The organism is Polynucleobacter meluiroseus (assembly GCF_900205755.1).
GTDB classification, from domain to species: Bacteria; Pseudomonadota; Gammaproteobacteria; order Burkholderiales; family Burkholderiaceae; genus Polynucleobacter; species Polynucleobacter meluiroseus.
The window spans coordinates 338,076-450,014 of the sequence record NZ_OANS01000001.1; the positions used below are offsets into that span (position 1 = coordinate 338,076).

127 protein-coding genes, 2 tRNA genes and 1 other RNA gene (2 of these 130 running past the window's edge) are annotated in these 111,939 nt (G+C 46.5%); 92 read left to right on the forward strand and 38 right to left on the reverse strand.

The window, feature by feature from the left end; genetic code table 11:
- A protein-coding gene (locus CP950_RS01705) for an aromatic ring-hydroxylating oxygenase subunit alpha (RefSeq protein ID WP_096672119.1) crosses the window boundary here: on the reverse strand, positions 1-652 show its 5' portion. The gene continues 458 nt to the left of window position 1, outside the view; the window shows 652 of its 1,110 coding nt (coding positions 1-652); it begins with the start codon at positions 650-652; its stop codon lies beyond the left edge, outside the window.
- Positions 653-812: 160 nt separating this feature from the next.
- Between CP950_RS01705 and xseB the strand changes: the two genes are divergently transcribed.
- From xseB to folE2, 4 genes are read left to right on the forward strand one after another with little or no spacing between them, the layout of a single operon-like run.
- Entirely contained in the window at positions 813-1,046 is a 234-nt protein-coding gene (gene xseB, locus CP950_RS01710; RefSeq protein WP_096672120.1) for an exodeoxyribonuclease VII small subunit, read from the forward strand.
- A 21-nt stretch (positions 1,047-1,067) separates the two neighbouring features.
- Complete coding sequence (locus CP950_RS01715; RefSeq protein ID WP_096672121.1) at positions 1,068-1,964, forward strand: polyprenyl synthetase family protein; 897 nt, start codon at positions 1,068-1,070, stop codon at positions 1,962-1,964.
- A 21-nt stretch (positions 1,965-1,985) separates the two neighbouring features.
- Positions 1,986-3,860 (forward strand): 1-deoxy-D-xylulose-5-phosphate synthase, encoded by a 1,875-nt coding sequence (gene dxs / locus CP950_RS01720; protein WP_096672122.1) that lies wholly within the window; start codon positions 1,986-1,988, stop codon positions 3,858-3,860.
- A gap of 53 nt (positions 3,861-3,913) precedes the next feature.
- Positions 3,914-4,750 carry a GTP cyclohydrolase FolE2 gene (gene folE2, locus CP950_RS01725; RefSeq protein ID WP_096672123.1) on the forward strand — a complete coding sequence of 279 codons (837 nt, stop codon included), beginning with the start codon at positions 3,914-3,916 and terminating at the stop codon, positions 4,748-4,750.
- A gap of 30 nt (positions 4,751-4,780) precedes the next feature.
- Here folE2 and tsaD read toward each other — a convergent pair whose 3' ends face one another.
- Positions 4,781-5,872 carry a tRNA (adenosine(37)-N6)-threonylcarbamoyltransferase complex transferase subunit TsaD gene (gene tsaD, locus CP950_RS01730; protein ID WP_096672124.1) on the reverse strand — a complete coding sequence of 364 codons (1,092 nt, stop codon included), beginning with the start codon at positions 5,870-5,872 and terminating at the stop codon, positions 4,781-4,783.
- A gap of 78 nt (positions 5,873-5,950) precedes the next feature.
- Between tsaD and rpsU the strand changes: the two genes are divergently transcribed.
- From rpsU to dnaG, 3 genes are all read left to right on the forward strand, one after another.
- The gene (rpsU, locus tag CP950_RS01735) at positions 5,951-6,163 is read left to right on the forward strand and encodes a 30S ribosomal protein S21 (RefSeq protein ID WP_011903537.1); all 213 of its coding nucleotides are present in this window, start codon (positions 5,951-5,953) and stop codon (positions 6,161-6,163) included.
- A gap of 103 nt (positions 6,164-6,266) precedes the next feature.
- Positions 6,267-6,713 carry a GatB/YqeY domain-containing protein gene (locus tag CP950_RS01740; RefSeq protein ID WP_096672125.1) on the forward strand — a complete coding sequence of 149 codons (447 nt, stop codon included), beginning with the start codon at positions 6,267-6,269 and terminating at the stop codon, positions 6,711-6,713.
- 56 nt (positions 6,714-6,769) lie between these two features.
- A complete protein-coding gene (gene dnaG, locus CP950_RS01745; protein WP_096672126.1) occupies positions 6,770-8,716 on the forward strand; it encodes a DNA primase in 1,947 nt (648 codons plus the stop codon).
- 60 nt (positions 8,717-8,776) lie between these two features.
- Here the strand turns inward: dnaG and CP950_RS01750 are convergent, their stop codons facing one another.
- Positions 8,777-9,445, reverse strand: a complete 669-nt coding sequence (locus CP950_RS01750) for a sterol desaturase family protein (RefSeq protein ID WP_165766386.1) — start codon at positions 9,443-9,445, stop codon at positions 8,777-8,779.
- 480 nt (positions 9,446-9,925) lie between these two features.
- Positions 9,926-10,393 (reverse strand): hypothetical protein, encoded by a 468-nt coding sequence (locus tag CP950_RS10050; RefSeq protein WP_133092076.1) that lies wholly within the window; start codon positions 10,391-10,393, stop codon positions 9,926-9,928.
- On the opposite strand from CP950_RS10050, the gene rpoD reads away from it, so the two are divergent.
- The 8 genes from rpoD to CP950_RS01800 all read left to right on the forward strand — a co-directional run bounded on the left by rpoD (position 10,362) and on the right by CP950_RS01800 (position 21,571).
- Positions 10,362-12,473, forward strand: coding sequence for an RNA polymerase sigma factor RpoD (rpoD, locus tag CP950_RS01760; RefSeq protein WP_336437090.1), 2,112 nt, complete (start codon positions 10,362-10,364; stop codon positions 12,471-12,473). The two genes, CP950_RS10050 and rpoD, sit on opposite strands and share 32 nt — an antisense overlap.
- A gap of 13 nt (positions 12,474-12,486) precedes the next feature.
- Positions 12,487-12,563, forward strand: a tRNA-Ile gene (locus CP950_RS01765).
- Positions 12,564-13,632: 1,069 nt separating this feature from the next.
- On the forward strand, positions 13,633-14,715 hold the full coding sequence (locus tag CP950_RS01775; protein WP_096672130.1) for a CE1 family esterase: 1,083 nt from the start codon (positions 13,633-13,635) through the stop codon (positions 14,713-14,715).
- Between the two features lie 1,044 nt (positions 14,716-15,759).
- Positions 15,760-17,022 carry a DASH family cryptochrome gene (locus CP950_RS01780; RefSeq protein WP_096672131.1) on the forward strand — a complete coding sequence of 421 codons (1,263 nt, stop codon included), beginning with the start codon at positions 15,760-15,762 and terminating at the stop codon, positions 17,020-17,022.
- Between the two features lie 81 nt (positions 17,023-17,103).
- Positions 17,104-17,757: a cupin domain-containing protein gene (locus tag CP950_RS01785; protein WP_096672132.1), complete on the forward strand. Its 654-nt coding sequence runs from the start codon at positions 17,104-17,106 to the stop codon at positions 17,755-17,757.
- Between the two features lie 168 nt (positions 17,758-17,925).
- Positions 17,926-18,414 carry a pyridoxamine 5'-phosphate oxidase family protein gene (locus CP950_RS01790; protein ID WP_165766388.1) on the forward strand — a complete coding sequence of 163 codons (489 nt, stop codon included), beginning with the start codon at positions 17,926-17,928 and terminating at the stop codon, positions 18,412-18,414.
- A gap of 157 nt (positions 18,415-18,571) precedes the next feature.
- Positions 18,572-19,993, forward strand: coding sequence for a short-chain fatty acid transporter (locus tag CP950_RS01795; RefSeq protein WP_096672134.1), 1,422 nt, complete (start codon positions 18,572-18,574; stop codon positions 19,991-19,993).
- Between the two features lie 132 nt (positions 19,994-20,125).
- The gene (locus CP950_RS01800; RefSeq protein WP_096672135.1) at positions 20,126-21,571 is read left to right on the forward strand and encodes an amino acid permease; all 1,446 of its coding nucleotides are present in this window, start codon (positions 20,126-20,128) and stop codon (positions 21,569-21,571) included.
- 24 nt (positions 21,572-21,595) lie between these two features.
- Here the strand turns inward: CP950_RS01800 and CP950_RS01805 are convergent, their stop codons facing one another.
- On the reverse strand, positions 21,596-22,264 hold the full coding sequence (locus CP950_RS01805) for a DsbA family oxidoreductase (RefSeq protein ID WP_096672136.1): 669 nt from the start codon (positions 22,262-22,264) through the stop codon (positions 21,596-21,598).
- Positions 22,265-22,433: 169 nt separating this feature from the next.
- Here CP950_RS01805 and CP950_RS01810 point away from each other — a divergent pair, with 169 nt between their 5' ends.
- From CP950_RS01810 to katG, 9 genes are all read left to right on the forward strand, one after another.
- A complete protein-coding gene (locus tag CP950_RS01810) occupies positions 22,434-23,009 on the forward strand; it encodes a cytochrome b (RefSeq protein WP_243391882.1) in 576 nt (191 codons plus the stop codon).
- Between the two features lie 4 nt (positions 23,010-23,013).
- Complete coding sequence (locus CP950_RS01815; RefSeq protein WP_096672137.1) at positions 23,014-23,589, forward strand: YceI family protein; 576 nt, start codon at positions 23,014-23,016, stop codon at positions 23,587-23,589.
- 42 nt (positions 23,590-23,631) lie between these two features.
- The gene (locus tag CP950_RS01820) at positions 23,632-24,213 is read left to right on the forward strand and encodes a YceI family protein (RefSeq protein ID WP_096672138.1); all 582 of its coding nucleotides are present in this window, start codon (positions 23,632-23,634) and stop codon (positions 24,211-24,213) included.
- A 115-nt stretch (positions 24,214-24,328) separates the two neighbouring features.
- Positions 24,329-24,934 carry a DedA family protein gene (locus tag CP950_RS01825; RefSeq protein WP_096672139.1) on the forward strand — a complete coding sequence of 202 codons (606 nt, stop codon included), beginning with the start codon at positions 24,329-24,331 and terminating at the stop codon, positions 24,932-24,934.
- Entirely contained in the window at positions 24,927-26,030 is a 1,104-nt protein-coding gene (locus CP950_RS01830; protein ID WP_096672140.1) for a D-alanine--D-alanine ligase, read from the forward strand. Before CP950_RS01825 ends, CP950_RS01830 begins: the two co-directional genes overlap by 8 nt.
- A 2-nt stretch (positions 26,031-26,032) precedes the next feature.
- Positions 26,033-26,557: a hypothetical protein gene (locus CP950_RS01835; protein WP_096672141.1), complete on the forward strand. Its 525-nt coding sequence runs from the start codon at positions 26,033-26,035 to the stop codon at positions 26,555-26,557.
- Entirely contained in the window at positions 26,554-27,027 is a 474-nt protein-coding gene (locus CP950_RS01840) for a YHS domain-containing (seleno)protein (RefSeq protein WP_096672142.1), read from the forward strand. Before CP950_RS01835 ends, CP950_RS01840 begins: the two co-directional genes overlap by 4 nt.
- A 26-nt stretch (positions 27,028-27,053) precedes the next feature.
- Positions 27,054-27,536, forward strand: coding sequence for a DoxX family protein (locus CP950_RS01845; RefSeq protein WP_096672143.1), 483 nt, complete (start codon positions 27,054-27,056; stop codon positions 27,534-27,536).
- Between the two features lie 251 nt (positions 27,537-27,787).
- Positions 27,788-29,968: a catalase/peroxidase HPI gene (katG, locus tag CP950_RS01850; protein WP_096672144.1), complete on the forward strand. Its 2,181-nt coding sequence runs from the start codon at positions 27,788-27,790 to the stop codon at positions 29,966-29,968.
- A gap of 98 nt (positions 29,969-30,066) precedes the next feature.
- Here the strand turns inward: katG and CP950_RS01855 are convergent, their stop codons facing one another.
- Together CP950_RS01855 and CP950_RS01860 are read right to left on the reverse strand one after the other, a co-directional pair.
- Positions 30,067-30,834 carry an ABC transporter permease gene (locus CP950_RS01855; protein WP_096672145.1) on the reverse strand — a complete coding sequence of 256 codons (768 nt, stop codon included), beginning with the start codon at positions 30,832-30,834 and terminating at the stop codon, positions 30,067-30,069.
- Positions 30,824-31,765: an ABC transporter ATP-binding protein gene (locus CP950_RS01860; protein WP_096672146.1), complete on the reverse strand. Its 942-nt coding sequence runs from the start codon at positions 31,763-31,765 to the stop codon at positions 30,824-30,826. The genes CP950_RS01855 and CP950_RS01860 overlap by 11 nt, the downstream gene beginning before the upstream one ends.
- A gap of 148 nt (positions 31,766-31,913) precedes the next feature.
- Here CP950_RS01860 and CP950_RS01865 point away from each other — a divergent pair, with 148 nt between their 5' ends.
- The 4 genes from CP950_RS01865 to CP950_RS01880 all read left to right on the forward strand — a co-directional run bounded on the left by CP950_RS01865 (position 31,914) and on the right by CP950_RS01880 (position 37,240).
- Entirely contained in the window at positions 31,914-33,185 is a 1,272-nt protein-coding gene (locus CP950_RS01865) for an NRAMP family divalent metal transporter (RefSeq protein ID WP_096672147.1), read from the forward strand.
- Positions 33,186-33,272: 87 nt separating this feature from the next.
- Positions 33,273-34,700, forward strand: coding sequence for an efflux transporter outer membrane subunit (locus CP950_RS01870; protein ID WP_165766390.1), 1,428 nt, complete (start codon positions 33,273-33,275; stop codon positions 34,698-34,700).
- Positions 34,701-34,723: 23 nt separating this feature from the next.
- Positions 34,724-35,689 (forward strand): HlyD family secretion protein, encoded by a 966-nt coding sequence (locus CP950_RS01875; protein ID WP_207760174.1) that lies wholly within the window; start codon positions 34,724-34,726, stop codon positions 35,687-35,689.
- A gap of 15 nt (positions 35,690-35,704) precedes the next feature.
- Positions 35,705-37,240, forward strand: a complete 1,536-nt coding sequence (locus CP950_RS01880) for a DHA2 family efflux MFS transporter permease subunit (protein WP_096672150.1) — start codon at positions 35,705-35,707, stop codon at positions 37,238-37,240.
- Positions 37,241-37,290: 50 nt separating this feature from the next.
- Here the strand turns inward: CP950_RS01880 and CP950_RS01885 are convergent, their stop codons facing one another.
- Together CP950_RS01885 and CP950_RS01890 are read right to left on the reverse strand one after the other, a co-directional pair.
- Complete coding sequence (locus tag CP950_RS01885) at positions 37,291-37,572, reverse strand: SemiSWEET family sugar transporter (protein WP_096672151.1); 282 nt, start codon at positions 37,570-37,572, stop codon at positions 37,291-37,293.
- A gap of 23 nt (positions 37,573-37,595) precedes the next feature.
- Positions 37,596-38,069: a glutathione peroxidase gene (locus tag CP950_RS01890; RefSeq protein ID WP_096672152.1), complete on the reverse strand. Its 474-nt coding sequence runs from the start codon at positions 38,067-38,069 to the stop codon at positions 37,596-37,598.
- Between the two features lie 148 nt (positions 38,070-38,217).
- Between CP950_RS01890 and CP950_RS01895 the strand changes: the two genes are divergently transcribed.
- Both CP950_RS01895 and CP950_RS01900 read left to right on the forward strand, forming a co-directional pair.
- Positions 38,218-38,862 (forward strand): glycosyltransferase family 2 protein, encoded by a 645-nt coding sequence (locus CP950_RS01895; protein WP_165766391.1) that lies wholly within the window; start codon positions 38,218-38,220, stop codon positions 38,860-38,862.
- 51 nt (positions 38,863-38,913) lie between these two features.
- On the forward strand, positions 38,914-40,320 hold the full coding sequence (locus CP950_RS01900) for a 3'-5' exonuclease family protein (protein ID WP_096672154.1): 1,407 nt from the start codon (positions 38,914-38,916) through the stop codon (positions 40,318-40,320).
- 124 nt (positions 40,321-40,444) lie between these two features.
- Here CP950_RS01900 and CP950_RS01905 read toward each other — a convergent pair whose 3' ends face one another.
- From CP950_RS01905 to CP950_RS01915, 3 genes are read right to left on the reverse strand one after another with little or no spacing between them, the layout of a single operon-like run.
- Positions 40,445-40,771 (reverse strand): hypothetical protein, encoded by a 327-nt coding sequence (locus CP950_RS01905; protein WP_096672155.1) that lies wholly within the window; start codon positions 40,769-40,771, stop codon positions 40,445-40,447.
- Positions 40,772-40,784: 13 nt separating this feature from the next.
- Positions 40,785-41,153 carry a DUF4149 domain-containing protein gene (locus tag CP950_RS01910; protein WP_096672156.1) on the reverse strand — a complete coding sequence of 123 codons (369 nt, stop codon included), beginning with the start codon at positions 41,151-41,153 and terminating at the stop codon, positions 40,785-40,787.
- Between the two features lie 32 nt (positions 41,154-41,185).
- Entirely contained in the window at positions 41,186-42,049 is an 864-nt protein-coding gene (locus tag CP950_RS01915; RefSeq protein ID WP_096672157.1) for an oxygenase MpaB family protein, read from the reverse strand.
- A gap of 175 nt (positions 42,050-42,224) precedes the next feature.
- Between CP950_RS01915 and CP950_RS01920 the strand changes: the two genes are divergently transcribed.
- The 4 genes from CP950_RS01920 to CP950_RS01935 all read left to right on the forward strand — a co-directional run bounded on the left by CP950_RS01920 (position 42,225) and on the right by CP950_RS01935 (position 45,027).
- Positions 42,225-42,827 carry a nitroreductase family protein gene (locus CP950_RS01920; RefSeq protein ID WP_096672158.1) on the forward strand — a complete coding sequence of 201 codons (603 nt, stop codon included), beginning with the start codon at positions 42,225-42,227 and terminating at the stop codon, positions 42,825-42,827.
- Between the two features lie 109 nt (positions 42,828-42,936).
- A complete protein-coding gene (locus CP950_RS01925; protein WP_096672159.1) occupies positions 42,937-43,620 on the forward strand; it encodes a haloacid dehalogenase type II in 684 nt (227 codons plus the stop codon).
- 15 nt (positions 43,621-43,635) lie between these two features.
- A complete protein-coding gene (locus tag CP950_RS01930) occupies positions 43,636-44,319 on the forward strand; it encodes a glutathione S-transferase family protein (RefSeq protein ID WP_096672160.1) in 684 nt (227 codons plus the stop codon).
- Between the two features lie 9 nt (positions 44,320-44,328).
- On the forward strand, positions 44,329-45,027 hold the full coding sequence (locus CP950_RS01935; RefSeq protein WP_096672161.1) for a glutathione S-transferase N-terminal domain-containing protein: 699 nt from the start codon (positions 44,329-44,331) through the stop codon (positions 45,025-45,027).
- A gap of 42 nt (positions 45,028-45,069) precedes the next feature.
- Here CP950_RS01935 and CP950_RS01940 read toward each other — a convergent pair whose 3' ends face one another.
- Entirely contained in the window at positions 45,070-46,371 is a 1,302-nt protein-coding gene (locus tag CP950_RS01940) for an MFS transporter (RefSeq protein WP_096672162.1), read from the reverse strand.
- A gap of 154 nt (positions 46,372-46,525) precedes the next feature.
- On the opposite strand from CP950_RS01940, the gene cyoA reads away from it, so the two are divergent.
- The 7 genes from cyoA to CP950_RS01975 all read left to right on the forward strand — a co-directional run bounded on the left by cyoA (position 46,526) and on the right by CP950_RS01975 (position 53,389).
- Positions 46,526-47,566 (forward strand): ubiquinol oxidase subunit II, encoded by a 1,041-nt coding sequence (gene cyoA, locus CP950_RS01945; protein WP_096672163.1) that lies wholly within the window; start codon positions 46,526-46,528, stop codon positions 47,564-47,566.
- Between the two features lie 83 nt (positions 47,567-47,649).
- Positions 47,650-49,653 (forward strand): cytochrome o ubiquinol oxidase subunit I, encoded by a 2,004-nt coding sequence (gene cyoB, locus CP950_RS01950; RefSeq protein WP_096672164.1) that lies wholly within the window; start codon positions 47,650-47,652, stop codon positions 49,651-49,653.
- A gap of 22 nt (positions 49,654-49,675) precedes the next feature.
- Positions 49,676-50,281 (forward strand): cytochrome o ubiquinol oxidase subunit III, encoded by a 606-nt coding sequence (gene cyoC, locus CP950_RS01955; RefSeq protein ID WP_243391883.1) that lies wholly within the window; start codon positions 49,676-49,678, stop codon positions 50,279-50,281.
- Complete coding sequence (cyoD, locus tag CP950_RS01960; RefSeq protein WP_096672166.1) at positions 50,278-50,664, forward strand: cytochrome o ubiquinol oxidase subunit IV; 387 nt, start codon at positions 50,278-50,280, stop codon at positions 50,662-50,664. The genes cyoC and cyoD overlap by 4 nt, the downstream gene beginning before the upstream one ends.
- A 43-nt stretch (positions 50,665-50,707) precedes the next feature.
- Entirely contained in the window at positions 50,708-51,484 is a 777-nt protein-coding gene (locus CP950_RS01965; RefSeq protein WP_096672167.1) for an SURF1 family protein, read from the forward strand.
- A 65-nt stretch (positions 51,485-51,549) separates the two neighbouring features.
- Positions 51,550-52,827 carry an ATP-binding protein gene (locus tag CP950_RS01970; RefSeq protein ID WP_096672168.1) on the forward strand — a complete coding sequence of 426 codons (1,278 nt, stop codon included), beginning with the start codon at positions 51,550-51,552 and terminating at the stop codon, positions 52,825-52,827.
- A 4-nt stretch (positions 52,828-52,831) separates the two neighbouring features.
- On the forward strand, positions 52,832-53,389 hold the full coding sequence (locus tag CP950_RS01975; RefSeq protein WP_096672169.1) for a response regulator transcription factor: 558 nt from the start codon (positions 52,832-52,834) through the stop codon (positions 53,387-53,389).
- A gap of 26 nt (positions 53,390-53,415) precedes the next feature.
- Here the strand turns inward: CP950_RS01975 and CP950_RS01980 are convergent, their stop codons facing one another.
- The 3 genes from CP950_RS01980 to egtD are packed head-to-tail and all read right to left on the reverse strand — an operon-like array spanning position 53,416 to position 56,738.
- Positions 53,416-54,567 carry a MalY/PatB family protein gene (locus tag CP950_RS01980; protein ID WP_096672170.1) on the reverse strand — a complete coding sequence of 384 codons (1,152 nt, stop codon included), beginning with the start codon at positions 54,565-54,567 and terminating at the stop codon, positions 53,416-53,418.
- Positions 54,557-55,825 carry an ergothioneine biosynthesis protein EgtB gene (gene egtB / locus CP950_RS01985; protein WP_243391884.1) on the reverse strand — a complete coding sequence of 423 codons (1,269 nt, stop codon included), beginning with the start codon at positions 55,823-55,825 and terminating at the stop codon, positions 54,557-54,559. The genes CP950_RS01980 and egtB overlap by 11 nt, the downstream gene beginning before the upstream one ends.
- Positions 55,788-56,738 carry an L-histidine N(alpha)-methyltransferase gene (egtD, locus tag CP950_RS01990; RefSeq protein ID WP_096672171.1) on the reverse strand — a complete coding sequence of 317 codons (951 nt, stop codon included), beginning with the start codon at positions 56,736-56,738 and terminating at the stop codon, positions 55,788-55,790. Before egtD ends, egtB begins: the two co-directional genes overlap by 38 nt.
- A gap of 97 nt (positions 56,739-56,835) precedes the next feature.
- On the opposite strand from egtD, the gene CP950_RS01995 reads away from it, so the two are divergent.
- Positions 56,836-57,120: a DUF427 domain-containing protein gene (locus CP950_RS01995; protein ID WP_096672172.1), complete on the forward strand. Its 285-nt coding sequence runs from the start codon at positions 56,836-56,838 to the stop codon at positions 57,118-57,120.
- Here the strand turns inward: CP950_RS01995 and CP950_RS02000 are convergent, their stop codons facing one another.
- A complete protein-coding gene (locus CP950_RS02000) occupies positions 57,121-58,140 on the reverse strand; it encodes an NAD(P)/FAD-dependent oxidoreductase (RefSeq protein WP_096672173.1) in 1,020 nt (339 codons plus the stop codon).
- Positions 58,130-58,753, reverse strand: a complete 624-nt coding sequence (locus CP950_RS02005; RefSeq protein WP_096672174.1) for an alpha-ketoglutarate-dependent dioxygenase AlkB family protein — start codon at positions 58,751-58,753, stop codon at positions 58,130-58,132. Before CP950_RS02005 ends, CP950_RS02000 begins: the two co-directional genes overlap by 11 nt.
- A 74-nt stretch (positions 58,754-58,827) precedes the next feature.
- On the opposite strand from CP950_RS02005, the gene CP950_RS02010 reads away from it, so the two are divergent.
- Genes CP950_RS02010 through CP950_RS02020 form a run of 4 tightly spaced genes read left to right on the forward strand, consistent with a single transcriptional unit; the run spans position 58,828 to position 60,041 of the window.
- Positions 58,828-59,226 (forward strand): MAPEG family protein, encoded by a 399-nt coding sequence (locus tag CP950_RS02010; RefSeq protein WP_096672175.1) that lies wholly within the window; start codon positions 58,828-58,830, stop codon positions 59,224-59,226.
- 1 nt (position 59,227) lies between these two features.
- Positions 59,228-59,416, forward strand: coding sequence for a hypothetical protein (locus CP950_RS02015; protein ID WP_096672176.1), 189 nt, complete (start codon positions 59,228-59,230; stop codon positions 59,414-59,416).
- 11 nt (positions 59,417-59,427) lie between these two features.
- Positions 59,428-59,571: a hypothetical protein gene (locus tag CP950_RS09900; RefSeq protein ID WP_165766392.1), complete on the forward strand. Its 144-nt coding sequence runs from the start codon at positions 59,428-59,430 to the stop codon at positions 59,569-59,571.
- Positions 59,572-59,612: 41 nt separating this feature from the next.
- Positions 59,613-60,041, forward strand: coding sequence for a DUF2244 domain-containing protein (locus tag CP950_RS02020; protein WP_096672177.1), 429 nt, complete (start codon positions 59,613-59,615; stop codon positions 60,039-60,041).
- Here CP950_RS02020 and CP950_RS02025 read toward each other — a convergent pair.
- On the reverse strand, positions 60,033-60,518 hold the full coding sequence (locus CP950_RS02025; protein ID WP_096672178.1) for a hypothetical protein: 486 nt from the start codon (positions 60,516-60,518) through the stop codon (positions 60,033-60,035). The genes CP950_RS02020 and CP950_RS02025 overlap by 9 nt on opposite strands.
- Before the next feature lie 90 nt (positions 60,519-60,608).
- On the opposite strand from CP950_RS02025, the gene CP950_RS02030 reads away from it, so the two are divergent.
- Positions 60,609-61,175: an RrF2 family transcriptional regulator gene (locus tag CP950_RS02030; RefSeq protein ID WP_165766393.1), complete on the forward strand. Its 567-nt coding sequence runs from the start codon at positions 60,609-60,611 to the stop codon at positions 61,173-61,175.
- An 8-nt stretch (positions 61,176-61,183) separates the two neighbouring features.
- Here CP950_RS02030 and CP950_RS02035 read toward each other — a convergent pair whose 3' ends face one another.
- Positions 61,184-61,525, reverse strand: coding sequence for an HNH endonuclease signature motif containing protein (locus tag CP950_RS02035; RefSeq protein WP_207760175.1), 342 nt, complete (start codon positions 61,523-61,525; stop codon positions 61,184-61,186).
- Between the two features lie 56 nt (positions 61,526-61,581).
- Between CP950_RS02035 and CP950_RS02040 the strand changes: the two genes are divergently transcribed.
- Genes CP950_RS02040 through CP950_RS02050 form a run of 3 tightly spaced genes read left to right on the forward strand, consistent with a single transcriptional unit; the run spans position 61,582 to position 63,547 of the window.
- A complete protein-coding gene (locus tag CP950_RS02040; RefSeq protein WP_207760176.1) occupies positions 61,582-61,851 on the forward strand; it encodes a TIGR03643 family protein in 270 nt (89 codons plus the stop codon).
- The gene (locus CP950_RS02045; protein WP_096672181.1) at positions 61,848-63,383 is read left to right on the forward strand and encodes a cryptochrome/photolyase family protein; all 1,536 of its coding nucleotides are present in this window, start codon (positions 61,848-61,850) and stop codon (positions 63,381-63,383) included. Before CP950_RS02040 ends, CP950_RS02045 begins: the two co-directional genes overlap by 4 nt.
- A gap of 11 nt (positions 63,384-63,394) precedes the next feature.
- Complete coding sequence (locus CP950_RS02050; protein WP_096672182.1) at positions 63,395-63,547, forward strand: DUF2256 domain-containing protein; 153 nt, start codon at positions 63,395-63,397, stop codon at positions 63,545-63,547.
- A 33-nt stretch (positions 63,548-63,580) separates the two neighbouring features.
- Here CP950_RS02050 and CP950_RS02055 read toward each other — a convergent pair whose 3' ends face one another.
- From CP950_RS02055 to CP950_RS02070, 4 genes are all read right to left on the reverse strand, one after another.
- Positions 63,581-64,150 (reverse strand): YceI family protein, encoded by a 570-nt coding sequence (locus CP950_RS02055; RefSeq protein WP_243391885.1) that lies wholly within the window; start codon positions 64,148-64,150, stop codon positions 63,581-63,583.
- A 21-nt stretch (positions 64,151-64,171) separates the two neighbouring features.
- A tRNA-Cys gene (locus tag CP950_RS02060) sits at positions 64,172-64,246 on the reverse strand.
- 32 nt (positions 64,247-64,278) lie between these two features.
- The gene (locus CP950_RS02065; protein WP_096672183.1) at positions 64,279-65,325 is read right to left on the reverse strand and encodes an NAD(P)-dependent alcohol dehydrogenase; all 1,047 of its coding nucleotides are present in this window, start codon (positions 65,323-65,325) and stop codon (positions 64,279-64,281) included.
- Positions 65,326-65,478: 153 nt separating this feature from the next.
- On the reverse strand, positions 65,479-66,654 hold the full coding sequence (locus tag CP950_RS02070; RefSeq protein WP_096672184.1) for an MFS transporter: 1,176 nt from the start codon (positions 66,652-66,654) through the stop codon (positions 65,479-65,481).
- Positions 66,655-66,761: 107 nt separating this feature from the next.
- Between CP950_RS02070 and CP950_RS02075 the strand changes: the two genes are divergently transcribed.
- Complete coding sequence (locus CP950_RS02075) at positions 66,762-67,388, forward strand: lipid-binding SYLF domain-containing protein (RefSeq protein WP_096672185.1); 627 nt, start codon at positions 66,762-66,764, stop codon at positions 67,386-67,388.
- Positions 67,389-67,408: 20 nt separating this feature from the next.
- Here the strand turns inward: CP950_RS02075 and CP950_RS02080 are convergent, their stop codons facing one another.
- The 3 genes from CP950_RS02080 to CP950_RS02090 are packed head-to-tail and all read right to left on the reverse strand — an operon-like array spanning position 67,409 to position 69,351.
- Positions 67,409-68,320, reverse strand: coding sequence for a histone deacetylase family protein (locus tag CP950_RS02080; RefSeq protein ID WP_207760177.1), 912 nt, complete (start codon positions 68,318-68,320; stop codon positions 67,409-67,411).
- 10 nt (positions 68,321-68,330) lie between these two features.
- Positions 68,331-68,699 (reverse strand): DUF2237 family protein, encoded by a 369-nt coding sequence (locus tag CP950_RS02085; protein ID WP_096672186.1) that lies wholly within the window; start codon positions 68,697-68,699, stop codon positions 68,331-68,333.
- A 34-nt stretch (positions 68,700-68,733) separates the two neighbouring features.
- Positions 68,734-69,351, reverse strand: coding sequence for an SDR family oxidoreductase (locus tag CP950_RS02090; RefSeq protein ID WP_243391886.1), 618 nt, complete (start codon positions 69,349-69,351; stop codon positions 68,734-68,736).
- Between the two features lie 136 nt (positions 69,352-69,487).
- On the opposite strand from CP950_RS02090, the gene CP950_RS02095 reads away from it, so the two are divergent.
- The 16 genes from CP950_RS02095 (at position 69,488) to CP950_RS02170 (ending at position 80,882) form a co-directional block, all read left to right on the forward strand.
- A complete protein-coding gene (locus CP950_RS02095) occupies positions 69,488-69,904 on the forward strand; it encodes a thiol-disulfide oxidoreductase DCC family protein (RefSeq protein WP_096672188.1) in 417 nt (138 codons plus the stop codon).
- Positions 69,901-70,443, forward strand: coding sequence for a chalcone isomerase family protein (locus CP950_RS02100; RefSeq protein WP_243391887.1), 543 nt, complete (start codon positions 69,901-69,903; stop codon positions 70,441-70,443). Before CP950_RS02095 ends, CP950_RS02100 begins: the two co-directional genes overlap by 4 nt.
- Before the next feature lie 22 nt (positions 70,444-70,465).
- Positions 70,466-71,017, forward strand: a complete 552-nt coding sequence (locus CP950_RS02105; protein WP_419185556.1) for a DUF3833 domain-containing protein — start codon at positions 70,466-70,468, stop codon at positions 71,015-71,017.
- A 72-nt stretch (positions 71,018-71,089) separates the two neighbouring features.
- The gene (locus CP950_RS02110; RefSeq protein ID WP_096672189.1) at positions 71,090-71,536 is read left to right on the forward strand and encodes a DUF2452 domain-containing protein; all 447 of its coding nucleotides are present in this window, start codon (positions 71,090-71,092) and stop codon (positions 71,534-71,536) included.
- Positions 71,537-71,592: 56 nt separating this feature from the next.
- The gene (locus tag CP950_RS02115) at positions 71,593-72,573 is read left to right on the forward strand and encodes a quinone oxidoreductase family protein (protein ID WP_096672190.1); all 981 of its coding nucleotides are present in this window, start codon (positions 71,593-71,595) and stop codon (positions 72,571-72,573) included.
- A gap of 74 nt (positions 72,574-72,647) precedes the next feature.
- Positions 72,648-73,058 carry a peptidase associated/transthyretin-like domain-containing protein gene (locus tag CP950_RS02120; RefSeq protein WP_096672415.1) on the forward strand — a complete coding sequence of 137 codons (411 nt, stop codon included), beginning with the start codon at positions 72,648-72,650 and terminating at the stop codon, positions 73,056-73,058.
- Between the two features lie 136 nt (positions 73,059-73,194).
- Entirely contained in the window at positions 73,195-73,869 is a 675-nt protein-coding gene (gene ccmA / locus CP950_RS02125; protein WP_243391888.1) for a cytochrome c biogenesis heme-transporting ATPase CcmA, read from the forward strand.
- Complete coding sequence (gene ccmB / locus CP950_RS02130; RefSeq protein ID WP_096672191.1) at positions 73,866-74,531, forward strand: heme exporter protein CcmB; 666 nt, start codon at positions 73,866-73,868, stop codon at positions 74,529-74,531. Before ccmA ends, ccmB begins: the two co-directional genes overlap by 4 nt.
- Positions 74,528-75,298 carry a heme ABC transporter permease CcmC gene (ccmC, locus tag CP950_RS02135; protein WP_096672192.1) on the forward strand — a complete coding sequence of 257 codons (771 nt, stop codon included), beginning with the start codon at positions 74,528-74,530 and terminating at the stop codon, positions 75,296-75,298. The genes ccmB and ccmC overlap by 4 nt, the downstream gene beginning before the upstream one ends.
- Positions 75,298-75,486, forward strand: coding sequence for a heme exporter protein CcmD (gene ccmD, locus CP950_RS02140; protein ID WP_096672193.1), 189 nt, complete (start codon positions 75,298-75,300; stop codon positions 75,484-75,486). The genes ccmC and ccmD overlap by 1 nt, the downstream gene beginning before the upstream one ends.
- A complete protein-coding gene (gene ccmE, locus CP950_RS02145) occupies positions 75,483-75,917 on the forward strand; it encodes a cytochrome c maturation protein CcmE (RefSeq protein WP_096672194.1) in 435 nt (144 codons plus the stop codon). Before ccmD ends, ccmE begins: the two co-directional genes overlap by 4 nt.
- Positions 75,914-77,845 (forward strand): heme lyase CcmF/NrfE family subunit, encoded by a 1,932-nt coding sequence (locus CP950_RS02150; protein WP_096672195.1) that lies wholly within the window; start codon positions 75,914-75,916, stop codon positions 77,843-77,845. Before ccmE ends, CP950_RS02150 begins: the two co-directional genes overlap by 4 nt.
- Complete coding sequence (locus tag CP950_RS02155; RefSeq protein ID WP_096672196.1) at positions 77,842-78,372, forward strand: DsbE family thiol:disulfide interchange protein; 531 nt, start codon at positions 77,842-77,844, stop codon at positions 78,370-78,372. Before CP950_RS02150 ends, CP950_RS02155 begins: the two co-directional genes overlap by 4 nt.
- Entirely contained in the window at positions 78,369-78,845 is a 477-nt protein-coding gene (locus tag CP950_RS02160) for a cytochrome c-type biogenesis protein (RefSeq protein ID WP_243391889.1), read from the forward strand. The genes CP950_RS02155 and CP950_RS02160 overlap by 4 nt, the downstream gene beginning before the upstream one ends.
- Positions 78,838-80,037, forward strand: a complete 1,200-nt coding sequence (ccmI, locus tag CP950_RS02165) for a c-type cytochrome biogenesis protein CcmI (RefSeq protein ID WP_096672198.1) — start codon at positions 78,838-78,840, stop codon at positions 80,035-80,037. Before CP950_RS02160 ends, ccmI begins: the two co-directional genes overlap by 8 nt.
- Positions 80,038-80,126: 89 nt before the next feature.
- Positions 80,127-80,882 (forward strand): 2OG-Fe dioxygenase family protein, encoded by a 756-nt coding sequence (locus tag CP950_RS02170; protein ID WP_096672199.1) that lies wholly within the window; start codon positions 80,127-80,129, stop codon positions 80,880-80,882.
- Positions 80,883-80,902: 20 nt separating this feature from the next.
- Here CP950_RS02170 and CP950_RS02175 read toward each other — a convergent pair whose 3' ends face one another.
- Positions 80,903-81,304 (reverse strand): DUF2177 family protein, encoded by a 402-nt coding sequence (locus CP950_RS02175; protein WP_096672200.1) that lies wholly within the window; start codon positions 81,302-81,304, stop codon positions 80,903-80,905.
- A gap of 86 nt (positions 81,305-81,390) precedes the next feature.
- Between CP950_RS02175 and CP950_RS02180 the strand changes: the two genes are divergently transcribed.
- Positions 81,391-81,828 (forward strand): universal stress protein, encoded by a 438-nt coding sequence (locus tag CP950_RS02180; RefSeq protein WP_096672201.1) that lies wholly within the window; start codon positions 81,391-81,393, stop codon positions 81,826-81,828.
- Between the two features lie 68 nt (positions 81,829-81,896).
- On the opposite strand, the gene CP950_RS02185 is transcribed toward CP950_RS02180, so the two are convergent.
- From CP950_RS02185 to CP950_RS02195, 3 genes are all read right to left on the reverse strand, one after another.
- Positions 81,897-83,351 (reverse strand): M23 family metallopeptidase, encoded by a 1,455-nt coding sequence (locus tag CP950_RS02185; RefSeq protein WP_243391890.1) that lies wholly within the window; start codon positions 83,349-83,351, stop codon positions 81,897-81,899.
- A 152-nt stretch (positions 83,352-83,503) separates the two neighbouring features.
- Positions 83,504-84,430, reverse strand: coding sequence for a dihydrodipicolinate synthase family protein (locus CP950_RS02190; RefSeq protein ID WP_096672202.1), 927 nt, complete (start codon positions 84,428-84,430; stop codon positions 83,504-83,506).
- A 133-nt stretch (positions 84,431-84,563) separates the two neighbouring features.
- Positions 84,564-85,226, reverse strand: a complete 663-nt coding sequence (locus CP950_RS02195) for a site-2 protease family protein (protein ID WP_096672203.1) — start codon at positions 85,224-85,226, stop codon at positions 84,564-84,566.
- A 29-nt stretch (positions 85,227-85,255) separates the two neighbouring features.
- Here CP950_RS02195 and CP950_RS09905 point away from each other — a divergent pair, with 29 nt between their 5' ends.
- Genes CP950_RS09905 through crcB form a run of 4 tightly spaced genes read left to right on the forward strand, consistent with a single transcriptional unit; the run spans position 85,256 to position 86,785 of the window.
- Entirely contained in the window at positions 85,256-85,423 is a 168-nt protein-coding gene (locus CP950_RS09905) for a hypothetical protein (protein ID WP_165766394.1), read from the forward strand.
- Between the two features lie 46 nt (positions 85,424-85,469).
- Positions 85,470-85,607, forward strand: a complete 138-nt coding sequence (locus tag CP950_RS09910) for a hypothetical protein (protein WP_165766395.1) — start codon at positions 85,470-85,472, stop codon at positions 85,605-85,607.
- Positions 85,608-85,617: 10 nt separating this feature from the next.
- Positions 85,618-86,397, forward strand: coding sequence for a 4,5-DOPA-extradiol-dioxygenase (gene ygiD, locus CP950_RS02200; RefSeq protein WP_096672204.1), 780 nt, complete (start codon positions 85,618-85,620; stop codon positions 86,395-86,397).
- A 10-nt stretch (positions 86,398-86,407) separates the two neighbouring features.
- Complete coding sequence (crcB, locus tag CP950_RS02205) at positions 86,408-86,785, forward strand: fluoride efflux transporter CrcB (RefSeq protein WP_096672205.1); 378 nt, start codon at positions 86,408-86,410, stop codon at positions 86,783-86,785.
- A gap of 9 nt (positions 86,786-86,794) precedes the next feature.
- Here crcB and CP950_RS02210 read toward each other — a convergent pair whose 3' ends face one another.
- Genes CP950_RS02210 through CP950_RS02220 form a run of 3 tightly spaced genes read right to left on the reverse strand, consistent with a single transcriptional unit; the run spans position 86,795 to position 88,652 of the window.
- Positions 86,795-87,316, reverse strand: coding sequence for a chromate transporter (locus CP950_RS02210; protein ID WP_096672206.1), 522 nt, complete (start codon positions 87,314-87,316; stop codon positions 86,795-86,797).
- Positions 87,313-87,858 carry a chromate transporter gene (locus CP950_RS02215; protein ID WP_096672207.1) on the reverse strand — a complete coding sequence of 182 codons (546 nt, stop codon included), beginning with the start codon at positions 87,856-87,858 and terminating at the stop codon, positions 87,313-87,315. The genes CP950_RS02210 and CP950_RS02215 overlap by 4 nt, the downstream gene beginning before the upstream one ends.
- A 23-nt stretch (positions 87,859-87,881) precedes the next feature.
- Positions 87,882-88,652, reverse strand: a complete 771-nt coding sequence (locus tag CP950_RS02220) for a sulfurtransferase (RefSeq protein ID WP_096672208.1) — start codon at positions 88,650-88,652, stop codon at positions 87,882-87,884.
- 91 nt (positions 88,653-88,743) lie between these two features.
- On the opposite strand from CP950_RS02220, the gene CP950_RS02225 reads away from it, so the two are divergent.
- From CP950_RS02225 to CP950_RS02280, 12 genes are all read left to right on the forward strand, one after another.
- Positions 88,744-89,742 (forward strand): tripartite tricarboxylate transporter substrate binding protein, encoded by a 999-nt coding sequence (locus CP950_RS02225; protein ID WP_096672209.1) that lies wholly within the window; start codon positions 88,744-88,746, stop codon positions 89,740-89,742.
- Between the two features lie 10 nt (positions 89,743-89,752).
- Positions 89,753-90,298 (forward strand): carboxymuconolactone decarboxylase family protein, encoded by a 546-nt coding sequence (locus CP950_RS02230; protein ID WP_096672210.1) that lies wholly within the window; start codon positions 89,753-89,755, stop codon positions 90,296-90,298.
- A 19-nt stretch (positions 90,299-90,317) separates the two neighbouring features.
- Positions 90,318-91,490 carry a 50S ribosomal protein L11 methyltransferase gene (locus tag CP950_RS02235; RefSeq protein WP_096672211.1) on the forward strand — a complete coding sequence of 391 codons (1,173 nt, stop codon included), beginning with the start codon at positions 90,318-90,320 and terminating at the stop codon, positions 91,488-91,490.
- Positions 91,491-91,625: 135 nt separating this feature from the next.
- Entirely contained in the window at positions 91,626-92,330 is a 705-nt protein-coding gene (locus CP950_RS02240; RefSeq protein ID WP_096672212.1) for a MotA/TolQ/ExbB proton channel family protein, read from the forward strand.
- A 21-nt stretch (positions 92,331-92,351) separates the two neighbouring features.
- Positions 92,352-92,768 (forward strand): ExbD/TolR family protein, encoded by a 417-nt coding sequence (locus tag CP950_RS02245; RefSeq protein ID WP_096672213.1) that lies wholly within the window; start codon positions 92,352-92,354, stop codon positions 92,766-92,768.
- A 2-nt stretch (positions 92,769-92,770) separates the two neighbouring features.
- Positions 92,771-92,950 (forward strand): hemin uptake protein HemP, encoded by a 180-nt coding sequence (gene hemP / locus CP950_RS10140; protein WP_419185568.1) that lies wholly within the window; start codon positions 92,771-92,773, stop codon positions 92,948-92,950.
- A 6-nt stretch (positions 92,951-92,956) separates the two neighbouring features.
- The gene (locus tag CP950_RS02255; protein ID WP_096672215.1) at positions 92,957-93,532 is read left to right on the forward strand and encodes an energy transducer TonB; all 576 of its coding nucleotides are present in this window, start codon (positions 92,957-92,959) and stop codon (positions 93,530-93,532) included.
- Positions 93,533-93,673: 141 nt separating this feature from the next.
- Positions 93,674-95,947, forward strand: coding sequence for a TonB-dependent hemoglobin/transferrin/lactoferrin family receptor (locus CP950_RS02260; protein WP_207760180.1), 2,274 nt, complete (start codon positions 93,674-93,676; stop codon positions 95,945-95,947).
- 10 nt (positions 95,948-95,957) lie between these two features.
- A complete protein-coding gene (locus CP950_RS02265) occupies positions 95,958-97,046 on the forward strand; it encodes a hemin-degrading factor (RefSeq protein ID WP_096672217.1) in 1,089 nt (362 codons plus the stop codon).
- Between the two features lie 25 nt (positions 97,047-97,071).
- Positions 97,072-97,941: a heme/hemin ABC transporter substrate-binding protein gene (locus CP950_RS02270; protein ID WP_165766396.1), complete on the forward strand. Its 870-nt coding sequence runs from the start codon at positions 97,072-97,074 to the stop codon at positions 97,939-97,941.
- Between the two features lie 43 nt (positions 97,942-97,984).
- Positions 97,985-99,004, forward strand: coding sequence for a FecCD family ABC transporter permease (locus CP950_RS02275; protein ID WP_243391891.1), 1,020 nt, complete (start codon positions 97,985-97,987; stop codon positions 99,002-99,004).
- The gene (locus tag CP950_RS02280) at positions 99,004-99,786 is read left to right on the forward strand and encodes an ATP-binding cassette domain-containing protein (RefSeq protein ID WP_096672220.1); all 783 of its coding nucleotides are present in this window, start codon (positions 99,004-99,006) and stop codon (positions 99,784-99,786) included. The genes CP950_RS02275 and CP950_RS02280 overlap by 1 nt, the downstream gene beginning before the upstream one ends.
- A gap of 53 nt (positions 99,787-99,839) precedes the next feature.
- Here the strand turns inward: CP950_RS02280 and ssrA are convergent.
- The 4 genes from ssrA to ompA all read right to left on the reverse strand — a co-directional run bounded on the left by ssrA (position 99,840) and on the right by ompA (position 102,324).
- Positions 99,840-100,198: a transfer-messenger RNA gene (ssrA, locus tag CP950_RS02285) on the reverse strand.
- A 72-nt stretch (positions 100,199-100,270) separates the two neighbouring features.
- A complete protein-coding gene (locus CP950_RS02290) occupies positions 100,271-100,957 on the reverse strand; it encodes an HAD family hydrolase (protein WP_096672221.1) in 687 nt (228 codons plus the stop codon).
- A complete protein-coding gene (gene ubiG / locus CP950_RS02295; protein WP_096672222.1) occupies positions 100,954-101,643 on the reverse strand; it encodes a bifunctional 2-polyprenyl-6-hydroxyphenol methylase/3-demethylubiquinol 3-O-methyltransferase UbiG in 690 nt (229 codons plus the stop codon). Before ubiG ends, CP950_RS02290 begins: the two co-directional genes overlap by 4 nt.
- Before the next feature lie 99 nt (positions 101,644-101,742).
- A complete protein-coding gene (ompA, locus tag CP950_RS02300) occupies positions 101,743-102,324 on the reverse strand; it encodes an outer membrane protein OmpA (RefSeq protein WP_096672223.1) in 582 nt (193 codons plus the stop codon).
- A gap of 145 nt (positions 102,325-102,469) precedes the next feature.
- Between ompA and gyrA the strand changes: the two genes are divergently transcribed.
- From gyrA to rpsA, 8 genes are all read left to right on the forward strand, one after another.
- On the forward strand, positions 102,470-105,181 hold the full coding sequence (gyrA, locus tag CP950_RS02305; RefSeq protein WP_096672224.1) for a DNA gyrase subunit A: 2,712 nt from the start codon (positions 102,470-102,472) through the stop codon (positions 105,179-105,181).
- A gap of 31 nt (positions 105,182-105,212) precedes the next feature.
- Positions 105,213-106,310 carry a 3-phosphoserine/phosphohydroxythreonine transaminase gene (gene serC, locus CP950_RS02310; RefSeq protein WP_096672225.1) on the forward strand — a complete coding sequence of 366 codons (1,098 nt, stop codon included), beginning with the start codon at positions 105,213-105,215 and terminating at the stop codon, positions 106,308-106,310.
- Positions 106,310-107,392, forward strand: a complete 1,083-nt coding sequence (gene pheA / locus CP950_RS02315) for a prephenate dehydratase (protein ID WP_096672226.1) — start codon at positions 106,310-106,312, stop codon at positions 107,390-107,392. Before serC ends, pheA begins: the two co-directional genes overlap by 1 nt.
- A gap of 17 nt (positions 107,393-107,409) precedes the next feature.
- Positions 107,410-108,537 carry a histidinol-phosphate transaminase gene (gene hisC / locus CP950_RS02320; protein ID WP_096672227.1) on the forward strand — a complete coding sequence of 376 codons (1,128 nt, stop codon included), beginning with the start codon at positions 107,410-107,412 and terminating at the stop codon, positions 108,535-108,537.
- Complete coding sequence (locus CP950_RS02325) at positions 108,534-109,418, forward strand: prephenate dehydrogenase (protein WP_096672228.1); 885 nt, start codon at positions 108,534-108,536, stop codon at positions 109,416-109,418. Before hisC ends, CP950_RS02325 begins: the two co-directional genes overlap by 4 nt.
- Positions 109,415-110,743 carry a 3-phosphoshikimate 1-carboxyvinyltransferase gene (aroA, locus tag CP950_RS02330; RefSeq protein WP_096672229.1) on the forward strand — a complete coding sequence of 443 codons (1,329 nt, stop codon included), beginning with the start codon at positions 109,415-109,417 and terminating at the stop codon, positions 110,741-110,743. Before CP950_RS02325 ends, aroA begins: the two co-directional genes overlap by 4 nt.
- 2 nt (positions 110,744-110,745) lie before the next feature.
- Positions 110,746-111,417 (forward strand): (d)CMP kinase, encoded by a 672-nt coding sequence (gene cmk / locus CP950_RS02335; protein ID WP_096672230.1) that lies wholly within the window; start codon positions 110,746-110,748, stop codon positions 111,415-111,417.
- Positions 111,418-111,552: 135 nt separating this feature from the next.
- Positions 111,553-111,939: the start of a 30S ribosomal protein S1 gene (rpsA, locus tag CP950_RS02340; RefSeq protein ID WP_096672231.1), read on the forward strand. It continues 1,287 nt past the right edge of the window; 387 of the gene's 1,674 nt are visible here — the first part of the coding sequence; the start codon lies at positions 111,553-111,555; its stop codon lies off the right edge, out of view.

Genomic DNA, 111,939 nt, shown 5'->3' on the forward strand with positions numbered 1-111,939 from the left:
GGACGCTATGCCAGTCGCCGAATTCCCAATGCAAATCTTCGCAAGAAACAAACTTACCAAGACCGGGATGAAAGGGCACAACGTGGTAATCCTCGAGGTAGACCTCAATGAAGGTTTTCCAGTTGTAATTGCACTCGTGCACTTCGACATGATCTAAAACATAACCATCGAATTGAAGATCTTCTGTAACGCCCAGCTTGGCTAGGTCGGCACTCACATCACGCGGACCTTCAAACAAAAGGCCTTGCCAGTTTTGGAGCGGTGATTTGCCTAAATTAAGACAAGGCTTGTTTTCAAAATGGGGGGCACCCAACAGGTTGCCACCAAGATCATAGGTCCAGCGATGCAGTGGGCAAACGATATTTTCAGCTTGGCCAGAGCCATTGAGCATTAAGGCTTGACGGTGACGACATACATTGGAAAGCAGTTCCACGCCGTGGGGATTGCGGACTAAGAGACGACCTTGGTTTTCTGCAGCCAAAGTCTGGTAGGAACCAATTTCTGGCACCATAAGCTCGTGACCGACGTAGCCAGGCCCCTGCTTAAATAACAGTTCGATTTCACGCTGATAAAGTTCAACGTCAAAATATGCCGAAACTGGCAGTTGTAGATTGGACGGCGCAAGCATCTGCGCGGTAGCCAGATTAGTCATTCTCCCCACCCCCGAAAACGTCAGCCGAAGCTAAGCGGAATAACCAATCCAACCATCGACGGATCGATATTGGAAAGGAAGGGGCCAATTATACCCAGTTTAGGCCATCTCGCTTTAGTATGTAGGGCTATACCTGCAAAAATAGTGAGAAAGCGCAGCCATGCCAGCAAAAAAATCGGACAACCAAACGCCAGGTCTTGAGATCACCATTGACCCTCAGTTGCGTTACGAGCAAGCTGTCAAAGAGTTGGAGAAGCTGATTTCAGACATGGAATCAGGAAAATTCTCTTTAGAAGAGACCTTGTTGGCCTACCAGCGTGGCGCAGCCTTGCTGAAGCATTGCCAAGGGATGCTAGCGCAGGTTGAACAACAAGTACGCGTCTTTGAGGCGTAAGACAACTTCTATTTTGTCAGCATGAGTACTCCTTTTTTATTCCCGCAGTGGATGAAGGCGCAATCCGAGAGAACGGAGTCTGCTTTAGATAGGCTGCTTGATCCGAATAAGCTCCCGCCAATCCGATTGCATCAAGCCATGCGCTATGCAGCACAGGGTGGCGGCAAACGGATTCGTCCACTCTTGTTGTATGCCACCGGTGAGCTTGCTGAATGTGAGTTGAGCAGGGATGCCTTAGATGCCGCTGCTGTCGCTATCGAATGTATTCATGCGTATTCCTTAGTGCACGATGACTTACCGTCGATGGATAACGACGATCTGCGACGCGGCAGGCCCACAGTGCATAAAGCATTTGATGAGGCGACTGCATTGCTAGTCGGCGATGCGTTGCAATCCAAAGCCTTCGAGATTTTGGCCGCCATTGAATGCGACCCCTTGGTACGATTAGATCTCATTCACTCTCTAGCTGTTGCCAGTGGCTCACGCGGTATGGCTGGCGGTCAGGCGATTGATTTAGAGAGTGTTGGCAAGACAATTGAGTTGCAGGATCTGCAGCAAATGCACGCCATGAAAACTGGCGCTTTACTGTCCTGTGCAGTACGCATGGGCGGAGTCATTGCCCATCTCAACGCTGCCCAATTAGAGCAACTTACGATTTACTCCCAGGCTCTTGGCTTAGCGTTTCAGGTTGTCGATGATATTTTGGATGCCACGGCTGACAGTCAGACTCTAGGTAAAACCGCCGGTAAAGACGCGGCTCAGGATAAGCCGACTTATGTGACCTTGATGGGTTTAGACTATGCTCAGCAGAAAGCCTTGGAATTAGAGAAAATAGCCACTGCGAGCTTAGAGTGCTTTGGAAGCAAAGCGCAAGCCTTAAGAGAGTTGGCACTTTTAGTTGTCAACAGAGGCAAATAAGTAAGGATTACTTGAGATTCAATGAGCTTAAATTCAATTAACACGCCAGCCGATTTAAAAAAGAAACCGCGCGAAGCACTTTCTGCCTTGGCGGGTGAGTTACGCCAATTTATCTTAGATTCCGTTTCTAAAACGGGTGGGCATCTCTCCTCTAATTTAGGTACCGTGGAATTGGCTGTGGCGATTCATTATGTTTTCGATACACCGCATGATCGCGTGGTTTGGGATGTGGGCCATCAAAGTTATCCGCACAAGATTTTGACTGGACGCCGTGAGCAGATGAGTAGCTTACGTCAGCTTGATGGTTTGTCTGGCTTTCCGCGCCGCGCTGAAAGTGAATACGATGCCTTTGGTACTGGGCATTCTTCAACCAGTATTTCAGCGGCAATGGGCATGGCGCGCGCCTTCCAAACCAAGGGTGAGAAACACGTTGCGGTTGCAGTAATTGGGGATAGCGCAATGACGGGAGGCATGGCCTTTGAGGCGATGAACAATGCAGGCGTCTATGAAGATCTTCCTTTGGTAGTGATCTTAAATGACAACGATATGTCGATTTCATCGGCAGTAGGCGCCTTAAATCGCCATCTTGCGCGATTGCTAAGCGGCAGTATTTATTCTGCGACAAAAAAGGGGATCGATAGTGTGTTGTCGATAGCGCCTCCCTTACGCGAGTTTGCTAAGCGCTTAGAAGATCATGCCAAGGGCATGGTGTCACCTTCCACTATTTTTCAAGAATTTGGTTTCAATTACTTCGGACCGATTGATGGTCATGATTTAGACGCTTTAATTCCGATGCTACAAAATGTACGGCGTTTAGCGATTGAGGGTCGTGGGCCTCAGTTTTTACATGTCGTGACCCGTAAAGGTCAAGGTTATGAAATGGCCGAAGCCGATCCCATTTTGTATCACGGCCCAAGTAAATTTAACCCCGAAGAGGGCGTCAAAAAAGCCACGACGCCTTCTAAGCAAACCTTTACTCAAGTATTTGGTGAGTGGCTATGCGATATGGCTCAAGCAGATCCTTTGTTAGTGGGAATTACGCCCGCCATGAGCGAGGGTTCTGGTTTGGTGGAATTTCAAAAGCGCTTTCCTCAGCGGTACTACGACGTGGGGATCGCTGAGCAGCATGCCGTTACGTTTGCCGCTGGCTTAGCCTGCGAAGGTATGAAGCCTGTTGTTGCTATCTACTCCACTTTCTTGCAACGCGCTTACGATCAATTAATTCATGATGTAGCTATACAGGACCTCCCCGTTTTATTTGCCTTAGATCGTGCTGGTTTGGTCGGGGCAGATGGCGCCACTCACGCTGGCGCCTACGATATCGCCTTTTTACGTTGCATTCCTAATATGCTGGTGATGACCCCTGCAGATGAGGCAGAGTGCCGTGATTTGTTAACCACGGCTTTTGAACAGCCTCATCCGACGGCTGTGCGCTATCCCCGCGGTTCGGGTGTGGGTGCAACACCATCCAAAGAGCTACAGTCTTTGCCCTTAGGTAAAGGGGAAATTAGACGGCACTCAACAGCCACGGCCGGAAAGCGCTTGGCCATTTTGGCTTTTGGAACCTTGCTGTATCCAGCGCTCGAAGTGGGGGAGAGTACCAATTCCACGGTCGTGAATATGCGTTTTGTAAAGCCCTTGGATATCGAGTTATTAAAAACTTTAGCACTCGATCACGATGCATTTGTGAGTGTTGAGGATGGCGTCATTGCAGGTGGTGCAGGCAGCGCCTGCCTTGAGGCTTTAAATGCGTTAGGCATCAATAAACCCTTTTTGCAACTGGGGTTACCTGACAAGTTTATTGAGCATGGCGACTACAAATTACTCATGAGCGCATGCGGTCTTGATGTTGCCGGCATTAGCCAATCGATTAGGCAACGCTTTCCACAGTTGTAAGATGCTGCCAGTAACGGCAGGCAAATAAGTTAGTTTTGACCGAAAATAGCAATATGAACGATATAAATCCCTCCTTCCTCCAATCTCAGGCTATGCCAGATGTGCAGTCTGCTCACGACGAGCGGGCTTTGCCTATCGAGCAAGTGGGTATTCGGGGTTTGCGCCACCCTTTAACTATTCGCACCCGCTCAGGCATTCTTCCTGCAGTGGGTAACTTTGAGATGGATGTGGCATTGCCAGCCCATGTCAAAGGCACGCATATGTCGCGCTTTATTGCACTTTTGCAAAAGCAGGAAGAGGCCATCGATAGCGCAAGTGTGGTGAGCATGGTGCGCGAGATGCTGCCTTTGCTCAATGCCAAGGAAGGCCGCATTCAATTTACTTATACGCACTTTGTTAAAAAAGCAGCACCCGTGTCTGGCGTGGAAAGTTTGATGGATTACGAGGTCACCTGGACGGCGAAGGCTAAGCAGGGAGTTCAGGATGCACAGGATGCAATCGACGTGGAATTGAACCTGCGCGCAGTTGTGCCCGTGATGAGTTTGTGCCCGTGCTCGAAAGAAATTTCTGAATATGGCGCTCACAATCAGCGCTCCCACATCACCATGTCAGTGTCATTAGATCCCCGCACCAAGATGACGGTAGAGGACTTAGTAGCCGCTGCTGAAAGTCAGGCCTCAAGCGAATTGTGGGGTTTACTTAAGCGTCCTGACGAGAAGTGGGTCACTGAGCACGCCTACGACAATCCGAAATTCGTGGAAGATTTGGTGCGTGATGTAGCAGGGCAACTGCAACAGGATCAGCGTGTTTTATCTTTAGAGGTAGAAGCGGAAAACTTTGAATCTATTCACAATCACAGTGCGTTTGCCAGAATCTCTTTGACGAAATAAGTCAAAGAGAAGCAACAAACCCAATAGAAGTTAACCCACACTCTCCTCTTGCGTCATATTATTACTGGATAAGTCCCAGCGAGGTTTAATGTCAAATGCGCCTGAATGGGTTGACCCATTACGAGCACTTAGCAGGCGCAATGCACCCGCAAAGGCAATCATGACTCCGTTATCGGTACAAAGTTCTAACGGAGGATAGTGGACTGCAAAGTGGTTCTGCTGAGCCGATAACGTGAGCGCTGAGCGTAATTGCGCATTGGCACCCACCCCTCCAGCCAGCACCAAATGTTTGCAACCAGTTTGCTTGATCGCCTTTTGAGACTTACTCACCAGCACGGCCACTAGCGCCTCAACAAACGCCCGAGCCAAGTCAGCATGAAACTGGGCGGTAACGTTTTCCTCGGCAGTTCCTAGGGCTTCAAACTTTTTCACTTGATTTAGCACGGCAGTTTTTAGTCCGGAGAAAGAAAAGTCCAAATCTCCTGAATGCATCATGGGTTTGGGTAATTCAAAGCGACCTGCCTGCCCCTTTTCTGCCAACTTGGAAAGGGCGGCTCCGCCGGGGTAATCCAAGCCCAGCAACTTGGCGGTTTTATCAAAAGCCTCACCTGCCGCATCGTCGAGCGTTTCCCCCAGTAATTGGTATTGGCCGATGCCGCTAACCAGCATTAATTGGGTATGTCCACCAGAAACCAGTAAAGCAATAAAGGGGAACTGGGGAGCCGAGGGCCCCAATAAGGCTGAAAGAAGGTGGCCCTCCAAATGGTGAACCCCAATGGAGGGTAAGTTAAGGCCTTGCGCAAGGGCTTTGGCAAACGCACTGCCCACCAATAGGGCGCCAGCTAAACCAGGCCCCTGAGTAAAAGCAATGGCCTGAATGTCCTTGAGTTTTAGCTGCGCTTCGTGAAGGGCTTCATCCAGTAACGGCAACACCCGCCGAATATGGTCCCTTGAGGCTAATTCGGGGACTACACCGCCGTAATCCCGATGCATGGCTATCTGGGAGTGCAGGGCCTGACCTAAAACCCCAGCAGAGGCTGGACGGCCATTTTCCCAAGGGGAGGTGTCGTATAAGGCCACACCGGTCTCATCACAAGAGGTTTCTATTCCTAAAACAATCATTTTTTTACTTAGCCGTGCTAGAATCCGTGATTCAGTTAATTTTTCAATATTTTTCGAGCATATACGAGTTAAACAAGTATGACTACAGTCCGCCTCCGCGAAAACGAACCATTTGAAGTGGCATTGCGCCGTTTCAAGCGCACCATTGAGAAAAATGGCCTTTTAACCGACCTGCGTGCCCGCGAGTTTTACGAGAAGCCTACGGCTGAACGTAAGCGCAAAAAGGCCGCTGCTGCTAAACGCCATTACAAGCGTATTCGCAGCCAGATGTTGCCTAAGAAGCTTTACTAATACAATTTAAAAGCTCTCTTCACCGAGAAGCTTTGAAACCCGCTGACGGTGATACGCAGCGGGTTTTTGCTTTTTATTCTGCCTACCAACTGAGGAAATCATCATGACGTTGAAAGATCAAATTAGCGAAGATATGAAAAGTGCCATGCGCGCAAAAGAAGTTCTGCGTCTGGGTACGATTCGCCTGTTAATGGCAGCTATTAAACAGCGTGAAGTCGATGAACGTATTGTTGTGGACGATGCTGGAGTGCTTGCGATTGTTGAAAAACTCATTAAACAACGCAAGGACTCGATTTCTCAGTTTGAAAAAGCGGGCCGTGATGATTTAGTCGCCATTGAGGCTGGAGAAATGGCAATCCTAGTAACTTATTTGCCAGAACAACTGGCGGATGCAGAGGTTGAGGCAGCGGTTGCCGCAGCCGTTGCGGCAACGAATGCTACTGGTCCTCAAGATATGGGCAAGGTCATTGGGGTGCTCAAAGCACAGCTAGCGGGTAAAGCAGATATGGGCAAGGTATCAGGTCTAGTCAAGGCGGCGTTGTCTAAGTAATCAGTGCCTGTGCGCTGTCATGCCCTTGTCCGCATCCTAGCTCATACTCATTATCTATGGCACTCATCCCCCAATCCTTTATTGCCGATCTTTTAAATCGGGTCGATATCGTCGATGTAGTGGGGCAGCATGTGAAGTTAAAAAAAGCGGGCGCAAACTACCAAGGTTTGTGCCCCTTTCATGCGGAGAAGTCCCCCTCTTTTTCAGTTTCACCGACTAAGCAGTTTTATCACTGCTTTGGATGCGGTGCGCATGGCTCTGCCATTAGCTTTGTTATGGAGTACTCCGGGCTAGGCTACGTTGACACGATCGAGGAGCTCGCCCGCTCAGCTGGCTTGGATGTTCCTCGTGAAGAACGCACAGCGAACGATGTAGCGCGTCAACAACAAGCGATGGCACTGAGTGAGGTGATGAGTGCAGCAGCCGATTGGTATCGCCTGCAACTTAAGGGTGCGGCACGTCCAGTGGAGTATTTGAAGAGTCGCGGCCTTACTGGAGAAATTGCGAAACGTTATGGTTTGGGCTATGCCCCTGATGGTTGGCAGGGCCTAGAGGCAGTCTTTGGTAGCTATGCGAATGATGAAGTCGCCAACACCTTAATTGAAGGGGGCTTATTGATTCAAAGTGAGCAAACCGAGCAGCAATCTACGGCAAGGCGCTATGACCGTTTTCGGGATCGGATTATGTTTCCGATTCGCAACCCTAAAGGGCAAGTGATTGGATTTGGCGGGCGTATTTTGGATCAAGGCGAACCGAAATATTTAAATTCACCAGAGACACCCTTATTTTCCAAAGGCAACACCTTATACGGATTATTCGAAGCTAGACAAGCGATTCGCTCACAAGAATATGTTTTGGTATGTGAGGGATACATGGATGTCGTGGCGTTAGCGCAATTGGGGTTCCCGAATGCAGTTGCCACTTTGGGTACTGCCTGTACCGCCAATCACGTTCGCATGCTGCTGCGACAAACTGATCGGATTGTGTTTTCCTTTGATGGAGATGCAGCAGGTCAACGCGCTGCTCAGCGCGCTCTAGAGGCTTGTTTGCCTCTCATGTCGGACGATAAAGAAATCCGCTTCTTATTTTTACCCACAGAGCACGACCCCGATAGTTATGTGCGCGCTTATGGCGCACCAGCGTTTGAAAAAGTCATTAAAGAGGCCATGTCACTCTCAAGCTTCTTTTTTAAGATTGTCAGCCAAGATCATGATCTGACAACCCCCGAGGGTAGAGCACAGACTCACCATGTAGCCAAACCCTTGCTACTGTCAATGCCACCAATTGCTTTGCGTACCCAAATTTTGCGTGAATTGGCGATTCGTACTAACTCCACACCCGCTGAGCTTGAGGCTTTTTGTGGTCTTACAATCGTGCCTGCGCCAGTGCGTCAAAATACCTATGCTGCTGGTGTTCAGCAGCCCAACTTCAAGCAAGCCAGCAGCACCAATAGAGCCCAAGGAGCCCCTTGGCAAGGCGCCAAGGGCTCGGTCAAAAGAGTGCCCACGCAAGTGATTTCTCCACCGCAGCCTCCAACCGATTTAGCGGAGCAGATGTTGCGTGTGCTGATTCAGTTTCCGCACTTGGGCAAAGCGCTGGATGCAAATAAGCGCAGTCTCGCTATGAAAGTTTCTGAGTTACGTTCAGCCAAAGCTGCTGAATTAATGGGAGACTTGTTAAGCCAGTGTGACCTGGTGGAACTCATTCCAGGGGAAAACGACAAGCCGCCCACAATTGGCGGTGGTGCGTTCGCCCTTTTTCAGGAACAGCTAGCTCGCAGTGAGTACGCCCCTCTATACGAAGTTTTGCGTAAGAGAATTATGGGATCTGATTTAGATTTGAAGGGGGCTATTGCAGACTTAGAGGGGTCCTTCAAAAAACTGGAAATCATTTACCTTAAGCAAGAAATGACAGAGATCACCCAGCGAATCGCGGGCGATCAGGCTACTGAGCAAGACCGGGCGCGTTATCGGGAGCTTGGTGAAAGGTTGAAGTTCTCTTAGGCATTGCCTGGAACCTGAATAGTTTCTTGGGATGGCCGTTCCCTAGAAGTGGAGAAGTTTTTACTTAATCTCTTTACAGGCCAGCATATGCTTAACCTTGCGCTCAGAGTCCAATTGAAAGCCGCACTCCACAACGCGCGAAGAATTTTCATAAGTACCGAACAACATATCCCAGATTGGTAAGCCGTAATTATTCGCGTGACGCTCGCGCTCATGATGTATGCGGTGCATCTCTGGACGAACGATGATGTATCCCAGCCAACGTGGCGTGGAAATATTGGTATGTTCCCAGAATTCAAAAATGCCTACCCATAAAGTAGCCCAGGCGGCAGAGTCCGTATCAAATCCTAATACCCAATAGGTTGCTAGATTAATGATCACGGAATTAGCCAAGAAATCACTTGGGTGGGCATAGAGTGCGGTAAGCGCTTGCAACCGATGGGTGCTGTGATGTACCTGATGAAAGATCCGCCAAGCAAAATTACTGTTGTGGCGTAAGCGATGCCACCAATAGACAAAGAAGCTGATGCAGAAATAACCCAATAAGCCGTTTAACCAAGCTGGGCAGGTCGAAAATTGGTGTGCCAGCTGCGGAAATAGTGCAATATTTCCTAAAAGGGGCACGATATAGATGCCAATCAGGGTCGTCAAGAAAATGCCCAGGCCACCAAACAAACATAGACGCCACAGCCACCCACGGTCTTCACTGTATTGATGTAGAGGGCTCATTCTCTCCCAGCAAAATAGCAGGCTCAGAACAGCAAGTGTAATTAGGATGGATATCCCGGGGGTAAGCATGAACTGGAGACCTTTAATGGAAATTTGCAGGATCAAGGGCAAATTGATTTTACTTTTTTTCTAATGAACTTTCTGACAGGGATGAATTTTGGATGACTGGGCATGTCGCAAATGGTTTGTATCTAAAAAGTAGCGCAGATTTGCTGGAAACTTTTAAATACGCCTCCATCGATGCTGTGATTTAAATTCTCGTAAGATTTGTTTGAATTTGCTCTAGAAAAATCAGCATTTACCCCCTTATGCTTACTGAAGGTGAGGGGAAAAAAGTCGCAATCGACTATAATCCTCTATTCCAATAAAAAAACCGATTTAATTCAGTCACTTGCGCTAGATTTCATGAAATCAAGAGTAAGGGAACAACGTGGCTGTTAACAATCAGTCAATACCAATAAACAGTAATGTGAATAAGCGCTAATACATGCCAACTACTAAGAAAAAACCTGCCAAGCCCGCTGCTAAATCAACGGCCAAACCTGCGGCAAAAAAAGCTACAAAGCCTGTAGCCAAAGCTAAGGCTCCCGTGAAGTCAGTAAAGCCTGTAGCGAAGAAGCCTAGCAAGGCGCCAGTGAAGAAGCCGGTGGCTAAGGCGGCCGTCAAGCCAGTAGTCAAAGCAAAGGCCCCAGTCAAGCCCGCCGCGAAGAAGCCAGTAGCTAAAGCAGCTGCCAAGCCAGCTGTTAAAGCGAAGACCCCAGTGAAGGCGGTAATTAAGGCGCCTGTTAAAGCGGCAGCCAAGCCTGTTCCAAAGGCACCCGTTAAGGTAGCCGCTAAAGCCACCACCAAATCCACCGTTGCCCCGAAAGCATCGGCGAAGCCAGCACCTAAGGTTGCGGCTAAGGTGGTAGTTAAGGTGGCAGCAAAGCCAGTAAGCAAGCCAGCCATCAAGGCAGCTTCTGCTGAGGAGGCTACAAAGCCTGAGGCAGTTGAATTAGAGACCAATGAAGTTGGTGAAGATAAAAAAGTTCGCAAAACCAAGGTAAAGGCCGATGCGCCTGCTGAGGGAGTTGAGCCAGTGTTGACTGATCGTCAAAAGGCTCGTGAACGCAAAGCAAAAGAGAAGGCACTGTTGAAAGAATTTGAAGCACAAAAGCTAGGCTCTGAAGAGCAGCAAGAGTTGCGCCGTACGCGCTTGAAGACGTTGATCAAGATGGGTAAGTCTGCAGGTTATTTAACGCATGGCGAAATTAATGACGTCATGTCAGATGAGCTGTCTGATGCAGAATCATTGGAAACCTTAATCGGTTTATTGAGCGACATCAACATTACCGTCTATGAGCAGGCGCCAGATGCTGAAACATTGCTTCTGAATGAAAATGCGTCTGCTGGAACTACTGAAGAAGAAGCTGAAGAGGAGGCTGAAGCTGCTCTTTCTACGGTTGATTCTGAGTTTGGTCGTACAACGGATCCCGTGCGTATGTATATGCGCGAAATGGGTACTGTCGATTTGCTTACTCGCGAAGGCGAGATTGTCATTGCCAAGAAGATTGAAGCTGGCCTCAAAGATATGGTGATGGCTCTAGCCGCATGTCCAGTCACGATCAGTGAAATTCTGACCAACGTAGACAAAATCACGACTGGTGAGATGGAAATCGATCAATTTGTAGATGGTTTAGTTGATCCCAATGCAGAAGACATTAAGCTGGGACCAGAAGAGCCAGCAGTTGATCCTGATGCAGAAGAATCAGAAGAAGAAGGCGACGATGAGGGTGGCGGTGGTGGTGCGGCAACTGCCAATGCCAAGCAACTCGAAGAGTTGAAGCAGATTTCTTTAGAGAAGTTCGCCATCATTCGCACTCAAGCTGACAAGATGCGTCGTGCTTTTGATAAAGAGGGTTACAACTGCCCGGCCTATATCAAGGCACAAGAAGCGATTCGTAACGAATTACTTGGATTCCGCCTCACAGCGAAGAGTGTTGAGAAGCTTTGTGACACCATGCGCTCACAAGTAGACCAAGTTTGGAAGCTCGAGCGCGGTATTGTGAGTCTCTTAGTTGATAAGGTTGGCGTGAATCGTGGTGAAGTAATCAAAGACTTCCCTAAGATGGCCATGAATCTTGAGTGGACTGCTAAGTTACTCAAAGAGAACAAGCCATACATCGCCCTGTTGCAACGTAACGTACCTGCTGTGCAAGAGTTGCAGCAAAAGTTAATCGACATTCAAACTCGTGTAGTTCTGCCTATCCCTGAATTAAAAGAAGTAAACAAGCAGATGGCAGCTGGCGAGAAGCGTGCCCGTGAAGCTAAACGAGAAATGACCGTAGCGAACTTACGTTTGGTGATTTCGATTGCTAAGAAGTACACCAACCGTGGCTTGCAGTTCTTGGACCTGATTCAAGAAGGCAATATTGGCTTGATGAAAGCGGTTGATAAGTTTGAATATCGCCGCGGTTATAAATTCTCCACTTATGCAACTTGGTGGATTCGCCAGGCGATTACCCGTTCGATTGCTGACCAAGCCCGTACCATTCGTATTCCTGTTCACATGATTGAGACGATCAATAAGATGAACCGGATCAGCCGCCAGATTTTGCAAGAAACTGGACATGAACCAGACGCCGCTACTTTGGCTCTGAAGATGGAGATTCCAGAAGACAAGATTCGCAAGATCATGAAGATCGCTAAAGAGCCTATCTCAATGGAAACACCAATTGGTGACGATGAAGATTCACATTTAGGTGACTTTATTGAGGATGGCAATACTTTAGCTCCAGCTGAAGCCGCTTTGCATGAGTCGATGCGTGATGTCGTAAAAGACGTCTTGGATTCATTAACACCTAGAGAGGCAAAAGTATTGCGTATGCGCTTTGGTGTCGAGATGAGTACTGATCACACCCTCGAGGAAGTAGGCAAGCAGTTTGACGTGACACGTGAGCGTATCCGTCAGATTGAAGCTAAAGCCTTGAGAAAAATGCGTCACCCAAGCCGTAGCGACAAACTCAAGACCTTCCTCGAAGAGGATTGAGCCAAAGACTAACGGGCCCATAGCTCAGTTGGTTAGAGCAGAGGACTCATAATCCTTTGGTCCCAGGTTCAAGTCCTGGTGGGCCCACCAATAAAATCAATGACTTAGCGTGAGAACGCTAGGTCATTTTTTATTAATGTGTAGTTGGTGTGTAGCAAATATCCCCGCTAGACCCCAATAGATATATGGTTCTAGCTTGGAGCAATCAACTATTTGTTGCCCGTGGTTTGTAAGTGCTCACGGACTGCTTACGGCCAGTTGCAGTCATTCGTGGGATGCACCAAATAAAGGAATCAGTAGCAAACCTAGAGGTGGTTTTTTATTGCTCAATCTAGTGCTATACCTACTCCAAACCTTCAAATACTTATGCTAGGATTCGATGGTGGATAGTCCACAACCTATAGGAGAAATAAAAGTGCCAGTACAGACGATTGAATTAGAAGAAGTGCAAATGATTGAAGTGAGTGATGATTTATTAGAGGCAAGTTGTAGACTAGTGGGGCTGTTTACCTCTACTATTTGTCAAGATCAATGTGGTGGTGCCTTCACAATACCTTACTGCAGATGAAGTTAATACTGCTCTGTGTTATAGAGCATTGATATACCCTGTATCGCAAGCCACTCTACGGAGTGGTTTTTTATTGTCCAATCGAGTGCAATTCCTACTCCAAACCTTCAAATACCTATGCTAGGATTTAACTGTGGATAGTCCACATAACTTAATGGATAACAAGCATGCCAGTACAAATGATTGAAATAGAGGAAGTACAAATAATGCAGGTGAGTGATGAGGATTTGGAATCTGTTCTAGTTGGGGGGACTGTGGACATTCCGTATTGGACTGTCACAACTAGCGGCTGTTTATTTGGGTGATTCGGGTCCTAGCAGGTTCTGCTCCTGTTAGTTATCAGTTTGCCCAAATTTGAATTACTAGATGCTGGGTTTTACTAGCCACTCTACGGAGTGGTTTTTTATGGTCCTTAATGTCCGCTTTGGGTCGTTAGCTCCCTGATTCTAGAGCGGGCTGAGTGTGTTCAAAATCGGCCTACATCAGACGTCCGTAGGATATTCCAACTAGTGGAATCTGTAGGTATATTCCCCTTATTTCCTTCCGTTATTATTCAAACACTACTTCGAGAAATTGTTAAGGCGCAACAAGATGAAGCATCTAAAAAAATTACTACTTGCTTTACTTATCTCAATTTCTTCAATGTGCTTAATTGCCTGTGTTGGTAGCAATACTAGTAGCAATGGTGTTAGTGGGGGTAGCGTTTCACAAGCCTGTCAAAATCCAATTAACCCCTCAATGACTCCCATTAGGTTAAAAACAGAATCATTTGACAGAGATATTTGGATTGTTGGTTGTGCCGACCAAATTCCGGAAAACGGTCTTCCGATTCTGTTCGGGTTTCATGGGGGAGGAGGAACCCCTGTCAGCCGTGAGGGTAGAGGTTTTTTGAACTATACAAGTCTTGACAATTTGGGCGCGATTGTCATAGCGCCTGTGGGCAATCGTAGTAATAATGGGCACAGTTGGATCAATGCTTTTCCTTGGATGAAAACCAATCCAGAAAATGACCTTTTACTGCCTCAAGCAATCATACAATTATTAAAAAATACTCCAGGTCTTCCTCGGATCGATTATCAAAGTGTCCATGCAACTGGAAAATCTGACGGATCAGGTATGACCATGTACTGGGCTTGTAATATGGCTAGTAGTGGAGTTGACTTAAAGAGTATTGTGATGGTCTCAGGCGCTTATTTTGGGTTAAATAGCGCAACAAATGTTGGGCTTAACGAGTCTTCAATTTGCGTACCTAAAGCCCCAATTCCCATGTTGATGATGCACGGCACTGCAGATCAAGTAATGTCATACAACGGGCAACATTTTCTCAATTCAAAGGCAATTGAATTTGCAAATGATTACTGGATTACAAAAGATCCGACTGTCTCTCCGGGAAGAAGTAATACTTACACAGTAAAGATAGAGGCTTACAGAGAGTATTTAGCTAAAGAGGTCAATAAATGCTCTGTTTCAACACTTTCCAGCCTCGGAACTTATTCCAATGTAGAAACCTGGTCTGGATGTTTAGCTGACTTCACGTCCATCACCATCGCTGGAGGTAATCACGTTTGGACAGGTCACATTAAGAGTGGTCCAGATTCTGGTCAAACCCCAAACATGGACTTTAATGCCACCGAAGAGCTTGCGAAATTTTTAAAGTTTCCTTTGTACAAATAAAAGCAAAATAGTCCACATTCATTGCTCACTTCAACAGTTACTCTTCAGAGCGGTTCTTTGATTGCCTTCAATGGCTGCTATGGGTCGGAAGCGGTCTATCGCTATCGAACTTTTTAGACCCAAACATTACTTTGGAGCAACGAAGTGTTAGACGGTTGCTCCAAAATTCCTGTGGTTTCGAAAACCAAAGAGTGACTCCACACTTCCTTTAAATCCATGAATTTGCTTACACATTTGCTTACACACCGACGCTGACCACCCGCAGAGCCCCTGTTTATAATGGTCTATCTTGGGTGTCTGCTCTCATAAGAAAGAAGCCCTAGGGGTCTTGTAACAAAGACCTCAATAGATTCAAGAGCTTAGTGGTCGATTAGGTAGTCAAAATTGCTTACACACCGGAGCAAAAACCGAGGTGTGTAGTAAATGCGGTTTTAGTGTGGTTTTGAAGTGGTAAACACCAGTAGTAAGGTGTGTAGTGAATGTAACGATTTAGGGCCCATAGCTCAGTTGGTTAGAGCAGAGGACTCATAGCGAAAGTTGTGCCTTATGCGTGGAAACTGCATAAGGGATGGTGTCAAATTCGGAGAAAGCTAAAGGTAGCCAAAAGCTGCACAAGCTAACGCCGAGCCAAGCTTAGTAGAAATACTTTGAAGGTGTAGAGACTAGACGGCACCCATCTAAGTCGAGCAATCGATATGATGAAGGCATAGTCCAGGGAGTAGTGAAAGCTACACAAACCGGAATCCTTTGGTCCCAGGTTCAAGTCCTGGTGGGCCCACCAGAAATGAAAATACCAACCTTAGGGTTGGTATTTTTTTGAGCGTTACTTAAAGTAACGCTGCAGTAGCAATTTGGAGCTTTTAATAGTTGATTTTGGTTTAGTTTGCTCTATCCTCGCCGGTTTATATGATTTCATCGATGCTAGGAGTGAGTGTGAATTAAATCATCGCACATAGAGAGAAATGCAGAAATTCCATTAAAAAGTGTCAAAATGATGCTTATTAAAGTAATCACTAAAAAACTCTCTTTGGTAGTGGACCTAAATTGACAGCAGTTCACACTGCCATATATTGGTTTAGAAGCGATCTTCGCTTACGCGACAATCCAACATTTATAAAGGCCTGTAAGGAAGCTGAATTTCTGTTGCCTGTTTATATTCATTCAAACCACTTGGAGGAAGAAGCTGCTTGGGGTTTTCCAAGAGTGGGTGGGCAGCGCAAAGCTTTTTTACAGGAGTCTTTAGAAGATTTACGAACGCAACTCAGGGCGATGGGGTCAGACTTAGTTGAGTTAAGCGGTGACATTCTTGAAGTATTTGAGGAATTACGTACTAAGCTAGATGCCAATCAGATTTACTGTGAACAAATTAAGGCTCCAGAAGAATTGGAGCAAGTTGCAATACTGAGTCACGCGGGTTTTGAGCTTAAGTCTATTTGGCAGTCATCCATGTTGGATCCTCAGGACCTGCCCTTTAAAGCAGAAGACATGCCCGATGTCTTCACGCAATTTCGCCAGCAAGTTGAAAAACATAAAATAAGATTTGCGAAGCCTGTTGATGCCCCTGTTAGCATTCCTCCCCTACCAAGCAGTCATAGAGTTCAGGATCAAGCAACTACTTTTGATGCATCCTCTAGCAAGAAATCATTTCTGGGTGGAGAAACCAGTGCGCTTGCTCATATTAATCAGTACTTTGAACGACGTCTTCCAGATACCTATAAGCAAACCCGCAATGGCTTAGTTGGTATGGATTATTCAAGTAAGTTCTCGCTATGGCTTGCAGGGGGCTGTTGCTCAGCTAGATTGATCGCAAAACAACTGGCAGAGTATGAGCTTCTCTATGGCGCAAATGATGGCACGTATTGGCTTTGGTTTGAGCTGCTTTGGCGAGACTATTTCCGCTTTTTACACTTTAAGTTTGGCAACAAGCTATATCGCTCAAGAGGTTTGGGTGCCGCACCTAGCAACCAGTTTAATGAAGCAAAGTTTCAGCAATGGGCTTCTGGCAATACTGGTGAGTCATTAATAGATGCTGGTATGCGTGAGCTATCGACAACCGGATATCTATCTAATCGAATGCGCCAAGTAGTTGCGAGTTACTGGATTTACAACATGAAGGGCGACTGGCGGGCTGGCGCCGCTTGGTTTGAGTCGCAACTGATTGACTATGACGTGTATAGCAACCAAGGAAACTGGTTATATATAGCTGGTAAGGGCACGGATCCTAGAGGGGGAAGGCCCTTTAATGTGGCCAAGCAAACCCAAGATCATGACCCTGATGCCATATACCGAAACATGTGGCTGAAATAAGCGCAACGATATTGAGAAAAGTACGCTAAGCAGATTTGCTTGTTATGCTTATCGTTATCACTGAAAATCAAAAATAAACAAATGAATATCAATGCGGATTACAGCCAGAAAGTCGTTATCAATCATCACGATTTGCCGTGGATTGAAAGTCCAGAGTCTGGGGTGGAAAGGCGGATGCTTGAGCGCTCAGGCGATGAGGTAGCAAAAGCCACTTCTTTAGTGCGCTATCAACCCGGATCTAGATTTCCTATTCATACCCATGAATTTGGGGAAGAGATATTCGTCTTAGAGGGAATCTTGAGTGATGAAACTGGCAGTTATCCTGCTGGCACTTACATCATGAATCCCCCAGGTTCCGCCCATGCTCCTTTTAGTGAGGCTGGGTGCACTCTCTTCGTGAAGTTGCGGCATCTTGGTCCAGAGCAAGTGGAGCGAGAAGTCGTTGATACGAGAACAGCGCCGTGGCTGCAAGGGATGGTGCCAGGTTTGCATGTTATGCCTCTCATGCAGCAGGGCAGTGGATCGACTTTAGTTCGATGGGCACCGCAAACGTATTTCAATCCACACAAACATTTCGGCGGAGAAGAGATCTTTGTGGTGGATGGAGTGTTCGAAGATGAGCACGGGCGCTACCCCGCTGGGTCATGGATTAGAAGCCCACACATGAGTCTGCATCAACCCTTTAGTAAAGAAGGCTGCACCATCTTTGTTAAAACGGGACATCTACTAAGTTAGGTGAGCAGCGTTAGATCAGCGGCATCTCAAAATACCATCCAGCAGGGTGGTATTTTTTTATCACCAATTCAATATGTTGGCTAACGCACAGTCTTTTACCAGCGCTTCTTTAAGGTGGTGAGTGGATCAATACTTTCCTACTAAATGAAGACTAAGGAGTCGCCAGCAATGAAAAAAAACAAGGATGTGCATAATTTGCACGAAGTAGTAAATGAATTTGAAGCGGCCATGTTGGTGACTCATGATGCGAGCAAAATTCATGCGCGGCCGATGGTGATCGCGCGCTTAGACGAAAAGATGGGCGTCTATCTGATAACTGATATTCACTCTGTCAAGGTGGATGAAATGAAGGTGAATCCCCATGCCTTACTTACTTTTCAAAGTTCTAGCCAATTCGCCACAGTGAGCGGCGACTTGCTCATGGTGCAGGACCGAACCTTAATAGAGTCGATGTGGAAAGAAGTCTGGCAGGTATGGTTTCCTTTGGGCAAGACCGATCCAAACATTACCTTGCTGCAATTCACGGCTCACGAGGGTGATTTTTGGGATAACGCTGGCATGAAGGGACTCAAGTATGTCTATAGCGCTGCTAAAGCCTATGTGTCTGGAGAAACACCTGTACCAAACAAAGAGCTACACGCCAAAGTAAATCTATAGCTTAAGACTTTTAGTTTTTAGCCTAAGAAAAACCTCATCAGCGTTGGTGAGGTTTTGTTTTTAAGGATAGGGCTCGATTGCCTCCGTATAATCGCCCCCATCATGCATTAATAACCTTGGTTTTACTGCAAATCCAACAAAAACATCAGGGAGATATATGAACAATTCCATTGAAAACAGCTTCTTTGCGCGCTTCGCAATTAAGTGCGCCAATTGGGCGGAACGCTGGTTTCCAGATTCTTGGGTGTTTGCAGTTGTGGCGGTGGTTGTGGTGGCGGTCGCTACTTTAGGTATTGGAGCCGCCCCAAAAGAAACGGCGATGGCCTTCGGTAATGGCTTTTGGAGCCTCATTCCTTTTACGATGCAAATGGCTTTCGTTGTGATTGGCGGTTACGTTGTAGCTAGCTCGCCACCAGCAACAAAATTGATTGAGAAATTAGCCAAAATTCCTAAGAATGGCCGTTCAGCTGTGTGTTGGGTTGCAGCTATTTCGATGGCAGCCTCTTTGCTGAACTGGGGCTTATCTCTCGTGTTTGGCGGGCTCTTAGTAAGAGCGTTGGCGCGCCGCGTAGATTTAAAGATGGATTATCGTGCAGCTGGCGCTGCGGCATACCTCGGTCTTGGCGCTGTGTGGGCCCTAGGCCTCTCCTCCTCAGCAGCTCAGTTGCAAGCCAATCCTGCAAGTCTGCCTCCTGCGGTTCTGGCGATCACTGGTGTCATTCCTTTTACAGAGACGATTTTTTTATGGCAGTCAGGCGTGTTGCTTGCTGCATTGATTGCCGCCTCTTTAGTTGTGGCGTATTTTTCTGCCCCAGGACCTGAGGCAGCGCGAAGTGCTAAAGAGTGTGGTGTGGATGTTGCTTTGCCAGAAGTAAAGCCTTTGGAGCGCACACGCCCTGGCGAGTGGTTGGAATACAGTCCTATCCTAATTATTTTGTTGGCTGCCTTAGCCGCAGGCTGGCTGTTTAATGAGTTTTCTACCAAACCCTTTATTAATGCGATCTCTGGTTTAAATACCTACAACTTCTTATTCTTAATGGTGGGCGCTTTACTCCATTGGCGTCCAAGAAGTTTCTTGGATTCAGTAAGCAAAGCGGTACCGGCCACTACTGGCGTATTAATTCAGTTTCCACTCTATGGATCTATTGCAGCACTACTGACGCAGGTCAAGGGGATGGACGCGCATACTTTATCGCACCATATTTCAGTATTCTTTGTGCAAATTGCATCGCATGATAGCTTCGCGGTTCTCATGAGTATCTACTCTGCAGTACTAGGGTTCTTTATTCCCTCAGGTGGCGGCAAGTGGATTATTGAGGCGCCTTACGTGATGCAGGTAGCCAATGATCTGCATTACCACTTAGGTTGGGCGGTGCAAATCTACAACGCCGCTGAGGCCTTGCCTAACTTAATTAATCCGTTCTATATGTTGCCGCTATTAGGTATTTTGGGTATTAAGGCACGTGAGTTGATTGGTTTTTCTTTTGTTCAACTATTGGTGCATACCCCTTTAGTGCTATTTTTGCTCTGGTTCTTGGGAACTACTTTGACCTACGTTCCGCCTATCCTCGCTTCCTAAGATAGTGATGAAGTAGATGGCGTGGCTCAGTTTCTTGGGCATGCTCTGACGAATAGCCGTTCGTAGCTTTTAGTGACAAGTACTGTCAGCGGCTAGTATGATTGCGTATCTTGACCCGACTCCTTTTGAGATATGGCAAACACAGTAGAACTAGAGCGTGGTTTAGGGCAACGCCACATCGAGATGATCGCCATTGGCGGTTGTATAGGTACTGGTCTATTCATGGGCTCAGGTAGAACTATCTCTTTGGCAGGGCCCGGCATCATTGTTATTTACGGAATTACAGGGTTGATTCTGTATTTTGTCATGCGGGCAATGGGCGAGTTACTGCTCTACAACCTAAATTACAAATCACTCGTTGACTTCTGTGAAGATATCTTAGGGCCTGCAGCAGGCTTCTTTGTTGGCTGGTCTTATTGGTTTGCGTGGATTGTGGCCGCCATCGCAGAAATTGTGGCAATTACGGGGTACATGTCTTTTTGGTTTCCTAACCTACCCCATTGGATATCTGCGCTCACAATTGTTATTTTATTGCTCGCCTTGAATTTATTAAGCGTAAAAGCATTCGGTGAGCTTGAATTTTGGATGGCCATTATTAAGGTTGTGGCTATCGTCGGTTTGATTCTATTGGGCCTCTATTTATGCTTCACTGGATTTGTCTCCCCCAGTGGCATTAAAGCCCAAGTCAGTAATCTGTGGTCGTACGGAGGCCTGATGCCTAACGGGGTCTCCGGCTTGCTTGCGGGTCTGCAAACAACGATTTTTGCATTTGCCGGCATGGAAGTCATTGGCACCATGATGGCAGAGGCAAAGGATCCAAAAATAATGCTTCCAAAAGCTATACGCAGTATTCCAGTTCGCATCATGCTCTTCTATATCGGCACTGTAACTGTGTTGATGATGATTACACCTTGGATTGATATTCCTCCCGATCAAAGTCCTTTTGTTGGTATGTTTTCCATGGTGGGCATGTTGAGTGCAGCCTCGGTTATCAACCTCGTCGTGGTCAGCTCGGCTACTTCATCTAGTAATAGCGGCATTTATGCTACCTCACGCATGTTGTATGGGCTAGCGCAGCAACACCATGCGCCAGCGATCTTTGGCAAGCTATCTTCCTTTCAAATTCCGGCGGGCGGCATCTTTGTGGCAACCGGATTAATTCTATCGGCGTCCCTAGTGCTCACCACCACTGAATCCATCATGGGTGCTTTTGAGTTAGTCGGCACTGTAGCAGCTTTAATCTTTATTTTTATCTGGACAATGATCCTGTTGGCTTATCTGAGCTATCGCAAGCGCCTGCCTCAAGCCCATCAGGAGTCTCAGTTCAAGATGCCGCTAAGTAAAATCACGCCTTACGTTGCCCTTGGCTTTTTTGCTGTTGTGCTTTACGCACTGATGCTCAATGAAGCAACTCGACTGGCGCTTTTTGCCTTACCAATTTGGTTTATTGGCCTAGGAATCATGTATTGGCTTAAAACACACCGTAGCGCTGATCAGCAAAAACTGATCGCTAGTTTTCAAGAAAAAGTAATTGCTCAAAACGCGGCAGCTAAGGCCTATCGCGCGCGATCGCACTAACTGGGTTGGCGAAAATTTGCAGCGCTACAAGTCAGTTGTATGCGCCTGTAATAATTGATCAAAGGCGTTCATAAAAGACTCAGGAGGTTGGGCGCCTTGCAAGAGATGGCGCTCATTGAGAATGATTGAGGGCACTGCATGAATACCTGAATCAACATAGGCCGCCTCCTCTTCCCGAACCGCTTGAGTAAACTCATCACCTTGAAGAATTTGCTGTGCTCTAACTTGATCTAAGCCCGCACGGCCAACAGCATCCAATAAATTCTGCTCATCATCCAAATCGACTGCAAGACAAAAGTAACTGTTGAGCAACTCTTTTTTAAGCGCAGCCTGCATTAATAGGTCATATTCTTTTGCGGCCCAGAAGAGCAGGCGATGACCGGCAAAGGTGTTGTAAACCCGCTTGCGTCCTTCAGGATGAAATTCAAAACCTGCCTCTAAGGCTTTAATACGAATTTGGTGCTGATTGGCTTTGACTTGCTCAGCGCTCAAGCCGTATTTTTCAGTTAGATGCTCTATTGCATCTTGGCCGCCTTTTGGCATTTTTGGGTTGAGTTCAAAGGCCCTAAAATGTACTTCAAAGTTGGCTATGTCCCGAAATTTGGCCATTGCCTGATATAAGTTGCCCAAACCCACCGCGCACCACGGACAGGCAATATCCGAGACAAAGTCGATTTTGATGGTGGGTTTCATGTTTTGATTCTACTGAAATTCTTCAGCAAGTTCTACGGGACGCTTACGGTACAGACCTTATCATCTTTATGAACTAGAATTTAGAAAGGCTATTGTGAAAGCACCTCCATCCCCTTAACGGAGGTCGAGCACCTTGATTAATTTAACCTTTTTAGTAAAGTCTGATCGTATGAACGAAACTGTTTCCTCACCCGTCATAAACAAAACGGGATATTCCCACGTTGCTATCGCCTTTCATTGGATCATGGCGATCCTCATTGTGGTCAATTGGACATTGGCTATTGTCATTGATGACATGCCTTTGGGCCCTGATCGCATCACTGGCTATAGCTGGCATAAGTGGTTGGGAATCACGGTACTTTTCTTGGTGAGTTTGCGCTTAATGTGGCGCGCTACACATCCTGCACCGAAGCTCGAGATAGCGATGCCCCTGTGGCAAGAACGTGCTATGCAGCTAACCCATATTGCCCTTTATTTCTTGATGTTCGCAGTCCCCTTAATGGGCTGGATGATGAGCTCAGCTGAGGGCTACACCGTCAATTACTTTGGCTTATTCGAGTTACCCAATTTAGTAGATAAAAACAAAGAACTAGGTGATCAACTGGGAGATCTGCATGGATTCCTGGCTTATGCGCTGTCAGGTTTTGTCGGCATACATGTCTTAGCAGCACTCAAGCACCAATTTATTGATAAAGATAATTTACTCGGTCGTATGTCTTTTTCTTCACGCTTAAAGAAAGATTAACTTCATGCAGATTCCCTTTTTAGCTGTAGCAAGAGCTTTGACCGCATTTGTTATTAGCTTTGCGGCTACACAGGCTTTAGCGACTGAGTATTCTGTGATTGATATGTCTAAAAGTAAGATCACTTTCACCAGTAAGTTGATGGGATCCAATCTGCAGGGTGGTTTTAATAAGTTTTCAGGTAAGGTCAAATTTAATCCAGACGAGCCCGAAAAAGCCAAAGCGAATTTAGTCATTGATATCACTAGCTTTAATGCCGGCGGTGAAGAGCTGCAAGAAGAGGCTGCGCGTAAGGATTGGTTCTTCACCAAGAGCTTTCCTACCGCCAGTTTTGTCAGTGACTCAGTTAAAAATCTTGGAAACGGTAAGCTAGAAATCCACGGGGCTTTGATGATTAAAGGCAAAATTCTACCCTTAGTAATTAGCTCTACGTATCAACTGCAAGGCAAGCAATTAATCTTTGATGCTAATTTTCAATTACTTAGATTGCAGTACGCTTTAGGAGCGGGAAACTGGGCAGACACTTCGGCCGTAGCAAATGAAGTGCCAGTCAAAGTACACTTAGTTTTAGATCCTAAATAGTATTTTTAGTTCAGTAGTCCTTTTTTAATTCTGGAGAAATAAATGAAATCAAAATTACTAATTACATTGTTAGCAGCGCTCGGGTTGACGGTTGGCTTCTCAGCAGTCGCTGCGCCAACAACTTTTGCAACCGATGCTAATCATACTTTTGCGCAGTTTGAGTACAGTCACTTAGGTTTTTCCACGCAAACGAGCCGCTTCAATACGGTTAGCGGAACGGTAACCATTGATCAAGCAGCCAAAAAAGGCAGCGCGGATATTACGATTGACACGAAGTCTGTCGATACTGGTTCAACCTTCTTCAATAAGCATATTCAGGATGAAGACTTCTTGGCTACTACACAGTTTCCAACAGCTACATTTCAGTCCGACGATATGATTTTCAAGGGCGATAAGCCTGTTGCCTTAAAGGGTACCCTGACTTTAAAGGGTGTTAGCAAGCCAGTCACCCTAAAAATTACCCATTTCGAGTGCAAGAAGCATCCAATGACAGGTGCCGATTACTGTGGCGCGAATGCTGAAACACAAGTTAAGCGTACTGAGTTCAATATGGGCAAATACGCTCCCAATGTCGGCGACCAAGTCACGATTCTGATTGCGATTGAAGCAGCCAAGAAAGAGTAACTTTCTTGGACGAGTGTGATGCCTTCACTCGGGCCGAAATTTAATTAACCCCAAAGCTAGACCACATACTAGCCTTGGGGTTTTTTTAATCCTTAATGGATAGCCGCAAATATTAATGAATTTATATCAGTTCCTAGAAAATGCATACTCGATGTTTTTAGCTATGCCTCGCCACCCTCTGTATTTAATGGGAGGTCTGATCTTGCTTAGTTTTGTATTCGAAGATGTGGCGGTGGCAGCTGGGGTTGCGTTTTCAACTGCGGGCTCTCTATTATGGAGCGAGTCTTTTATTGCGATTTGGTTGGGTATTGCCGCAGGGGATTTACTTCTCTATGCTACGGGATTCTTTTCAAGAAAAATTCCTTTTCTGAAACGGCGTTTTGTTGATAAGCCTCAAGTGCAAGAAAAAGTCTTAAATAAACATAATCTGATCGCAACTATTTTTATTGCGCGAATTACACCGGGCTTGCGCTTAGTGACTTATGTTTACGTAGGCTTTAGGCACATCAATTTTTACCGTTTTACTGCAATAGTTATGCTAGCGGTATTAATTTGGACGGCTAGCTTATATTTGACCAGCTTTTACTTGGGAGCTTGGATTGCTCAAACCCTGCCGATTCCTAAGCCGATTGCGGTAGCACTGCCCCTCCTGCTGTTAGCAATCATGACATTAATTTTTCCTTGGGCGAGATCAAAATGGCAGGGCAATAAGCATGCCTGATCAAGCTCCTAATCCCTTTTTAGCATCTAAACAGGGTAGCAAAGTACTGAGCTTCTTTGAGTTTTGGCCAGCTTGGCTATTTTATTTGCCGGTATATATCTTCATTGGCTTGCTGATGATGCGGTATCGCAGTTTTATGTTGCCTACCGCAGTAAATCCAAGATTGGATGGAGGTAAATTCTGCGGTGAATCTAAGCATGCCATTCTACAAACGGTAGAACACTATCTCCCTGAATACGCTGCGGTGCATTGTGCGATTGAGAAGAGGCATGATGCACCGCTCGAGGACGTCTTTGCAGAGTTGCAAGACCAATTAGAAAAGCGCAAAATTTCTTATCCTTTGGTGGCCAAACCCGATCTAGGCTGTCGTGGTGCTGGAGTCAACCTGATTCATAGTCCAGATCAACTGTATGCATATCTGCAAGCATTTCCAAATGGTGAATCCCTGATTTGCCAAGAATTGATTTCTTATGAAGCAGAGGCTGGAATATTTTATTGCAGACTACCTCATGAAGAAACAGGGCGAATTATTTCTTTAACCCTCAAGTATTTTCCAGTTGTGATTGGGGATAGTAAGCACACTTTGCATGATTTGATCATGAAGAATCCACGTGCTAGTGCGTTATCGCATCTTTACCTTCCCCGCCTTCAAGCTCGTTTAGGTGAGGTGCCTGTTGCGGGCGAAAAAGTCAGCTTAGTTTTTGCGGGAAATCACAGCAAGGGTGCTATTTTTAAAGATGGAGCACTCAAGATTAGTCAAACTCTAACGGAGACATTTGATGGGATCTCCAAAAGACTGCCCAGTTTTTATTTTGGACGCTTTGATGTGCGTTACGCCAGCTTTGAGCAATTGGAGAGGGGCAATGCGTTCCAGATTGTCGAGATTAACGGCGCTAGCTCTGAATCTACCCATATTTGGGATGCGAATTGCAGTCTAATGAAAGCCTACCGAGACTTATTTACGCAATTTCACTTGCTGTTCATGATTGGAGAGTACAACGTAAGACATGGGGCAAAGAAACAGGCTTTTAAGGAATTCGTAAAAGCCCATTTGCATGATAAAAAATTAAGTACCTTGTATCCTGGAACCCATTAGCAATGACTGTTAAAAAAAATGCGCAACAATTAATTGACTACACGATCGCAAATTTGGGGATGATGGGGCAACTTGCAGCCCATTTCCACCTGGAAATTCAAGAGCGCTATCGCGATCCTATCGGCGCTCACATTAGGCACATCATTGAACATTATGAAACTTTGATATTTAAGCGTTCATCTCAAATTAATTACGACACAAGACAGCGCGATATTTCTTTAGAGGAGAATCCTGTTGAGGCAGAAAATAGGCTCGCAGCTTTGTCAGAATATTTGCATAACGTTACCCTCTATGAGTTGGATGACCTTGTTAGCGTTAGTTCTGCAGGTGGATTATTTGGAGAGGTGGCTTTTATTAATCAATCGAGTGTGGGTCGCGAGTTATGCTTTCTTAATAGTCATGCAATCCACCACTTAGCTATCATTAAGCCTGCGTGCAAGCAGTTGGGTATTCCGCTCGATGAGTATTTCGGCTTTGCGTCTTCAACAGTGGCTCATCTTGAATCTCAAAAAATGGAGGTTTTATGAAAAAATTATTGACTCACATCATACTGGCTGTGGCCGCGCTTCTTATCTCGGCGACGAGCATTTGCGCTGCACCTGCAATCAATACCCTCAGTAGCGGATTATTCGAGCGTCAAACAGGCACTGCGATTCGTGGCTATGATCCGGTTGCTTATTTTGTGAGTAATAAACCCGTAAAGGGAAAAGAGGATTTTTCTTTTGACTGGAATGGGGCTAAATGGCTTTTTTCGTCGCAGGATAACTTGAATCTCTTCAAAGCAAATCCCGAAAAATATGCGCCCCAATATGGCGGTTATTGCGCTTATGGGGTTGCCGTGGATAATCTAGTCAGCATTGAGCCGGACAAATTTACTATCATTGGTGGCAAGCTCTACCTCAATTATGATGCTGATGTGCAAAGTACCTGGCGCAAAACCTCGGAAAAATACATCTCCGATGCAGATAAAAAGTTCAACGTATTATTGAAAAAATAAGCCATTAAATAATTAAGGAGGCATGTGTGAATTTTATTAAAAGAAACTGGGCTTGGATTTTGACAATCTATGTTGCTTTTGTTTTTATTCAATCCCTATTTTTTAAATTTACAGGCTCACCTGAAACCGTTTATATATTTCAAGGGAAATTGGATCCATGGGCAGCGAGTTTAGGCTTTCCAGGCGTTTTTGCCCCTGGCGGCATTTTTTCTGCCAAAGTCGTGGGAATATTTGAACTTATCGCCTCAGCCCTTTTGATTGTCGGGGCATTCATGCGCAAGCAGAATCCATGGATTCAAATTGTGGGTGCAGCCGTGGGATTGGGCGTGATTAGTGGCGCCATCTTCTTTCACCTCTTTACTCCATTGGGAATAGCGGTTGTGAATACCGATGGCAGTAGCGATAGTGGCCAATTATTCTCCCTTGCTTGTGGCGTATGGATTGCCTGTGCTTGGTTATTATTTCTGAATAAAGTGGTACTGCAAGGTGCGCTTAAGAAGTTCACCTAAATCGTTGTTCGCTTAGCTGTCCATCTAAAGATTGAATAAACCACCTACGGGTGGTTTTCTTTTGAACAAGCTTAAAAAGACAATGGCGGCTTAAAGCGCACAGAATTAGTCAAGCATCCAGCCCACATAAGCGTTATTTAGACCCTTATTAATTCAGTGCAGTTTTAAAGGCTGAATATGACTAGCCCCAGTAATGCTTACATGGGAGAATGAATTCATTCAATATCTATAAACAATGCAGGGAGCAAGCAATGCCAACAGAATCAGTGTGTCCATTTTCGGCGAGTAACATCGAGAAATTTAAGAATAAAGACTGGTGGCCTGAGCAGCTTGATTTAAGTTCACTCAATCAGCATTCGCCTTTAATTAATCCACTGGGTGCGGATTTTGACTATGCCGCAGAATTTAATACCTTAGATTTAAATGCAGTTATAGCCGATCTCCATTTATTGCTCACGACCTCTCAGGAATGGTGGCCAGCTGATTACGGCAACTACGGACCATTCTTTATACGTATGTCTTGGCACAGCGCGGGAACTTACCGAATTGCTGATGGACGCGGAGGAGCGGGTAGTGGCGCTCAACGTTTTGCGCCTCTCAATAGTTGGCCAGATAATGTTAATTTAGACAAAGCCCGTCGCTTGCTATGGCCCCTCAAGCAAAAGTACGGCAAGAAACTCTCTTGGGCAGATTTACTGGTATTGGCTGGCACGATTGGTATGCAACAGATGGGGCTACCAATTTATGGCTTTGCAGGCGGCCGCGTGGATGCTTGGGAGAGCGAAGAGATTTACTGGGGGCCGGAGAAAACCTGGCTTGGAGATGAGCGCTATACCGGTAAGCGTCAACTTGAGAGCCCACTTGCCGCCGTTCAAATGGGTTTGATTTATGTGAATCCCGAGGGTCCCAACGGCAAGCCGGATCCACTTGCAGCAGCGGTGGATATTCGAGAAACTTTTGCACGCATGGCGATGAACGATGAAGAGACTGTTGCACTCATTGCAGGTGGTCATACCTTCGGAAAAGCACACGGCGCCGCTGACCCTAATAAGTATGTTGGACCAGCACCAGAGGCCGCACCCATTGAACAGCAAGGCTTAGGCTGGAAAAATAGCTTTGGAACTGGTAATGCCGGCGACACGATTAGTAGTGGCTTGGAGGGAAGCTGGGTAAATCATCCAACGCAATGGGACGGTGAATACTTTGATAACCTTTTCGGCTACGAGTGGGAATTAACTACTAGCCCAGCGGGCGCCCATCAATGGACTCCGAAAGAGGCTGCTGCGCAAGGAACGGTACCAGACGCCCATGACCCAGCTAAGAAACATGCGCCCATGATGTTTACAACCGATTTAGCTTTAAGGTTAGATCCCATCTACGCACCGATCGCTAAACATTTTCATGAGAATCAGCAAGAATTTACCGAGGCTTTTGCTAAGGCTTGGTACAAACTGACCCACCGAGATATGGGTCCTATTACGCGTTACCTTGGCCCTTTAGTTCCTAAAGCGGAGCCTTTACTTTGGCAAGACCCTGTTCCTCCCGCTGTACTGCCTTTAATTGATGATGCTGATATCGGCAGTCTTAAGGAAAAGATCTTAGTTTCTGGCCTCTCTATCTCGCAATTAGTGAGAACGGCTTGGGCTTCTGCCTCAACCTTTCGTGGGGGAGATAAACGGGGCGGTGCTAATGGCGCACGAATTCGTTTGCAGCCGCAAAATCAGTGGCCAGTAAATCAACCTGCTGAATTAGAGAAGACCATCGCCATATTTGCGAAGATTCAACAAGAATTTAATCAGAGCCAAGCTCAAGGCAAGCAAGTATCGGTTGCCGATCTGATCGTGCTGGGAGGATCTGCGGCAATTGAAGCGGCAGCTAAAAAGGTGGGGCAGACGATCGCAGTGCCCTTTCAAGCTGGCCGTACGGATGCCCTACAAGAACAAACAGATATACATTCATTTGCGGCATTGGAGCCAGGCTCAGATGGTTTTAGGAACTATCTGGCTCCCGGCTCTGATAACCTGCCCGCGGCGCGCTTGGTTGACAGAGCTAATCAATTAACCCTGACCGCCCCAGAAATGACCGTGTTGATCGGTGGCTTAAGAGTGCTGAATGCGAATTTTGAGCAATCACCCGTCGGCGTCTTTACCAAAAGACCAGAGACCTTAACCAATGATTTCTTGGTTAACTTACTGGATATGAATATCGTTTGGAGTCCAGCAAAAGTAATGGGAACTTTTGAAGGTCACGACCGTTCGTCAAAGGCATTGCTGTGGACTGGCAGTACTGTTGATTTGGTATTTGGTTCCCATGCTCAATTACGGGCAATTGCTGAGGTGTATGCCAGTGCCGATGGTGAAGGGAAATTCCTTCATGATTTCGTAGCCGCGTGGACTAAGGTGATGAACTTAGATCGCTTTGATCTGAAGTAATGTTTGGGTGGAGATCAGATGCTAATGCAATGATAGAAAGAAAAATACCAACCCCAGGGTTGGTATTTTTTGTCTAGTCGTTTTGCTTATCGACTGATTTATTTCTTGAGTCGGTACCCTGTTTTAAAGATCCAAAAAACAGTCGCAATCGAGATGCCAAGGAAGGCTAAGGTCATGCCTAAGCTCACCCATAAGCTTACATCCTCAACGCTGTAAAAACTCCAACGGAAACCGCTGATCAAATAGACCACTGGATTAAGTAAGGCAACTTTTTGCCAAAAGGGTGGCAAGACCGAGATGGAGTAAAAGCTTCCACCCAAGAATGTAAGCGGGGTAATAATCAGTAAGGGCACAACTTGCAACTTTTCGAAGCCATCAGCCCAAATGCCGATGATGAAGCCGATCAAGCTAAATGTGACCGAGGTAAGCAACAAGTACACCAACATCCAGACTGGGTGATCGATTTTGACGGGCACAAATAAGGCGGAGGTCGCCAAAATAATGACCCCAAGAATGATGGATTTAGTGGCAGCCGCACCCACGTAACTGAGGATGATTTCAAAAGGAGAAAGCGGGGCAGACAGCAGCTCATAAATAGTGCCGCTAAATTTAGGGAAGTAAATTCCAAAGGAGGCATTGGAAATACTTTGCGTGAGGAGTGAAAGCATGATGAGACCGGGCACAATAAATGCACCGTAACTAATTCCCTCCATTTCAGTAATACGAGAGCCGATAGCGGAACCAAAGACAACAAAGTACAGCGAAGTTGAGATAACCGGTGCGATGATGCTTTGCATCAAGGTGCGCTTAGTGCGCGCCATTTCAAACTGATAGATTGCGCGGATACCAAAATAATTAAACGTCATGATTGTGTGCTCCAGCATTCACTAGGTTGACGAAGATTTCTTCTAAGGAGCTTTGGGTAGTATGTAGATCTTTAAATACAAGCCCGTGCTCCGCAAGGGCTCTCAGTAGTTCAGCAATACCAATTTGTTCGCTATTGGAGTCATAGGTATAAACCAGCTCACTCTTATCTCCTGAGAGAGTTAAGCCGGGGAGCTGGAGTTCAATAGGTAAACTATCAACAGGATGTTGTAGCTGCAGGGTTAATTCTTTCTTGCCTAGCTTCTTCATCAAGGTACGCTTGTCTTCTACGAGAATCAGTTCTCCCTTGCGAATAATGCCAATACGATCTGCCATCTCTTCAGCTTCTTCGATGTAGTGCGTTGTCAGAATGATGGTGGTTCCAGCATTTTGTAGTTCCTTTACCAGCTTCCACATATCTCTGCGTAAGCTCACATCAACGCCAGCGGTGGGCTCATCCAAGAAGAGAACTTTAGGTTCATGCGACAAAGCTTTGGCAATCATTACGCGGCGTTTCATGCCTCCTGAAAGCGTCATGATCTTACTGTTCCGTTTATCCCAAAGAGATAGTTCTCTTAGCACTTTCTCAATGAAGACTGGGTTTGGAGGCTTTCCATAAAGCCCTCGGCTAAAGGTCACGGTATTCCAAACGGTTTCAAAGGAGTCGGTAGATAACTCTTGCGGAACCAAGCCGATCAATGAGCGCGCTTCCCGATAATGCCCAATGATGTCTTGACCGTCGACCAACACTTGCCCTGAGCTGGGATTGACGATGCCGCAAATAATACTGATCAGCGTTGTTTTACCTGCGCCATTTTGCCCTAGTAAAGCAAAGATTTCGCCCTTAGCAATATCAAGATTAATATTTTTGAGGGCCTGAAAGCCAGATTGGTATGTTTTCGAAAGCTCGGAGATACTAATAATGTTATTCATTAGCTAGGATCTTACCTGAATAGCAGGAGATTCCTTGGTCTGATAGCCATCTAAAAATAGAAAAATACTGTAGACCTCAAGTAGTTTTGGCGTATCCCTTGAGAATCAAATACACTCAATCCATGGACACAATAGATCTCACGTGAATATGAAAATCAGTGCACTGTGGGCTCGTTTACGAAATCATCCTTTGGCTAGAGTTGGCCCTGGTTTTGTCACTGGTGTTGCTGATGATGACCCTAGTGGCATCGTCACGTACTCTCAAGCTGGCGCACAATTTGGCCTCAACATGTTGTGGACTATGCCCTTGAGTTACCCCCTCATGGCAGCGATTCAGGTTTTATGCGCTCAGATTGGCAGAGTAACAGGGCGCGGACTTGCGGCGAATATGAAAGCAAGCTTTTCACCTGCGATTTTATTTATGCTGGTCCTACTCCTGCTGATAGCAAACATGATTAACATTGCGGCAGATATCGCCGCTATGGGAGAGGTTGCCCAGCTTGTAACGGGAATCAGCTGGCACATCATGACGGCTGTATTTGTTTTTAGTACGCTTGCTTTACAAATCTTCGTGCCCTATCACCGCTATGTTTATTTTTTGAAGTGGTTAACACTCTCTTTATTGGCCTATGTAGCAGTGCTTTTTACGATTCATGTCCCTTGGGCCGAAGTGATCTGGAGTACTTTTTTACCGAAGCTGAAATTAAATGCAGATACTGCGGCCGTGGTAGTAGGTGTATTTGGCACCACGATCAGTCCCTATTTATTCTTTTGGCAGGCCTCACAAGAAGTAGAGGATATGAAAGTAGGCGGTGGTTCGGGCTTGCTCTATGAGGATGCCGCTGTTGGCAGGGCTGAGATAAGGCGTATTCAGTGGGATACCTGGAGCGGCATGTTCTATTCCAATGCCGCTGCTTATTTTATTATTTTGACCACTGCACTTACTCTGAATGCTGCGGGAATCAAAGATATTACTAGTGCTGCACAAGCGGCGGAAGCGTTAAGGCCACTCGCAGGAGACTTTGCCTATCTTCTTTTTGCTTTAGGTATTTTAGCGGTTGGTTTAATCGGAGTGCCGGTGTTAGCTGGTTCAGCTGCTTACGCCTTATCGGAAGTGTTCGGATGGCGGGCCAGCCTAGAAGATAAGGTTACTCAAGATAAAAAGTTTTATTTCATTATTGCGGTGAGTGTTTTGGGCGCCCTTGTGATTCAATATTCACCGATTAACCCTATGAAAGCTTTATTCTGGAGCGCAGTCATTAATGGAGTCGTTGCAGTGCCCTTGATGGTCGCCATTCTCGTATTGGCTTCGCGTACTTCGGTAATGGGCTCATTTGTAGCTCCCAAAGGTATTTTGATGCTTGGTTGGTTGGCTACGGCGGTGATGTCTATAGCCGCAGTACTGATGTTGTTCGCTTAAGCTCTTATTCAAGCTTTTTTCAGTTCAAAATCCGCTAAACAGGAAAAGATAGAAGCGCTTAAAATGGCACATCTTTTTAAGAACTCTATGAAAACCCTTTCGTCTGCTCCACTTGTTCTGTTATGCACGGCTTTAAGTTTGCTGCTGTCATCATGTGCTTTTTATCCAAGAGACAGCCTTCCAGAACAGGCGGTCACACCTATGGAGTTAGTAGAGCCCAAAGTAGATCAGCAAGCTAAGCTCGTTCAAGATCTTTGGTGGACAGTATTTGAGGATCCACAATTAAATCAGTTAGTTACTCTGAGCCTACGCTCGTCACCGAGTTTAGAGATTTCAGGGGCGCGGATTGTGGCGGCACAAGCAATGCTTGATACGGAGACTGCCGCATTTCTGCCGCAGATCGGGGTAGGGGGTCAAGTAGATCGCCAGCAGCTTTCCCAGAACTATATTTTCTTGCCAAGCTTTCCGGTCTATACCGGCTATGGTCTAGTGAATGCCTCATTAAATTGGTCGCTCGATATTTGGGGAAAGCAAAAGAAATACTTTGATGCTGCAAAAAATCAAGTCAAGGCCGTTCGCGCAAATTATCAAGCTTCGGCATTATTGCTTTCGACAACAGTAGTGCGGGTCTATTTTGATTACGATCGCGCGGTACAAATGCAAACTTTGTATGCCAAGGATGTAGAACTTAAAAAGAACTTGTATCAAATTGCCTTGGACAGGCAAAAGGTCGGTATCGCAGATGCCACTTTAGTGAATCAACGTAAGGTAGACTTTGAGGGCGCCCAGGCGAATGTCAGTCAGGCAAAGCTTACCGTCAAGATCATGCAACATCAATTAGCGGCATTAGCAAAAGAGGGCCCTTCTTGGGGTGAGGCGCTTAAACCTCCAATTCTCCAGGCTAATGCCCTCAACTTACCAGAAACTATTCCAGCAAACTTACTCGAGCGCAGACCGGATCTGCAGGCTTTACTCAGTCAAATTGATGTAGCTAAACTGCAACTAGAAGGTGCAAAATTAGAGTACTTACCTGACGTCAACTTAGCCGGCTTCTTTGGATTTCAGTCCTTTGGTTTAAGTCAGTTGTTTGCCAGTAAAAGCCAGCAATTTAGTATTGGCCCGGCAATTAATTTGCCTATTTTTGATGGTGGCTTAATTGCTGCCAATATCACCAGTAAGGAAGCCGGAAGAAATCAAGCGATTGCTACTTATCAAGAGCAGCTAGTACAGGCGCTGCGTGAGGTAGCAGATGGAATTAGCTCGATGAAGAGCTCGCAAGCCAATTATGAGAGCTATACCAAAGCCTTTCAGAGCGCCAAAACTAATTACGACATTACTCAGCGCCGAAGTGATGTCGGTATTAATTCCAAAGAATCCGTGCTAAACGCAGAGCAAGCCTACATTGTCCAAGGTCAAAATTATGCAGATGCTAAAGCCAAAATGCTTACAGCCAACGTCGTCTTAGTCCAAGCTCTAGGCGGCTCCTATCTCCGCACTACCGCTCAATCTCATTAAATATGAATGAAAAGAATTTAAATATGGAAGCTATTCCTGAAAAGAAAAAATTCGATCGACCTAAGGCATTCAAAATCTTTTTGATAGCCCTCGTTTGCGCCTTTGCGCTGGCTCTGATTCTTTGGTTCATCTTTGGTCATAATTCAGAGTCTACGGACGATGCCTATGTCGGTGGTTCTCAGATTCAAATCGTGGCACAGGTTGAAGGTGCTGTCGCTTCCGTTGAGGTATCTGAAACGCAAGTGGTTAAAGAAGGTCAAACCCTATTTAAAATTGATCCAACGGAAGTAAAAATCGCTTCTGAAAAAGCGGATATTGAGTTGCTTAACGCCGCCGCCGATTATCAAAAGCGCACTGCCTTGCAGGGTGACGCAGCGGTTTCTAAGGAAGAGCTAGAGCATATGCGATTGGTGTTTAAGAAGGCTGTTGAAAATGCCCGTCAAGCCTACATTAACGTGTTACGCGCAAATGTTCAAAGCCCCGCTAAAGCTATCCTAGCTAAACGCTATGCTCAAGTAGGCCAAAGAGTCGCACCAGGCACGGCACTTGCTTTAATAGTGGCTGATGATGATATTTGGGTTGATGCGAACTTTAAAGAAGGTCAGCTAAAGAATATTCGTATTGGTCAGCCAGTTACATTAGAGTCCGATATCTACGGCGGGAAGATGGAATATCACGGCAAGGTAGTTGGCTTTGCCCCAGGTACTGGTTCTACACTCGCGCTTTTACCTCCGCAAAACGCCACAGGTAATTGGGTCAAAGTAGTGCAGCGCTTATCTGTGCGCATCGCCTTAGATCCAAAAGAACTACATGACTTTCCTCTGCATGTTGGGCTCTCGATGGATGTCAAGGTCAATACCAAAGATACTCAGGGCGCCCCCTTGCAGGGAATGGAGGCGGGCCCAATTAGTAGCACCTCCATTTATCAGAAGCAATTTGATGCAGCTGAAAATCATATTCGGTCTCTTGTGCAGCTGCAAAAGCATTAATCCTTAGCAAACGCAATGGCAACAACTCAGAATCCCCCGCAGTTAGTAGGGCTCAAGTTAGTTCTTGCTACAGTGGCATTGGGTCTTGGATCTTTTATGAACATCCTAGATATTTCCATTGCAAACGTGTCTTTGCCAGCGATTGCCGGGGACTTTGCTGTTAGTCCGGCACAGGGCACCTGGGTAATTACCTCTTATGCAGTGAGTGAGGCGATCATGCTACCTCTCACAGGATGGTTAGCGGGGCGGTTTGGTGATGTGCGCCAATTTATTGTTGCCACCCTCTTATTTACCTTGGCCTCTCTTTTATGTGGTGCTTCACAGTCGTTTGAGATGTTGCTCTTTTCTAGAGTGTTGCAAGGGGTAGTGGGAGCCTCGATGATTCCTTTATCCCAGTCTTTGATTATCAAAATCTTTCCAGCAAATAAGCGCGGGGCAGCTTTGGGTATTTGGTCTCTGACATTAATCGTGGCGCCCGTATTAGGCCCAGTGGTTGGCGGCTGGCTTACAGATAATTACGTATGGCGCCTCGTTTTCTTTATCAATATTCCTTTTGGTCTCCTGTGTGCCTACGCAGTAACCAAGACGATGAAGGGTCGTGAGTCACCTAAGGTGATTAAGCCGATTGATAAGTTAGGACTGGGTTTGTTGACAGTAGGTATTGGCTCACTACAGATACTGCTAGATAAAGGCAATGAACTCAATTGGTTTGAGTCATCAACCATTGTGACTTTGGCGGTAGTCTCTGCTATTTGCTTAATTAGCTTAGTCATTTGGGAGCTTGGTGAGGAGCATCCCATTGTAGATCTCAGGCTCTTTGCCGACCGTAACTTTTTAATCGCTGCGACCTGCTTGGCGGTAGGCAGTTACGCCTTTTATATCTTTGTCATTATTGGCCCTTTATGGATGCAAACGCAATTGGGATACACGCCGACCTTAGCCGGCGAGGTGATGGCAATCACCGGCCTCCTGTCCATATTTTTTGGCCCATTTTTCGGAATCAACCTTGACCGCATTGGAGCCAGGCAGGTTGCTACGATTGGTTTTACAGCCTTTGGTATCTCCGCTTGGATGAGTGGCTCTATCACTTCTAACGCGTCCTTTGAGCATCTCCAATTAGTCCGACTGTTAGCGGGTATTGGGATCGCTGGATTCTTTGTGCCGATGACCGCCATTTCCCTCTCGCAAATGAAGCCACAGCAGATTAGCTCTGCCACTGGCCTTACTAACTTTCTCAGAAATATGGGCGGTAGTGTGGGCACTGCCGTAGGGGTTACGATTTGGCAAAATAACGCCGCCAATAAACATGCCCAGTTAACTGAATATGTGAACGCTAGTAACCTTGCTTACGATCATTTTATGACGACGCTGACCTCACGCGGGCTCTCTGTGTTGGAGAGTAAGCAATATATAGATCTTCTCGTAAATGCCCAAGCCTATGTGTTATCGACCAATCATTTACTCATGATGTCTGGCGTGATTATGGCTTCCTTGATTCCGATTGTGTGGTTTGCTAAACCACCTTTTGGCGGTGGTGGTGGAGGACACTAATTACCTGAGTGTCTTGAGTAAATGACTGAAGCCATTTATCCCCCTTGCCCCTATTTTTTGCTTTCTCGACGTTCTTCTAGCTGGTGTTGGATCTTTAAGTACAGAATGGTTACCGATAAAACAAAGGTAATTAGATTGGCCAGCAAAATGGGTGCGCTGTCGATTCGGTACCCATAAATCATCCACAGCACGACACCGCAAGTAAATGCGGCATACATCCCCAAGGAGATTCCAGAAAGATCTTTGGTAGTAATGGAGTGATATGTTTGCGGAATAAAGGCTGCCGTCGTCAAGCAGGCTGCAATAAAACCAAGTAGATTGTCAAAATCCATAAGACCTCAGCTTTTTAGCTTTACTAGAGTAATTTTTGGATCTCACTACGAATGCTATTGGGCGATGTGGCGGATGCATATCTTTCTACAGGCTTGCCGTCGCGATTCACTAAAAACTTGGTAAAGTTCCATTTAATAGCTTCGGTTCCCAACAGCCCGGGTGCGGCGTGCTTTAAATATTCAAACAAGGGATGGGTATTGGCGCCATTCACATCTGTTTTTTGAAATACCGGAAAAGTCACCCCGTAATTTACAGTACAGAAATTTTCAATTTGCTCAGCAGTGCCTGGCTCCTGACCGCCAAACTGGTTGGAAGGGAAGGCGAGGATTTCTAAACCCTGGGTATGGAATTCATCATATAAAGATTGGAGTTCGCGATACTGGGAGGTAAAGCCGCACTCACTGGCAACATTCACAATGAGCAATACCTTATTTGCATAGTCATGTAGGGATTCAGATTGACCGTTCAGGCGTTGCAAGGGAATATTGGGCAGCATGGATGAGTCCTTTTGGATGGGGTAAACATGTTCTTCGATATTTCAATGTAGCTGATTTTTAGTGTTTATGCTTCATTTTCGTCAGGCACTCCACTTTAAGTTGCTACAACGGACTAATGTCATGGTTTCATGCTCTAATACGAGCCAAATGATTACAGTTGTGATTGCCTCCTACAAATACGGCCACCTTGCTGCGCACTGCATCGAGTCTTTACTATCGCAAACTAAGCAGCCAGAACGCATTCTGTTTGTGGATGATGGTATAGCGGATTGCAATCACTTGCCTGCTTTATATCCCGAGATTGAATATATTTTTAGACCTACTAACTTGGGTACGGTAGATAATTTTCAAGATACGCTTTCGCGGGTTGAAACTGAATACGTACTGTTCATCGGCGCTGATAATTGGTTGCGTTCTGATGCAATTGAATTACTCTCTGATGCCACTGCCGATATCGTGACTTACGATATCGTTGTCACCGGTGAATTAAAAGAAGAAATGCTGGCGCGAGTTCCGGGCCAAACTCACCCCCAATTTGGAAACTTGTACTGGGATCGACAGAACCAGCATCATGGCTCCATGATGTATCGCACCACCTTGGGTAAAGAGATTGGTTACAAGAAGCGCTTTGAAGATGGTTTTCACCCTCAAGAAGATTGGAACCTCTGGGACAAGATGCTCGAAAAAGGAGCAACGGTTGCCAGCCTAAAGCAAGGGCTTCTGTACTATAGAAGACATCGCGAAAACTACCTGAAATACGATCCAGAGATTCTGCCTTTTCTGGCAGGCTAAAAATATTCCGCTGCAATACGCCCGAACGGATTGCTTGCTATCCTGTAGTTAATGAAAAACGCTTCTGCCGCATTTCCGACTCTCGCCTTTGTCGACATTGAGACCACGGGGTCACACTATGATCGCGATCGCATTACGGAAGTCGGCATCAAAACACTTTACCCAAATCAGGCTCAAGTTGAGATTTGGGAAAGCTTGCTTAATCCACAAGTATTCATTCCGCAAAATATTCAGAAGTTAACGGGCATTTCACCGCAAATGGTGGAGGGTCAACCAGACTTTTCTGAGCGAGCGCATGAGCTACATCGTCAGCTTGAAAATAAAGTATTTGTTGCTCACAACGCCCGATTTGACTATGGATTCTTGAAGGCCTCATTTAAACGCATTGGTATTGACTTCAAGCCCAAGGTACTGTGTACCGTCAAATTGTCTAGGCATTTATTTCCTGAGCAGAAGCGGCACAATCTCGATACCTTAATTCAGGTGCATGATCTTCAGGTTTCGGCTAGGCATCGGGCTTTGGGGGATGCAGATCTGCTACTGCAATTCTGGAAAATCTGTGAGGCTCGCTTCGGCGCTGAAAAAATGCTGGCCGCAATCGATCATGTCACTGCTAACACGAGTTTGCCAACCCATATTGATAAAGATCTTGTAAATCAAATACCGGCAAGTCCAGGCGTGTATATCTTTTATGCAGAAAATAAGATGCCTTTGTACATTGGCAAGAGTATTGATATGCGTGCTCGGGTACTCAGTCATTTTCAAGGTACCTTAACCGACCGAAAAGAAATCAAACTCTCCTTGCAAATTCGGGATATTGATTGGATCGAGACGAGTGGCGAGCTGGGCGCTTTATTGCTGGAATCGCAATTAATCAAAGAGCGTCTACCTAGTATGAACATTAAGTTACGACGCTCAAAAGACCTATGCGCATGGCAGCTTCAAGAGGGGGAGGCGGGCGCACTTGCGCCGGCACTCGTCACGCATCGTGATCTCTTGCCGGGTTTGCAAGAAAATCTTTACGGCTTGTTTTATAGCAGACGTGAAGCACAGCAATGTTTAACAGCGATCGCAAAGCGCAATCAACTCTGTGGCGTAGTTTTGGGTTTGGAAAAGCGGGTGGAGCAAAAACCCTGCTTTGCTTATCAAGTGAAGCAATGCAAGGGCGCTTGTATTGGTGCTGAAAGCATCGCAACCCACAATCTACGCTTAAAGCTAGCCTTAGAGGCTTTCAGGGTCAAGAGTTGGCCTTACGCTGGCCCCATAGCGATTGCGGAGGGTGAACAAATGCATGTCATAGATCGGTGGTGTTATTTGGGCTCAGCGATAAATCAAGATGAACTTGAAGAGCTGAGTAGCGAGGGTGAGGCGGAGTTTGATCTAGATATCTATAAAATTCTGAAGAAGAAACTGAGCAGCATTCCAAGCTCCCAAATAGTCCACCTCACCAGACCATGAGCGCACTCTTCAAACGTATCTTCATAGGCTTGCGGCGCGTCACGCTATTTTTTGATGATATTTTGAGTTTGATTAAATCAAACCTACGCTAACCCGAGCCCTCGGGCAAGCCGCCGACAGTGTTCTAGGCGCTGATTTTCGGAGCGGGCCCTAAGCAGCTCTTCATTGCTTTGTCCTCAACTACCTTTAGCCAATCTGGCTTGGCCTTGGGATCCATGACGAGTTCATTGAGCTGCTTATTAGTGGCATTTTTGCTGACAAATTCAGAGACGCAGCTGCAGTAAGACTTGAAATCAGCCTCCGTCAATGTATTACCCTTCAAGCTTTTGTGTTCAGCAAGCTGCTCTTGAGTGCAGATTTTTTGATACTCCCCATTGGGAGCTGCTGCGAAGCTTTGGCCAGCACCAGCCATCAATAAAATCATAGTTAATAACGGTAATAGTTTTTTCATGATCGCCTAAGCGTTAAATGAGAATGTAAATAAAGGCGATGAGCTGCGCTAAGTTGATTGCCACGCTAAGGCTATGCAGGATATGAAAGCGCTTTTCTTGGCCGCTATCTTTAGCGACATTAATTTGATTGGTGAGATAGAACAAGAGGAAGGCGAACAGTAGGGCGCAAATTAGCAAAATAATTAAGCTCGTTGCATTGGCGCTGAATACAGCTGCTAAGCAAGTAAGCAGGCCAAGACTTAGGTAATACTTCGGGAAAAAGCTGCGAACATATTTACTAGACCATTCGACAGGAAGCACTTTAAAAACAGTCGGGGCGACTACGACCGTAAAGAACAAAATGATGCCAGTCATTCCAGCAACAAGATAGTTTGTGAACATGGGGATCCTTCTAATAAGTTAAGGGGGTAAGGTTATTCGTAGACACGTCGATAAGAGTGGGCTGCTACGCCATCCTTAAGCGCTTCTCTCACCGGCAGAGCCATGACATTGACGCTTGTCGAAACTAAGCCGCGTTCTAATAGGTTGGGCGGCGCTCGGTGGATGAGCGGATAGACCCAAGTAGGCAGATTAAAAAACCCCGCTTTGGTAATGAGGGTGACAAAGGGCTTAGAAACCAGGTTGCTCGGAAAATCATCCAGCAATTTCACAATGCTTTGAGCCCGTTCGCCATAATGCAGTTCGCCAATATATTTTTGGATTGCTAGCTCTGTTCCTGCCAGAGTGCTGGGTAAGTCGACGGCCCCCATCTTTTCTCCCAAAACCTTCATTTCTAGAAAATATTGATCTTGTTCTTGTGGGGTCAACTTAGGCTGGCGATAGGCTTGATAGGCGCGCATAAAGCTAAGGGTCTCCGTTAAATGGACCCAAGCTAAAAGATGAGGATCTGTGGCTTGATAGGGTTTGCCAAACTCATCTACGCCGTGAATATGCTGGTGAATGGCATTGACTTTATTGATGATGGTATTTGCCATCTCAACCGACCCATAAGTAGTAGCGGCAATAAAAAAAGCAGTTCTCCCTAAACGGCCCTTAAGATCCTCTCTAAAGCTAGAGTGATCCCAAACCCCTGCTAGCGCTTGAGGATGCAAGGCCTGCAATACTAAGGAACTGATGCCCCCGATCATCATGGAGATGAAGTCAGCATGTACACGCCAGGCTATAGATTCAGGACCAAAAAGGCCTCGATCGCCTTTGGGGGTCAAAAATGCGACAGGCGGACCGCCACTACCGCCCACCATTTCACGAATGGTTTTACGAATGAAGTCATTAATCATGGATGTGGAGCGTAAAGGGCATCACGCCAATTTACAGGGTATTGAGTAATTTTGCAGGCTTGGCAAACAAATGCAGATGCAGAGAGCAGACAGACGCATGGAGCAGTTTCTTCTAAACTCACTTTTTTAATTTATTTGCTGTAGCATCAATAATCATTCGTCTAAAGAGGAAATTATGAACACATTTGATGCCATTCGCGAGCGCCGTGCGGTGAAATACTTTGACCCAGCCCACCAATTTACTGAGCAAGAGACTGATCAGTTGATGGATTTAGCGATGCAGGCCCCTTCTTCTTTTAATATTCAACACTGGCGCTTAGTCAATGTCGCAGACAAGGCCTTGAGAGCGCAACTTCGTGCGGCAGCCAATGATCAAGCGCAGGTAACCGATGCATCATTGCTTTATGTAGTGACTGTGGACATCAATGCCTGGGATGAGAATCCAGCCAGATATTGGGTTAATGCACCTAAAGAAGCCCAAGACATTTTGGTTCCTTGGATTCATCCGTTTTACGCAGGAAAAGAGCAATTACAGCGCGATGAGGCAATGCGCTCCGCAGGCATCATGTTACAAACTTTGATGCTCTCAGCCAAAGCGATGGGATACGATTCCTGCCCGATGGTCGGTTTTGATTTCGAGAAAGTAGCGGAGCTGATTCATTTACCTAAAAACTATGCAATTGCTGCCATGTTAGCCATTGGCAAATCACTCAAACCGGCTTGGCCAAAGCCAGGATTCATTCCTAAATCAGAAATGATTATTCAGAATCATTTTTAGTCTAGACTGAGTATTCCACTTTAAAGAGCAGGCGTTGTTTTGCTGGTAGGTTTAACCTGCTGTCAAACTCCACTGCTCTTTACATGACCACCTACTCACAGGAAATAATATGTACAAGTTGATCGCATTCGATGCCTATGGAACTTTGTTTGATGTGTATTCCATAGGGGAGTTGGCAGAAGAGCTCTTTCCTGGCCATGGCACGGCCTTCGCCGTGATGTGGCGCGATCGTCAAATTGAATACACCCGACTAGTCACAATGAGCGATCCCAATCCGCTTGGAAGTAAGCACTATCTTCCTTTTTGGGAATTGACGATACGTTCTTTGCGCTATGTCTGTAAAAGACTCAATTTGGACCTATCTTCGGACAATGAAAAACGACTCATGGATCAGTACGCCAAACTCACGGGTTTTGCAGACAGCCTAACAGTCCTCAAAACCATTCGTGAAAAAGGCATTGCCACCGCCATTCTGTCTAACGGCAGCCGAGAGATGTTGAATACCGTCGTAGAAAGTAATGGCCTTAAGCCCTATTTAGATAAGGTGGTTACAGTTGAAGACATTCGCTTATTTAAAACCGCACCTCAAGCGTACGAATTGCTACTAAAAGCCTTCCCCGTAAAAAAAGAAGAAATCTTATTTGTTTCTAGTAATGCTTGGGATGCTTTGGCGGCCAAGTGGTTTGGCTTTGATGTGTTTTGGGTTAATCGCTTGGCTCATCCCTATGAAGAGATTGGCGAGCAGCCTAACTTTGAAGGTAATTCGTTAACAAAAGTACTCGATATTATTTAAATAAAGGATTTTTGCATGCTTAAGCTCTACTATCACCCCTCACCTAATCCAGCAAAGGTGGCTTTGTATCTTGAGGAAACAAAAACCCCTTATGAGATTGTTGTCACCGATACGCGTAAGGGGGATCAGCATGCTCCCGAGTTCAGGGCAATTAACCCCAATGGAAAAACGCCCGCCTTAGTGGATGGAGATATCAAGGTCTTTGATAGCACTGCCATCATGCTCTATTTAGGTGAGAAGGTGGGTCAATTTATGCCAGCCAAAACACCCGCAGCACATGCCGATTTCTATTCCTGGCTGATGTTTGTGGCTACGGGTATTGGCCCGTACTGCGGTCAGGCTGTCCACTTCAAGCACTTCGCTCCCGAACCTAAGGAATATGCAGTTAATCGCTATGATTTTGAAGCATGGCGCCACTGGCTTTTAATTGAAGAGCGCTTAGCTAAGCAGCCTTACATGCTTGATGCGTACGGCATCGTTGATATGTCGGTATGGGGTTGGGCTAGAGTGATTCCCTTTGTCTTGGGTGCAGATGCCTGGGAAAGACTTCCCAGCGTAAAGCGCTTACTTGATGAAATCAACGCTAAGCCAAGTGCTCAAGCGGTAGAGGCAATTAAGACGATGCATGCCTTCAAAACTGAAGTTGATGAAGATTCTAGAAAGAATCTCTTTCCTAGCAATGAACGGTTAAAGAAATAAGGCCCCATCATGATTGATCTCTATTACTGGACTACGCCTAACGGCCATAAAATTACGATGTTTTTGGAGGAGGCGCAATTGCCTTATGAGATATTTCCAATCAACATTAGTAAGGGTGAGCAATTTGCGCCTGAATTTTTGAAGATCGCCCCTAATAACCGAATTCCCGCGATTGTCGATCAGAGCCCAATAGATGGTGGCGAGCCGATTGCTGTTTTTGAGTCCGGCGCCATCTTGCTCTATTTGGCTGATAAGCTGAAACAGTTTGTGCCGCAAGACCTGAGAGGGCGTAACGTCGCCTTGGAGTGGTTGTTTTGGCAAATGGGCGGTTTAGGACCGATGGCAGGGCAGAATCATCATTTTGTTCAGTACGCTCCTGAGAAAATTCAGTATGCGATGGATCGCTACATTAAAGAAACGGCGCGCCTGTATGGCGTACTCAATAAGCACTTAGCCGATGGCAGGGAATATATTGCCGGTGAGTACTCTATCGCCGATATGGCTTGTTACCCATGGGTAGTGCCGCATGAGCGTCAGCAGCAGAAGATGACTGACTTCCCGTTCTTAACAAGCTGGTTTGAGCGTATACAAAATAGACCCGCTACGATTAAGGCTTATGCATTAGCGGCGACGATTAATACTGCGCCGACAGTAAATGAAGAGTCTAAAAAACTTTTATTTGGGCAAGACGCAAAGACAGTGAAATGAATTGATGGGGTATTACTGCCAGCATAGTAATACCCTTATCCATCAGTTTTTGGATTCAAGTGTGCGATTGACACTAAGCGCTGCCAGCGTTCCCAATGCCCCTGAGAGTAAATACACACTGACATAAGACAGGCCGAGCTCAGCCGAGAGTCCTAAAACGATTAAGGGCGCGAAGGCGGCCCCCAAGAGCCAAGCCAAGTCGGAAGTGAGGGCGGCACCCGTATAACGATACTTTCTGGGGAAGTTGGCTGTAACAGCACCTGCTGATTGCCCGTAGGAGAGTCCGAGAAGCGTGAACCCAACTAAGATAAAGATGTTCTGCTTAAAGGCCTCACCACCCATAAGGTAGGGGGCAAATTCGCTAAAAATTGCAATTAATACCGCTAGGATGCCCAGTGTTACGCGTTTACCAAAGCGATCTGCTAGCAGGCCTGAGGCAAGCACCCCTAGAAATCCGAAACCAGCTCCGACAATTTCTATTGCCAGGACGCCGCTAGCCGAGCGAGTGGAATACAGGGTGATCCAAGACAATGGAAACACTGTCACGATGTGAAATAGAGCATAACTAGCCAAGGCGGCTAAAGCACCAATAATGAGGTTGTACTTTTCGTGCTTAACCACATCAATCGCATTTACGGGCTCAAGTTTGAATTCTTCTTGGTAATGGGCATATTCTTTGGTGGAAATCATACGCAAACGCGCGAAAAGAGCCACTACATTGATGGTAAAGGCCACATAAAAGGGATAGCGCCAGCCCCAATCTAAAAAGTCAGCAGAAGAGAGATCGGTAAGAAGGTAGTAAAAAATACCGGCGGCAATGGCAAACCCAACTGGTGCCCCTAGCTGACCTAGCATTCCATACCAACCGCGTTTGTTCTTAGGTGCATTGAGCGCCAAGAGAGTTGGTAGGCCATCCCAAGTACCCCCAAGGGCAATGCCTTGACCAGTTCTGAGCAGCCCTAGAAAGATAATGGCCGCGAAACCGATATTTTTATAGGTGGGTAAGAAAGCGATGCCGGCAGTGCAAAACCCCAATAAAAATAGGGCTGCAACCAATTTAGTCTCACGGCTATATTGCCGCTGAATATTAATAAAGGCGAAGGTGCCTATCGGCCTAGCAATGAAGGCAAAGGAAAAGATCACAAAGGAGAGGAGCATTGCGTTGAGTTGGCTCTCGAACGGGAAAAAGACGCTAGGGAATACCAAAACTGAGGCGATAGCATAGACAAAGAAGTCGAAATATTCAGATGCTCTGGCAATCATTACCCCAATGGCAATTTCACCAGGTGAAATGTGGTGTATGTCTTCGGCACGTGATTGAAGGGGGAGGGTGGAAGTCGTCATTGCTAGCCTATCAAGTAAAATGTCCCATTACAGCTTGGCCTGGGTCTGCCAAAAGTGGGACAAATTGTCCCATCTCCATTTATTACTACTACTTTCACTTTAGCATGTGAAAACTGTCCATAAGTGCATTTCTTTTAGTAGATTTCCCTAATATATGACTCGAAAACTAAGCTTACTCGCCTTATTGCCCTTGCTAGCCTTATTAAACGGTTGCAAGATGGTGGTGTTGTTTCCTTCTGGCGATATCGCTAGGCAGCAAAGCCATTTGCTTTTAGTAGCCACCTGCTTGATGCTGATTGTGATCGTGCCGGTCATCGTCATGACTATCGTGTTTGCTTGGCGCTATCGGGCTTCAAATCAGGATGCGGTTTATGAGCCAGACTGGAATCACTCAACTAAGCTCGAGTTCGTCATTTGGGGTGGGCCATTACTGATTATTATCGCGCTGGGTTTAGTGACCTGGATTACCACTCACACCCTTGATCCTTATCGTCCACTCGATCGCATCAGCGCAAACCAACCCATTCCTGCCGACGTGAAGCCAATTACTGTCGAAGTAGTCGCTTTGGATTGGAAATGGCTCTTTATTTATCCTGAGTATGGTTTTGCGACTGTCAACGAACTTGCTGCCCCAGTCAATGTACCCATCCGTTTCAAGATTACCGCCTCGAACGTCATGAACTCTTTCTTCATCCCTTCGTTAGCAGGGCAAATTTATGCCATGCCAGGTATGGAGACCAAATTGCATGCTGTCATGAATGAGCCTGGCGAATACGAAGGTTTCTCTTCTAACTATAGTGGTGCTGGTTATTCCCACATGCGCTTTAAGTTCCTTGGTTTATCTCAGCCTGATTTTGATAAATGGGTACAAGCAGGCAAGGCGAGCAAGAACGCCTTATCAAGAGAGAGTTATTTAGAGCTTGTAAAACCTTCCATTAAGGATCCAGTGAGCTTTTATGGCTCCGTCTCACCTGAACTTTATGACGCAGTGATTAACCGTTGTGTTGACAGTAAAGATATGTGCCAAAACCAAATGATGGCGATTGATGCCAAAGGTGGTCTTGGTTTAGGTGGAATTGATGCGTTGGCCTCTAAGCCCTCGCCTTATGCCTCGATGTTTGATGGCTCCTCCTTGAAAAAGCAGGTTGTTGTTTCTCAGCTTTGTACTGCACAGGAGAATACTTTCCGTGAATAGCAATTGTGTTGCCCAGCTTACTTGCACCAGTGCGTCTGTAATGAGCGCTGTCTTCGGATTTAACTCTATTTCTAGAAACTACTATGTTTGCTAATTTAAATCTCACCCAGTTAATTTTTGGCCGCCTAACCTTGGATGCCATTCCGTACCACGAGCCTATTTTGGTGGTTACCTTTTTGGTAGTGGCATTGGGCGGTATCTCCGTCGTGGGCGCGATGACTTACTTTAAGTTGTGGATGCCTTTCTGGCGTGACTGGGTCACCAGTATTGATCACAAACGTATTGGCATCATGTACATCGTATTGGGCATGATCATGATGATTCGCGGTGTTGCAGACGCTTTGTTAATGCGTTTACAGCAAGTAATGTCAGTGGGCGATTCGGCCGGCTTCCTCCCTCCTCATCACTATGACCAGCTCTTTACGGTGCATGGCGTGATCATGATTTTCTTCGTTGCCATGCCATTTGTTACTGGCCTCATGAACTATGTAGTTCCACTGCAAATTGGGGCGCGTGACGTAGCCTTTCCATTCTTAAACAACTTCAGTTTTTGGATGACGGCAATGGGCGCTGTATTGATTATGGCCTCCTTGTTTGTTGGTGAGTTTGCTCAAACTGGTTGGTTGGCTTACCCACCACTCTCCGGCATACTGGCCAGCCCGAACGTGGGTGTGGACTATTGGATATGGTCTTTGCAAATAGCGGGCGTGGGAACCTTGTTGTCTGGTATCAATTTAATTGTGACCATCGTGAAGATGCGCGCTCCTGGCATGTCCATGATGAAGATGCCAATTTTTACTTGGACTGCCTTGTGCACCAACGTACTTATCGTGGCTGCTTTTCCAGTCTTGACCGCTGTGTTAGCGATGTTGACCTTAGATCGCTATTTGGGGACCAACTTCTTTACTTATGATCTTGGCGGCAACGCGATGATGTATGTGAACTTGATTTGGATCTGGGGCCATCCAGAGGTATACATTCTGATTCTGCCTATTTTCGGTGTGTTTTCTGAAATCGTTCCTACGTTTACTGGCAAGCGACTCTTTGGTTACACCTCTATGGTGTATGCAACTGTAGTGATTACCATCTTGTCCTACCTTGTTTGGTTACATCACTTCTTCACGATGGGTTCCGGAGCGAGTGTGAACTCCTTCTTCGGCATCACAACGATGATTATTTCGATCCCAACGGGCGCGAAGATTTTCAACTGGCTCTTTACTATGTACCGTGGCCGCATCCGCTTCGAGCTGCCAATGCTGTGGACCATCGCCTTTATCTTGACATTCGTGATCGGCGGCATGACTGGTGTTTTGTTAGCGGTACCAGCTGCTGACTTTGTCTTGCATAACAGCCTATTTTTAGTGGCTCACTTCCATAACGTAATTATTGGCGGCGTTGTTTTCGGAGCCTTAGCTGGTATCACATACTGGTTTCCTAAAGCGTTTGGCTTCAAGCTTGAGCGTACTTGGGGTATCCGTTCTTTCTGGCTGTGGACGGTCGGCTTCTATCTCGCCTTTATGCCTTTGTATGTCTTGGGCCTAATGGGTGTGACTCGTCGCTTGAGTCATTTCGAAGATCCTGCGTTGCAAATCTGGCTGATCATTGCGGGCATTGGCGCTGTGATGATTTTCAGCGGCATCATTTGCTTCATCATTCAGATTGTCGTCAGCATCTTCAAACGTGAATCCTTGCGTGACTTCACAGGGGATCCTTGGGACGCAAGAACATTGGAGTGGTCAACTTCTTCTCCACCTCCAGCATATAACTTCGCCTTTACTCCAAAGGTCCATGACTTAGACGCCTGGGCTGAGATGAAGAAAGAGGGCTATGTTCGTCCGCAGTCAGGATTTAGACCTATTCACATGCCAAAAAATACGGCTGCGGGTTTCATTATTTCTGCACTGAGCGCGGTGTGTGGTTTCGCTCTAATCTGGCATATGTGGCCACTGGCAATCCTGTCTTTCGTTTCCACCTTAGTTGCTGTCATCGTTCATACGTTTAATTACAAGCGCGATTACTACATTCCTGAATCTGAGGTAGCGCAAACCGAGGCAGCAAGAACCGTACTATTGGCAAGCCATGTCTGATCATTTAACTACTCCTACCACTATGAGCCCAACTGATATCAGTTCTAAATTTTATGTTCTTGAGGATCACCCCGAGAACGGCTCGCTGTTGGGCTTTTGGCTCTACTTAATGAGCGACTGTCTGATTTTTGCCTGCCTATTTGCAACCTACGCCGTGCTTGGACGCAACTATGCAGCGGGTCCGTCGGGAGCAGACTTATTCAGCCTGCCATTGGTCGCAGTGAATACAGGCCTGCTCTTGGTCTCTTCGATCACCTACGGCTTTGCCATGTTGCAAATGCAAAAAAGAAGTATGAGCAACACCTTGGTTTGGTTAGCGATTACTGGCATATTGGGTGCAGGCTTTCTTTCTTTAGAGCTCTATGAGTTCATGCATTTGATTGAGGAAGGCGCTGGTCCTGGCCGCAGTGGATTTTTAACCGCGTTCTTTGCGCTGGTGGGCACCCACGGCCTACACGTGACCTTCGGCATTATGTGGCTGGTGATCTTGATGGTGCAATTGAAGATGCATGGCTTTAGTGCCGCTAATCAGCGTCGTTTAATGTGCTTATCGATGTTCTGGCACTTCTTAGACGTCATCTGGATTGGTGTGTTTACCTTTGTGTATTTGATGGGAGTTCAATCATGAGTGTTCATGAAATTAATCACGGCGCAGACGCTGGTCACGAAAGTCACGAACATCATGGCGGCAGCATGTCTGATTACGTTAAGGGGTTCATATTTTCTGTGATCTTGACGGCCATTCCTTTTGCCTTGGTGATGGGTAAGGTATTTTCAGATAGCAAAACTACCATTGCTATTATTCTTGCCTTTGCATTTGTGCAAGTCTTAGTGCACATGCGCTACTTCTTGCACATGAGCGGAAAGTCTGAAGGCGGTTGGACTATTTTGGCCCTGATCTTCACTGTTACGCTCGTGGTCATTATGTTCTCAGGCTCAGTCTGGGTGATGTATCACCTTGATACCAACATGATGCCTAGTCATGTGCCAGCTAAACATGAAATGCCGTAATACCTCAAACTTAATCATTTCGTATTTCGGAAACTGAAACCAAATGAATGCAGTAGACGGTAGCAGTGAGAGCGCTCCAAAATCAAAAGCCCAGAAATTTATTTTTTTGGGCTTTTTGTTCTGTGCATTCATTGGCTTTATAGGCTTAGGTACTTGGCAAATTTACCGCCTGCAATGGAAGAATCAACTCATTGAGAGTGTTGAGCAACGTATACATGCACAAGCTTTGCCAGCACCTGATGCAAGTGAGTGGTCAAGGATAACGGCTGCTCAAGATGCATATCGGCATATCTCTGCCAGCGGCCTTCTATTAAGCGCCCACTCGGTGGCGGTGCAGGCAACTACGGAGCTGGGCCCAGGATTTTGGTTGCTCACGCCACTAAAGCAAGCCAATGGCACGATTATTTATATTAATCGTGGCTTTATTAAGTCAGGACACCCCGATCTTAAGCCGGAGACCAATCGCTCCCAAGAGCAAGTCCAGTTCACAGGATTACTACGTATCAGCGAACCCAAAGGGGGATTCCTACGCACAAATGATCCTGTCAATAATCGCTGGTATTCAAGGGATATTGAAGCAATAGCCAATACCGCTAATTTACAGCGGGTTGCACCTTTCTTTATGGATGCGCAAAAGGCTGAAAACTCAAAAGATGGAGTGGCATTTACAGTCGGTCCTGACGACCCTGTGATGGGTTTAACGGTAGTGCATTTCCCCAATAGCCATCTGGTCTACGCCATTACTTGGTTCGCCTTGGCCCTGATGGTTTTGATTGCTTACTGGCGAATTTTCTTGCTCCGAGCAAGCAGCGATTCTTAAAGATCAATCCAATATTCTCATAAGCAGTTACATTAGAGCTTTCCATTGATTGGTAATTAGGAATTATGGAGTTTAAAAGTCTAGAAGAGCTGGCTGGCCATAAGAATATGCGCCAGTTAATTCAGTTGCGCTGGGTGGCAATTTTTGGCCAAGCGCTGACGATTGCCATAGTGCACTTCGTATTTAAGGTTGATCTCTCGCTGCCGCCAATGTTGGAGGTACTTGCTGGCTTACTGGCATTCAATATTGGCTGTCAATTACGCTGGCATGACCGCAAGGTGGTGACTAATCGGGAATTATTTCTTTCCTTATGTGTTGACGTAGCAGCCCTGACCTTGCAGTTGTATTTCAGCGGAGGCATTACTAATCCATTTGTTTTCCTCTACCTGATGCAGATTGTTCTGAGCGGCATCCTGCTGGATTTTAAGGCGGCACTTGCCATTTTGGCGGCATCGATTGGCTGTGTTTTAGGCCTTGTTTTATTTTCTCAGCCGCTCGATTTGCCCATGAATCATCAGTTGGGTTTCTCCAGCCTGTATATCCAAGGCACCATCATTTGCTTCACGCTGAATGCGGTACTCCTCACTTTATTTATTCAGCGTATTCGTTCTAATCTGCGCGATCGAGATGCTGAGATCAGTCAGATTCAATTTCAGGCGGCTGAGGAGCGGCATATTATCCGCATGGCCTTACTCGCCTCTGGAGCTGCGCATGAGCTGGGAACTCCTTTGGCTACTCTATCGATCATTCTTGGGGACTGGTGCAGAATGCCCGAGCTTGCGCGCAATCAAGTCGTGCAATCAGACATAGCGGAGATGCAAACCCAATTGCAACGGTGTAAATCAATCCTCACTGGTGTGTTGATGTCTGCAGGTGAGACGCGTGGCGAAGAATCGCTGAAAACGACCATGAAGGGATTTTTGGATTCTGTGGTGGCTGAGTGGAGAGAGTCTCGCCGTGTTGTGGACTTTGAATATCTCAACGGCTTTAACGGTGATGATATTGCCGTTGTTTCAGACACCACGATCAAACAGATGATTGTGAACGTCCTCAATAATGCTTTAGACGCCTCGCCAAATTGGGTAAAGCTCGAAGCCTCAAGAGAAGATGGCTTTTTAAAGGTAGTCGTCACAGATGCGGGAGCAGGTTTTGATCCGCAAATATTGGCGCAATTCGGTAATATTTATCAATCCACCAAAGGACAGTTGGGCGGTGGCCTTGGTTTATTCTTAGTAATTAAGGTGGCCGATGAGTTGGGGGGCACTGTGAACGTACAAAACCTACCAACCGGTGGTGCACAGGTAACTTTATTCATCCCTCTTGAATCGATTCAGTTGGAGTAAGGCGATGGATATCCAAACAATAGAAACGAAATCAGAGCGTTTACTCGTGATTGTTGAGGACGATGCGATTCTGTCACGCACTTTAGGGCGCTCCTTTGAGCGGCGTGGCTATAAGGTATTGTTGGCATCGAATCTAGAAGACTTAGAAGTCGTGTTGCATCAACATAAACCGGATTATGCGGTAGTGGATTTGAAGCTAAACGACAATGCTTCGGGTTTAGATTGCATCAAAAAACTTCATGCGCGTCACGATGGCATGCTGATAGTAGTCCTCACTGGATTTGCCAGTATTGGCACAGCCGTTGAGGCAATTAAATTAGGCGCTTGCCATTATTTAGCAAAGCCTTCAAATACCGACGATATTGAAGCTGCCTTTGGTCACGTTGCAGGTCAAACTCTGAATGTTACGGAGCGGCAAACTACCTCGATTAAAACTTTAGAGTGGGAACACATCCATGATGTGTTGGCTCAGACGGGCTTTAATGTTTCTGAAGCTGCGAGGCGCCTTGGCATGCATCGTCGTACTTTAGCGCGCAAGATTGAGAAGAAACGCATTCAGTAAAGCAAGTAGCAGGGAAGACGAGTTGCTTATGTCGTGGAGGCTTTTTGAAGTATCTCTAATGCTTGTACTAGACGTGTTCTTTGCGTGCCGAAATTGAGGCGAATAAATTGATCATTTCCAAATTGACTTCCGAGCGAGCAGGCGAGACCTGCATCTAAAAAGAGTTGGTGAGGATTGGGGCTCTTTAGATGCGTGCAATCGATCCACGCTAGATAGCTTGCCTCTAACTTACTGATCGATAAGCTAGGGATAGATTCAATTGCCGCAAGTAGGCAATTGCGATTTATCCTCAGATAATCAAGGAGTGCTTGCCTCCAGGGCTCACCATGCTCGATAGCAGCTACAGTAGCGGTGTAAGCAAAAATACCAGGCTCCGGAATAGTCTGATGCAAGCCGACTTGCATTGCTTTTCTTAAAAAGGGATTCTCCGACACAGCCCATGCTAAGCCGATGCCGGGGTAGTTAAAGGTCTTGTTCAGTGACATGAGAGTTACCGTCCGCTGAGACACCTCAGAGCTCAAACTGGCAATCGGTATGTGGCGTTGATCTTCATCAAGAATCAGGCCTGCATGAATTTCATCAGAACAAATCCATAAATTGTTATCAAGACAATATTGAGCAAAGTGCTTTAACTCTGCCTCTGTAAATACTGTGGAGCCTGGATTTTGAGGATTGCAAAAGAGGGCGAGCTTGGGCGGGTACTTGCCTGCCTGAGTTTTAATTGCTTGTACAAGATTGTTCGGATAGACCCAGCGATTTTCAAGAAGCTCTAAAGGGAGTTCGCGATATTCTCGACCAGCTTCAGTGCAGGCGAGTTTAAAGTGATGATAAATGGGCTGCGGAATCACGACGCTCTCGTTTGCGCTAGTGAGTTGTTGTACTGCCGTATACAAGCCTGATACAACGCTCGGCAAAATCACAATCCAATCGGGATCTACGCGCCATTGATATTGTTGAAATAGGTAATTGGCGATGATTTCATTCAATTGATTTGGACTATGGGTGTAGCCAAAAATGCCGTGCTGCACCCGCTCTTGCAGAGCCTCTAAAATACAGGGTGGCGAAGCAAAGTCCATATCGGCAACCCATAGCGGAAGCACTTTATCTTCTTCATACTTATCCCAACGCACAGAATCGGTTTGATAGCGATTCTGTGGTTTATCAAAATCAAATGCCATCTTTTGCAAGCCTTAAGCCAGTCATTTGCCAGCGCGTGGGGGCTGGGAAAAAATTGCGGTATGTATTTCTAGAGTGACCAGGCGTAGTGTATGCCGAGCTACCGCGCAGCACCATTTGATTGACCATGAACTTCCCGTTGTATTCTCCGGCGATACCGCTCCACGGCTGATAACCTGGGTAGGCACTGTAACTACTTGAGGTCCACTGCCAAACCTCTCCAAATAGATTTAGGGCTAACTTAGGCTTGACCTGACTTAGCGCTTCCCACTCAAATTCAGTCGGCAGGCGAGCGCCGGCGTAGTGTGAAATACGTTGACTGGCCCAACGTGCAAAAGCATCGGCCTCAAAATAACTCACATTACAAACTGGTGCCTGCGGATTAAGCGGGAGATTGCCCTTGAGGGAGAATTGACAGTATTTCTGAGTCTCGGAATTGAGGTTCCAGTACAGGGGCGCAGAAATGCTTTCACTTTTTACCCAAGCCCATCCAGCGTCTAGCCACCAGCGTGCATCTTGATAACCGCCATCCTCAATAAATGCGTCCCACTCTGCATTACTAACGAGAATGTTGGAAATTGAATGGGTTTGATTGAAGGCGGTATGGGATGGGCTCTCATTATCAAAATGAAATTCCTCACCGCTGTAGCCAATGTTGACCAACCCCGAGGCCCCTTCAAGCCATTTGAATTCATACTCTGGGGCTGCTGATACGTGTTGGCTTTCAGAGTAAATGGGTAGTAAAGCATTCTGAAAAAAGAGATGCTGAATGTCGGTTAACAATAGTTCTTGATGTTGCTGTTCATGGCTGATGCCAATCTCAACTAGCTTCTGTAATTCTTGGGAATGATTCTTTTTTAAAAGAAGGTTCACTCGCTCATTAATATTATTGCGCCAAACTAGCACTTCGCCTAGGGAAGGGCGGGTAAGCAAGCCCCGCTGATGACGCGGGTGTTTATCGCCTATGCCGTTGTAATAACTATTAAAAAGGATGGCAAAGGCAGGATTCCAATACTGGAAATTGTCCTCAAACGGCTTAAGAACCATCACCTCATAAAACCAAGTGACGTGAGCTAAATGCCACTTCGCTGGGCTTGCATCCTCCATAGATTGCGCCTGACAGTCCTCTGGACTTAAAGGCTCAATTAGTTTGACTGAATGGGCTCTAGAAGCGTTAAACGCTTTGATAAGGGCATCCATAGAGTCGAATTCTGTTGGAGTCTTATTGGGCATAGATAACGGCAAAATATTGGTTTGCATCGGTCCAGATTTTCAGACAATGAAAACCTGCTCGATTGAGCATTTCCTGCAGAGATTCAAGGCTGTATTTATGGGAATGCTCCGTATGAATTCTTTCCCCTTTTTTAAAGGAGCGTGTATTGCCAGGCCAAGTAACTAAGACTTCTTTATTGGCCTCGAGGTAAAGTTCCACCCGCATCTCTTCATGGTTTATTTCGACAATATGCTCAAAATCGCGAATATCAAAATTAGAACCAAGATGAGAATTCACTGATCTGAGAATATTTAAATTGAACGCTGCGGTAATTTTTAGTGGGTCATCGTAGGCGGCCAACAAGACCTCATCAGCCTTCATTAAATCAATGCCGATAAATAGGCCGCCACCTGCAGTGTGCGCCCAAATTTCTCTCAATAATTTTTCAGCTTCGGGAGTCACAAAATTGCCAATGCTTGAGCCTGGATAAAAGAAGATGCGCGAAGTTGTCGAAACAGTGTCGGGAATATTTAATTGCTGTGTAAAGTCCATCCCAATGCCCGCCATACTGATCCGCGGATATTTATTTTGCAGTTTGCTTAAAGCATCGGTGAGATATTCAACCGAAAAATCAATCGCTAAATACGAGGCTGGTTCAATAGCGTCAAAGAGAAATTCTGCTTTTTGACAGTTGCCTGCGCCAAGATCAATTAAGGTGCCTTGTTTTCCGAGTGCTTGAATGATTTCATCTCGATTCTGGAGCAGAATATTTTTTTCGGTATTGGTTGGGTAGTACTCTGGCAATAAGGTAATCGCCGTGAAAAGATGTGATCCCAGCGGATCATAAAGAAATTTAGGAGAAATACTCGCATTGCTTTCAAGTAGTCCGGACGCAATTTCATTAAAAAAGTCCTGCTGGTGTTCTGATGGCGTATCTTCTAAAAAAACGGGCTTTTGCATGAATGATCGTTAACTATGTGGACTGAAAAGTGATCACTCTTTATACAACATAAAAGTTCAATTTGCTTTATTCTGATTCTTATAAATAGGAGGCTTTATGAAAGCAATTTGGAATGGTCAAGTGATAGCAAATTCGAACGAGACGGTAGTTGTGGAAGGTAATCATTACTTTCCTCCTGCTAGCCTAACCGAGCAATTTTTTAAGAAATCCACTAAAACGACCTCCTGCCCTTGGAAGGGTACTGCGAATTACTATGATGTCGAGGTGGATGGGCAATCAAATAAAGATGCTGCTTGGTACTATGCTGAGCCAAAATCAGCGGCGAATAATATTGCAGGCTATATTGCCTTCTGGAGAGGCGTAGAAGTAGTAGAGGGCTAACTAAGGACTGCTGTGGCTTAGATGGAGTCTGTGGGCTAACTCTAAGCCGCTTAGCCAAGCCCCCTCAACCCTGCCACCATTAAGCCAGTCACCACAAAGGCCAAGGTGAGCCTCTATAGAAAGATGGCACACTGGAGACGGATCAAGGCTGCCGCTAGCATAGCGCCATCGCTGCGCGCTTGTCTGTGCCCCCTGACAATCAAAGCCAATGCTTTTTGCGCTTCTCAAAAGCTCTGCAGTTGCTTCCTCAGCAGTGAGCTCCACATTTTTCTGACTCCACTGGGGAGTGGCATGAATTACCCATGATTCCAAGCCCACTCGTTCAGGTTTGGAATTATTTCTACAAATCCAGCTTAAGCGCTCATGGTTAATGAAGGCGGCATCATAGGGCAGGTCCATTTTCTTTTCAAAGCGGGCCATGACAGTCCAGCACGCTTGCATGTGAACAGATTGCGCTAAGTTCTTAATGCGCTGATCGTGGCTAGCTGCCAATGCTTCAGCCTGCGGGGCTGGAACGGCTATCAACACGTAATCATAGATGGCGGGTATTTCACCAGACTCTGCGCTGTGTATATGCCAGCCATCTGCTCTGCGCTCGATTTGATTAATGGTTGTGTTTAAACGCACAGACAAATTGCTGGCGATATATTTTCCTGGCGAGGTCATCTCTGGAATGCCGACGTAACGCTTATCTTGAGAGCCACTATCGCGCCAATGTCCTTCTTCATAGACTTTTAAATGGGGCTGCCAAAGACTAAGTACTTCCGCTTGTATCCAGCGTTCTACCTCTTTTATAAAACGGGGATCTCTGGCGGTAAAGTACTGTGCGCCATGATCTGCAGCCCACCCTTCGCCACGCCGCGTACTCATGCGTCCACTGGTACCACGACTTTTATCGAATATCTCAACTGCATACCCAAACTCCTTTAATTTAGCCGCACAGCTCAGGCCAGCAATTCCGGCACCAATGACAGCAATGTTGGGAAGTTTTTTAATCAAGGAGGGCTTGCTAAGAGACATCACGTATTTTTCTAAAGGTGAGATTAATTCGAGGGGTTTGGACGGTTGTAGTTTTAAGAAGAGCGTGATGCCAGAATTGTTGTGTGGGCGGGTGCATCAACAGTAAGCTGCCATTTTCTAAAAAGAGGGAGGCGGTGGTTTTATCTTGCTTATGCCTGAAGGCAAATTTGCGGGTACTACCGAGGCTGAGAGAGGCGATTGGCGATTGGTATTCCAGCTCTTTTTCATCATCACTATGCCAGCCCATGCCGTCTTTGCCATCATGGTAGAAATTCAGTAAGCAGGCATTAAATTGACAGGAGGCAATAGCTTCAAGCTTTGCCTTGACGCGCAAAATTTCGGGAGTCCATGCTTGAGGGTGCCTCAGCACTCCAGAATAGGTGTAGGTGCAATCTGGATCGCCTACCCAAACTACCTTTCTGCGGGTGGTAACAGCTTGTCCAAACATCTTTAGATGATCCGGCTGCCATGGTAAAGACGCCTCTAACGCCTCAAAAAGGGCGTTCGCTTGCGTTTCGTCAAATAGACCTGGCAGGTATTGTGCGCAACCATCTTTGGGCAAAAGGTTTAGGACGAGATCGGATGGATTGCTGTCAAAGAGTTTGGTTTGCATGCAATGGTTCGTCAGCAATATTTCAATAAAAACCCTAGAATAGCCTTAATTCACTTCTGACAACACTTCTGTTTATGCACAATTATCTTTACGCTTCTTTAATCACCCTCCTAACGGTTGTTTTGATGTTCGGCATTACCTTCAACGTTGGCAGAGCGCGAGGGAAGTATCAGGTCAAGGCACCAGCGATTTCTGGGCATGAGCTGTTTGAGAGAGCCTACCGAATTCAATTAAATACCATCGAAAATGTGCTGATGTTTTTGCCAGCCCTTTGGCTGTATGCGATTTTTATCGGTGATAAGGGGGCTGGTGACTCCGGAGTTATTTGGCTGATAGCGAGAGTTTGGTATGCGATTGCCTATCAAGTAAATCCCGCTAAACGTGGCCTTGGATTTCTGATTTCCATTATTGTGATTGCTGGACTTTGGCTCGGTGCCGCCTACGGTATTTTTAACGCATATGCGAGGGGATGAAATGACACAATCTAAAGTGCCCTGTTGTGGATCTGGCGTCTGCATTGTCAATGACCAGGGTGAGTGCTGGTGTGGTCAAGTATGGGACGGCAGCAAAATGGTTGCACCGCCATTACGATCGGCCACGGCTCTAGATACAACAATAGAAACTACAGTAGCAAATAACGATTCTCAAGAACAAGTTCGATAGGTAAAGACAAGATGATTAAAAAAGTCCGTATTAAATTGGCACGTTGGATATTAGGAAACCATTGCGCTTGCTATCAGATGGGCTACCACCCTATGGTTGACTTTCAAAAGCGCAGTCAAGAGCAGATGGCGGCAGCGAAAAATAAGTCAGCCTAACTCAATAGCTCAATTAAATGTAGGGCCGTGAATAGGGCGCGATGAAAACTTGGTTAATGAAGCGCAATTGCTCGCTCACTCCAAGGCGATTGATTCAGTTTTACGCTGTGTTAGTGGGCTTTTCTCTTGCGGTAGCTATTGGCTTTCTGATTGTTGGCGTATGGATGGTCCTCATATTTACCTTCATCGAATTAACTGCGGTCACTCTAGGTTTTTTGATTTATTCCCGACATGCGTTGGATTTTGAAGAAATAAAAATCGATGGCGCGGTGCTAACTATCACTCGATTTATTGGCTCCAAGACAGAGCAATTTCAAATGAATGCCCGCTGGACCACTCTCTCTAAGCCCCCTAAAAATCCCAAAGTGTTTGTGCTGACCTGCGCCAATCAGGCTATTGAGTTAGGCCAATTTTTGCGACCAGAACAACAACGAAAACTGTTGTCTGAATTACGGCCCTGGCTAGGGTAGTGATCTAAGCCGCAGGACGACCAAAAACGCCATAAATAGTTGAGTTATGAAGAGTAGTGCTGTGATCAGATTGAGGCTAAGAAAGTACCCCGCCAAGGGTGATGCCATCACCGGCAAGCCATCGCTTAGCGCAAACTCTCGCAGATAATCCATTCGTGGAATTAAGGCAATGCTGGGGATGGCTGAGCAAAGTAAGAGGCCCAATAAAGGCGCGCGCACTCTTTTGTAAATAGGTAGCTGCCTTTTAACCAGTAGATTAGCAAACCCCAAAAGAATAAAGCTCAACAAGACGGCTAAATACGACATTTTCTGCATGATGATGTGAATCAACATGCCAGCAGCTTGACTGTCATAAATGGCCCAATAAATTACAGCAAATGAAGTAGCTTGCCCAATTAAGTTACCCAGTAGCAATATAGCTGCGAGGTAAATGAAGCGCATTGTCAGGGTATAGGCGTGGGTTTGAATTTCAACCATTAAAAAATAAGGGTATTGATCATTTCTGGGCACATGTAGGTGGCTTATTTGATATTAATACAAAAGAGCCTTCCAACATATAATTGAATTGTGAATATTCCTAAATCAGTCCACATCGCTATAGATGCTTTGATTGACATTGCACTTAATTCAAGAGCGGGTATCCCTGTCGCCATTCGAGAGGTTGCCAAGCGCCAACAAGTTTCCTTAAGTTACCTTGAGGAGCTCATTGCAGCCTTAAAATCTGCTAATTTAGTCCAAAGTATTCGCGGCAGAAATGGGGGATATTTATTGGCAGCATTGCCCGAGCAGATTTCGGTTGGCGATATTATTTTGGCGATCAACCCCATTCGCAAGCGCAAGATCGTGCTGACTAATTTGGCGAAGGACTTGCTGCAATCGCTTGAGGACTACCTGAAAGAATGTGTTGCCAATGTCGCACAGGCTCAAGCCACTGAATACTGCTTAAATAGTTTGCAAAACCTAAAGCTGGGGTCACTTTATGAGTGCTATTCTGAATCAGTCAATAAGCTCACGGTGAAACCAAAACTTGATGTGCAGCAGGTATATCTCATTAAACATGAACCTCAAAAACATGAATTGCCTACTGGGCCTAATTCTGTCTTTAGCTTCGGCCAGTACTTACTCAAAAACTAAAAACTTTTTTATTTAATGCGGAGACTTTTGGAGGTACGCTGATAAAAGTCATCCGACTTAGTTTGCACCCAGGCAATAAATTTCTGCATATCAGGATGTTCTTTAAGTGACTGGGCTGTATTTAAGCGCCGAGCTAACTCAGTTTCGTTAAATAGGGCATGAATTTGCCGGTGGCAAATCCGATGGAGGTAGGCAGTAGACTTCCCACCCTTAGACTTAGGAATTAAATGGTGGGCGTCCTTTTGCTCGTCAGGAATGACTCTATCGCAGATAGGGCATACCAAATCTTGAATAGTCACTATCCAGCGTGGTTCAGCCTGCGTCAACTTTCTCCGAATTTTGCCGATCATTTTTTGAGCTAGGGTTGGGTGTAGCTAGTTTAGTAAATAAGTCTTAAACTTGCTCGGTGCCAACATCTTTATTACACAGCCTGTCCCCGTCGGAACTTTCTCGCTTAATCGAAATGGCCTGGGAGGATCGAACCCCCTTCGATGCGATTAAACAAAGCTTCGGACTAACGGAGTCCCAAGTCATTGTCATCATGCGAGCGGAGTTAAAGCGCGGCTCATTTGAATTATGGCGCAAGCGCGTTACAGGCAGAGCTACCAAACATGCTGGCTTGCGTAGCAAAGAGGTGACTCGTGCCTACTGCCCAACACAATACAAAAATAAATGAGTAAACCCAAAAAACTGATCTTGATCCTGGGCGATCAGCTCGATCTTCAGAGCTCGGCTTTGAGTGGGTTTGATGCCAAAGTGGATCAGATCATCATGATTGAGTCTGCCCATGAAGCAAATTACGTTTGGTCTCATAAGGCCAGAATTGCCTTATTTTTGTCGGCCATGCGTCACTTTGCTAAGGCATTAGAGGATCTAAAGTACCCGCTGACTTACGTCAAAGAATCAACCGAGTCCTTAGTAGATGAGTTACGCAAGCATGTATTGAAAAAGAAAATCACGCACTTGATCTGTGTGGAGCCTGGCGAATGGCGCCTAAAACAGGCGATAGAAACTCTGGCTACTGATTTGGATTTGAGTCTAGATATGCGCGAGGATGAGCACTTCTTTTGCTCACGTCAGACCTTCCTAGATTGGACTGCTAATAAGAAAGAATTAAGACTCGAGTATTTTTATCGGCTCATGCGCAAGACCTACGGGATTTTAGTAGACGCTGAAGGCAATCCCGAAGGTGGTCAGTGGAATTTTGATCGCGATAATCGCAAGCCCTATCCCAAGAAGGGTCCGGGCATTATTGAACCGCCAGCAGCATTTGAACCTGATGAGCTTACTCAAGAGGTATTGGCCTATGTTGGCAAGACTTACCACTCGCACCCAGGCTCTTTAGAACACTTTCAATGGGCAGTGACCCGAAAACACGCTTTGGAGGCACTTCATTATTTTATGGAATATCGCCTGCGCAACTTCGGTATTTATGAAGATGCAATGTGGACAGAAACCCCCTTTGGTTGGCACTCCATGCTGTCGAGTGCCCTGAACCTTAAATTACTCAATCCACGCGAGGTTATTGACGCAGCGCTGGTGTCTTGGAAAAAACATGATTTAGATTTATCCACGGTCGAAGGCTTTATTCGGCAAATACTGGGTTGGAGAGAATTTGTACGTGGCATGTATTACCTAGACATGCCACAGATGGCGCAAGATAATTATTATCGCCATGAACGCGCCTTACCAAAATGGTACTGGACCGGAAATACAAAAATGGCTTGCATGAAAGACGCCATAGGTCAGACTTTGAAGTATGGCTACGCACATCATATTCAGCGCCTGATGGTTACTGGAAACTTTGCGCTTCTCGCTGAAATTTTGCCAAGCGAGGTATGTGATTGGTATTTGGCTGTGTATATAGATGCGATTGAATGGGTAGAGCTACCGAATACAGCTGGAATGGCACTATTTGCGAGCGGCGGACGCTTCACTAGCAAGCCTTATGTGGCAAGCGGGGCATACATTAAGCGGATGAGTAACTACTGCAACTCCTGCCAATATAAGCCGGATATTCGCTTTGGTGAAACGGCCTGTCCAATCACTACGCTATATTGGAATTTTTTAATGAAGCACCGCACACAATTTGATGCCAATCCCCGAACCCGTTTAATGACAGCTAATTTGAATAAAATTAGCGCTGAGGATCAAACCGCTATTGCCTTACATGCACAGGCTATTTTTCAGCACATCGAAGAAATTTAAGGGAGGGCTTTATGGCTAGCAGTTTTAAAGGCAATAAAAGTTTCTTACCAAGTAAAATTTGCGTTGTGTGTAAAAAAGAAATGACTTGGAGAAAGTCATGGGAAAAAAATTGGGAGTCCGTGAAGTACTGCTCCGATGCTTGCAGAAAAAAGAAGCAAGCCTAAACAGTCCGCCAAATCAAACTTAGTAAAACTGGCTTACTGTCTTGAAGCCTCAATCACAATATTCAGCGCTACCTCATCTCCAACAAAAGGAGTGTACTTGCCCATATTAAAATCTGAGCGCTTTAATTTTGCAGTAGCATTTGCTCCACAAGTATAGGCAAAGGTAATCAAGTTGCGTGCGCAAGCAAATTTAGCAACGTCAACGGTGATGGGCTTGGTGATGCCTTTAATTGTAAGTTCACCTTGGATGGTGGATATTCCATCAACGTTGAAGGCAATATTGTCAGATTTAAAGGTGGCGGTTGGAAACGTTTCTGTTGCAAAGAAATCTTCCTCCTGAATGCGCTGATTAAACGTAACTGAACCCGTACTAATCGATTTTGTATCAATGATGATGTCTACTTTCCCGCCGCTCTTATCTTCATTTAATGAGATGGTGCCGGTAACGTGATCAAAACGACTTGTTTGAACAGAGTAGCTCAAGTGTTGATAGCTCAAGCTCACAAAAGTATGTTCTGGGTCGGCGGCAAACACTTCCACGGTCTGAGCTAAGGCAGAAAGACTGCCGATCATTAATAAGAAACCTAGGAGCTTGATTTTCACATTTGTGCTCTCAATAGTAAATGGAGGCGGAAGCCTAGAATCGAACTAGGGTAATAAGATTTGCAATCTCACGCATAACCACTCTGCCATTCCGCCAAAACCTTTTTGTGATTTCTAATTTCGGTGCATTAGCTCAAGCTATGCATATCAATGACAAAGCGATATTTAACATCGCTTTTTAACATCCGCTCGTAAGCATGATTGATTTCATCCATCTTAATGAGCTCAATGTCTGAAACGATTTGATGCTTCCCGCAAAAATCAAGCATTTCTTGGGTTTCTTTAATTCCGCCAACCAATGAGCCAGCCACACTTTTTCTACCGAAAATGAGCGGTCCTGTATTTAGCTCTGCCACAGGTCCAACGCAACCCACGATACACATGGTGCCATCTACCTTTAAAAGATTCATGTATTGGTTATAGTCATGAGGTACTGGAATGGTGTTTAGCAAAAAATCAAATTGATTTGCCATGGCAGCAACTGCTTCCGTATCGGTAGAGATCAGCACTTCATCGGCACCCAGCCTCATGGCGTCGGCTGCTTTATTTTTGGAGGTCGTGATCATGACAGTTTTTGCGCCCATAGCATGCGATAGCTTCACACCCATGTGACCTAGACCCCCTAGGCCAATGATGCCAACCGTCATGCCAGGCTTTACACCCCAATGCATCAGAGGGGAGTAGGTGGTGATGCCTGCGCAAAGTAAAGGCGCGGCACCAGCCGGATCAAGACCGGAAGGCAGCGTGAGTACAAAATGCTCATCGACCACAATATCTTTTGAATATCCGCCGTAAGTAAAGCCACCGGGATCCTTAGAGGGGCTTCCATAAGTTGCGGTAAAGCCATTAAGGCAGTATTGCTCTAAATCTGCTTTGCAAGATGAGCAAGTGTGGCAAGAATTCACGAAGCAGCCAACAGCAACTTGCTGGCCTAGCTTCAGGTGATGTACTGAAGACCCAAGGGCAGTTACTTTGCCAACGATCTCATGACCTGGAACGACGGGATAGTTCGTCATACCCCAATCATTTTTTGCATAGTGAATGTCGGTGTGGCAAACGCCGCAATATTCAATCGCAATCTGCACATCCTTAGGACCGACATCCCTGCGCTCAATTTTGAGGGGAGCTAAGGGTGACGCGGCTGATTGAGCAGCATAACTGGAAGTGGATGACATTTTCATCTCCTAATAAGGTTGGCCCATGCTAAACCATGAGTATGAATTTTTTATTGCAAGAACCCGCAAAAAGCAATGCACCGCGCGGAGAGGAGTTGGCGGAGCATTATTGCACTTTTGACAATACTCTTTAAATTAGAACTTGCAGTGTTTTTATTCTGTCAAATAGAAGAGAAACACCAAGGCTGGAAAAGCGCAGCCAATCCACGTAACTAAATTCCACCCGCCAGTAAGATACGCGATGCTGGCAATTGCCGAACCGACTGCACCACCTGCAAAGAAAATAGCCATGTACAGGGCATTTAAGCGACTGCGAATTTCTGGGCCGAGTGAATAGATTGCACGCTGCCCAAGGACAACATTACCCTGCACGCCAAAATCCAGCAGCACTCCAGCGATGACAAGGGCAGTTAAAGATCCTGCACCACCAAGCTTGGCTAAGAAGAAGGCAAGGAAAACTACCCCTATGGCTACTCCAGTGGCGATTTTGGTATAGCCTTTATCTGCTAAACGCCCAGCAATTGGGGCGGCTAAGACACCTAAAGCACCTGCCAAAGCAAAAAGGGCGATACCTCGTTGCGATAGATTAAATTCAGGACCAGACAGCAAAATAGGTACAGTGGTCCAAAAGAGGGTGAAGGAGGCAAACAGCGCCGCTTGATAGAGCGCGCGTCGCCGCAAAATTGGCGTATCCCTTAGCAAAGGTAAGAGGGAGGCAATTAATGAAAAGTAATGATGATGAGATTGAGGTTTACGAGCGGGCAGCAAAAACCACAAGAGGAGGGTAAGCATCATTAAAAGGCTAGCCGATACCCCGAAAACGGCGCGCCAACCAAATGTGTACGCAATGAGACTCGCTAGCGGCCTAGATAGCATGATTCCCAATAGCAAGCCGCTCATGATATTTCCTACCGTACGCCCACGATTTTTTTCTGGGGAAATATGCGCGGCAATGGGAATCAGCATTTGCACTGCCACCGAACCAACCCCAATCAATAGTGAGCCCAAGAGAAACCAAGCGGCATTTGGCGCCAGACCAGTCATGAAGAGGGCGAGAATTGCGCCGCACAACGTCATGAGAATCAACCGACGGTTTTCAACAAGATCTCCTAGGGGCACCAATAAGATTAATCCAGCGCAATAGCCCAGTTGAGTGAGAGTCACAATCATGCTGGCGAGGGAGTCGCTTAAACCAATTTCGGGAGCGATTAGACCGATGAGCGGCTGGGAATAATAGAGATTCGCAACGATTAATCCACACGAGCACGCGAACAGAAAAACCATCCATCTAGGCATGTGGGTCGTCGTTGGGGTGTGATGCAGGCTCATAAAAAGTAATCGTGTGAATGGCTATGTTGCTCAGTTCGTCAGGTAGAATTTAAACATAGTAATTTTTTTGAATCATTAATTTCTTTTCTTTGAAAACTGATCCCAGAATGAAAAAATCTTTAGCCTTCGTTTTCTCAGCCATATTGATGCTCTGCCTTCTTCAAGGCTGTCAAAGCACTGGCAAGGATGGCAAGCCCTTAACAGGCACTCAGATTAATCAGCAGCGGACTGCTACTCTGCAAATGGCTACCACCGGATTGGATGCCTTAATTAAGCAAAACCCGAAGATTCAAAAAGAGATTGATGATGCGCCAGGCTATGCGGTATTTAGCGCTAAAAACTACAACATCGTTCTTTTAGTAGTGGCTCGTGGTGAAGGAGTTTTATACGATAAGCGTCGTAAAGAGCCGGTTTTTATGGAGGCTATGAAAACAGGTGAGGGCGTGGGAGTCGGTTATCAGAATCAATACCAGATCATTATCTTCAAGACTACCTCTGCGATCGACCAATTTTTACTGACATCGATTGGTGGGCAGCAAGGGGGTATCGATGTGGATGCAAACTTCTCCGCAGGACCTGGCGGAACTGTGCGCTCCTTTAATCCAAATATTACAATTTACACGGTTGGTATATCTGGATATGACTTGCAAGCCAATTATGGGGGCACGCTTTATTACGTTGATGAACAACTCAACGACGCTGCTACTCTGAATAGCCTACCTAAAAAGCAATAATTTATTTTCAGTCGCTCGCCTCACGGCTTGCGCCTTAGTAACCCTTGAAACCTTGCGGCGGTTTCAATAGTCTGCAAATGGATGTCTACGGTTGCTAATATTTCTTTGCCGTAACCGCCGGCCATCGAGAATGCGATGGGAACTTGCCGATCAAACCCATATTGAAAAATCGCCTCATCTCGGCAGCGCATGCCTTCCTTACTAAGATTGAGTCGACCTAGTCGGTCGTCTTCGTGGGGATCTGCACCGGCTAAGTAAATAATGGCATTGGGTTTAAAGCGGTCGTCAATTTGATCCAAGGCCCCGTTCAAGGCTTTTAAATATGTCTGATCATCACATCTGTCTAGTAGCCCAATATCTAAATCACTGCGCTCCTTATCAAAGGGAAAATTATTTTCGCCATGTAGGGAGCAGGTAAAAATAGAAGCATCATTTATTAATATGCTGGCAGTACCATTTCCTTGATGTACATCCAAATCAATAATTGCAATACGGAAATGGGGGCTCACTTCTTTTTGTAAAGTCCGAGCCGCAATAACCGAGTCATTAAAGACGCAGAAACCGCTTCCCCGCGCACGATAAGCGTGATGCGTGCCACCAGCAAGATTTGCAGCCAGCCCGTCATGAAGGGCTGCCTGAGCTGCGGCTAGGGTCGCACCAGCAGATCTGCGTGAGCGCTCGACCATTTGCTCGCTCCACGGGAAGCCAATATCCTTTTGCTCTTGTGCGCTGAGCTTACCCTGAATTACTTTTATCAAATACGCTGGGTCGTGGGCATACAAGATTTGTGTGTCGGTGGCCGCAGGCGCTTCCACCAATTGAACTTCTTCCAAAGCCTCAACTGCATTTCTTAGGAGAGCATATTTCTCCATGGGGAAGCGATGCCCCGTTGGTAAAGGTAGTACAAAATGATCGCTATAAAAAGCCTTCAAACAAGCACCCTTAGATAGCGTATTTCTGGAGTTCAGTTAGCGGGACAGTTTCAAGCGCCTTAATGTGTGTGCTCTCTAATTTAATCATCGGCGCACAGCCTGCTTCAAGTGCTTCAACCCAGCGCTTAACGCACAAACACCATTGATCTCCCATAACAAGACCTGAAAAGCGGTATTCTGGTCTGGGAGTAATCAGGTCATTACCTCGCTTTAGGCTAAATTGTAAAAAATCATTCGTTACTACCGCACACACTAAGTGGCTACCCACATCTTCGGCGTTGGTTTTGCAGCAACCATCTCTGAAAAAGCCAGTTAAGGGATCAAATGAGCAGGCTACTAGCGGCTGACCTAGAACATTCAGGGCGATTTCATTAGGCATGGTGCAATGTACTTTCTAAATAAAGTGGATCAATTTACCAGGGGAGTCGTTCACCCGAGTATGTAATAAAGGTGCCGCTATCTTCCTTGTTTAGTGAGTTAATCACACTCAACATGTCTCCGGCTGCATCCAAGGCGGGCCTACCAATTTGCTCCCCACGAAAGGGTTTGGAAAGATGGGAATTGACGGTACCAGGGTGCATGGCAACTAAAACCGTATTTGGCTTAGTTCTTGCGAATTCGATGGCCGTAGTTTTGATAAGCATATTCAGCGCAGCTTTGGACGCTCGGTAGCTATACCACCCGCCGAGGCGGTTGTCGGTAATGCTGCCCACTTTAGCGGAAAGAATTGCCATGGTGCTGGACTCGGGGTCAAGTAAGCCCGCAAAATATTTCAGAGTGAGTGCTGGCCCGATCGCGTTGATCTGCATAAGCTTACTGAGTTGCTCCGCGTTCAGATCCTGTAACCTTTTCTCCGGCATCCACTCCTCACTGTGGAGTATCCCAATGGTATTGATAATGAGATGAAAGGGCGCGTGCGTAGATAGTACTTGGGCTGCCAACTCAATTGAGGATAGATCCTCATAATCAATCGGGATTTCAGAGTGGCGATGAATCCCTGTGACGGAGGCACAATTTGGATCATTTTGCAAAAGCGCTAGAAAAGCGGATCCGATGGTTCCTGAAGAGCCTATAAGTAATGCGCGAAATGGATTAGGGGGCAATGGGGTCGATATCTTTTAAATTTATATATCAACTAGTTTATTGAATAAGTCTTAAACTTGTTGAATGATTTCCCAATTGCCAAAACTCACTCTTTTTTATGATGGGTCATGCCCTTTGTGCCAGGCAGAAATTCTTTTTCTTTCCGGACGCAATCAAGCCAAATTATTGGAATTCGTGGATGTTCATTCTTCGGAGTACCGGCCTGAGCTCATCGGACTCTCCTGCGAAAAAGCCCTTGCTTCTATGTATGGGCAATTCAGTGATGGCACCCTAATTAATGGAGTGCCTGTTTTTTCAGCTGCATATAGCAGGGCTAACCTACCCTTTTTAGCTTGGCTTTTTTCTAGAAAGCTGCTGATGCCTATCTTGAATGGCGGCTACTACTTATTCGCTAAAAACCGGCATGCTATTTCCAAGTGGTTTGGGCCACCAGCATTATGGATGGCGCACACGTTTTCTAACGCAAGAGGCAGGAAGTGAGTATTCCAAAGCAATTACTTGCCATTGCACTGTTGGCAATCAGCATGACTATTTCTGCCGAGCCCCTTCATCTCGCAACTGAAACTCAGTCATTGGGTTTGCAAGGCGCTGGTAAGTTAACCTTTTTTGGATTGCATATTTACGACGCCGCTTTTTATCGCGGTGTTAAGAATTCAGCAACCGATTTCGCTTTGGATGTACGTTATCAAAAGTCTTTATCAGGCACAACCATTGCCAACAGAGCTGCAGAGGAAATGAAAAAGCAAGGGGTGGCTGAGCCGCAAGCGGCTAACTGGGGTAAACAGATGGCAGGTTTTTTCCCTAACGTGGAGCCTGGTCAAAGCTTAACAGCCATTTATAGCGCCACACAAGGCACTACTTTTCTGTTCGAGGGGAAGAAGATTGCAGTCGTTCCAGGCAATGATTTTGCTAAAGCTTTTTTTGGAATTTGGTTGGATTCAAACACGAGCGTGCCAAAGTTAAGGGCATCATTATTAGGGCAAGGTTGTCCACCCCCACTCATTGGTGAGGGTTGTTAGTATTTCTTTGAAGGAAGCGGCAATGAAAAAAATGAGAATTTTGCGGTGCTTGCTTGGTGGCATTTTCCTGCTGAGTCTATTGGCTTGTTCATCGCCAACCGTAACGCAATACGCCGCAGAAAAACCCACCCTTGACTTGAGTGAGTACTTTAATGGCACACTCGATGCCTATGGCATGTTTACCGACCGCAGTGGAGCAGTTCAGAAGCGTTTCACAGTACTCATCAAGGCAAATTGGCGAATGGTTGATGGTAAAAAAACCGGGACATTGGATGAAAGCTTTGAATATGCCGACGGCAGCAAGCAAAAGCGGATTTGGACAATAGTAGAAACATCTCCAGGAAAATACATTGGTACTGCTGATGACGTAGTTGGCCAGGCTCTGGGAGATTCAGCGGGCAATGCTCTAAATTGGACATATACCTTGGCGTTGCCGGTTGAGGGCACTATTTACCATGTGCAATTTAATGACTGGATGTATTTGATCACGCCTAAAGTCATGCTAAATAAGGCAAAAATGAGCAAATTTGGGTTTGACTTGGGTGAAGTAACGCTAAGTTTCTATAAGCGCTAGGGTTGCGCACAGGACTCCTAAATTTATGTCAAACTCTCCCAAGTTATGAAATTGAATGTGGACAGAAGCTAAATGAGAATTGAAGACAAAGATCCGGCCAGACATGCTGGTATTGAATATCCCATGGAAGTGGGAGCCCCGGTCTTCGCCCCCATTAAGGTAGTTGAGGAAAAAGATAAGGCAGTTAATGTCGCACGCCAAAACGCCAAACTTGAATACGATCGCATCATGGAGCAGGCAGAGGTGTTGATGAAGCAAGCGCGGTCGCTTCAGGCCAGACTGGATGCCACGGAAATGGTCCACAGCGCTAAATATGGTTTTAATCCTATTCACGGGAAAACTTATCACCTGTACTACGATGAGCGCAATGCCGTGAATCTACTCATTCAAAATGGACCAAAAGATTGGACCTGCGGTATTCCAGGCGGCTGGACCTATTCTATGGCTGTGAGGAAACTAGGCGATAGTACTTGGGCGATTGTCGAGGACGAGTCTGAGAATGCGCTTACAGTAAGATAAGTGGATAGGTAGATAGGTAGTAAGAAAATATTGAACTAAATAATTAAAGGCTAAATGTGACTACTGCACGAATTGTTAATCTCTCAGAGCTCGGCGATGCCGATGTAATTAAATTAATCGACAAAGAATTGTCAGCTCCTGGTGAGGGCGAGGTACAACTTCGCCAAACAGCGATTGGTTTTAACTTCATCGATGTTTATCAGCGCTCAGGTATTTACCCCTTGGAATTGCCAACTGGCCTTGGTCACGAGGCAGTAGGTGTTGTGGAGGTGCTTGGTGAAGATGTAACGCGCTTCAAAGTAGGCGATCGTGTAATGTATATCAACGCAGGCATTGGCGCTTATGCTAGCGCCCGCAATGTCGCAGTAGATAAATTGGTATCGGTGCCCGCTACGGTTTCCGATGAAGTGGCTGCCGCAGTATTTTTTAAAGCGATGACAGCGCAGTATTTAGTGCAAAAAACCTATCGAGTGAAAGCCGGTGATGTCGTTCTTGTCCATGCAGCGGCTGGTGGTGTAGGTCAAATTTTGGCTGGCTGGGCTAAGTCCTTAGGGGCATTTGTGGTGGGCACGGTGGGCTCTCCAGCGAAGTTTGCGGCAGCTAAAGAGGCTGGGTGTGATGCGGTGGTGGACTACTCGGCAGCTAATTGGGTGGAAGAGGTACTCAAAGCGATGAATGGTCGTAAAGCAAATGTTGTTTACGACTCGGTTGGAAAAACCACTTTCATGGGTTCGCTAGACTGCACAGCGCCGTTCGGTACTGTTGCTCTATTTGGTGCAGCATCTGGCCCCGCCCCAGAAATTCAGCCCGATATCTTGGGCAAGAAGGGTTGCTTGTTCTTAACGAGACCTTCGGTATTTCCGCACAATGCGACTCCTGAGTTGTTACAGGAGAACGCCAAAGCTGTTTTTGATGCAATTGCGGAAGGCCGCATCAAAGTACAAATTGGAGCGCGCTTTACATTGGAGCAAGCGGCTGAGGCACATAAGGCGGCTGAAAGCAGAAAGTTGGTAGGAGCTATTGTGATGACACCTTAATAGGGTGCGTCCAAATATAAGCTCCATCTTTAGTTTTACCCATTGTTTTTAAGGCCATGGCCAAGGAGTTTTCCGTGAGATTAGTTTTGAAGTTATTCATCGCTCTCGGATTGGCCTGTTCTTGCGCCATGTCTTTTGCTCAAATCCCGAACACGCGATCTGCCAATGGTATTTCATACATTACTGGAGGTGTGGGAGAGGGGGAGGCTAAAGCTATTTTGGCAGAACAAAAGCAATGGCCCTTACTGCTAGAGTTTTCTCAACTTGAGAATGGTAAAGGGGTGTGGATATTTGGTGCGATGATTCGCATTACCGACGCTAAGCAACAATTTGTTTTTGATGCGCAGGCAGATGGCCCTTACATGCTGATTAATTTATCGCCGGGTGAGTACGCTCTAAATGCCTCCTATCAAGGTGTTTCTCAAAAACGCACCATCAGCATTAAATCGGATCAAAACCAAAAAATAACTCTTTCTTGGCAATGATCCCAATGACTGAAGGTCAAATCATGAAGCTTTCATTTGACTTCTATCCCTAATTTAGAGGGATTTTCCCCTTTTGAAGCTGTTTTAGCTACATAAGTGCGCTGCGAAGGGCCTTACAATGCCAAAGGCGGCTTAAATGCTTATCGCTGGCCAGCCAACCTTCATGACAGCCACTACTTCCTCGCCCTCTAGCCAGCACGTGTTATCACTTGAAGTGCGTGGCTTGAATTGCATTCGGGGTGAAAAGTTATTATTTTCCAATCTCCACTTTAGTCTGCACGCAGGTCAAGGTCTGCATGTTCGTGGTGAAAACGGAGCTGGCAAAACTAGTCTTCTTCGTCTATTAACTGGCCTCACTAAACCCGAATCTGGTGAAGTGTTGTTTTCAGGGATATCGATTGCTCAAGCATCAGAGTCGTATCGCCGAAATGTACTGTTTATGGGTCATCGCGATGCGCTTAAAGAGGATCTCACAGCCCTCGAAAACTTAGAGATGTATGCTGCCCTAGATGGTATTGAATTCAATACCGCCACTACGCTTGCTAGCCTGAAGCGCTTTAACTTAAAAGGGCGCGAAGACCTTCCGGTAAGTTGTTTATCGGCCGGCCAAAAAAAGCGCTTATTAATGGCGCGTATGACCACTAGAAAAGCCGTAGTGTGGATTTTGGATGAACCTTTTAATGGATTGGATCTCGTGGCGGTAAAGCTGCTGCAAGATCTGCTGGCCGAACAATTGCAACAAGGCGGAATCATTATCCTAACTGGGCATCAAGTTCTCCAATTACCTCAGCTTCAGGTGCTGGACTTATGAGCGCTTTTTTTGCCATGATTCGACGCGACCTATTGCTTGTCATGCGGCGTAAAAGTGAAGTACTCACGGTCCTATTCTTTTTTGTGATTGTGACCAGCCTGTTCCCATTGGGGGTTGGGGCTGATGCGGCCTTGCTTAGGCGGATTGCGCCCGGTGTAATTTGGGTTGCAGCATTACTTTCCACCTTATTGGGATTGCAACGCATGTTCGCGACAGACTACAGCGACGGCACATTGGAGCAATTGGTCCTATCACCCCAACCATTGGTTGTCTTGGTGCTTGGTAAAATCATCGCGCATTGGTTGATCTGTGGACTGCCGTTAGTCCTTTTAGCACCAGTGATTGGATTACAGTTTGATTTAGAAGCGAGTGCTTTAAAAGTCTTGGTATTGACTTTATTATTAGGCACCCCTGTTTTATCGTTGATGGGCTCTATCGGAGCGGCCTTAACCTTGGGCGTTCGTGGCGGCAATGTACTTATGAGTCTACTTATCCTGCCTTTATATATTCCCGTTTTAATATTTGGGGCAGGTGCAGTGTATGCGCAGAGTGCCGGCCTAGAGGTGGCTGACTATTTTTCTTTATTAAGCGCCTTATTGATTTTGGCATTAGCATTTGTACCTTGGGTGAGCACCGCCGCAGTAAAGATGGCACTTGAATGAATAACAAAAAAGAATTAATTAACGATCGCGCGCTGAACTGGTTTCAGTTGTCTAGCCCCAGCACTTTTTATCCAGTGGCTGGAAAAATGATCCCATGGTTTTGGGCCCTTACATTCATTTTTGGATTAGCAGGGCTATGGATTAGCTTTTTTGTTGCTCCGGTCGATGCGGTTCAGGGCCAAGGCTATCGGATCATCTTTATTCATGTACCTTCATCATGGATGTCGATGTTTATTTATGTTGTGATGGCGATCTGGGCTGGATTAGGCCTAGTTTTTAATACTAGGTTATCAGCCATGATGGCTCAAGCGCTGGCTCCAATTGGTGCATGGATGGCATTCTTATCCCTTTGGACAGGGGCTTTCTGGGGAAAGCCAATGTGGGGCGCTTGGTGGGTTTGGGACGCACGTTTAACCTCTGAACTTATTTTATTATTTCTTTATTTGGGATTTATTGCTCTGCAATCATCGATAGACAATAAACGGCGAGCAGATAAAGCAGGTGCCCTATTAGTATTAGTGGGGGTCGTTAATGTACCGATTATTTACTTCTCTGTGAAATGGTGGAATACCTTGCATCAGGGCGCTTCCGTCTCATTGACTAAGGCGCCGGCGATGGCGCAAACCATGCTTTGGGGCATGCTCTTGATGGCTTTAAGTTTATGGATGTACACCATCGCGGTTGGACTTATGCGCTTACGGGCCATTATTTTGGAGCGTGAGTCTCATGCGGATTGGGTAAAGCAATTGCTTGAGGTAAATCAGTGATGTGGAATACAACTTCTGAATTTCTGGCAATGGGAGGCTATGCTCTTTACGTCTGGAGTAGTTTTGGCATGACTGCACTGGTACTCATTTTGGAGCCATTGTTTTTGCGTGCCCGCATCAAGGCTACGCTGCGCAGACTCAAGCGGGAAGTTTTAGCTGATCGCCTTGAGCATGGAGAAAGCGATTGAAAGCTCGACATAAACGCTTACTGTTAATTATTGGCGGCTTATGCGTTGTCGGCGTAGCGGCGTTGCTAATCATGAATGCCCTCAACAGTAATATCGCTTTGTATGTCACTCCAAGCGACGTCTTTGCAGGCAAGGCGCCGCAGGGGCAGGCATTTCGGATTGGCGGAATGGTCAAAGAGGGGTCCGTAAAACGTGATGGTATTACTGTGCACTTTGTTATCACGGATTTGGTGAAGGATATCCCGGTAGCCTACACAGGAATTCTGCCAGATTTATTCAAAGCGGGAAAAGGGGCAGTGATTCAGGGGCGCTTAGATAACAGCGGTGAATTTATTGCAACTGAAGTATTGGCTAAGCATGATGAAAACTATATGCCCCCTGAGGCAAAACACGCCCTTGAGCAGGCACAGAAAATGGGAAATAAGCCATGATTCCTGAATTAGGGCTATACGCTTTAATCTTGGCTTTAGGGGTAGCCCTGATTCAAGGAGTGCTGCCTTTAGTGGGGGCGCACAGGGGACGAAGTGAGTGGCTGATGTTAGCGCGCCCCGCTGCCCAAACCGTCTTCTGCTTGCTGGCGTTAGCATTTGCTAGCTTGGCGTGGAGCTTCTATGTCAACGATTTCTCAGTTCTGTATGTGGCTGAGCATTCCAATTCCCAGTTGCCATTACTTTACCGAATTGGCGCTGTTTGGGGAGGCCATGAAGGCTCTTTGCTACTGTGGATCTTTTTACTGTCCACATGGACGGTTTTGGTTGCCCAACTTTCTAAGGCCTTAGACGACTTTATGGTCGCCCGTGTGATTGGTGTGTTGGGTTTGCTGATGACTGGCCTATTGTTATTCATTCTTGCAACCTCGAACCCATTTTTGCGTTTATTACCGGCTGCACTAGATGGACGCTCCTTAAATCCCTTGTTGCAAGATCCGGGCTTGGTGTTTCATCCACCGATGCTCTATATGGGTTATGTGGGATTCTCTGTGGCATTTGCATTTGCTATTGCCTCATTATTATCTGGCCGCCTAGACGCGGCATGGGTTCGCTGGTCGCGTCCATGGACCACTGCCGCTTGGGTATTTCTTACGATCGGTATCGCCTTGGGTTCGTGGTGGGCATACTATGAGTTGGGCTGGGGTGGCTGGTGGTTTTGGGACCCAGTCGAAAATGCATCTTTCATTCCTTGGCTAGTCGGCACTGCCTTACTACACTCATTGGCGGTAACAGAAAAGCGGGGCGGCTTTAAAAGCTGGACCGTCTTGCTCGCTATCACTGCGTTTTCACTATCGCTTTTAGGTACCTTCTTAGTTCGCTCAGGGGTCCTGACTTCGGTGCACGCATTTGCGAATGATCCTAAACGCGGAATTTTTATCTTAATTCTGCTTGCGCTGGTAGTGGGCTCTTCTTTAACCCTCTATGCGTGGCGTGCCCCTAAAAGTACCTTAGGTGGAAAATTTAACCTGAGCTCACGCGAGACTTTTATTCTGATGGGCAACGTTTTTTTAGTGGTTTCTGCAGCCTCAGTGTTATTGGGCACCCTGTATCCATTGCTGATAGACGCTTTGCATTTAGGCAAGATTTCAGTGGGCCCTCCATACTTTAATAGTGTGTTCGTGCCCATCATGATTCCTTTATTGGTATTTATGGGAATCGGTCCTTGGACGAACTGGAAAAATACCAATTTAATTGTTGTGATCCAGCGTTTATGGTTTGCTGGCGTGGTAGCGGTGCTAGCTGCAATTCTCATTCCATGGCTAATGGGCGGCTTTTCTTGGCTGAGTAGTGCAGGATTTCTATTGGCTTTTTGGGTAATTGCTTCTGGCTTCATGCAAGTGATGAGACAGGCCAAGAGCGGTAAGCCTACGCGCTCCTTTATCGGTATGCAACTAGCGCATTTGGGTATCGCCATTTTTGTCATTGGTGTCACGATGGTAGGTGGCTATCAAGAAGAAAAAGATGTGCGCATGCTCCCGGGTGAAACAGTCACCGTAGGTGGTTATCAGATTCAGATGCAAGGGGTTAGCGAAGTTTCTGGGCCCAACTATCAGGCGATCCGCGGGACATTCTTGCTTTCTCGCAAAGGTCAGGTTGAGGCTACTTTACTGCCAGAGAAGCGCAGCTATTTCTCTTCTAGTATGCCGATGACTGAAGCAGCGATTAACGCCAATCTCACGCGTGACATTTACGTCTCTCTAGGAGAAGAATTAGAAGATAAAGCCTGGGCTGTACGTGTGTATTACAAACCATTCGTCGATTGGATTTGGGGCGGTTGTCTATTAATGGCTTTAGGCGGAATATTTGCAATGACAGATAAACGGTATCGCCTCAAACTTTCTAAGAAACTGCCTAAGTTAGCCCCATGAAGGCCAAGCTCTATATTCCGTTAGTCTTATTTGTGGCGCTAGTGGGTTTCCTAGCAGTAGGACTCAATCTAGATCCGCATGAGGTTCCCTCACCACTAATTAATAAGCCAGCGCCTGCATTTGAATTGCCACTTCTGTCTGATCCTAATAAATCATTTTCTTCAGAGAGCATGAAAGGCCAAGTTTGGGTTTTAAACGTTTGGGCATCTTGGTGTATTTCCTGTCGCGAAGAACATCCGGTTCTATTAGAAATGGCCCAACAACAGGCGCTACCCTTGATTGGGTTGGACTATAAGGATCAACGCGCTGATGCAACGGCAAGGCTATCCCGAGAAGGCAATCCCTATCGTTTATCTGCATTTGATGCTAAGGGGCGCGTCGGTATTGACTACGGTGTTTACGGTGTTCCTGAGACCTACATCATCGATAAGGCCGGCATTATCCGCTTGAAACATACCGGCCCACTCACGCCAGAGGTTCTCACTAAGACGATTTACCCTTTAATTAGGGAGTTAAATAAAGCGTGAGATATTTATTCTTCGTTCTGAGCGCAATGGTTTTTTTAGGGCTTGCGGCAAATACACTATCCGCCAAGGAAGCCATTTCTTTAACGGATGATCCTGTTTTAGAGCAACGCCTCATTACTATTTCTGAAGAAATGCGCTGTTTAGTTTGCCAAAATGAATCCCTGGCAGGCTCGCGCTCGGATTTGGCAAATGATTTACGACAAGAGATTCGCGTTCAAATTAAGGCTGGCAAAAGTGATGCCCAGATTCGAGATTTTATGGTTGAGCGCTACGGTGACTTTATGCTTTACCGTCCCCCCGTTAAGCCAATTACCTGGTTTCTTTGGCTGGGCCCATTCGCCCTCTTATTGGCGGGTATGATTGCTTTGCTGACATATTTAAAACGTAGAAATAAAGAAATTATTGCCGCAGAACTCACTGATGATGAGAATCATTGCATTGATCTGCTTTTAAAAGAAAATCAGCATGACTAGCTTCATCATTTCCGCTCTCCTCCTGTTAGTGCTGACGCTATTTTTGCTACTACGCCCCTTCTTTTTTACGGTGCGAAGTAAGGCAGTCTCCCGTCAGCAAATGAATGCCGCCATCTATCGTGAGGAACTCGATAAGTTAGAAGTTGAGCGGCAATCAGGTGCGATAGATGAGGCTATGTATCAACTCACCCATGCCGAACTTCGTCAGCGCTTGTTTCAGGACACGCTTGAAAAAGACGACCAAGCTATTTCGAGATCACCTCGCATCACCATCGTTGCTATTGTGAGTTTTATTGCAGTGTTTTCAATTGGTTTTTATTTGGCCTTTGGGGATTTATCTAGTCTTTCGCAGGCCGACACATCAAAGCCGGTAACGCAAGCGTCTGTTGAAAAAATGGTTTCTGAGTTCGCTCTCAAACTGGAAAAAAATCCCAGTGATTTAAAAGGCTGGGCGATGCTTGCGCGCTCCTATCAAATTTTAGGTCGCAATCAAGATGCGGCGAAAGCCTACGAACGCGCTGGCCCGTTTTTGGATACGGATCCACAGTTATTGGCCAATTATGCGGATGTTTTAATAGGTAATGCAAATGGCAACTTTGCGGGCAAGCCATTACAACTCATTAATCAGGCATTAAAAATAGATCCGAACAATTTACTGGCTCTGTGGCTTTCTGGGACAGCCGCCTTTAATTCAGGTAACTACCGGGCAGCCGTCCAGTCTTGGGAGAAGGTGCAATCACAGGTTCAGCCGCAATCGGAGGAAGCCCAAGCCATTGCGAAGGCAATCGCTGAAGCGCGTACCAAAGGCAAGCTGCCCACACCCGCTACACCCACCTCAATGCCTTCAGAAAGAGCGGCCCTGAGTGGTAGCATCGATCTCGCTTCTGCCTTGAAGGCCAAACTGAAGCCAACGGATATCCTGATGGTGATCGCCCGCAAACCTGGCGAGAGAATGCCTGTTGCAGTTTGGAAGACACCTGTGACAAGTTTCCCGATGAAATTTGTTTTGAATGACTCTATGGCAATGAGTCCGAATCAACCGATTTCTCAACTCAGTGAGGTCACTATTGAGGTGCGTATTTCAGAGTCGGGTATGGCGATGCCTGCGGTAGGCGATTTAATGTCTGATGTACAGACTGTCAAGGTAGGTTCAAATCAAGTCAATCTGTTAGTGGACAAGGTCCGGCAGTAGCAAGCTACTGCTGGCAGCACCTGCCCCAATGAATGCTTAACTTGGTACTAAACTGACCATCCTATGCAGTATTGCCCTAAAATGAAGCGATGACTATTGCGAAATTGGCACCGCCACTCACGTCAGCTAAAGAAGCGGTTAACTCATTAAATGATCTTGGCTACGCCATCCTCTCCGCAGAAGACGTAGCTACGCTAGCAAAAGTAAACCTTCCCGAGCTGCAAACCTTAACCCGTTTTTGGGAAAATCTGCCAAGAGATCCTTATTTAAAGGATGGTGGGCGTTACCGCTTTCGACGTCATGTGAGTTACGAAGTTACTGGCGACGTCTTGACAATGGTGCCGCACCGGGCTCATTGGCAATCATTAAATTACAACGCCTTACATGGTGGAATTGAGCGGTGGTTTGAGCCAGCGGAACAAGCTTTGACCGGTAACGTTGCATGGCAAATGCTTATAAAGAGTATGTGCCATTTGCTAGATCAGTTGAGACCGGTAAGGACTTGGTTTATTGAAGCGCATCAATTTCGAATTGATACAACAGATGGTATTGGACGGCCAACCCCTGAGGGCGCGCACCGCGATGGTGTTGATTTTGTCGCCGTCTTCTTGCTTAATCGAGAAAATATTAAAGGGGGTGAGACCCGAATTTTTGACTCGGGTGGGTCGGCTGGTTTGCGTTTCACTTTGACCCAACCTTGGTCTTTACTCTTGATGAATGATGAGCGCATGATTCATGAATCCACGCCTATTCAGCCAGTTGGGGCACACGGTTTCAGGGATACTTTAATTCTGACTTTTCGCTCTAACGGTTTTCAGGAATCGCCTATTCAAAATCAGCAATAGTTTTTCAGAGCACCAAACGCTTAAGCAATACGCGTGCCAACCCAATAAGCCAATCCTGCGGCGATTGCGGTTACAAAACTTCCCCAAGCCATATCGATAAATGCTAAGTTCGTAGGAAAATCTCGCACGACTGCTAGATTGGTTAAGTCATATGTCATGTAGCAGAAGAAGCCAAATAGGGCCCCATAAGCTAAAGCATAGAGTAGTGACTGTTTGGTGAGGGCGGGTAGCACCACAAAAATACTGGCACCCAAAGCGTACAGTAAGTAAAAACCTAAGCCGGCAATGAGTTTGGGTTGGGTTGCCATCAGGGAGCCCATTTCTGTGCGATAGAGGTTTTTCGCTATCCCGAGCAACCAAACTAAATCGATGGCGACTAGTGAGATCAGAAATGTTGCGTAAACTAAAAAATACTTTAACAATTTAGTTCTCCTTTAGGCAGCACTGTGCCATCAATCAGTATTATGATGGAAAAAAGAACTGCTAAGTTTAATTAAAGGAGATATATATGTTTAAGCATTTATTAGTTCCAGTAGATGGTTCAGACCTGAGTAAAAAGTCATTAAAGAAGGTGGCCAGTCTAGCCAAAGCAGATAACGCCTTAGTTACGCTCATTTATGTTTCCGATCCAATGCCCCCTTTGTTGTATGCAGACAGTACGATGGGTTATATGATTTCTCAGAAGGAGCACAAAGACGCGTGCCAAGTATTTGCTGATGGCGTCTTTCAAAAAGCAGCCACGCAATTTGGCACAATCAAGGTAAAGACACTTCATATTGCTAATGTCAATTTAGCAGAGGGTATTTTGGATGGCGCTAAAAAATCAAAGGCGGATGTGATTGTGATGGCTTCGCATAAACTCACTGGCATCAAGAGCTTCTTATTGGGTAGCGAAACTCATGAGGTAATTGTGCATTCGAAGTTACCAGTGCTTGTACTGGGCTAAGCGGCACGTTTAATTCCCGTAGCAAAAGGATCCTCGCTGGATCCTTTTTTACACCCACTTCAGATTATTTAGTTTGGAGCGAGACTACCTAGTAGCAAGATCTCACTCGTTAACAAGCCGCTCTCATCGTCACGCATGGACCACAGGTTTAGCTGCATGCGTGCCGCATAAGGGTCTACGTAGACCCCGTCTTTTCTAAGTTCAAAATGGAGATGCGGGCCAGTGGAACGACCTGTAAGGCCAACATAGCCAATTTCAAAGCCGCGCCGCACTTCATTGCCAAGTTCCAGCTCGGAGTTGAATTTACTTAAATGGGCGTAATAGGTATGGTAGCTGCCTGGATGCTCCAAAATAATGAGATTGCCAAAGGCTCCACTAAAGCCCATGTGAACAACCTTCCCAGTAGCTACGCTAAAAACGGGTGTACCAATCGGAGCTGCATAGTCAATTCCCATATGGGCTCGGTATTTTTGTTTGCTAGGAGCCTCCGCGCTCGATGGGGCTGCACCTTTTTTATTGCTGACACGTTTAGATGTCGAAGTGACTCGCACACTACCGACTCCTCGTGAAATACGGCGATAGCTTAAGGGGTTAGTCCAGAAGGATCGCTCAAGAGCCTCCCCAGTGCTTGTAAAGAAGCCGCCTGGAATGCCGTCCCGCTCAACCCAAAACGCACTGGAAAATATTTCTTTAGTAGTTGGGTCAATGATTTCAACAGCCCGAATTTGCGCCCAGCGCTCTTTATCCCCAAAGTCAACAATGATGCGGACTACGCTGTTGGTATTTTCATGCGAGTTATTATCTTCTGGATAGATCTGCTTAATCACTCCATTTAGTTCCCATACAAGCTCGACCGGAAGCTTATCTCCAACTTTACGTGGATCATACAAAACATCTCGCAAGGGGATCTGAATCTCAGTAAGTTGCTTCGCCTCTTCTTTTAAATACTCTTGCTGAATTAGAAAGCTACCAGCAGCGGAGGGCGTAAAGGTCCACACCTCGGTTTTCGCATCTTGCACAGGACCATTCATAATGCTCAGGGAATCAAAACGGTTCCGACTCCCAAAAGCTACCGCGTAAGGGATGCAATCTCCTCTCATGCCATCAAAAAACCGTTTCGTTTTACTCTTAAAAAAATCAGCAAATGCCCGATCGTCAATACCAATTGCGTTCGGTAGCTTGTCTTCACTGTAGCTGCGACGTAAGCAACCGCGTTTTACCCGAAAGTCTAAGTTACCAGTGGTATTTCCTGTGAGCTCACTCTCCCCCTTTTTTTGGAAGAGCTCTGGATTCAGGTTCATGCTGTTGTAATTGGAAACGCGGTTAACGGCAGAAGGTTTTAAACCTATTTGTTTATTTGCAGTCCCACTAGATTTTTGTACAACGGGTTTAGGAGTTCTCTTTGGCTGTGTTGCGCTGCTAGTTTGCGCAAGCGCTTGAGAAATCATCAGCACATTCGATGGCAGGATTAGGCTCAAAAAGGTTAATCCCAAGCATTGCACCGCTGCTCGAAAAAGATACATTGTGTAACCGGTTTTTATGTTCACTGACTCATCGTCTGACGGAAAGGCCCCCATGCCGCCTGTTGCCTAATGAGTGCAGACAGCAGGGAAGTAGCTAGTGGGGATGCCTAAATGGGCTAATCTTAGTCCTGAGAGTAATGCTCTTGTTGCGCTTAGAGACCAGGCATGTTGAAGTGAATATTTTGTAATTCACTGAGTAACTTAGCTTGCTGGTCTTCGCTAAGTTGCATTAGTGGCGGACGCACGCGCAACCAATCGGGATCTTTACTGAAATGGGCAACTGCAGTTTTCATACCGGCAATCATCTGATATTGCTCAAATATTGCCCGTACTTGGTCTAAATCAATTTGGCGTTGATCGGCATCAGCTTCGCGCCAGTGAGCTGCTAGATGGGCAATTGCCTTGGGATTTACATTGACGGTCGCAGAAATACAGCCAGCGCCGCCAGCTCGCAGAGCACGTACTAAAAAGGCCTCGTTACCTGCATAGACTCTAAAGCCGGTAGGCGCTAATAATTTAATGACGGATTCGGTATAAGGCCAATTACCAGAGCTATCTTTGATGCCCACTACGGTGTTTGGATAGGCCTTTATTAAGCGCTCAAGTAAAGACAGGCTCAAGTTAATGCGTGTTACTGGCGGAATGTTGTAAATGTAAATCTGTAAAGCGGCGTCACCCACTTTTTGGATCACTTCAGAAAAGTAGGCAAAAAGCCCGTCGTCGGTGATGTCTTTGTAATAGAACGGCGGCAACATAATGACGCTCGTGCATTTGTGATTCAGGGCATGCCGAGTCATATTGACCGTGGCATCGATTGACGTGGCACCAGTACCTGGCATGATATGGTCGGTATCGAGACCGCCTTCAACCAAAGCGCTCAGCGTATCCATTTTTTGGACTGCTGACATGGAATTGGCCTCCGAATTCGTGCCAAAAATAGCTTGTCCCACCCCATTTGTCTCGAGCCACTGACATTGCTTAAGTAACTTTTTGGCGTTAGGGCTGCCGTCTTCATTAAATGGGGTGATGACAGGTGCCAAAACGGCAGGGAGTTTTGAAGAATGCAGGGTAATTGTCATAGTGACTCCATGAATGGAATAGTTTTGTTTTTTTAAGCGCCTAGGCATCTGATCGCAAGTCGATCCAATTTTTTAATTCTATAGGAAAAGGGCCCGAAAATTCGTTTTTGTGCACCAGATTTAGGCAGAAAACTCAAAAAATAAGGCGTAAGGGCGTCACGATGACGTTGATCAAACCCAAAAAGAATTGACTCAAGGGCTCCATCCAAAGGCTTCCAATAACGCCAGTAAACATCAATGCCAAGACTATAAAAAAGCCCCATCTCTCTAGGCGATCAAGAGCCATGGATTGCCGAATGGGTAATAAGCCCGATAACACTCTCCCGCCATCAAACGGGGGAATGGGCAGCATATTAAAGACTAATAAGCCAATATTCCACAATACCCCTGCCCTCGCCATGGAGGTAAAAAAGGGCTCATCTAGGCGGGTACCCAAAAGAATGACCCAAATCGCCATCCAAATAATTGCTTGAATGAAGTTAGAGCCTGGCCCAGCTAAGGCAACCCAGACAGAGTCAATTTTAGGTTTGCGCAGCTTGCCGTAGTTCACGGGTACAGGCTTTGCATAGCCAATAAGGAAGGGGGAGCCAGCCAAAATCAGCATCAGAGGAATCAGGATGGTACCAACTGGATCAATATGTTTTGCGGGGTTAAGGCTCACGCGCCCCAGCATATAGGCTGTGTTGTCGCCTAATTGACGAGCTGCGTACCCATGAGCCGCTTCGTGGATGGTAATGGCAAAAATCAAGGGAATCGCATTAATGGCGACAGCTTGGATAGAATAGTCAGTAATCATGACGATATGATATCTATAGGAGCAAACAAATGACTGATGATAAAAAACCAGCAGCAAAAACGCCAGCAAAGCCAGTTGCTAGCAAGCAAGCGATTCGACCACCAGCCCCTAAAGGCCCCTCAGGTCCAGGCGGACGTCCTCAAGCAGGCTTTGGTGGTGGTAAGGCGATGATGCGCAAGGCTGGCCGCGGCCGATAGTGGATAATTGCGCCAATACCCTAGTGGGTCCTATTAAGGAGTTGAAATGAACGAGTGGCAAACGCATTCCAAGGCAGAAATCAATAAAAAGATCCTCACCCTAGTGGTGATGTTGGCAGCTGCAACCAGCCTAGCCATCTTGTTTGCATTAGTTGCAGCCCATATTGGTTACGTATTCGGCTAATTCGCATTAAATGACTGGCCATCGCCAACCCGCCATATTTATTGGTCATGGCAGTCCTACCTACGCCCTCGAGCCCAATCGCTATACAGCGGCCTGGGCTTCTTTGGGGAAATCGCTTCGTAGACCAGATGCCATCTTAGTGATTTCTGCCCATTGGCTTACCCGCGGTACTTGGGTTACGGCCATGGCTAAACCTAAAACTATTCATGATTTCGGTGGCTTTTCGCCTGCGCTTTATGAGGTACAGTATCCAGCGTCAGGCAGCCCTGCATTGGCCGATCGCATCCAAGAGTTGTTGGATATTCCGGTGGTGCTGGAAGAGCATGAGTGGGGTTTTGATCATGGCGCTTGGGCTGTTCTGAAATACCTCTATCCATGCGCGGATATTCCTGTTGTCCAGTTGAGTCTAGATGGCTCAAAGTCTGCCGCTGAACATTACGCATTAGCAAAGCAACTGCGCCCTTTGCGCGCTGAAAACATTCTCATCTTGGCCAGTGGTAACGTGGTTCACAACCTGCGCATGATGCATTGGGAAGAAGGTGCCGAGCCTTATCTCTGGGCCAAGGACTTTAATGCTTTTTTTGTTGCAGAAATGCACCGTGATGATCATGCCGCATTGATTCATTGGGAAGAGCAGGGCGAGGCGGCACATTTGGCTGTACCGTCACCTGAGCACTATTGGCCTGCTTTGTATGCTCTAGCATTACAAGAGCAAGGGGAGCATGCCAATATCATTGTGGACGGCTTAGAAATGAGCTCTATCAGTATGTTGAGCTTTTCCATTCAATAGGATCTTGAATATGTGGTTATCGATATTAGCTATTTTCTGCGGGGCCGGACTCGGGGCTTTACTCAGGGCGGGCTTCAATGCCTCGACCGTGAGCGTAGCCTTGATTATTCCCTTGGGCACGCTTATTTCCAACTTGGTGGGTGGTTATTTGATTGGTATCGCCATTGCGTTCTTCGGCAATAACCCCAATTTATCGCCAGAATGGAGACTCTTTATTGTTACTGGTTTCTTGGGCGGCCTCACCACCTTCTCGAGCTTTTCGGCGGAAGTAGTTGGCTTTATGCAGCGCGGTGAATTGACTTGGGCACTGGGAACTGCTCTCTTGCATTTATTAGGATCGCTAGCCTTAACTTTCCTTGGAATTCTGACTTATCAAGCCCTCAAGTAAAGGGCTTTTCTAAATCAGCCCAAGCACTCCGAGCAAGGCGCCGACGATGATTAAATACAGTGGGTGCCAGCGCGTCAAAAGTAATATCAAAATCGCCCCGCTAGTGAGTGCGATTGCAGGCATTCCTTGATGAATTTGGTTCGAGATATCCCAGGCTGAACCCAATACTAGCCCTACCGCTAAAGCGCTTGCAGCAAGTTGAATGGTGCTCTTGACCCTTTGATTGCTTATCTTGTTCAGGTAGTTCTGTAAAAAATAAATCATGATGGAGGAAGGCCAGCAGATTGCTACAGAGGCAACTGCCGCTCCCAAAACACCGCCAACGTGCCAACCAATCAGAATGACCGTCATCAAGTTGGGTCCTGGCGCTGCTTGAGCGATTGCAAAAAAATCGGAGAAGGTTTGGGTGTTCAGCCAGTGCTCTTGTGTAACTGAGAGTCTGTAAAGCTCGGGGAGTAGTGCATTCACACCACCAAAGGCAATTGCGGAAAATGCAGAAAGCTTGATAAAAAGGTTAAGCAAGATATTCATTTTTTACCTGCTTTTTGCCAAGCTAAATAGAGGGCTACAGGGGAGGCAATCAATACTACCCAAGCCAAACTTAAATGAAAGTAGCCAGTTGCAAGGACGGTAATTAGCACAACGAATAACATCGGTGGATAACTAAATTCACTGCGCAACATTTTGAAACCAGTGCCCGCAATTAAGCCAATTCCAACCGCTGAAACCCCTCGCAGCATCCCGTGAACTTCCGGTAGATAACTGTAATGCTCATAGAGCATGCCTAATAAAATGACGATGATGCTAGGCCCCAAAAGAAGACCTGCAACTGAGCTTAGAGCCCCTGGAATGCCTGCAAACTTGCTACCAACACAGACGGCTAAGTTCACAATATTGGGGCCGGGAACAACCTGACAAATGCCAAGCATGGCATTAAATTCCTCAGGACTTAACCACTCTTCTTGCTCCACAAGTGTGCGCCTTGCCCAAGGCAAAACTCCCCCAAACCCAGAAAGACTGATCTTGGTAAAACCGATAAAGAGTTGCCTTGGGGAGAGTGTCTTTTGGGGCATATTTTGATCAAGTTGATAAGGCCTTAGGAGGCCTTCATTTTCTTGCGGATGGATTGCTCCAATGGAATGCTGTCTAGGGTTGGTTCGAGCGCTTCGCGTTCATCAAAGACAAAACAGCTCCCCTCATAATGAGCCTGCCCCACCTCTTCAAAGTATTTCAATATGCCGCCATCTAATTGATAACTGTGCTCCATACCAATTTCTCGCATGTACAGTCCTGACTTTTCACAACGAATACCGCCAGTACAAAAACTGACGAGAGTCTTATCAGCCAAGGCATCTTTCTGGGAAGTAATCGCTGCAGGGAACTCGGTAAATTTATTGATATTGAAATGCATCGCATTTTTAAAACTGCCGTAATCCACTTCGAAAGCATTGCGTGTATCTATCATCACTACCGGACGGCCTAAGTCATCGGTACCGCGATCTAGCCATTCTTTTAATTTTTTGGGCGCGATGAAATTGGCTCGGCCAGTTTCTGGACGAATGGTGGGATGATTCATGCGAATGATTTCAGCTTTGATTTTGATGAGCATTTTCTTGAACGGCTGATCATCCGACCAACTTTCCTTCACTTCGATTGCCTGAAAACGCGGATCACTTCTCAGCCAGTCCATAAATGCGCGCAACTTGGCCTCTTTGCCAGCCAAGAATAGGTTAATACCCTCCCCGGTGAGTAGGATGGTTCCCTTAAGCTCTTGAGTGGTGCACTCGTCAAGCATTTTGTTTCGCAACTCCGACAGATCATCTAAGCTGACAAATAAATAGGCAGCAATATTTAAGATGGGCTTCATTTCGACTCCGTTATTTCTCATAAGGACATTATCAAACAAGCCACCATTGCAGGGGTGTTAATCTTATGGCTTAAATAGGAGGAGACAATCCATGCAATTTTTATCGAAAATGGCCAAAAGAGCCTTACTTACCTGCCTTGCAGTAATCGGAATGATTGGTATTGCCAGCGCTCAAGCGCCGGGAGTAGGTTCGTGGCCTACCCAAAAACCTATTCGCTTAATTGCTGTGTTCCCACCGGGTGGATCAGTTGATCAAGTGGCGCGCATTTTGGCGGCCGCTCTACAAACGGAATTGAAGCAAAACGTGATCGTCGAGAATGTTGGTGGGGCTTCAGGTGTCATTGGTACTGCCGCAATGGCGCGCGCTGAACCTGATGGTTATACCTTTGCCGTGGTGTTTGATACCCACGGGGTAAACCCTAGTCTCAAAGACAAACTCCCCTATGACACCATCAAAGACATCGCTCCTGTTACTTTAATTGGCACTTCCCCAATGGTGTTGGTGGCAAGTAAGTCATCAGGAATTACCAGCTTTAAGCAATTGGTCGAGCAGTCAAAAAAAGGAAAGCAGTTTAGTTATGGCTCCATTGGTATCGGAAGCTTAGGTCACCTCGCCATGGCGCGCTTAGCAAAGCAATCCGGATTTGACTGGAACCACATTCCCTATCGTGGCGGCGGTCCTCTGATGCAAGATGTTTTAGGTGGGCAGGTAGAATTGGCTATAGGCTCTGAATTTTTGGTTAAGCCCCATATTGATAGTGGTGGCGTTATTCCATTGGTCGTTACAACGCCTAAGCGTTCACCAGCACTTCCAAACGTCCCAACGATTAGCGAAAGTGGTTTTCCTGGATTTGATGCGCCGGCTTGGTGGGCATTATTGGCACCTGGTAAAACACCGCCAGCGATTGTCAATGCCATGAATCAAGCTGCGACTAAAGCCTTGAAATCCCCCGCGGTAGCCAATAAGTTAGAAACCCAAGGAATTGCAGTGGTTGCAGGTGGACCAGAGACCTTGAGAGATTTTATTGGTAAGCAAATTGCCACCTGGGGTAAGTTTGTAATTCAAAATAATATTAAAGAAACCAATTAATTAGGTTTATATGTCCAAACGTCTTATTCCTTATCAGCCAATGGACTTGGCTGAGCCAGCAGATTTGGTAGCCGCAATTCGCAAGAGGCGCGGCGGTCAATTCATTAATTTGGATCGGATGCTATTGCATAGCGTCCCCATTGCAGAGGGCTGGAATCATTTCATTGGTGGGATTCGAAACCATTTGTCTTTAAGTCCAAAGCTTCGTGAATTAGCGATGTGCGGAGTTGCCGTCTTAAATGGCGCTGAGTATGAATTTATTCATCACGCCCCCCCATTTAGGGAAGCGGGCGGCACCGAGGTGCAAGTGACTGCACTGCGTTTGCTGGGCGAACCAAACTTTCCGATGGAACTCTTCAATTCTGTAGAGCAAGATACCGCCTCCCTCACTTTACAAATGACGCGTTTCATCAAGGTGGACCCGATTCTCATGCAGCGGCTTCAAGAGGTTTTGGGTAATACCGCAACGGTGGAATTAGTGAGTGTGATTGCCGCCTACAACATGGTGTCTCGCTTCTTGATTGCTTTGGACGTGACCCCTGAAGAACACAGTTAAATATGCTGCGGTGGACTGAGTGCTAATAGATGGACTGATTCAGTGGGAAGAGGGTAGTCAAGCCCATTCTGCCGGGTGGCATTCAGAGAACGGAATTAGCGCACACCAGAAAGTAGTGCTGGCCGACGACACGCTGACTGCGGATGCGGCATATCGTTTGGCTTGCGAAGGCACGGCACTGCTCTGGCGCGGAGATTTTCAAAATGCTCGCCAGCTATTACAAGCATTGGTTCGGAGGGTAGATAAGCCTTCTAAAAAGTCCAAGCGCAATAAAGCAAAAAATCAGCTTCAAGAGCATGGCGCACTTGATCAATTTCACCACCATCGCCTCGCCCAATCACAACGTGCGCGGATTCTTGGCATGATCTTGATTGAGCTGAATGCAGAGCATCGTATTTCCTTGAAGCGGGCACCTGATGTGGCTTTGGCCTGTTCTGAGGCTTATGGCTCAGCAACCGAGTCTTATGTGATTTCACTGCGAGAGTTATTGGGTGTGATTAGCGCCCATGAATGGCGTAAGAAGGGAGTTCCTGTTCCAGCTAATGAAAATGAAGTTATTCGGATTTATCCGCATTACGGAGTCTTTTCACCAGTGCGGGGCGAGTATCTTGAGTTGGTCTGGAATGCGGCTTTGCCTTACGCAGTAGACCAGCATTCATTGGCCTTTGATATTGGCGTAGGCAGTGGCGTCCTTTCGGTGCTGCTGGTCAAACGAGGCGTTCAAAGGGTCATAGCAACTGATAGCGATGATCGAGCGCTTGCGTGCGCCAAGGAAAACATGGCCCATTTGGGTTTAACAAACCAGGTTGAGATCCGCAAGGCCAATCTTTTTCCTGCTGGTCAAGCTGCTCTGATCGTCTGTAATCCACCTTGGCTGCCCGCAAGGCCCAGTTCGTCCCTTGAGCATGCAGTCTACGATCCAAACAGTCAAATGCTTAAAGGTTTCTTACATGGCCTGAGAGAGCACTTATTACCTGAAGGTGAAGGGTGGCTGATTCTTTCTGACCTTGCAGAGCATCTTGGCTTACGTTCCAGAGAAACTTTATTGAATTGGATAAGGGAAGCTGGATTAAAAGTGATAGGGCGTGAAGACATCAGGCCAAAGCACGGTAAGGTATTTGATCAAGAGGATGCCCTGCATGCCGCTAGGGTGGCGGAACTTACCTCGCTATGGCGTTTGCAGGCAGAGTAAGCAACCCTTTCAACACAAAGTGAATGAGGTTATTCGCTAAAAAGTAAATAGAAATGATTCTCAATTAGAATTTTGGGCTGATGCACGGCTTTAATAAAAGCCATTCACTCACTGCATTCTTTTTGGGAAGGTCGCATGCACTCAGGTAGTCATTTTGTGGATTTATGGATCAATAGTGGTTTGGTAATTAAAACCACCGCCGGTATTTTATTGTCGATGTCAGTGTTTTCGTGGACCATCATGTTGGTCAAAGCCAGGCAAATTTATATCGCCATGGGGCAGGCTAAGAAATTGGTGGGATTTTGGAATGCACCCAATCCACTTCAAGCGATTGATACTCTCCAGTCAACCGAGCAAGATAAGAATCCCTTCCTTCTTATATTAAAACAAGGTCAAAAAACAATGCAGCATCAACGCCATGAAAGTGCTTTAGTGCAGTCTTCCAGAGAAGCGCAAGAGAGCTTCGTGCTTCAGCTTAGGGTTGTGCTTGATGAATTTAAGCAGAGCTTGGGGGGCGGCTTAATCATATTGGCTTCCGTCTCCTCTACGGCGCCATTTATTGGTTTATTTGGGACGGTTTGGGGAATTTACCAGGCCCTAATGGTGATTGGGGGAGTTGGTCTAAATGGCCTTGATCAAGTAGCGGGTCCCATAGGTGAGGCGCTAGTGATGACTGCATTTGGATTAGCGGTGGCCATTCCTGCGGCACTGGGATACAACTTCGTCCGCCAAGGTAATCAATTGATAGTAAGCAAACTGAACCGATTCGCTGAGAATATGCGTAATGTGTATTTGGTGGAGGCAGCGTATCAGCATCAATCGATCGATCAATCTATTTAAATCCCTTAGGAGGAGAAAGTCATGAGCATCGATGGCTTCGAGACTGTACAAGACAACCTCATTCATGAGATAAATATCACACCGTTTGTGGATGTCATGTTGGTGTTGTTAGTGGTATTCATGATGACTGTCCCAATGTTGCAGCATGCGGTAGATGTTAATTTGCCGCAAGCAGGGAGCAAACCATTAGATGCTAAGCCTGAAATTATTAGATTGCATATTGATCATGCTGGAGCATACGTCCTCGATAAGCAAGCGCTTCAAGAAGGCGGTCTCTATCCCGCTCTTCAAGATATTCAGCAAATGAATTCTCAAACAACACTCCATATTTACGGAGATAAAAAAGTGCCCTATGAATTTGTTGCTAAGGCCATGAGTATGGCTAATTCCGTTGGCATTGAGAAAATTGGCTTTGTAACAACCCCTGGGGAAAAATAATGATGCAAACGGATCGGGAAAAATTATCGTCAACGGAGAGCTCATCACGCAATGCTAACGAGGAGAAAGCTTTTATTAGCTCACAATTATTTCGTGGCAAGAGTGCCATTCTGATTGACCATCGCGGCGAGCTATACACCTTAAGGATCACGCAGCTAGGGAAACTGATTCTAACTAAATAAGTTTCTATGTTGAGCTCTGCACATTATTCAATCTGGTTCAGGATGGGCCTTGCGGTATTGATTCTTCATACAGTTGTTCTGTATTTAGTCTCCGTGAACAATGCCCTTAGAAGCAATAATCAATCTCATCAATTGGTATCAGGCGAAATCATTAGTCAGCCCTCCAAAGCCCAATTGGCAAGCTCGGACCGTGCACCTCTCCTAAAAAATCCCCCTAGATTTATAAAAGAGTTTGTCAGTGCATTTGAGGAGGGGCAGAACTTAGTTCAGGAGAATTCAGGGGGCGAGCATGGCGATCATATTCCATCAGCTGCCTCACAGTCTTTGAATAATCCGAAGCCACCCTATCCTATTTCTAGTCGAGAAAATGGCGAGCAAGGCTATGTTGTTTTAAGTGCATGCATTTCTCAACAGGGACTTATTGAGAGATTAGAACTGCTGAAAAGTTCAGGATATATTGCCTTAGATCGATCTGCTCTCAATACCGTTCGCAATTGGAAATTTAGAACGGCAACTAGCAAGGGAATAAACGTCCCGATGTGTTATCGATTGCCAATCAATTTTGTTTTAACTGTTGAATAAAGGCATTAATAAAAAAGTAGTTGCTTCAGTGACAAATAGCCTTAAATTTTTTAATGAGAATGATTCGTATTAAAATGTAAGTTGACATCAATCTGATGTCAGTGATTTCTGAAACTTCACAGCCCGCCGCCGCTAGCTAGTGTGTCAATAACTAGAGGTGATATGGGTCCAGTATTTGAAATTCGTAAGATAGCCGTATTGATTGCTTTGTTCTGCTCAGCGTTGGCTTCTCAGGCGCAGTCAAACGTTAGTGGAAACGGTGAAACTGTAAATGCATTAAAAGGAGAGGCAACTCAAACAGAGCAGGACTTAAAAGAAGTGACGGTCAGCTCTACCCGCTCCATGAGAAGGGTTGATAACGCCCCTAACGTGGTCACTGTGACTACCGCAGAAGACATTCAGGAATTGGGTGCACGCAACGTTAGTGATGTGTTTAAAAACTCCGTTGACGTTACCGTTCCTCAGCAAACTGCCCGCTTTAGCTTGGCTGTCGGTAGTCAGGGACGGGCTGCTGAAGAGAGTATTAATATTCGCGGCCTACAAGGCAATAATGTATTGCTTTTGGTAGACGGCATCCGCATTCCTAATGCTTTTTCTTTTGGGGCATTGTCAACGGGCAGAGGCAATTTTTTAGATGTGGATGGCTATCGAAAGATAGAAGTGGTTCGCGGACCTTCATCAACCCAATATGGCAGTGACGGTTTAGCGGGGATTGTAAATTTCCAAACTTTTAATCCAACTGACTTTATCAAAACAGGGGAAGACAAAGGAGGTTTTGCTAAAACAGCTTATTCGAGTGTCGATAAATCTAGTAATACTACCTTTGGTTACGCGGGTAAGAACGATCAAGTGCAAGGTCTGATTCTCGGTAATGTAAGCGCAGGACACCAATATCAAAATCAGGGATCTGACTATTCCACGGGCACTACCCGTTCGGCACCTAATCCAGCTGACTATGGAAACTGGTATGTTTTATCTAAGGGATTGGTGGCGATTAATTCGGCGAATAAGCTAGGCCTTACCTATGAATCTCAAAGCGTTAACCGAAATGTCAATAATCTGAGTGATTTAGGTTCTTCTGGGGGAGCCTGGGGTCGACTAAATGTGGTGAGCTCGACAGCAAATGACACCACTACGAAAAATCGTGTTTCCGGAGATTACAACTATCAAGACCGTGCAGGTGAATATATTCAAAAGGCGAACGTCATGTTGTATTTTCAGGACGCTTCTGTGAAGCAACAGTCATACCAAATGCAGAGCGGTACGATTCCTTCGCCGTGGAGAGCCAGAAATAATAGCTATTCTCAGAACACATATGGAATTAATTCGACTTTGGAATCGAATACTACTGCCTTGGTTAATCAACGCTTGACCTATGGATTTGATTGGAGCTCAGCCAATATTTCAAGTCAAATTACTGCTGCTGGTAATGGTGTTTCAATCACACCTGCACCACAATCAATTTATGAACTCAGCGGCGCCTTCTTGCAAAGTGAAATGGAGTTTGGGAACCTTAGTCTTATTCCCGCGTTGAGATACGACGCTTATTCTATTAAGCCGCAATCTGGAGCATCTGCTATTAATAGCGGTTCTGCAGTCTCTCCAAGAGTGGGTGCAGTATGGAATATCACTAAAGAATTCAGACCATTTGCGAATTGGGGAACTGCCTTTAGCGCGCCAACCCCAGATCAGGCTTTGCCAAGTTACGCTGGGTTTGCAGGCCCCGTCCCTTATAAAAGTATTCCTAATCCAGATCTAAAGCCGCAGACAGGAATTGGGTATGAGCTCGGGATGCGGGGAAAGGTTGAGCAATGGCGCTACCAAGCTTCGGTCTATTCCAACAATTACAGTAACTTTATTTCTCAAGTATCTACACCAACCAACCCGATTATTTTTCAATATCAAAACTTAAATCAAGTGACAATCAACGGCTGGGATTTGCGCACGGATTGGATTTTCAGAAAAGGCTGGCAGGCAAATGCAGCTATGGCGTATAGCCAAGGTACGCAAAAACAGGATGGTGTTAGCGCGCCCTTAAATACTATTCAGCCATTACGAGGAATATTAGGCCTACGTTACGATTCAGCGGAGTGGGGTGGGTTTGCCAACTGGGTTTGGAATCAAGGGAAGTCGGCTAGCAAGGTGAACTTTAATGGAAATACCGGCGGCACTCCTAATCAATTTTTAAGCCCAGCATCCAGCGTACTCAATCTAACAGCTTACTGGAAGCCCTCTAAGCAACTTACCTTTAATTTCAATGTAAACAACGTATTCAACTCAACTTATTGGAATTGGTCCTCCGTCCAAAAGACGGTCACCACGGTCAGCACTCCTTCATACAACGCCAATGCCGTTCAACAATCCGCCACTTCTGCACCAAGAAACGCACAAATTTCAGTGCGCTACGATTTCTAAGGGGGGCGTGATGAATAAGTCTATTGAAACGATACGCCAATCTGTACGAGAGCTACGTCAGCAGGATCATTTACGTAATTGCGATATTGCCAAAAAGCTTCAGATTGCAGAGGGTGAATTAATCGCAGCTCATGTGGGCATTGAAAAGCTACCTTCAGTAATCGGTGAAATGCAGGTTATTCGACTGCAGCCAACTTGGCCCGAAATGATGACAAGAATAGAGCCATTAGGCGAGGTCATGGCGCTCACGCGTAATGAGGCTTGTGTGCACGAAAAAATTGGCTGTTATCTCAACGCTTCTTCCGAAGGTCATGTTGGGATTCTACTGGGGGAGATTGATCTGCGTATTTTTTATCATGCTTGGGCTCATGGATTTGCCGTGCATGAAATGAGTAAAGCGGGAATGAAGCGCAGCCTACAATTTTTTGATAAGACCGGTTGCGCCATTCATAAAATCTTCATGAGGCCTGAGAGTGATGTTCCTCAGTTTGAAAGCTTTGTAAGCCGCTTTAAAGGCGAGGATCAAACTCCCGGCGTTGCGATCAAGCCGGCGCCTGAATCTAAATCTGAGTTGGCCGATCATGAGATTGATGTAGTCGGTTTTCGGCAGGACTGGCGAGCTATGCAGGATACCCATGAGTTTTATGGCTTGCTCAAGAGGTATCAACTAAGCAGAACCCAAGCACTGCGCTTGGGTGAACCTGAGTTTATACAAGCGATACCGATCAGTTGCTGTAAGTCACTCTTAGAGTCCACGGCACAGAATGCCACACCTATTATGGCGTTTGTTGGAAACTCGGGAATGATTCAAATTCATTCGGGTCCGGTGAAGAAGGTCTTTCATTCGGGTAGCTGGATTAACGTGATGGACCCCCGCTTTAATCTTCATTTGCGTGAAGACTATATTAAAAGTGCTTGGGTTGTTCGTAAGCCTACTGTAGATGGAATAGTGACCTCGGTGGAGTTATTTGATGCCGAAGGTGAGTCCATTGTGATGTTCTTTGGAGAAAGAAAGCCAGGTAAGCCCGAACTCGAGAGTTGGCGCGCTCTAGTTGGTAATTTAATCACTGCATCTCAAATCGTAGCTGCTGATGCTTAGGCCGAATGCAATACGCAGAGAGTTAATGCTTCACTCCTTTACTGTGGCTAGCTCTTGGGCATTAATTCCATGCGCATTTGCGGATGGAAGACGGCCACAGGCAAAGGGGGTAATGCGCTTGATCAGTATCGGCGGGGCTTTGACTGAGATAATTTATGCCCTGCAGCAAGAGCAATATTTGTTGGGGGTAGACTCTACTTCGCTTTATCCACGTGCAGCGACGCTACTGCCGAATGTGGGGTATGCCAGAACCTTGTCTGCTGAGGGTATCCTGGCATTAAAGCCCACACAAATTATTGCCACTGAAGATGCTGGGCCACCTTTAGTTCTTCAGCAAGTCAAAGCGGCAGGAATTCCGATTGCTATTCTGAGGGCCAACTTTCAATTTCAAGGTGTTCTTGATCGAGTCAATCATGTCGGATCACTTTTAAAGAAAGAATCCTCTTCAAAACAGTTAGTTGAAAAATTGCATTCGGAATGGAAGGTAGCGCAGAACACGATTGATCAGAGTGCTACAGATAAACCGAGAGTCATGTTCATCCTGGCTCAAAATCCCTCGCAACTGCTGGTGAGCGGGATTAACACCAGTGCTGATGCAATGATTGCTTATGCCGGGGCCCAGAATTCGATTACCCAATTTTCTGGATATCGACCACTTACACCTGAAGCGGTTATTGCCGCCAATCCCCAAATTATCCTTTTAACAAATCAAGGCATGAGGGCCGTCGGCGGCATTGCTGGAGTGATGCAATTTCCGGGGTTAAGTCGAACGGATGCAGGTAGGCATAAAAAGATTATTTCAATGGAGGCAATGTATTTGTTGGGTTTTGGACCCCGCATGCCATTGGCAGTCGTTGAGCTGCATCGCCATTTGCACATGAGTCGCACTAGCTAGAGTGGGTGATTTTTAGGTAATGAATATGCTTTTGTTGTGTCAAATGAGTGTACTAGTTAAGCGCGTCCTAATATTACTGTCGTTAGTTGGCGCGGTTTTATTAGCTAGTCAATTTGGTGCGCTTAAGGTCAATTTCGATGATTGGGCATCTCCGTTTTTGAGTGGGCAATCATCGCAGTTAGGTAGCGCTTATGTTCTTTGGGAATTGCGTCTTCCAAGGGTGATTTTTTCTTTGGGTATTGGCGCCGCACTAGGTCTTTCCGGAGCCTTAACTCAAGCCTTGTTTCGTAATCCCCTTTCTGATCCTGGCTTACTTGGCGTATCCGCAGGGGCGGCCTGTGCTGTAGCACTGGGGATTGTATTTGCTGCTGATTTAAGCTTACCTATAAATGAGCATTGGAAAATGTGGACTACCCCGGCACTTGCTATTATTGGGGCAATCTTTGTTTGTTATCTATTGGATAGGATGGCACACTGGATTACTCCAGGCTCGATAGCGGGTTTACTGCTAACAGGCATCGCCCTAAATGCGCTTGCCGCGGCCATCATCGGTTTATGTACTTATTTAGCCACTGATGAGCAATTAAGAAGCTTAACCTTTTGGACTATGGGCTCACTCTCAGGATCTAATTGGAACTTAGTCATTGCTATTGCATTGCTGCTGCTTATGGCATGGTGGCGTTTAAGGGCGATGATTGCAGTGCTCAATGTATTGGCCTTGGGTGAATCTGTTGCAGCCCATGTAGGGGTGGAGGTAAGTCGATTACGAATAGAGATGATTATTTGGGTAGCGCTTCTCTCAGGCTTTGCAGTGTCTTGGTGCGGCATGATTGGCTTTATAGGTTTAATCGCGCCTAATTTTGCGAGAACCTGTCTCGGCGGCGATCAGAGAAAGGTAATTCCGGCGTCGATATTGTTAGGTGCGGTGCTGCTACTCGTGGCAGATACGCTTGCTAGAAGCGTGGCGATACCTGCTGAATTACCAGTTGGTATTTTTACTGCCTTACTGGGAGCGCCATTTTTCCTGCTCCTGTTGCGTAATTCAAGAAAACGAATTGCCTAATGCGTATTATTTTTGAGGCAAGATCAGCCCTGATTAAATTGGGGGAAAAATCGTTTGGACCCTTTAGCCTTCAGATTAAGGAGGGTGAGCGTATTGCGATCTTGGGCCCTAGCGGGGCGGGGAAGAGCACCTTGCTCAAGCTATTATCGGGCGAAATAAAACCGCACTTAGGTTCGCTGAGATTAAAAGGGATCAATCTTCATCGCTTGACTGCATTCGGGCTTAGTAGGGTTAGGGCTGTTCTACCCCAAGGAAGTGAGGTCGCATTTGGATTGCCGGTAGAAGTGGTGATTCGTATGGGACGCATTGCTTTGCCAGAAAACGCAAAGACTCAGGAGGTGATTATTGAAGCAGCGCGTTTGGCGTGTTGTGGTGGTTTATTAAAGCGCAACTTTGATACGCTTTCCGGAGGGGAAAAGGCCCGCGTTCAACTTGCGAGAGTCTTTGCGCAATTATCAGATGAAAAAAATGGCTGCATCTTTGTTGACGAGCCACTGGCCTCATTAGATCCAGGTTTACAAATCGACATCATGGCTGGCATGCAGCAATTTGCAAAAGAGCGAGGGCATGCGATAGTGGCGATCTTGCATGACATTAATCAAGCGCTGCAGCATTTTGACAGGCTGATATTAGTGAAAGAGGGCTCTGTTGTTGGTGATTATCCGACTGGCTACGATGTCGTTCCGCCGATCGAGAAGCTATACGATATCAAGCTCGATGTAGTTGATATATGTTCGGTCACCCCTTTGGTTTTTCCAAAAGCAAAAATATTTACTGGCTAGAAAGTAACAATGCCACCCCATAGGGTGGCATTGCACAATTACTTACATCAAAATGGTGGAGTCGGCGGGAATCGAACCCGCGTCCGCAAATCCTCCACAGCAAGTTCTACATACTTAGTCATATCATTTAATTTAGCCGGCTAGTCACAGACTGACATGTTCCACGCAGGCGATTCACTTGGTTTTCGTACTATTCCCCGTGACATGAAATAGTCTTATCTCTTGTAAATGACCCTGATGTAGCTTTCGCTACCTAACCCAAGAGAGAATCAGTTCAGGGGCAACCGCAATTAAGCGGCTAGTGCGAAACGTTCGTCGTTTGCAGTTATTACATTCCCATTGATTTACGAGATAACGGGTCCTCGGTATGCCCTTGATGCTTTGTAATCCACGTCGAAACCATGTCGACCCCAGATTGCTAACATTGGAGCTAGTATTTTAAGGCCGTCAGCCTTAAATTGCTGAATATCTTACGAATGTCTGATTAAGCCCTACTCGGGAAGATGATTTCTAGGAGCTCGCTAGGGTGCGTGACGAGGAAGTCTGCACCCCAGTTCTCAGGCAGCTCTTCGCATCCGCAGTAGCCGTAAGCTGCTGCTACGGTCTGCATTCCTGCAGACTTACCAGCATGAATATCCCGAATGTCGTCCCCTACATATAAGGATTTGCTGGGATCAACTTTGGCAAGCCGCGCGGCATGCAAGATGGGTTCAGGGTGGGGTTTAGAAAAGGGAGTAGTGTCGCCAGAAACTGTGCTCGCCGCCCTTTGACGCAAGCCCATTAAGTCGGTAAGGGGGTTTGTAAAGCGCTCGGCTTTATTGGTAATAATGCCCCAGGGCAGTTTTGCAGCGTCTAATCGGTCCAATAGCGCATCAACACCGGCAAATAGCACGCTATCGACTAGAAGAGCCTTTTCATAATTGAAGAGGAATTCATCGCGTAGGGCAAGGAATTCGGGGTGATCTGTATTGATCCCAAAAGCACCCAAAATCATACCTCTAGCACCCGCTGAAGCACGTGGGCGCAGAAGGTCGTAGGGTTTGAGCGGTAGATTGCGCTTTGCTAGCATTTGATTGGCGGCTGCCACTAAATCAGGCGCGGTATCCGCTAGGGTGCCATCTAAATCGAAAAACACACTATTAAAGGGGCTTAAAGAGGCCTCAGTGCTCATTTACGCACTGCAATCATGTAGTTCACATCCACATCATCACCTAGGCGATAAACCTCGGTAAAGGGGTTGTAAGTCATACCTTTGATGTCGAGCATCTCTAAGTCCACTTGACGTGTGAAAGTGACGAGTTCCGAAGGTTTAATAAATTTCGCATATTCGTGCGTACCTTTGGGAAGCATCCGAAGAAGGTATTCAGCGCCAATAATCGCAAATAGGTAGGACTTTGGATTGCGATTCAAAGTGCTAAAAAAGAGGGTGCCACCAGGTTTGCATAGCTTGGCACAGGCCCGCACAACGGATGCGGGATCGGGAACATGCTCAAGCATCTCCAAGCAGGTCACCACATCGAACTGACCAGCCTCTTCTTCCGCCAAATCTTCTGCGGAGATGGATCGGTAGGTAAGAGTCGCGCCAACCTCTAAAGCATGAAGCTCAGCAACCTTAAGCGCTTTATCGGACAAGTCAATACCGCAAACAATCGCCCCAGAATGAGCCATTGACTCCGCTAGGATGCCGCCACCACAGCCCACATCTAATACCTTCTTCCCCTCGATGTTAACAATGGACTTAATCCAATTGAGGCGTAAGGGATTGATGGCATGCAGGGGTTTGAATTCGCTGTGGGGATCCCACCAGCGACTGGCTAAGGCGCTAAATTTAGCAATTTCAGATTGATCGACGTTCATAGGGTCTTGACGCAACAAAAGCGTGTGAATTAGTGAACTACGAATATAGCGGAAATAAAAAAGCCCGGCAGAACCGGGCTTTTTTAATAGTAAAACGAATTACTTCATTGCAGCTGTACCAACAACTTCGATGTCAGTACGGCGGTTTTTAGCGCGGCCTTCAGCAGTTGCGTTGCTTGCAACTGGATTGCTCTTGCCTTTAGATTCTGTGTAGATACGGCTTGCATCAACACCCTTGCTAACCAAGTAAGCCTTTACAGACTGAGCGCGGCGCTGGCCAAGAGCCATGTTGTATTCAGCCGTACCAACGCTGTCGGTGTTACCAACAGCAACGATTACTTCTAACTTGATCTTGTTTAAGTCAGCAGCGATCTTGTCCAAAGTAGCTTTACCTTCTGGCTTCAATGTTGCTTTATCGAAGTCATACAAAGTGTCAGCTTGCAGGGTGATCTTGCTTTGGCTTACGCCTTGAGCTGCTGGGGCGGCTTTAGGACCGATCCAACCGTCGCAATTAGCAGCAGCAGTAGCTGGAGTCCAGCTGTTATCGCGCCAGCACAATGTGCCATCGCCATTTTTCCAGTTCAGGGCGCCGTCGCCGTTTTGCCAGTTATCAGAAGCCATTGCTGCGGATGCAGAAACAGTAATAACAGAAGCGATCAACACTTTTAGGGTTTTGTTCATTTTTAGTCCTCAAAAATCTCTTTTTTAATTAAAGTCAACTTAAATGTAGTTCGCCCTACCTTCAAAGCGACACATCTCAATTCCTTACAAACTGTCAGAATCTTAGCATAGGGGTCATCCTTCATCAAAATGATATTATTTCTAAATGGAACAAGCTGCTAAAGAAACACTACCAATATCCCTAGAAGACGAAATGCGGCGGTCCTATTTGGACTACGCTATGAGCGTCATAGTCGGCAGAGCCCTGCCAGACGTACGTGATGGCCTCAAACCGGTCCATCGCCGGGTCTTATTTGCGATGTATGAATTAAACAACGATTGGAATCGTGCTTACAAAAAATCTGCCCGTATAGTTGGCGATGTAATCGGTAAATACCATCCACATGGCGATTCTGCGGTGTATGACACGATTGTTCGTATGGCACAAGATTTCTCGTTGCGCTATATGTTGGTCGATGGCCAGGGTAACTTTGGCTCGGTAGACGGCGATAACGCGGCGGCCATGCGGTATACCGAAATTCGGTTACGCAAGATTGCGCACGACCTTTTGGCTGATCTGGATAAGGAAACAGTCGACTTTGGGCCCAACTACGACGGCAGCGAAAAAGAGCCGCTGATTCTGCCCGCCAAAGTACCTAATCTGTTAATTAACGGTAGCTCAGGCATTGCAGTTGGTATGGCCACCAATATTCCTCCCCATAATTTGGATGAAGTCATTGCCGCCTGTTTGCATGTATTGCACAACCCGGAGTGCACGATTGATGAGTTGATTGAGATTGTGCCGGCGCCAGATTTCCCAACAGCTGGAATCATTTATGGTGTGCAAGGTGTCAGAGAAGGCTACCGCACTGGTCGTGGCCGCGTCATCATGCGCGCAAAGACCCATTTTGAAGATTTAGATAAAGGCTCGCGTCAAGCAATCATCGTTGATGAGCTGCCGTATCAAGTAAATAAAAAGAACCTGCTTGAGCGAATTGCTGAGTTGGTGAATGAGAAAAAAGTAGAGGGCATTTCTGATCTGCGTGATGAATCGGATAAGTCAGGCATGCGGGTCGTGATTGAACTCAAACGGGGTGAAGTGCCTGAGGTGGTGCTAAACAATCTTTATAAGAGTACCCAGTTACAAGACAACTTCGGTATGAATATGGTGGCTTTGGTGGATAACCAGCCACGCCTCTTAAATCTCAAGCAGATGCTCGAGTATTTCTTGCAGCATCGCCGTGAAGTGGTTACCCGCCGTACGATTTTCGAATTACGTAAAGCGCGTGAACGCGGTCACGTATTAGAAGGTTTGGCTGTTGCTCTGGCTAATATTGATGACTTCATTGCCATCATTAAGGCAGCCGCTAATCCAGCAGATGCTAAGCAGGAGTTAATGGGGCAAGCATGGGATTCTTCTATGGTGCGCGAGATGTTGGCGCGGGCCGAAACAGACACTCCGGGTGGGCGTAACGCCTATCGCCCAGAGGGTCTTTTGCCTGAGTACGGCATGCAGACTACTGGTCTTTACCGCTTGTCTGATAGTCAGGCGCAAGAAATTCTACAGATGCGCTTACAGCGTTTGACTGGTCTTGAGCAAGACAAGATTGTGAATGAGTACAAAGAAGTCATGTCAGAGATTTCTGATTTACTCGACCTATTGGCTAAGCCTGAGCGTGTTACGCAAGTCATCGAAGCTGAACTGAAGGAAGTGCAAGCGGAGTTTGGTATTGCTGGTGGCGATAGCGGACGTCGTTCTTTCATTGAGATAAACGCCACTGAACTCTTCACCGAAGATTTAATTACGCCGCAAGACATGGTGGTGACACTCTCCAATACGGGTTATATGAAGAGCCAGCCCCTGAGCGAGTATCGGGCGCAAAAGCGTGGCGGCCGTGGTAAACAAGCCACGACCACGAAGAATGAGGATTGGATTGAAACCTTATTCGTTGCCAATACCCACGACATCATCCTGTGCTTCTCCGACCGCGGCCGCATGTATTGGCTTAAAGTCTGGGAAGTTCCTCAGGGCAGCCGTAATGCACGTGGCAAACCCATTGTGAATATGTTCCCCCTCATCGAGGGTGAAAAGATCACCGTGATCCTGCCAATCAAAGGCTACCAAGATGATCACTACGTCTTTATGGCGACAAGCTTAGGGACTGTCAAGAAAACCCGTTTATCGGATTTTTCTAATCCTCGTAAGGCAGGAATTATTGCGGTCGATTTAAATGAGAATGACTTTTTAGTTGGCGCTGCTGTTACGGATGGCAAGCACGATGTGATGTTATTTTCCGATGCAGGTAAAGCAGTACGCTTTGATGAAAATGATGTTCGCCCAATGGGTCGTACTGCCCGCGGTGTGCGCGGTATGAACTTAGGCGAAGGACATCAAGTGATTGCCATGTTAGTGGCGGTTGCAGAGATCGAAGGCCAACCTGCAGCCACCGTTGACGCTGAAGGTAATGCGATTCCAACGAGTGTATTGACTGCTACTGAAAATGGCTTTGGTAAGCGGACACCTATCGCGGAATACACCCGCCATGGGCGCGGCACCAAGGGCATGATTGCGATTCAGACCACGGAACGTAATGGTAAGGTGGTCGCCGCTTCTCTAGTTTCACCAGAAGATCAGATTATGTTGATTACAACGGGCGGAATTTTGGTGCGCACGCGGGTTTCTGAAATTCGTGAAATGGGCCGCGCTACTCAAGGCGTTACCTTGATCAACGTCGACGAAGGTACTCGTTTATCTGGTTTGCAACGCATTGCTGAGAGTGATGTAGAAGACGACAGTGAAATCGATTTAGAAGAAGATGGAGATATTGCAGCAGATCCAACGGTAGATAATAATTCTGATGAAGCAGGTGATGCCTAATTTGGCATCTTTACAGGATTAATTAATTATCATGACGTTTGAGCGCCGCATCTTTAATTTCTCAGCGGGGCCTTCGACCGTTCCCGAGGAGGTCCTCAAGCAGGCTCAAGCCGAGCTACTGAATTGGCATGGCCTCGGTACCAGCGTGATGGAAATCAGTCATCGCAGCAAAGATTTCATGGCAGTCTATGAAGAGGTCTTGCATGACTTGCGGACCCTGATGAATATCCCTGATTCTTACGAGATTTTATTGCTCCAGGGTGGCGGTATTGGTCAAAATGCAGGCATACCCATGAACTTAATGGCGCTTGGAAAAAATGGTCCGAAGGCCGACTTTCTGGTGACAGGTATTTGGTCTGAAAAATCCCGTCAGGAAGCAGAAAAATACGGAGTTGCTCACCTCGTAGCATCCTCTGCGACTGAGCAATTTAATACTATTCCAGCAAGAGACTCTTGGGATTTATCAGATGACGCAGCGTATCTTCATTACTGCTCAAATGAAACCATCGGGGGCGTAGAGTTTCCTGATACCCCAGAGGTCGGTGATCGATTGCTAGTGGCTGATATTTCCAGCAATATTCTTTCAAAAGAAATGGATATCTCCAAGGGCGCAGTTTGGTTTGGTGGTGCGCAAAAAAATATTGGCCCATCTGGTGTCACTATCGTGGTCGTCCGCAAAGACCTGCTTGGCCACAGTATGAAGATTACCCCCTCGATTTGGGATTGGGGTAAACAGGCTGCCAATCAATCCATGGTCAATACCCCGCCAACATTTTCTATCTATATGGCAGGCCTCGGATTTAAATGGCTCCTGAAACAAGGTGGAGTGAAGGTGATTGAACAGCGCAATCAAGAAAAAGCGAATCTTCTCTACGACTTCATAGATCAAAGCACTCTGTATGAGAACCGCGTAAACAAAGTTTATCGCTCCAGAATGAATGCGACCTTTTTCTTAAGGGATGAAAGCCTCAATGACGCCTTCTTGTCGCAGTCCAAAGCTGCCGGTTTGCTAGCCTTACGGGGTCATAAAGCGGCAGGTGGTATGCGTGCCAGCATTTATAACGCCATGCCTCTCGAGGGCGTGATAGCCTTAGTAGAATTCATGCGTGATTTTGAAAGACGTGCCTAATGCCTACTGAAGAAGAGCGCCTTGCGCCAATACGAGCAAAGATCGATACCTTAGATACGCAGATTTTAGATTTGCTATCCCAGCGTGCGCAAGCGGCGCAGGAAGTTGGTCATATAAAAGGTGGTTTTTCTTCACCGGTATTCAGGCCCGAGCGCGAGCGACAAGTGGTTGCGCGTTTGCAGGCCAGTAGTACGGGTCCATTGTTGCCTGATGGCATAGCATCGATTTGGCGTGAAGTGATGTCCGCCTGCAGAGCACTTGAAGCGCGTCAAACCATCGCCTTCTTAGGCCCCATTGGCACTTTTTCCGAGTTAGCCGCGCAAAAATACTTTGGCCATTCCATTGCCGGTTTGCCCTGCAATAGTCTCGATGAGGTATTTTCGGCAGTAGAAAAAGGGGCCGCTCAATTTGGCGTAGTGCCTGTTGAAAACTCGAGTGAGGGCGCCATCTCTCGCACGCTCGATTTATTGTTAGATTCCCCTTTGCACATCAGTGGTGAAGTTGTTCTACCTATTCGTCATCACCTGTTAACGAAAAATGGGAATTTAGAAGGGGTTACCTCTGTTTGTGCTCATGCCCAGGCATTAGCACAATGCCAACAATGGTTGAGTCAACATGCCCCCCATCTCAAGCGTCAAGCGGTCAGTAGTAATGCAGAAGCAGCGCGTATGGCAGCGGCAGATTCCAGTCTAGCCGCAATAGCGGGAGATCCCGCTCAGGTGGCTTACGATCTGCAGGCGGTTGCATCACAAATTCAGGATGACCCGCACAATCGCACACGCTTTGTAGTGATTGGTAGTTATCAATGCCAACCCACTGGACAAGACCAAACCTCTTTAGTCCTATCGGTAGATAACCGGCCGGGTGCCGTTTATCAACTCTTAGAGCCCCTTGCCAAGCACGGTGTTTCAATGAACCGCTTTGAGTCTCGCCCTGCTCGTAAGGGCACTTGGGAATACCATTTTTATATTGACGTAGCCGGGCACGCGGACGATAGCAAAGTCGCCAAGGCGCTAGAGGCATTGAAGGCAAGCGCAGCTTACTTTAAGAATTTAGGCTCTTATCCGCATTCTGCTTCTTAATCTGCAGGCAATTATTCATGACAAAGAAGTTAGGCCTTAAACATATTCAAGCCATTGCGCCTTATGTTGGCGGGCGACCCATTAGCGAGGTCGCACGGGAATACGGCCTTGACGAAAGTAAGATCGTGAAGTTGGCATCCAATGAGAATCCCTTGGGTATGCCAAAGTCTGCCCAGCAAGCCATGCTCAAAGCTGCTAACGAGCTGGGACGCTACCCCGACTCCAATGGTTTTGAATTAAAGCAAGTCTTATCCGCACGCTTAGGAGTGCCAACGGATTGGATCACCTTGGGCAATGGTAGTAACGATATTTTGGAGTTATCTGCCCGCGCAGTAGCGCAGATGGGTGATGAAATTATTTTTTCGCGCCATGCCTTCGCTGTTTACCCCTTAGCCTCGCAGTCTGTTGGGGCTAAAGCCATCGAAGTCGACCCAACTGCACAATTTGGACATGATCTGCCAGCGATGCTTAGGGCGGTGATTGCCTCAGGCGAAAAAGCAAAATTAGTATTTGTCGCTAACCCGAATAATCCCACTGGCAGTTATTTGTCTGCTCAAGAGATTGAAGACTTTTTAGTGGCGGTTCCACCTCACGTGGTGGTGGTTCTGGATGAAGCCTATAACGAATATTTAGCGCCTGAACAGCGTTACGACGCAATCGCTTGGGTGAAGCGTTTCCCAAACTTGATTTTGTCACGCAGCTTTTCTAAAGCCTATGGCTTGGCGGGCTTGCGAATAGGATACGGTGTAGCACAACCAGCTTTGACGGATTTACTTAATCGTATTCGTCAGCCATTTAATGTCAACAGCCTAGCCCAAGCAGCCGCAGTTGCCGCATTACAAGATGAAGCTTTTTTGCAGCAGGGCTATGAACTCAACCGTGCTGGTTTGGCGCAGTTGACCCAGGCGTTTGATGAACTTCATTTACCTTATCTACCCTCAGCTGGCAATTTTGTCTTGGTTAAGGTGGGCGATGATGATGGCGCGGGTGCGCAGATGAACTTGGCATTACTCAGGCGCGGAATCATTGTGCGCCCAGTGGGTAACTATGGTCTGCCTCAGTGGCTACGTATCTCCATTGGTTTGCCAGAGGAAAATGCTGCTTTTATTCAAGCACTGCGTGACATTGTGAGTTCAACGAAATGACAAACATCGCTGCTAAAAATCAATACGGTACTGTCGCCATTGTGGGTGTGGGTTTAATTGGTGCCTCTCTTGGTTTAGCCCTAAAGCAAGCTGGCATCGTACAACGTGTTTTGGGAGTGGGGCGTAGTCAAGCGAATTTAGATCAGGCGCTACAGATGGGTGCGATTGATCAAGTGGTGGATTTAATCGAAGCAGCCAAACAGTCTGATGTGATTGTGTTGTGTGTTCCCGTTGCTCAGATGCGTGCCGCCTTCATCACTATTGAGCCTTACCTTGAACCCAAAACCATGCTCACGGATGCTGGAAGCACCAAAGGCGATGTGATTTTGGCAGCTAAAGAAGTGCTGGGTAAGAAGGTGTGTCAATTTGTGCCTGCCCATCCGATTGCGGGTGGAGCACAACACGGTGCGAGTGCCGCAAGAGCCGATTTATTTCAGGGCAAGCAAACCATTATTTGTCCGCTGCAAGAAAATTCTGCACAAGATATCGATTTAATCGAAGGCTTTTGGCAGGCGGTTGGCGCTCATGTCAAAAAGATTTCTGCTGTCCAGCACGATGCTATATACGCGGCGGTATCCCATTTACCTCACCTGCTTGCGTACTCCTTAATGGTGAGCGTGCTCAACTCTGAGGATGGCGAGCAGAAGTTACAGCATGTGGGTGCTGGCTTTAAGGATTTCACGCGCATTGCTGCCTCTAGCCCAGAAATGTGGCGTGATATCTGCTTAGGTAATCGCACGGCCATTCTGCAAGAGTTGGATCAGTACATGGCGATTCTGGGGCATCTGCGCCAATTGATTGCAGATAACAATGCTTCTGGGCTTGAGAAAATGTTTACTAAAGCCAGCCAGGCACGCAATACTTTGGGCTCGAAGGAATGAGTGTTAGTGAGTTTGTCGAGCTGGGCCCCCTTACCCGAGCGGAGGGATCTATTCATTTGCCGGGCTCCAAAAGTATTTCTAATCGTGTCTTGTTGCTGGCCGCACTTTCCGCTGGCACGACAACGCTACACAATCTCTTGGATGCAGATGACACGCAGGTGATGCGCAATGCTTTGCGTGCATTGGGCGTGAGCGTGACTGATCATGCGGATCAAACTTGTGTGGTGAACGGTTGTGGCGGAGTATTTCCGGTGCGCTCGGCTGATCTCTTTATGGGCAATGCGGGTACGGCCATTCGTCCATTAACAGCCGCATTGGCAATGCAGGGCGGCGATTACCGCTTATCCGGTGTGGCTCGTATGCACGAGCGACCTATTCGGGATTTGGTGGATGGGCTGCGTCAAGTTGGCGCCCAGATTACTTATGAGTTGCAAGAGGGCTATCCGCCCATTGTGATTTCTGCAGCGCAGATTCAGATTAAAGAGGTCGTCAAAGTACGCGGTGATGTCTCAAGCCAATTCTTGACCGCTTTACTCATGGCCTTACCATTGGTCGCTGACCAGCCAATCCGTATTGAGGTGGTCGGTGAGCTGATCTCAAAACCCTATATCGATATTACGTTGAAGTTGATGGCACGCTTTGGAGTGATTGTTGCTTGCCCAGATTCGCAATCCTTCATTATCCCGCAAAAGACTTCATCAGTGGTGTATGAAAGTCCAGGTAGCTTAGCCGTTGAAGGTGATGCCTCTTCAGCTTCTTATTTTTTAGCTCTCGGCGCAATTGGCAAAGGCCCTCTGCGAGTATTAGGCGTGGGTAGAGACAGCATTCAAGGCGATGTCGCATTCGCTGATGCGCTGGGATTGATGGGCGCTAAGGTGTTATCGGGACCCGATTGGATTGAAGTGACTGGCGTGAACAATGCCAATGGCAGGCTTAACGGCATCACCTTGGACTGCACTGCTATTCCTGATGCAGCGATGACCTTAGCGGTTTTGGCTTTATTTGCCGAAGGAAAAACTCGACTCAATCAAATCGCTAGTTGGCGTGTGAAAGAAACCGATCGCATTGCGGCAATGGCTAAGGAGTTGCGTAAGGTTGGTGCACTCGTAGAAGAGGGTGCTGACTATATTGAGATCGAAGCGCCACAGACTCTTTCGGGCTGGCAAGTACCAGTTGAGGGAATCGATACCTATGATGATCATCGCATGGCGATGTGTTTTTCTTTAGCAGCTTTTGGCCCAAATGCCTTAAAAATTAATGACCCAAGCTGTGTCGCTAAAACCTTTCCGAGCTATTTCACTGAATTTAATGCGGTAGTAGCCTGAGTATGGGTGATGTATTCCTACCCCCTGTGATTGCTATTGATGGTCCAACTGCGTCTGGCAAGGGCACCGTTGCCTCACTAGTCGCTGAAAAGTTGGGCTTTCACTATCTGGACAGCGGCGCGCTTTATCGCTTGGTGGCCCTCGCAAGTAAAAAAGAGGGCATAGATCCTCATCATCCCCAAGAATTAGGGGATTTGACTCAAAAACTGCTGATTTCCTTCAAAAATGGACTGATTTTGCTCAATTCTGAAGATGTCACTGAAGCCATTCGTACGGAAGACATTGGATTATTGGCATCGACTATTGCCGTTCATCCAGAGGTCAGGCAGGCTTTGGTTGGGGTCCAGCATGGATTTAGGGTCTCCCCAGGCTTGGTAGCGGATGGTAGAGACATGGCGAGCGTGATCTTTCCGGATGCGATCCTCAAGGTTTTCCTGACCGCCAGTGTCGCTGCCAGAGCAGAACGTCGGTATAAGCAATTGATAGCTAAGGGAATTCCTGCTAAACTAACAAACTTGCTGGAAGATTTACAGGAGCGCGATGCCAGAGACAGTAGTCGAGGCGCAGCACCCTTGGTAGTAGCGGACGGCGCGCTAGTGCTTGAAACCTCGGAATTATCGATTGATCAAGCAGTGCAAGCAGTTTTAGATTGGTATCAAGCAAAAAACCCTTGATACCGAGTGGTAGCAGTAAAGTAGTAGTTTTGGTGTCTTTGGAAACTCTACAACGCGATTATCTAATTTAGCGTGTTTCTAAGGGCTTTTTTAATCTAACCCGTCGGGCCTTCTGACGGCACAAAGTGAACATACATGTCTGAATCATTTGCAGAATTATTTGAAGAATCATTAACCCGATCGAATATGAAGACCGGCCAAGTTATTTCGGCTGAAGTCCTTCGCATCGACCATAACTTCGTCGTTGTTAACGCTGGCTTGAAGTCTGAAGCGTTTATTCCTGTTGAAGAATTCCATAACGACGCTGGCGAGATTGAAGTTGCTCCTGGCGATTTCGTTTCTGTCGCAATCGATGCCCTCGAAAACGGCTATGGCGATACCATCTTATCCCGTGATAAAGCGAAGCGCTTGGCATCATGGATGAACCTAGAAAAGGCGCTCGAGCAAGCTGAAATCGTTACCGGTACTGTTACTGGCAAGGTTAAAGGCGGCTTGACTGTCATGGTTAATGGTATCCGCGCA

Coding starts and splice junctions, on each gene's coding strand:
- xseB (WP_096672120.1), top strand. CDS start 813: ATGCCAGCAAAAAAATCGGACAACCAAACGCCAGGTCTTGAGATCACC.
- CP950_RS01715 (WP_096672121.1), top strand. CDS start 1,068: ATGAGTACTCCTTTTTTATTCCCGCAGTGGATGAAGGCGCAATCCGAG.
- dxs (WP_096672122.1), top strand. CDS start 1,986: ATGAGCTTAAATTCAATTAACACGCCAGCCGATTTAAAAAAGAAACCG.
- folE2 (WP_096672123.1), top strand. CDS start 3,914: ATGAACGATATAAATCCCTCCTTCCTCCAATCTCAGGCTATGCCAGAT.
- tsaD (WP_096672124.1), bottom strand. CDS start 5,872: ATGATTGTTTTAGGAATAGAAACCTCTTGTGATGAGACCGGTGTGGCC.
- rpsU (WP_011903537.1), top strand. CDS start 5,951: ATGACTACAGTCCGCCTCCGCGAAAACGAACCATTTGAAGTGGCATTG.
- CP950_RS01740 (WP_096672125.1), top strand. CDS start 6,267: ATGACGTTGAAAGATCAAATTAGCGAAGATATGAAAAGTGCCATGCGC.
- dnaG (WP_096672126.1), top strand. CDS start 6,770: ATGGCACTCATCCCCCAATCCTTTATTGCCGATCTTTTAAATCGGGTC.
- CP950_RS01750 (WP_165766386.1), bottom strand. CDS start 9,445: ATGAGCCCTCTACATCAATACAGTGAAGACCGTGGGTGGCTGTGGCGT.
- CP950_RS10050 (WP_133092076.1), bottom strand. CDS start 10,393: ATGGCTGGCTTGCTTACTGGCTTTGCTGCCACCTTAACTACCACCTTA.
- CP950_RS01775 (WP_096672130.1), top strand. CDS start 13,633: ATGAAGCATCTAAAAAAATTACTACTTGCTTTACTTATCTCAATTTCT.
- CP950_RS01785 (WP_096672132.1), top strand. CDS start 17,104: ATGAATATCAATGCGGATTACAGCCAGAAAGTCGTTATCAATCATCAC.
- CP950_RS01790 (WP_165766388.1), top strand. CDS start 17,926: ATGAAAAAAAACAAGGATGTGCATAATTTGCACGAAGTAGTAAATGAA.
- CP950_RS01795 (WP_096672134.1), top strand. CDS start 18,572: ATGAACAATTCCATTGAAAACAGCTTCTTTGCGCGCTTCGCAATTAAG.
- CP950_RS01800 (WP_096672135.1), top strand. CDS start 20,126: ATGGCAAACACAGTAGAACTAGAGCGTGGTTTAGGGCAACGCCACATC.
- CP950_RS01805 (WP_096672136.1), bottom strand. CDS start 22,264: ATGAAACCCACCATCAAAATCGACTTTGTCTCGGATATTGCCTGTCCG.
- CP950_RS01810 (WP_243391882.1), top strand. CDS start 22,434: ATGAACGAAACTGTTTCCTCACCCGTCATAAACAAAACGGGATATTCC.
- CP950_RS01815 (WP_096672137.1), top strand. CDS start 23,014: ATGCAGATTCCCTTTTTAGCTGTAGCAAGAGCTTTGACCGCATTTGTT.
- CP950_RS01820 (WP_096672138.1), top strand. CDS start 23,632: ATGAAATCAAAATTACTAATTACATTGTTAGCAGCGCTCGGGTTGACG.
- CP950_RS01825 (WP_096672139.1), top strand. CDS start 24,329: ATGAATTTATATCAGTTCCTAGAAAATGCATACTCGATGTTTTTAGCT.
- CP950_RS01830 (WP_096672140.1), top strand. CDS start 24,927: ATGCCTGATCAAGCTCCTAATCCCTTTTTAGCATCTAAACAGGGTAGC.
- CP950_RS01835 (WP_096672141.1), top strand. CDS start 26,033: ATGACTGTTAAAAAAAATGCGCAACAATTAATTGACTACACGATCGCA.
- CP950_RS01840 (WP_096672142.1), top strand. CDS start 26,554: ATGAAAAAATTATTGACTCACATCATACTGGCTGTGGCCGCGCTTCTT.
- katG (WP_096672144.1), top strand. CDS start 27,788: ATGCCAACAGAATCAGTGTGTCCATTTTCGGCGAGTAACATCGAGAAA.
- CP950_RS01855 (WP_096672145.1), bottom strand. CDS start 30,834: ATGACGTTTAATTATTTTGGTATCCGCGCAATCTATCAGTTTGAAATG.
- CP950_RS01860 (WP_096672146.1), bottom strand. CDS start 31,765: ATGAATAACATTATTAGTATCTCCGAGCTTTCGAAAACATACCAATCT.
- CP950_RS01865 (WP_096672147.1), top strand. CDS start 31,914: ATGAAAATCAGTGCACTGTGGGCTCGTTTACGAAATCATCCTTTGGCT.
- CP950_RS01870 (WP_165766390.1), top strand. CDS start 33,273: ATGAAAACCCTTTCGTCTGCTCCACTTGTTCTGTTATGCACGGCTTTA.
- CP950_RS01875 (WP_207760174.1), top strand. CDS start 34,724: ATGGAAGCTATTCCTGAAAAGAAAAAATTCGATCGACCTAAGGCATTC.
- CP950_RS01880 (WP_096672150.1), top strand. CDS start 35,705: ATGGCAACAACTCAGAATCCCCCGCAGTTAGTAGGGCTCAAGTTAGTT.
- CP950_RS01885 (WP_096672151.1), bottom strand. CDS start 37,572: ATGGATTTTGACAATCTACTTGGTTTTATTGCAGCCTGCTTGACGACG.
- CP950_RS01890 (WP_096672152.1), bottom strand. CDS start 38,069: ATGCTGCCCAATATTCCCTTGCAACGCCTGAACGGTCAATCTGAATCC.
- CP950_RS01895 (WP_165766391.1), top strand. CDS start 38,218: ATGATTACAGTTGTGATTGCCTCCTACAAATACGGCCACCTTGCTGCG.
- CP950_RS01900 (WP_096672154.1), top strand. CDS start 38,914: ATGAAAAACGCTTCTGCCGCATTTCCGACTCTCGCCTTTGTCGACATT.
- CP950_RS01905 (WP_096672155.1), bottom strand. CDS start 40,771: ATGAAAAAACTATTACCGTTATTAACTATGATTTTATTGATGGCTGGT.
- CP950_RS01910 (WP_096672156.1), bottom strand. CDS start 41,153: ATGTTCACAAACTATCTTGTTGCTGGAATGACTGGCATCATTTTGTTC.
- CP950_RS01915 (WP_096672157.1), bottom strand. CDS start 42,049: ATGATTAATGACTTCATTCGTAAAACCATTCGTGAAATGGTGGGCGGT.
- CP950_RS01920 (WP_096672158.1), top strand. CDS start 42,225: ATGAACACATTTGATGCCATTCGCGAGCGCCGTGCGGTGAAATACTTT.
- CP950_RS01925 (WP_096672159.1), top strand. CDS start 42,937: ATGTACAAGTTGATCGCATTCGATGCCTATGGAACTTTGTTTGATGTG.
- CP950_RS01930 (WP_096672160.1), top strand. CDS start 43,636: ATGCTTAAGCTCTACTATCACCCCTCACCTAATCCAGCAAAGGTGGCT.
- CP950_RS01935 (WP_096672161.1), top strand. CDS start 44,329: ATGATTGATCTCTATTACTGGACTACGCCTAACGGCCATAAAATTACG.
- CP950_RS01940 (WP_096672162.1), bottom strand. CDS start 46,371: ATGACGACTTCCACCCTCCCCCTTCAATCACGTGCCGAAGACATACAC.
- cyoA (WP_096672163.1), top strand. CDS start 46,526: ATGACTCGAAAACTAAGCTTACTCGCCTTATTGCCCTTGCTAGCCTTA.
- cyoB (WP_096672164.1), top strand. CDS start 47,650: ATGTTTGCTAATTTAAATCTCACCCAGTTAATTTTTGGCCGCCTAACC.
- cyoC (WP_243391883.1), top strand. CDS start 49,676: ATGAGCCCAACTGATATCAGTTCTAAATTTTATGTTCTTGAGGATCAC.
- cyoD (WP_096672166.1), top strand. CDS start 50,278: ATGAGTGTTCATGAAATTAATCACGGCGCAGACGCTGGTCACGAAAGT.
- CP950_RS01965 (WP_096672167.1), top strand. CDS start 50,708: ATGAATGCAGTAGACGGTAGCAGTGAGAGCGCTCCAAAATCAAAAGCC.
- CP950_RS01970 (WP_096672168.1), top strand. CDS start 51,550: ATGGAGTTTAAAAGTCTAGAAGAGCTGGCTGGCCATAAGAATATGCGC.
- CP950_RS01975 (WP_096672169.1), top strand. CDS start 52,832: ATGGATATCCAAACAATAGAAACGAAATCAGAGCGTTTACTCGTGATT.
- CP950_RS01980 (WP_096672170.1), bottom strand. CDS start 54,567: ATGGCATTTGATTTTGATAAACCACAGAATCGCTATCAAACCGATTCT.
- egtB (WP_243391884.1), bottom strand. CDS start 55,825: ATGCAAACCAATATTTTGCCGTTATCTATGCCCAATAAGACTCCAACA.
- egtD (WP_096672171.1), bottom strand. CDS start 56,738: ATGCAAAAGCCCGTTTTTTTAGAAGATACGCCATCAGAACACCAGCAG.
- CP950_RS01995 (WP_096672172.1), top strand. CDS start 56,836: ATGAAAGCAATTTGGAATGGTCAAGTGATAGCAAATTCGAACGAGACG.
- CP950_RS02000 (WP_096672173.1), bottom strand. CDS start 58,140: ATGTCTCTTAGCAAGCCCTCCTTGATTAAAAAACTTCCCAACATTGCT.
- CP950_RS02005 (WP_096672174.1), bottom strand. CDS start 58,753: ATGCAAACCAAACTCTTTGACAGCAATCCATCCGATCTCGTCCTAAAC.
- CP950_RS02010 (WP_096672175.1), top strand. CDS start 58,828: ATGCACAATTATCTTTACGCTTCTTTAATCACCCTCCTAACGGTTGTT.
- CP950_RS02015 (WP_096672176.1), top strand. CDS start 59,228: ATGACACAATCTAAAGTGCCCTGTTGTGGATCTGGCGTCTGCATTGTC.
- CP950_RS09900 (WP_165766392.1), top strand. CDS start 59,428: ATGATTAAAAAAGTCCGTATTAAATTGGCACGTTGGATATTAGGAAAC.
- CP950_RS02020 (WP_096672177.1), top strand. CDS start 59,613: ATGAAAACTTGGTTAATGAAGCGCAATTGCTCGCTCACTCCAAGGCGA.
- CP950_RS02025 (WP_096672178.1), bottom strand. CDS start 60,518: ATGGTTGAAATTCAAACCCACGCCTATACCCTGACAATGCGCTTCATT.
- CP950_RS02035 (WP_207760175.1), bottom strand. CDS start 61,525: ATGATCGGCAAAATTCGGAGAAAGTTGACGCAGGCTGAACCACGCTGG.
- CP950_RS02045 (WP_096672181.1), top strand. CDS start 61,848: ATGAGTAAACCCAAAAAACTGATCTTGATCCTGGGCGATCAGCTCGAT.
- CP950_RS02050 (WP_096672182.1), top strand. CDS start 63,395: ATGGCTAGCAGTTTTAAAGGCAATAAAAGTTTCTTACCAAGTAAAATT.
- CP950_RS02065 (WP_096672183.1), bottom strand. CDS start 65,325: ATGTCATCCACTTCCAGTTATGCTGCTCAATCAGCCGCGTCACCCTTA.
- CP950_RS02070 (WP_096672184.1), bottom strand. CDS start 66,654: ATGAGCCTGCATCACACCCCAACGACGACCCACATGCCTAGATGGATG.
- CP950_RS02075 (WP_096672185.1), top strand. CDS start 66,762: ATGAAAAAATCTTTAGCCTTCGTTTTCTCAGCCATATTGATGCTCTGC.
- CP950_RS02085 (WP_096672186.1), bottom strand. CDS start 68,699: ATGCCTAATGAAATCGCCCTGAATGTTCTAGGTCAGCCGCTAGTAGCC.
- CP950_RS02095 (WP_096672188.1), top strand. CDS start 69,488: ATGATTTCCCAATTGCCAAAACTCACTCTTTTTTATGATGGGTCATGC.
- CP950_RS02105 (WP_419185556.1), top strand. CDS start 70,466: ATGAAAAAAATGAGAATTTTGCGGTGCTTGCTTGGTGGCATTTTCCTG.
- CP950_RS02110 (WP_096672189.1), top strand. CDS start 71,090: ATGAGAATTGAAGACAAAGATCCGGCCAGACATGCTGGTATTGAATAT.
- ccmA (WP_243391888.1), top strand. CDS start 73,195: ATGCTTATCGCTGGCCAGCCAACCTTCATGACAGCCACTACTTCCTCG.
- ccmB (WP_096672191.1), top strand. CDS start 73,866: ATGAGCGCTTTTTTTGCCATGATTCGACGCGACCTATTGCTTGTCATG.
- ccmC (WP_096672192.1), top strand. CDS start 74,528: ATGAATAACAAAAAAGAATTAATTAACGATCGCGCGCTGAACTGGTTT.
- ccmD (WP_096672193.1), top strand. CDS start 75,298: ATGTGGAATACAACTTCTGAATTTCTGGCAATGGGAGGCTATGCTCTT.
- CP950_RS02150 (WP_096672195.1), top strand. CDS start 75,914: ATGATTCCTGAATTAGGGCTATACGCTTTAATCTTGGCTTTAGGGGTA.
- CP950_RS02155 (WP_096672196.1), top strand. CDS start 77,842: ATGAAGGCCAAGCTCTATATTCCGTTAGTCTTATTTGTGGCGCTAGTG.
- ccmI (WP_096672198.1), top strand. CDS start 78,838: ATGACTAGCTTCATCATTTCCGCTCTCCTCCTGTTAGTGCTGACGCTA.
- CP950_RS02170 (WP_096672199.1), top strand. CDS start 80,127: ATGACTATTGCGAAATTGGCACCGCCACTCACGTCAGCTAAAGAAGCG.
- CP950_RS02180 (WP_096672201.1), top strand. CDS start 81,391: ATGTTTAAGCATTTATTAGTTCCAGTAGATGGTTCAGACCTGAGTAAA.
- CP950_RS02185 (WP_243391890.1), bottom strand. CDS start 83,351: ATGTATCTTTTTCGAGCAGCGGTGCAATGCTTGGGATTAACCTTTTTG.
- CP950_RS02190 (WP_096672202.1), bottom strand. CDS start 84,430: ATGACAATTACCCTGCATTCTTCAAAACTCCCTGCCGTTTTGGCACCT.
- CP950_RS02195 (WP_096672203.1), bottom strand. CDS start 85,226: ATGATTACTGACTATTCTATCCAAGCTGTCGCCATTAATGCGATTCCC.
- CP950_RS09905 (WP_165766394.1), top strand. CDS start 85,256: ATGACTGATGATAAAAAACCAGCAGCAAAAACGCCAGCAAAGCCAGTT.
- CP950_RS09910 (WP_165766395.1), top strand. CDS start 85,470: ATGAACGAGTGGCAAACGCATTCCAAGGCAGAAATCAATAAAAAGATC.
- ygiD (WP_096672204.1), top strand. CDS start 85,618: ATGACTGGCCATCGCCAACCCGCCATATTTATTGGTCATGGCAGTCCT.
- crcB (WP_096672205.1), top strand. CDS start 86,408: ATGTGGTTATCGATATTAGCTATTTTCTGCGGGGCCGGACTCGGGGCT.
- CP950_RS02210 (WP_096672206.1), bottom strand. CDS start 87,316: ATGAATATCTTGCTTAACCTTTTTATCAAGCTTTCTGCATTTTCCGCA.
- CP950_RS02215 (WP_096672207.1), bottom strand. CDS start 87,858: ATGCCCCAAAAGACACTCTCCCCAAGGCAACTCTTTATCGGTTTTACC.
- CP950_RS02220 (WP_096672208.1), bottom strand. CDS start 88,652: ATGAAGCCCATCTTAAATATTGCTGCCTATTTATTTGTCAGCTTAGAT.
- CP950_RS02225 (WP_096672209.1), top strand. CDS start 88,744: ATGCAATTTTTATCGAAAATGGCCAAAAGAGCCTTACTTACCTGCCTT.
- CP950_RS02230 (WP_096672210.1), top strand. CDS start 89,753: ATGTCCAAACGTCTTATTCCTTATCAGCCAATGGACTTGGCTGAGCCA.
- CP950_RS02240 (WP_096672212.1), top strand. CDS start 91,626: ATGCACTCAGGTAGTCATTTTGTGGATTTATGGATCAATAGTGGTTTG.
- CP950_RS02245 (WP_096672213.1), top strand. CDS start 92,352: ATGAGCATCGATGGCTTCGAGACTGTACAAGACAACCTCATTCATGAG.
- hemP (WP_419185568.1), top strand. CDS start 92,771: ATGCAAACGGATCGGGAAAAATTATCGTCAACGGAGAGCTCATCACGC.
- CP950_RS02255 (WP_096672215.1), top strand. CDS start 92,957: ATGTTGAGCTCTGCACATTATTCAATCTGGTTCAGGATGGGCCTTGCG.
- CP950_RS02265 (WP_096672217.1), top strand. CDS start 95,958: ATGAATAAGTCTATTGAAACGATACGCCAATCTGTACGAGAGCTACGT.
- CP950_RS02270 (WP_165766396.1), top strand. CDS start 97,072: ATGCTTCACTCCTTTACTGTGGCTAGCTCTTGGGCATTAATTCCATGC.
- CP950_RS02275 (WP_243391891.1), top strand. CDS start 97,985: ATGAGTGTACTAGTTAAGCGCGTCCTAATATTACTGTCGTTAGTTGGC.
- CP950_RS02280 (WP_096672220.1), top strand. CDS start 99,004: ATGCGTATTATTTTTGAGGCAAGATCAGCCCTGATTAAATTGGGGGAA.
- CP950_RS02290 (WP_096672221.1), bottom strand. CDS start 100,957: ATGAGCACTGAGGCCTCTTTAAGCCCCTTTAATAGTGTGTTTTTCGAT.
- ubiG (WP_096672222.1), bottom strand. CDS start 101,643: ATGAACGTCGATCAATCTGAAATTGCTAAATTTAGCGCCTTAGCCAGT.
- ompA (WP_096672223.1), bottom strand. CDS start 102,324: ATGAACAAAACCCTAAAAGTGTTGATCGCTTCTGTTATTACTGTTTCT.
- gyrA (WP_096672224.1), top strand. CDS start 102,470: ATGGAACAAGCTGCTAAAGAAACACTACCAATATCCCTAGAAGACGAA.
- serC (WP_096672225.1), top strand. CDS start 105,213: ATGACGTTTGAGCGCCGCATCTTTAATTTCTCAGCGGGGCCTTCGACC.
- pheA (WP_096672226.1), top strand. CDS start 106,310: ATGCCTACTGAAGAAGAGCGCCTTGCGCCAATACGAGCAAAGATCGAT.
- hisC (WP_096672227.1), top strand. CDS start 107,410: ATGACAAAGAAGTTAGGCCTTAAACATATTCAAGCCATTGCGCCTTAT.
- CP950_RS02325 (WP_096672228.1), top strand. CDS start 108,534: ATGACAAACATCGCTGCTAAAAATCAATACGGTACTGTCGCCATTGTG.
- aroA (WP_096672229.1), top strand. CDS start 109,415: ATGAGTGTTAGTGAGTTTGTCGAGCTGGGCCCCCTTACCCGAGCGGAG.
- cmk (WP_096672230.1), top strand. CDS start 110,746: ATGGGTGATGTATTCCTACCCCCTGTGATTGCTATTGATGGTCCAACT.